The sequence below is a fragment of the Dethiothermospora halolimnae genome, assembly GCF_037577855.1.
Taxonomy (GTDB): Bacteria; Bacillota; Clostridia; order Tissierellales; family VENL01; genus Dethiothermospora; species Dethiothermospora halolimnae.
In genome coordinates this window covers 1-83,873 of the sequence record NZ_JBAKFX010000011.1, presented here as the reverse complement: position 1 = coordinate 83,873, position 83,873 = coordinate 1, and the positions used below count along the sequence as shown (strand labels likewise).

The window sequence follows — 83,873 nt, the reverse complement described above, 5'->3', positions numbered from 1 at the left end:
TTTATACCTATATCAAACAATCTTATTCCTACACCTTCAACTCCACTATAAAGAGCGGTTCTCATATCTCTAGTTATAAAAACCAGTTCTTCTAGAAGAAAAAAAGGAGCAAGAAAAATCAATAGAGGAAAGCAGTGCTGATAAAGAAAAGAAGGATAAAGATAATGGAAAGGATAGAAAATAATATTAAGTTAATAGTATAACAAATATTACAGTATCATTACAAAATGAAAAAAAAGTTGCAAAAAATTTATATTTCCAATATACTATTAAGGAAGAATAAAATACCAAGAAGGAGGTCGTGGCTGTGAAAACTTTATTTATTTTTAATGAAGTGATGTTTAATAACTTTTATAACAATAAAATTTTAGATACACGACCTGTGACAAAACTTTAATTTTGGTAGTATTATTATGTGTATATGCCATAGGTAATGTGTATTATTACCTATGGCTTTTTATGTGTAAGTATAGATTTATACATATTTTATGTTTTATGGAGCCATGGGTGTATGCCTATGGCTCTTTATTATATTTAAAAGGAGGAGTATTATGGTTAAATTATTTAAAAAGTTAATGTTACTGAAGAAAAATTACGAATATTGGGAGGATTCTGGTTAGTTTAAAATTTATTGTTTGTAATTGGGACTAATAAGGAGGTAATGTCATTGAAGAAGATTAGATTATTATGGGACTTTATGAAGGGAAATAGATTAATATATGTAGGAGCTGTTTTAAGCATTGGGCTTGCAACACTTTTTACAATATTAATTCCTATAGTGATAAGAACTACAATAGATTCTATTATAGGAGATAAACCCTTTGATTTGCCTGATTGGGGACTTGATATTATAACTTACTTAGGTGGTAAAGAGTCTTTAATGGATAAATTATGGTTATGTACCATTGCATTAGTGGGGTTAACTATATTAAGAGGAATATTTTTGTTTTTAAAGGGAAAATGGTCAGCGGTCGCTTCAGAGTCAATAGCTAAAAATATGAGGGAAAAGTTGTATGACCATCTACAGCATCTTCCATATGATTATCATGTAAAGGCGGAAACTGGAGATTTAATTCAACGTTGTACGTCAGATGTAGATACTATAAGGAGATTTTTAGCTATTCAATTTGTTGAGATTGGTAGAGCTATATTTATGATAGGGTTAGTATCGGCTATAATATTTTCACTAAATGTTAAGCTGGCATTTATAGCAATATCATTTACACCGATTATATTTGTTTTTGCAGTGATATTTTTCAATAAAATTACAACTTCATTTAAATTGGCTGATGAAGCTGAAGGGAAGATGTCCACTGTACTTCAAGAGAATTTAACAGCCATGAGGGTAGTAAGGGCCTTTGCAAGGGAGAGATATGAGGTAGATAAGTTTGAAGATAAAAGTTCTGAATATAGGGACTTGGTCTATAATGTTATAAGAAATTTTGCTTTTTATTGGTCACTATCTGACCTTTTATGTCTATTACAAATAGGAGCTGTATTAGTTGTAGGCTCATATTGGGCATCTACAGGGGTTATAACCCTTGGAACACTGGTGTTATTTACATCCTATGAAGGTATGTTATTGTGGCCTGTTAGACAATTGGGAAGAATATTATCAGATATGGGTAAATCTCTAGTTTCATTAGAGCGTATTAGTGAAATATTAGATACATCTATAGAAGAAGCTAGAAAAGAGGAGAAAAAGCCAAATATAAAAGGTGATATTTCCTTCAAAAACGTGTACTTTGAATATGAAGAAAATAAACCCATATTAAAGAATATATCATTTGATGTTAAGAAGGGACAGACAGTTGCAATAATGGGTCAAACTGGTTCAGGAAAATCTTCATTGGTACACCTATTATCAAGGCTATACGATTATAATAGGGGTTCTATTAAGATTGACGGAATAGAACTAAGGGACATTAATAAAAAGTGGATACGTAAGAATGTGGGATTAGTTCTTCAAGAGCCGTTCCTATTTTCTAAAAATATAAAAGAGAATATAGGTCTAGCCAAGAAGAATGTAAAGGAAGCAGAAGTATTTGAAGCAGCTAGAATAGCAGCTGTTCATGATGTTATAGTTGATTTTGAAAAGGGATATGATACAGCAGTGGGAGAAAAGGGAGTTACCCTTTCAGGAGGACAAAAACAAAGGCTTGCAATAGCTAGAACTCTTGTTAATGACCATCCTATATTGGTGTTTGATGACTCGTTAAGTGCAGTAGACACAGAGACAGATACAGCAATAAGAAAAGCATTAAAGGAAAGAAATAAAAATGTAACTACTTTTATTATATCCCATCGTGTATCAACACTATCAGAGGCAGATATGATAATTGTATTGGATAAGGGTAGACTTGTTCAGCAAGGAACCCACGAAGAGTTAATAACGAAAGAAGGTTTATATAAAAGGGTTTGGACTATTCAAAATGCGTTAGAAGAAGAAGTGGATAAGATAGTCTAAAGGAAGGGAGATGACATCTTGAGTGCATATAAAGAAAAAGAATATACAAAAAAAATTGATTTTGGACTTTGGAAAAAGTTAATCAAGTATCTAAAGCCCTATAGAAAGCAGTTAATAGCCCTGGGATTTGTAATGATAGGGGTTGCGGGAATAGACGTACTATTTCCATATATGACTAAGTATGCCATAGATAATTTTGTTGTTCCAGGTGATATAACTGGATTAAAGAAATTTGCTTTAATCTATGTAGTATTAATAGTTGTGCAAGCGGTAAATGTATTTTTACTAATATCACTGGCAGGAAAAGTTGAAACAGGACTTCCCTATGATATTAGAAAAAAGGGATTTAAAAAGCTACAGGAGTTATCATTTTCATATTATGATAAGACTCCAATAGGTTGGATGATGGCTAGACTGACATCGGATACAAGACGATTAGGTGAAATTTTATCATGGGGACTAGTGGACTCGGTTTGGGGAGTTACAATGATGATAGGGATAGCAGCAATAATGTTTTATCAAAGTCCTAAATTGGCATTGATCTCACTATCGGTGGTACCTGTTTTGGTGGTTATAAGTATATATTTCCAGAAAAAGATATTAAAAGCCTATAGACAAGTTAGAAAAACAAATTCCCAGATAACAGGTTCCTTTAATGAAGGTATAAGTGGAGCTAAAACTACTAAAACACTGGTAAGGGAAGAAGAGAACTTAAATGAGTTTCAATCAGTAACATCTAAAATGAGAAGATCATCTGTTAGAGCTGCGGTATTCTCATCACTGTTTCTACCTATAGCATTAACCCTCGGAAGTATAGGGACTGGATTGGCATTATGGTTTGGTGGAAATAGTGTAATAATAAAAACCATTAGTTATGGTACGTTGGTTTTATTTATAAACTATACAACTCAATTTTTCGAGCCAGTTAGGGAATTGGCGAGAATACTTGCTGAACTTCAAGCGGCTCAAGCCTCGGCAGAGAGAGTGGTATCTCTTATAGAAACAGAACCAGAAATAACCGATACTAAGGAGGTTATTGGGATATATGGAGATGTATTTAATCATAAAAGGGAAAATTGGCCTAAGATTAATGGAGATATTAAATTTGAAAATGTTACATTTGAATATAAAGGTGGAGAGAAGGTTTTAGAAAACTTCAATTTAGAGATTAGAGCAGGGGAAACAATAGCCTTAGTGGGTGAAACTGGATCTGGTAAAAGTACCATAGTTAATCTAGCATGTAGATTTTATGAGCCCACAGAGGGTCGTATATTGATCGATGGAGTAGACTATAGAGAACGTTCATTGGGATGGCTCCATGCTAATCTTGGATATGTTCTTCAAAGTCCCCACTTATTTAGTGGCCCCATAAGGGAAAATATAGAATATGGTAGTTTAGATGCTAATGAAATAGATATAATAAGAGCAGCAAAATTGGTTAATGCCCACGAATTTATTTCAAATTTAGAAAATGGATATGATACTGAAGTTGGAGAAGGGGGAGGTAGGTTATCAACAGGAGAAAAACAACTTATTTCCTTCGCAAGAGCTATAATATCAGACCCATCTATTTTTGTACTAGATGAAGCTACATCTTCAATAGATACAGAAACTGAAGGGAAAATTCAAGAGGCAATAGACACTGTACTAGAAGGACGAACCAGCTTTATTATAGCCCATAGATTATCGACAATAGTATCAGCTGATCGTATATTAGTTCTTAAAAAAGGTAAAATAATAGAAGAAGGAAAACATGAAGAATTATTAAAGAACAAAGGATACTATTATAGACTTTATACTAATCAGTTTAAAGAAGAAAAGGAAAAAGTTATATAGAGTTTAAATTGAAGCATAAGTTTAAGTCTTAGTCTTAGTAAAAGAATTTTGCCATAGGCAAAATTCTTTTCTGATTTACTTGGACTTAACCTTAGACTTAGACTAAAAGGGGTTATATATTTCCCATTATGCTAATAATATAATATAATAATAATAGATAAATTTTGTTGAGGGGAGTAATTATTATGCCTTTTACTATTGTTGGTGGACCGTTAGATATTGTGATAGTTATAATTGCTGTTGTATTAATATTAAAATTGGCGAAGGAAGCATTGGTATTGGCTATTAAAGTAGGGGTATTAGCTGCTATAGTTTATTATTTATACAATTATACTAATTTATTTCAATATGTATGGAGCTTTATAGAAGGATTATAAATAGATTTTAAGGATGGTTTTTATGGCTAAAGTAACTAAGATAGAAGTACAAAAGAAAAACGAAAATAGGGTTAATATATATTTAGATGGGGAATTTTTTATTGGTACCTTTAAAGAAATAATATATAAACTTAATATTAGAAAAGATACTGATGTAGATGAAGAAAGTTACATAAAGGCTAAGAACAAGGCTTATAGTATACTTAATAGGGCAATGCAAAGTGAAAAGCAACTTAGATATAAACTATTTAAAAGGGAATTTAGTGAGGAGACTATTGATAGGGTTATATCTAAGCTAAAGGAATACAAGATGATAAATGATAATGAGATGGCAAAAAGCATAGTACGGGATAAGAAAAAGTTTAAAAAATACGGAAGAAAAAGAATACAACAAGACTTATATAAGAAAAAGATAGATAAAGATTTAATAGATAATGCTTTAGAAGATGAACTGGATAGTGAAGAAGAATATGAAAATGCCTTATATTTGGCAAAGAAAAAATTAAAAAAAATAAAAGATACTGATAAAAGAAAAGTTTATCAAAAACTAGGAAGACATTTGGCTTATAAGGGATTTGAATATGATATAGTAAGTAAAGTTATCAGAGAAGTATTGGATATGTAAAGATAATTAAGTATATTATTTCTAAAAAGTAGCAAAATAATATATACATAACAAAGTCACCTTCGGTGTTTCTTTGTTGGTACAGAGTACAAGATGCATTATACAATTTATAATGGATAATTGACAGTAGACAGTAGAGGACAAATCAGCCAAAACTGATTTGTAATATAATATTTTATGAACAAAGTGAATAAAATTACCTTAATTGTCCATTGTCAACTGCCAATTAAATTAAGGATAAGGTGACTAATATATTATGAAATTTTTAGAAATAATACTTCAAACCTTTTTAGCCTTTTTTACTATACTTATTATTACTAGACTTTTAGGAAGACAGCAGATTTCCCAGCTATCCCTACATGAGTATATAAATGGAATAACCTTTGGCTCTATAGCGGCCACTTTAGCTACAGATTTAGATCAACATACCTATCAACACTTAATTGGTTTAATATTATTTGGAGTTTTAACAGGTCTTGTTTCCTACATATCAATTAAGAATAGAAAGTTTAGAAAAATTATATCGGGAGAACCTATTTTGGTAATACAACATGGAAAGATATTGGAGGCTAATTTAAAGAGGGCGAAGTATAGCATAGATGAATTTAATGAACTGTTAAGGGAAAAAGATTGCTTTTCACCTTCAGATGTGGAATATGGAATCCTTGAAAAAAATGGCAAATTAAGTGTAATAAAATCTGAGACTAAAAGGGAAGTAACCTTAGGGGATATAGGGATAGTCCCTAAGGAACAGGCTTCGATATCAACAGAGATAATTATTGGAGGACAGATTATTTATCAGAATTTAGAGAAGAGAGAATTAACAGGTAAAGAACTGATTAATCAATTAAAATGTTTTAATGTAAAAAGAATAGAAGAAGTCATGTATGCATCAATCGATGAAAATGGAAAACTCTATGTAGATAAGTTTGATGATAATATAAAAGATAATACAAACCTTGAAGAAAAAAAGAATAGAGAACAAAGAACTATAAATAAAGAATAGAGAATAGATAAGGTGCAAAGTGGCCAGAGGCCACTTTGTTTTTTGATTGGATAATAGTACCTTCAACCAAAGTCGAAGGTACTATTTCGTTGTTGGGGTATTCGCAATCCCCCAACCTATATAATTAAATTTTACGAACGAAGTGAGTAAAATAACCATATCTATTCTTTATTCTTTATTATTCATTCTTTATATCTAGGTTTCTTTCCTTTTAAAAATGGGGGTTATCGTGTTATAATGTATATATTGTAGAATATAGTCACTATGGGAGTGAAGTTAATGAATAATGACAGAAATGCTAGATATAAAAGGAGAAAAAGAAGGAAAATTATAAGAAGGTTTGTAGTAATAGGTGGAATAGTCTTAGTGGTTGCTTTACCTTTCTATAGAGTTGTTTCTGAGGATAAAACACAAGAGGTATCTAGTGAAGAGAGCAATGAAGTCTCTGATATAGTTGATAATAAATTGGACAAGCCAAAAGATGATATTGATAAAGTTGGAAATAAAGGTATCAATAGTGATAATAAAGATAAGAAAGAGGAAAAAATATCTTTAAAAGACACAGTGGAAATAGATAATAATGGAAACAAGATTATAAAAGATCCCAACGATGTACTAGTTTTGGCCAATAAAGAAAGGGAATTATCATCTGATTATATTCCAAAGGATTTAATTATACCAAATGTTAGGTTTCCATTTGAAGAAAACCTCCCTAAAAAGCAAATGAGGGAAGTGGCGGCAAAGGCTTTAGAAAAACTATTTGATGCTGCTAATAAAGAAACAATTCATTTGTTTGCTACATCGGGATACCGTTCCTATGATAGACAAAAAAATCTATTTAACTATTATACCAAACAACATGGAGAAGAGGCTGCAAATAAATTTAGTGCTAAGCCAGGACAGAGTGAACATCAAACTGGATTAGCTATGGATGTAACAAGTCAAAGTGTTGGTTTTAATCTAACTGAAGATTTTGGACAAGTAGTAGAAGGTAAATGGTTAAAAGAAAATGCCCATAGATTTGGTTTTATAATTAGATATCCTAAAGGAAAAGAAGGTATCACGGGGTATCAATATGAACCATGGCATATAAGATATGTGGGAAAAGAAGTAGCTAAAGATATATATGAAAATAATTTAACATTAGAAGAATACTACAAAGAATACTAAAAAATCATGTCTATAGACATGATTTTTTAGTATTCTTTGAATTACAAATTACAAATTATAAATTTTAAATTATAAATTACAAATGAAAAGCAAAACCCAGTTGGAGGATTACGAATCCCCAACAACTAAAAAAGCAGAAAGCTATGTCCTAGGACATAGCTTTTATCTCTCCTCTATCAATTCTCAACTCTCCTCTATTGAAGTCCCAATTCTTTACGTTTTTTCTCAATATGATCTTTATATATTTCTATGGTTTTTTCTGCATCCATTTCTACTACTACTTTTCCAAGTCCTAAAGTCTCTGTGGTTTCGGTTAATGTTTTAACCACTAGGTCACTACCTGTTATTGAAGGAACGGGGGCTACATGAACAAGCCATCCAAGGGCAACAGCGGTGCAGGCATCCGCCACAGCTTTTTGTTCTAGATATTCTGGAGCACCTATAACTAATGGTAACTTGTTTGTATCAACATTAAGGGCATCAGCCAATTCCTTTGCTGTGTGGGTCATTTTACCTATATCAACGCAGGCACCATAAGTAAGTACAGGTGGGATACCAAGCTGTTTACACACAGCTTTTAGTCCTTCTCCCGCTTCATCGGCAGCCTTAGGATTAGTTAGTCCAGTATATTCCATTACTGCTGAAGTACATCCTCCAGATAGTACCAATATATTATTTTCTATCAAACCTTTAGTTATTTTAAAGATATTGCTACCACCTTGACCATATCTTGCAGTAGTACAGCCTACGATAGTTGCTATACCTCTAATATTACCATTTGCTATTTGCTCAATAAGGGGATCAAAACTGCCACCTAAAGCTTTTTTTACAGATTCTGTACTAAAACCAACCATAGCATCGGAAATATGGGGAGGAATATAGGTTTTTTTATTTTTTTCTTTACGCTTTTTAAAGGATTCTATAGCTTTATCCAAGGCTTTTTTAGCTTGTTCTGCCATCTTTTCTGGAACAAAGTCTAGTGTTTCTGTTCCTTGGAGTTTAATAACAGGGTGGGTACTCAATAACTTTGTACCAAACTTTTTGGCATATAGGGGCATAGTAGGTACAGTACAGTTATAATCAAACATAAATAAATCTACTACACCAGTTGCTAATAAATATTCTTGGGATAGCCATTCTCCTTCTTGACCTCCATAACTTTTCTGGTCATGGGTGCCTTCATAGTTTATTAGTTGTTGACCTTCACAAACATGACCAAGGATTTGCATTCCATCTGCTCCTGCTTCTTTAGCCTTTTGTTGCCATTCATCACTGGATGCCAAATCTATAGCAACATGGGCAAGTAGGGGCATATGACCGTTTGTAATTATATTAATCATATTTTCCTTAAGAAGTCCCATATTTTGTTGTTTCATAGATATTTCTTGGGTTCCCATTAATATTTCTTGAATTATGTCTAAAAGGAATAAACCTTGATACTCATTTGCCACACCTTGACGTACACTATTTAACAAAAACTCAACGGGGTCTGATCTAAAGTTAGTCATACAACTCGTTTGGGCATAGGCTACTTCACTATATCCTCCACCGGGGAATAATCCTAATTTCCTCCATAATTCTTTACGTTTAGTAGGAGCGAAGGCTTCTACCGCCTTTGATTCTATGTGATATGGGCTATGAATATCATTCATTACCCAATCTGCAAAATCTATTGCTAATTGGTTTATAGGTTTATTAGCATCAAGACCTGCCATATCGGCATATTTTTTTAATTTTTCCGGATCCCTTATTTTTAAGCCACTTTCAGGGTGCTCTCCAGCTGCTTTTAATGTCCTTGCAGCCTGATGGGCATGGAATATATTAGCAGATGTTCCTATTGTAACATGTCTATATACAAAATTTCGTGCAACCATAGTATGGGCATCTACACCACAAACTCCCCTAGGGGTTTTAGGACTTATTCTACAGGGACCATTGGCACATAACTGACATGATAATCCTTCAACACAAAATTTACATTGAATAGGTTGTTGTTCTGAGAATCTATCGAAAACATTTGTCATACCCTCTTTATTAACGGCTTGATACATTTCCCGCATGGCAGGGTCTATAATAATATTTAAGGGATAGCCATCCTTAGATTGGTCATCTTTTTTTATATGCTCTCTTTGCCATTTATGGACTTCTTCCATAGAAGGGGACTTATCTATACTGTTATAATCAAAGTCTACAGATTCATGTAAATCTTTATGTAACTCAGGGTCATTAAAATCCTCTGATTTAAGTTGTGACCCTAAAGTTTTATTATCCCCCCTCATTCTTTCAGCACTTTTTTTATAAGAATTTTTAATATCTTTATCGGACATAAAAAAACCTCCTTTTTGGTCATTAATGAATTTTGAGTTTTAATATATAGCTGTTTAGGATTTAGAAATTCTAACATATAGTTGCTTAGGATTTAGAAATTCTAGCATATAGTTGCTTAGGATTTAGAAGTTCTAATATATAGTTGCTGGGGGATTCGTAATCCCCCAGCTTACCGTTTACTTTATTATTTCAAAAAAAGATACTATATATACAATAAAAACTAAATTTTGCTATGTTTATATACATAATTTTGAGGGTAAATAGTAGGTTGTTAGATTAATAAGTAGAAAGGAGACAAGTATATGAAGCATATAAGTAAACTAAGTAGTAAAATAACAATATTTTTTATAGTAATAATACTAATTACTTTATTAAGTGTTGCTATACCTAGCTATACAACAATAGTAGGTGAGTCAAATGATATATTATCTCAACAATTGAATCAAAGAGTAGTTTGTGCTTGGGATGTGGCCCAGGGCTTAAAAGATAATTCTACAACTAGTGAACAGGGGAGAGAGGCATTTGCCAAATATATTATATCTAGGATTGTAGGAGATAATGGATATGGATATGCCCTAGGAACAGAAGGACAAGTTATATTTCATCCAAATGATGAATTGATAGGACAGAATATGGGAGATGAAAAATTTGTACAAGATATAATATCAGATAAAGAATATTTTGAAAATAATAGTTATGGAAGTGTAAAAGTAAGGCAAACAGATTATAAGTGGAATGGAGAAGAGAAGTTTTCTTACTATACATATTATGAACCTTGGGATATGTTTATAGTGTTAAGTGGGGAATATAGAGACTTTACTGCTGCTAGGGATAATGGATTATTGATTCTAGGAGGAGTAGGACTAGCTATATTAATAATATCATCAATAGTTGTTTATTATATTTCTAAAAAATACACAAAATCAATTAGCAAGATATCTAATGCAATGGAAGAGGTAGAACAGGGTAATTTAGATATAGACCATATTGAGGTTAATACAAAGGATGAAATAAGTATAATGGCTAGAGGGTTTAATTCAATGGTGGATAGTCTAAGAACTTTAACTAATAGAGTAAAGAAAAGTGCTAAAAAATTAGATGATTCAATATATAGTGTAACCAATGGGGTTAATGAAACAGTTGCAAATTCTGATAGAGTTGCTCAATCTATAGAAGAAATAGCATCTGCAAGTAATTCATTGGCCCAAGAAATAGAAGGAGGAACCATGTCAGTAAAGGACATATCAGATTCTACTATAGATACAAATGAATCGGCTAAGAGAATGAAAGAGATAACCGATAATCTAACTAAGCATATTAAAAAGAGTTCTAATATAACAAAGGCACTATCGGAAAAATCTAATGAAACTGAAAATAACTTTAGTATGGTATCTAAAAATGTACATTTATTAAAGGAACAATCTTTGAAGATAACCGATGTTACAGAGGTTATAAGGTCTATTTCAGAACAAACTAATATGTTAGCATTAAATGCCGCCATAGAATCGGCTAGGGCTGGAGAATATGGTAAGGGCTTTTCAGTTGTTGCTGAGGAGATAAGAAAGCTGTCTCAACAGACTTCTGAGCAAACCGATGCCATATCAGAAGTAATAGGAAAAGTTCAAGAAGAGATAGATGATATAGTGCAGAATGTAGATGATACAAATAGGGTACTTGATAAACAAAGTAAGATAGTAGGTAGTACGGAAAGAACATTTAATAATATAGAGAAATTAACTAAAGAAATGGTGGATAATATAGAGGTTGTTACAGAAAAGATAAGTAGAATAGCAGATAATTCTGACTCTACATTATCAATGATAGAAAGTATTTCAGCCACAGGGGAAGAAACAGCAGCCAGTGCCCAACAAGTAAGCGATTTAACTGATAGTCAATTTGAGCAAATAAAAAATATAGGCACAACAATGTCTGGGCTTAAAGAATTATCTAAGGAGTTAGAAGATACGATTAAGAAGTTTGAAACAAATTAAACTTGGAAAAATTGACAGTTGACAATTGATAATTGACAGTTAAAGGTGATTTTACTCACTTTGTTCGTAAAATAAATTTTGATCATGTAGAGGGGAATTCATTCCCCGGTATAATAATGTGAATTAGTAGCAGGGGAACTACCAATCCTCCTGCTACTTTTCATTATCATTGTAACTTCAACCATACGGGAAGTACAGTAATACTAATGGCTAAAATTATTATAACAATCGATGCTGTTTTATTTTTTTCTTTTAACCAAATCATTTTAGCATATATTAACGTATAGTATGTTATATATAACGGTATTATCATAAATAACCATTGCAACATATTATCAATCCTTTATTTTATCAATATTTGCTGGGGATAATTCTTTTCCTATTCCCCTTAATATTATGTCATAATTGACTGTAATGTCAGCCTGAGGATAATTTTTCATCCAATTATATTTTGTATATTCATCCCAAGTACTAAATTTCTTTCTAACTTCTATTGACCAGCCAAAGGGTTCTCCATTAAATTTCTCTTGGGTCATTTTAATTAATTTCTTTGTTTTTTTATTTAGAGTTTTTTCTATTGAGGAAATAAGTAGCTTTTGTTTATCTAAATCTTCTATATAATCTATTCCACTGGGGATAGCTAATATATCGAATATTAATGGTACCTTTACATTAATAATTGGAGTAGAAGAATCTACATTTATATCTATAATAGTATCTTCATACTTTCCTACTCTAGTTGTTATTTTATACTTATCATTTAAAGGGTCATCGTAGGTTGTAATAATCTTTTCCATTCTATAGTTTGGTTGGAGGATTAATGAAATTCTGGTCTCTTCCCCAGTTAAAGTACCGATCATTTTCCCCTCTTTAAACACAGCTGAGCCAATTAATTCACCAGTTCCTCCCCCTTCTCTAGGTATTTCACCTGCCAAATATTGGTCTTCATTGTTTTTATTTTTATCACTAACATTGATAGTTGTACCATATACACTTAGATATAAGCCTGCATCTCCCTCTGTTTTTACTATAAAATCATTTATATTTGAGTAACCTACAAAGGCTGTGTCCCTCCATCGTTGGGATATAAGGCTATAGTATTTATGGGGTCTAGTTTCCAATGGAGAGTTAGTTAGATTTATAAACTCCGATGCTTTTTCTTTAGAGACTATGATAGTTGTATTTCTTCTTACCTGTCTATCCCTTACCATGGCATCAAGTATAGAAAAGGCCTTATCCTTTTTAGCTAACTTCTCACTTACAACTAATACTTGGGTGTGGGAAAAGGTAATCTCCCTAGTAATAGATGCATTGGCCATATCCTTACCAGCCATGGGACCAGGAGCCTTTACTGTTATAACTTCAAAGGGTTTTTCTTTGTCACTTTGGCCTATTGTTCCACCACCACCGCTTTGGGGATTGGCAATTTGATATGTAATGGAGATACCATCACCATCGAGGGTATCTAGACCAATGGCTATAACAAAGGCCTGTTCTTCTAATTCCTTTTTATCCCAACAACCTGTTAATGACAGTATAATTATTAACAATATGATAGGTTTTATATGTTTCATTTTTTTTTATCTCCTTTAACCTTATCTATTATCCATAATGCTACTGGTAATAATATAAGAAATAGCCAAGAATTTTGCATTATTATATATTTTTTAAAAAACAGAATGGTTTCAACTGGGTTTTCAAATATCATACCTACCATTATTATAAGAGCGGTAAAGGGCAATAACAATGGTTCAAACTCCTTTATTTTCATTGTATAACCAAAAAGGACAGTGGTTGCATACAAATAAAAGGCATATCTAATGGTAGCTCCGATAACCCAAAATGGAATAAAAAAGGCTTCTAATCCTGTAAAGAAACGTTCGGTACTTATAAACATTGTTAATTGATGAAATGGAAATGCTACATCACTAATAGGGGGATAGTCAAATACGGAAATATATATTATATAAAATAAAGTTAATTCAGTTATAGCTATACCCATACTTATGGTGTTTCCAAGTTTTAAGTCACGATGACTTCTTAAATAGGGATAAAACACTGTTATTATAAATAATTCAGCAAATATGGAAGTATTTCTTACTCCACTATGGATAAGTTTTTTTATACCTGGGCCCTGTAGTGGATATAAAAAATCTAGATTAATATCAGTTAGAGAAAATACTATAACCAATAAAAATGATACTTTTATTACTATAAAGAAAAACCAACTGGTTCTTGCAATATTTTCAAAGCCTCTATTTGCTATGAAATAGGAACCAAGAAATCCTAATACATAAAGGACTATTACAGGGGTATCGGTTAAAAACATTGTATTCATTATATCAATATAGTTTCTACTATTTGCAGCTGTTGATATAAACAATACAACGAATAATAAGAAGCATATAATAAACCCTAAATATTTACCCATTATTGTATAAATTAAATCTACTAGATTTTTATCTTTATACTTTTTTAATAGGGAGACTAAGAGAAATAAAGGTCCTATTATTAATATAATAGAAATAATAGGTACTATCCACCCTGCGTTCTTATTATCTTGAAAAATTATTGTAGCTGTCATATCTGTAATCTTAAAACCTATTGTTATACATGATAGAGATATTAGCTCTCTAAGTCCTATTTTTCCGTTAGTTTGTTTTATCACTGATTAGACCTCCCATTGGGCTGTTTTTTTCTAGTTACATCCTGAGGTCTTATATTAAAAGGGCGTAACCATTGTTTCCATATAGGTGGACGCATAATAGTATCCTTTGATGATCTGTAATGGGGCACAACCGGTGAAAAAAAGGATACTCCAAAGGACTTAATAGAACATAAATAGGAAATATAAACAGTTAAAAATACTGATATCCCAAAAAAACCAAAGGATACTGCAAAGGCTAGAAATAGAAATCGAGACATTCTAACCATAAAATTTGTACTGGTTTCTGGAATTACAAATGAGGATATCCCTGTTATTCCTACTACTATGACTAATATGGGACTCACTATACTGGCTTCAACTGCTGCTTGACCTAATATAAGTGCGCCCACTATACCGATGGTGGGACCTATGGTTGTAGGTACACGGATACCACCTTCCCTAACTAATTCAAAGGAGATTTCCATTATTAGAACCTCTATTATTACAGGAAAAGGTACTATTTCCCTTGTTGCTGCAAGGGCAAGAAGTAAATCTGCCGGTAGTGTTTCATGATGAAAATTAGTTACAGCAACATATACTGCAGGGGTTAAGAGGGCTACCCAAAAAGCAATCACTCTAATTATCCTAATAAAGTTACCATATGCCCATCTTTCATACATATCCTCAGCAGTATGAAAAAAGCTCCAAAATGTTACAGGTACTATTAGACATGCGGCAGAGTTATCTATAAGTACTACATGACCTTCATTTAAAAAAGCTGCTGCCCGGTCAGGACGTTCAGTATACAGAACAGTTGGAACCAGTGAATATGGCCTTTCTTCAATATGTTGTTCTAATATGCCTAGATTTTGTACCGTATCTGATTGGATTTCTAATAACCTTTTTTTTACTTCTTTAACTAAGTTAGGGTTAGCTATATCTTTAATATACATCATGGAAACTTGGGTCAATGTTCTTTCTCCAACAGTAACATCTTCAGTAATAAGTTTTTCATTTCTAAGTCTTTTTCTAATTAATGATCGATTGATTTCTTCAGATTCTATAAATGCTTCTTTAGGACCCTTTATAACCGTTTCCATTTGAGGCTGTTCTATTGCTCTATGATTTTGTCCAGCTGTATTTATTGATATGGCTTTATTATAGCCATCTATTAAAAGTAAGGTATTATCGGCCAGTATATATCTTATTACTTCTTTAAAATTATAAATTTCAGTGGCGCTTGCAGTTTGTAATATTTTTTTTGTAATGTCTTTAGGGGTTTTATTAGTGTCGTTTACTATATCTTCAGTCAAAAGGGGTTTAATTATTTGTTTTTCTATTTTGTCAATACCAACCATTCCAGCCATATACATAATAACCCCTTTTTTTTCTAGGGATTTTATGTATATATCACGGATAATAAAGTCTTTATTATTATCATAGGAAAATATATTCTTAATTTCCTTAAGGTTTTTATCTAGATTTTTATATAGAGGTTTTCCTTCAGATATTTTCTCTTTTCTCTGGCTTCCAGCTCTTATTTTTTTCTTAGATTTATTAAAAAATGAAAAAAGCTTTCCCATATAAATACCTCCATTTCCCTTATAATGTTTTATTATTTGATGTAAAGGTGTTATTATGCATTGGGAATATTACAAAATAGTTAACTATTTACAATTACAATCTTTTTGTAGGCACTGGACATGTCCAGTCCTTCCGTCGTAAGAAGAGGGGGATGATAGTTAACAGTTAATAGTTAATAGTTAAAAGATTAAAAACATAAAAGCATAAAAAACATAAAGATTAAAAGATAAAAGATAGAGTTTTAGTATAAATGTTTTTTGGGGTTGTATACTAATTGGTACAAATAATGATTGTTAATGGGGTGATTTTTTGAAGGTGGCTATAATGGGGGCGGGACTTTCTGGGCTTTCCTGTGCAATAGAGCTTGAGAAACATGGGATATATCCCACCATATTTGAAGATAGAAGGCAGGTTGGGGATAGATTTGTAAGTGGGGAGATATTTTTATCTATATTAAATAGACCTATACAGGATACCATGGCATATTTGTCTGAAAAGCATAATATATTTTTACATCCCACAAGTAATATAAAAAAATTAGATATATACTCTAAAAATAATAAATCAACAATAGAAGGGAAATTAGGTTTTACAAATATAAGGGGAAGACATAAAGAAGCTCTAGAGAAGCAGTTGGCTAAACAGGTAAAAAGTAAAATAATATTTAACTCTGATTATACTTATGAACAGCTACAAAGAGAATATACCCATATAATCTTGGCAACAGGTGATGCTGCCTATGCTTCCCAGTTACAGCGCTATAGAGAAGATTTGACAGTAACATTAAAAGGGGCAACGGTAGAGGGGAACTTTAATACAAAAGAAGTAATAGCCTGGTTAGACTATGACTTTGCTCCAAAGGGCTATGGTTATCTTATACCATATAATGAAAAGGAAGCAAATATTGTTATAGGATATCCCGATTATCCTGAAAATAGAAAAGAAAATTTAGAGCAGTTATGGGATAGGTTTTATAGTAGGGTATGTAAAGATTTAAATCAGAATATAAGGCTTACTGATAACTTTGAAATAACAAGATATATAGTTGGTATATGTGAAGAGCCTAGAATAGGGAATACATTTTTTGTGGGAAATTGTTTTGGTTCCATTATGCCTTTTTTAGGTTTTGGTCAACTAATGGCTATATTAACAGGAATATATGCAGCTAAGGATTTAGCTGGAGAGGGAAACTATATAAAATTAACTAAAGATTTAAGGAAGGATTATGAAATTTCTTTAACCTTTAGGCGTTATTTAGAGACATTAGATAATAATGATATAGATAATTTAGTTAGTAAGCTAGGTGGGAAAATAGGAGAGCGGTTATTTAATACAAAATTTGATCCATTAAAATATATGAGTTATCTATTAAAATTATTTACTAGAAATAATAAAAGACAAGTATAGGTTTAAATTAGTTGACAGTTAATAAATAATAGTTAATAGTGATAGTCTAAAGTGGCCTTATGGCCACTTTGTTTTAATCTTTCCTCTCTCCATTTTCAATTCTCTACTATAAAAAGGTGATTTTATGATTTGTGAAATAAATTTAATAATTTTTAATAGGATTTTAGTATATAATTAGGGAGTCGAAATATTATGTTGTAGGGAGGAATAAATATGGGGGAGATGACTAGCAAGGTTTCTAAAAAAAGGGTAAGAAAAAAAATCTATGGGATGATTTTGCCCATTGCAACTGAAAATATATTACAGATGACTGCTGGGTTTATATCCACTGGTATGCTTGGTAGAATAGGAAAAGTTGCAATAAGTTCTTTTGGGATAAGTGACAGAATTATAAAAATATTATGGGCTCTTTTCAAAGGTATAACAACAGGGGCATCGGTTTTTGTGGCCCAAGCCTATGGATCAAATAATTTAAAAAAATTAAGAAAAGTAGTTCAGCAGACACTATTATCAGTAATCATAGTAGGTATAGTTTTGCAACAAGTCATATTTTGGAATGCCCAAAGATTGTTACAATTTATATATGGACCTAAACCTGACATACTGCTTAATGCAGTTACATACTTAAAGACAGTATCTTGGGGGATACCTTTTTTAGGGATAATGTTAGTTGTAGCAGGAGTATTACAGGGAATGGGGAATGCAAGAACCCCTATGATTATAGCTTTTATAATGAACATATTTAATATTTGTTTTGGTTATGGACTTATATTTGGTAATTTCGGATTACCGGTTTTAGGTATCAAAGGAGCTGCCATGGCCATGGCTATAGGTCAATTTGTGGCTGCAATGATAGGACTTTATGTATTATTTAATAAAAAGGGTGTACTAGGGTCGCTATATAACGGTAATTTCTTTAAGATAGATATAAAGCAGATAGCATCTGTATATAAACTAGGGGCACCCACTGCATTTGAATCAATATTTTGGAATGTAGGGTCGATTTTATTAATTAGAGTTATACTAGGTTATGGAGATGTGGCTATGGCATCATATCAATTGGGACTTCAAGCAGAGGCTATATCCTATATGCCTGCTGCAGGATTTTCCATTGCCGCCACTGCTTTTATTGGGCAAGCTCTAGGAGCTAGAGATAAAAAATTGGGGAAAACCTATTTAAAAGAAACGATTAAAGGCTCTTTTATGGTTACAAGTATAAGTGTAATATTATTGGTATTTTTCCCAAAAGTAATATTAAGACTGTTAACCGATGAACAAGAGGTTATTAACTTAGGTGCAAAGTATTTGATACTAATGGGACTTGTACAAATACCACAAAATATGTCAGGAGTATTAAATGGAGCTTTAAGGGGTGCAGGTTATACAAGGGTACCTATGTTTGTGGCAGGAGTAGGTATATGGTTAATAAGAATACCATTTTCATATCTTCTAGCTTATATATTTGATTTAGGAATTATGGCAATATGGTCGGTTATGTGTGTTGACTTGGTAGTAAGATTTTTAATGAGTCTTACTTTGTATAAAAAGAAGGATATATATGAAACGGAACTGGTGTTTGAAGAGTAAATAATAAAGAATAGAGAATAAAGAATAGATAAGGAAACCTTGGAATGAATTCCAAGCTACGAGTATGTAGGGACAGGGCATGCCCTGTCCAGTCGGGCAGCCATAGATTATTGTTCTGAAACGTAGAAGGAACTTTAAAATAAAGAATAAAGAATGAATAATAAAGAATAGTGAAGGTGCAAAGTGGCTAGAGGCCACTTTGTTTTATGTGTATTGTTGCTGGGGGATTCCTAATCCCCCAGCTTATTTAATAAAATTTTACGACCGTAGGGAGTAAAATAACCATATTTATTCTCTATTCTTTATTCTCTATTATCTAAATAAAAAGTTGTTATAAAACAAACAATTTGGGTATCATAACCTTGATGTTATAATAAAGAAAAAATAACAGTAAAGGAGAATAATAATGGAGAATTATACATATAAGAAGGTACGGAATGTATTAGCAGCAATATTAGTCCTTAATATTGCCGTTGCCCTAGCCAAACTTATATACGGTTATATGACTAATACATCAAGTATGATTGCCGATGGATATCACTCTTTCTCAGATGGTGCATCTAATGTGATAGGAATAATAGGAATATGGATAGCATCAAAACCTGCAGATAAAAGTCACCCCTATGGACATCATAAATTTGAAACCTTAGCTACTATCATTATTAGTATGTTATTATTCTTTATTTCCTTTGAAATATTAAGTAATGCCTACGACAGATTTAAAAATCCCGTTACACCTAATATTGATATATTTAGTTTTGTGGTTATGATAGTAACTATAGTGGTTAATATATTTGTAACTACATATGAGTCTAAAAGGGGTAGAGAGTTAAAAAGCAGTATACTAATATCTGACTCAAAACATACTAAAAGTGATATATATGTTTCAGTATCGGTAATAGCCAGTTTAATATTTATACAGTTAGGACTTATAATTGTGGATACAATAATAGCAGTTATTATAGCTATTTTAATTATTAAGGCAGGCTTAGAAATACTTATACCAGGAATAAATGTCTTGTCCGATGCCAATGTAATGAATACCGATGAAATATATGAAAGGGTTATGAGAATACCAGAAGTTATCTATTGCCATAAAATAAGGACTAGGGGAAAAGAGGATCATGTTATGATTGATTTACATGTGGGGATAGATAAGGAATTTACATTGGAATATTCCCATTTATTAGCCCATAGTATAGAAGATATGTTAAAGAGTAAAATAGACGGCATAGGCGAGGTTATTATACATATGGAACCGGCAGAGTTTGATGAAGAGAAAGACGGTTATACTAAAGAATAAAGAATAGAGAATAAAGAATAAATAAGGTGCAAAGTGGCTAGAGGCCACTTTGTTTTATGTGTGTTGTTGCTGGTGGATTCGTAATCCCCCAGCTTATATAATAAAATTTTACGACCGTAGGGAGTAAAATAACCATATCTATTCTTTATTCTTTATTCTCTATTATCTAAATAAGAGGAAATCTTGGAATGAATTCCAAGCTGGGATTATGTAGGGACAGGGCATGCCCTGTCCGCTTTTTTTATCCCTGAACTTTGCTCTTTGCACTCTGCATAAACAAAGGATTGCCAAAGGCGCCTTTGTTTTTTGATTATAATCAAATTATATCTTGATTGTAATCAATGCAAATAAGCTAGATCCTCCTTATAATGTAGTTAACAGATGATTAATAAAAAATTTTTAAATATATTAATAAAAAAACAGGAGGGATTGTAATGAAAAAGATGTTTAGTAGTTCAGAAAAGATAGGTGATATAGTAGCAAGATTTCCAAAGGCCAGTGATGTTTTTCAAAGATATAATATAGACTTTTGCTGTGGAGGAGATAGACCACTAAAAGACGCAATAGATAAACATAATATAGATGAAAATAAGTTATTAGCTGAATTAGAAAATGAATATGAAGAAATGAAAAATATAATTACTAAGAATACAGATTGGAATAAGGCTTCATTTTCAGATTTAATAGATCATATTGTAAATACCCATCATAGTTATTTACAAAAAGAGCTCCCAATTATATCAGAGCTTGTAACAAAGATATTAAGGGTACATGGTATTGATCATGGAGATGTATTAACTAGAGTCCACAAATTATTTAATCAATTAAAAGGAGAGTTAGAGCAACATCTTATTAAAGAAGAAGAGATACTATTTCCCATAATAAAAGAATATGAAGAAAATCCATCTGAAGAATTAAGGGCAAAGGGTATTAAGGTTATGGAAGAGACTGAAAATGAACATGATAATGCAGGGGATATATTGAAAGAGTTAAGAAAAATCACTGATAACTATACAGTACCCCCTAGTGGATGTAGAAGTTTTTCTTTAACATATGAAAAATTAGAAGAGTTAGAAAGTGATCTATTTAGACATATACACTTAGAAAATAATATTTTATTTGTTAGATTTGAAGGAAAGTAAAGGATATGTTATATATTTGAAATTTAAAATTTGTAATTGGCAATGGAGAAGGGACCCTATAGGGTCCCTTCTCCATTGCCATATATATCCACTCTGAATTGTGATTTGGTTCACATACATAGCCTTATTTTATTGTTAAAATGGATACATAAAAAATTAGGGAGGCATATCTATGGGTTATAAACTTAAAAGTGAAAGTTTTAACAATCTACTAAGGGAATTAAAGTCTGAGTATAAAATATATGCTCCAAAAGTCTTTGAAAATAGAGGAAAGTTTTCAGATACAGACTTAATTAGATATGGAGAAATAGGTAGTGTAGAAGAAATAGTATGGGATAAAAAGTCTGAGTTTTCCCCAAAGGAAGTTATATATCCAATAACTCAGACCCTATTTTACTTTACGGAAAATGAATTTAGGGAATCAATGGTTGATGAGAAAAAGATTATTGTATTTTTAAGACCCTGTGACATAAATGGGATAAGGAGATTAGATACTATATTTTTAAAAAATGGTGGACAGGAAGATGTTTACTATAAGAGATTAAGGGAAAAAGTTAAGTTTTTTATGATTGAATGTAAGGATAGTTTTGAAAATTGTTTTTGTGTTTCTATGGATTCGAATTATACAGATAATTATAATGTGGCTGTTAGATTTACTGGAGAGGAAATCTATTGTGATGTTAAAGATAAAGAATTTGAGGATTTATTAAAAGATTTAGGAACTACAGTAGAGTTTGTACCAGAATATGTTAAAGAAAATAAAGTGCAGGTTAATATACCTGATAGTGATAAAATTTCAATGGATATTTTTGATCATGATATATGGAAAGAGTATTCTAAAAGATGTATAGCCTGTGGAAAGTGTAATACCAGCTGTATAACCTGTAGTTGTTTTACAACCTATGATATAACCTATGATGAAAATCCCAAAGCTGGAGAGCGAAGAAGGGTTTGGGCAGGATGTCATATAGATAAATTTACTGATATGGCAGGGGGACATGGTTTCCGTAAAGACTATGGCTCAAGGATGAGATTTAAGACTATGCATAAGATATATGATTATAATAAAAGGTTTGATGAGCATATGTGTGTTGGATGTGGGAGATGTGATGATAATTGTCCCCAATATATATCATTTTCAAATTGTATAAACAAAGTAAATGATGTTTTAAAGGAGGAGAAAGCCAATGAATAATCCATATATTCCTCAAAAAAAGAAAATTATTGATGTTAATGCCCAAACTGATATAGATATAACATATAAGGTAGAATGGGATATAAAGCCGGAAAATGGACAGTTTGTTCAAGTATCTATTCCCAGAGTTGGCGAAGTTCCCATATCCATAAGTGACTTTGGAGATGGATATATAGAAATGACCATAAGGAAGGTAGGTAAGGTTACAAATAAAATATATGAATTAAAACCTGGAGACCATTTATTCTTAAGAGGTCCCTATGGAAAAGGATTTCCTTTAGAAAAATATAAAGGGAAACATCTGATAATAGCTGCAGGGGGAACGGGGCTTGCTCCAGTAAAAAGTATAATAAACCATTTTTATAACAATGAAAAGGATATAAATAGATTTGACATACTAATGGGATTTAAATCCCCAAAAGATATCCTATTTGGTGATGAAATAAATTTATGGGATAAAAAGTTTAATACCATTTTAACCGTTGATAATGGTAATGAAACATGGAATGGAAATACAGGACTTATAACTAAGTATGTAGATAATATAAATATAGGAAATATGGCCGATGTTGAGGTAGTAGTAGTGGGACCTCCTATTATGATGAAGTTTACTGTCCTTGAGTTTTTAAAGAGGGGAGTTCCCAAGGATAAGATATGGGTTTCCTTTGAAAGAAAGATGTCCTGTGCAATTGGAAAATGTGGTCATTGTAAAATAGATGAAACCTATGTCTGTTTAGAGGGACCGGTATTTAACTATGTTAAAGCAGAAACATTAATTGATTAATGGGAGGTAAAATTATGTCTATGGATTTAAATGTAAAATCTATTAAAAAAAATGCATATAGAATAACTAAACATAGAAATAAAACAGCTTTACGTATTAGAGTTCCTGGTGGAGAGATAAATGCAAAATATCTAGGAGTTGTACAAAATATTGCAGAAAAATATGGAGACGGTAATGTTCATATTACCACTAGACAAGGCTTTGAAGTTACAGGAATACCCTTTGATAAAATAGATGAAGTTAATAAAGAAGTGAAAACTATAATAGAAGGTTTAGAATTAGACTACGGAGTAAGGATAGAAAAACCCGAAGAGGGGTATCCAGCTGCGGGAACCAGAAATGTTTCTGCCTGTATAGGGAATAAGGTATGTAAATTTGCAAATTATAATACAACGGAATTTGCTAGAAAAATTGAAAAAGCTATATTTCCCAATGACTATCATGTGAAAATAGCATTAACGGGATGTCCCAATGATTGTATAAAGGCCCATATGCAAGATTTCGGTATTATAGGAATGGTGGAGCCAGAATATCACATGGATAGATGCATAGGATGTGAAGCCTGTGTTAAAAACTGTAAGAGAAGAGTTACTGAAGCATTATCAATGAAAAATGGTAAAGTTATAAGGGATGAAAAGAGATGTATTGGATGTGGGGAATGTATATTAAAATGTCCCATGGCAGCATTTACTAGAAATCCTAAAAAGTATTATAAAGTAGTTATAATGGGACGTACAGGAAAAAGAGATCCAAGGATTGCAAAACCATTTTTACAGTGGGTAACAGAGGAAACTATAATAAAAGTTATTACCAATACCTATGATTATATAGATGAGTTTATAGATAGGTCATTACCGAAGGAACATGTGGGATATATAGTGGATAGAACTGGGTATCAGGTTTTTAAGGAGTATGCACTTAAAGATGTAGAGCTTAATGAAAAGGCAGTAGTTTCTGAATATATACATTTTTAAATGCAAAGAATAAAGAATAGATAATAAAGAATAGATAAGGTGTAAAGTGGCCAGAGGTCACTTTGGTCTATGTGTGTTGTTGCTGGGGGATTCGTAATCCCCCAGCTTATATAATAAAATTTTACGACCGTAGGGAGTAAAATAACCATATTTATTCTCTAAATAAAAGAAAACCCTGGAATGAATTCCAAGCTACAATTATGTAGGGGCAGGGCATGCCCTGCCCGGTTGGTTAGTCATAAGAGTTTAGATTCTAATTTACTAATAATATTTTTTAGATTTTCAATTAATTTTATTTTTTTCTCTAAACTGTTTGCCTTATATATAGAAGAAACAAGGGAATTCATTTTATTTATATATTCATTATCTTTATCAAATTCCGCAGTTCTATTTAAAATTTCTATAGATTTAACTAGGTAGCCAATATCTAACATGTCTTCATCTAAATCCTTTATTATATTTATTTCCTCACTAGATTTGATGTCACTATACTGCTGTAGAGTATTATTAATATCTCTAAGTATAATTTTAGTAGATATATCTATATTATCAATGGCATTAGTATGAAATATAATTGTTTTATAAATATAAAATAATAAGAATAGTATAATGAAGCTTAGTAGTAATTTTATAGTAAATTTTTTCACATTGGATTATCCCCTTTAATACATGATATATCTATATATAACAATTATGTTTTTATTGATCAGTCTAATTAAATTTAATGACCTATTTATCTTTAGCAATATAATATAAGTACAAGATTAATACAGAAATAATATCATTTTATTGGTCAGTTTTCAATAATTTTCTTATAATTAAAAATTCAGTTGGAATTGTATTTACTGAAAAATTTAAAAGGTAATATAATGAATTAAATTGAAAAAGTATAAAAAGCATCGTAAAAGCAAGTTTGCTTCAATGATGCTTTTTATATATTACATTATATTTTTAAAAAGTTCCATAATATCTTTCCTTAACTTCTCTACACCAATTCTATCGATAAAGAAACTCATTTTTTCTCCTTCTTGAGCTTCATTTTTGTAATAGTTAATGACTGTATCTAGCATAGTAAGGGCATTTTCTTCTGATAAATCTTTAGCCACCACATCGGCTACCCTAGGATGAAAGCCTCCACTACCTCCAGCGGTAATCATGTATCCATCGTGATCACCTATTACTCCAAAGTCCTTTGAATAAACACTTGTACAAGCATTTCTACAACCAGCCACAGCTATTTTAGTTCTATTTGGCATTTCCATACCATGATATATTTCATTTATTTTCATACCTAGTTTTAAAGAGTTTTGTTTTGCCCTTTTACAGAAAGAGGCAGGACACATCTCTACGTTTTTAACTGATAGGTGGGATTTAACCCCCGGTTCCATACCAAGTTCTTCCCAGACTTTTGGAACATCGTCAGCTTCAAGGCCCAGTATTGCAATTCTCTGACCTGAAGTTATTTTTAATGAACCGTTATATTTTTTAGCTATTTCTCCAATCTTTATCATATCATCGGCTTTAATAAATCCTCCGGGAATATGGGGAGTTACACCGTATGTTTTCTTTCCATTTCGAACCTTTTGTAATACAGAATATTTAGGGTGCATAAAAAACCCTCCTTTAATCTTATATTTGTCTATATTATAAAGTATAAGATTAAAGGAGACTATGATATAGGTCACAAAATAAAGAAATAATTACTATACCGGGGAATGAATTCCCCTCTACATATCAATGTTTGTTATATACAACTGGATATAAATAGCATCTAATCCATTTGAAGGATATCTTTACATATACTATAGAACCCCAAAATCTCTGCTCTCTGGACTTTGCACTCTGTAGAAACAAAGAAGCACCAACGGTGCCTTTGTTATTACTCTGTTATTAAAATAAAGAAATTATTTCTTAAAAACCCTTTTATTCATTTTTAGCTCCTCATTATTTTTGTCTTTATCATCTAATAAAGCAATTTTGAAGTTGATTTTTTCCTTCTCATATTTACATTCAGTAAATGCTATACCACACTGGTATTTATATCTACATTCTTGACAAGCCATTTTAGTGAGTTTATTTTTTTCTTTGCTAGCCATTTCTTTTAGTTTATTTTCAGTTTTATATTCAGTTTCGATTTCCCTAATAGTTAATCTTAATTCCTTAATAAAGGTCTTTTTCAAAAGTCTTAATGCTGTTTTTTTATCCTTTTTTCTAATCATATTTATATTAACTCTATCCCCATAAACATTTCCGGAAATGGTAGTATTGGAAAATGATATATTGAAATTACTACTATATGTATCAAAAATTTTTCTACCATTATCACTTATTGGGGTAATATTGCCTAAAAGTTTAATTTGATATATATACCCCACACTATAGATTTGTTGATAATCTATATGGAAATTCCTATCAAATGCTCTTACCTTCCATGTTAACTTGTAGTAGATAATAGATATTGATATTATTGTTACTAAGGTTATAATAGATATAGTGAAAATATTCATAATACACCTCCTATTAAATACATTTTATCATAGTAATACATGAAGTCCTTGTTCTTATTTATGGAAAGAGAGGTAAAATAGTAAATAGATATAGATACAGTAGGTAAAAATAATAATAGATTTTAAAATATCACTTAGATTGGAGTAGATTTATGAAATCAAAATTAAATGATATATGCAAAAATTTAAATATAGAATATATGGGAATATCTAATATAGGTCCATATTTGGAATTAAAAGAAATATTAGAAATGAGAAATAAAGAGGGATATTATACACCCTTTGATGGAAGTGATATGGATAAAAAAGTAGACCCAAAATTAACTATGGAAAATGTAAAATCCATTATAGTTTGTTTATTTCCATATTTAACAGATAACATGGAAAAATCAAATTTATCAAAATATACCCATTCTATTGATTATCATATAATAGTAAAAAATAAACTTAATAAAATAGGGGAAGAACTTGAAAAAGAAATAGATGGATTTGAATATATGTCCTTTGTAGATACTGGACCTTTGGTTGACAGATACCTAGCCTATCAAGCTGGATTAGGTTTTTTTGGTATAAATAGTCATATTATTACTGAAAAATATGGCTCCTATGTTTTCATAGGCTACATATTAAATAACTATCCCTTTGAATATGATAAACCCTTAGATAAAACCTGTGTTCAATGTTATAGATGTGTAAAAGCTTGTCCTGGACAAATCATACTTGGGGATTTTAATATTGATCCTAAAAAGTGTAAGTCATATTTAACCCAGAAAAAGGGAGAGTTACCTAATGATGAGGAACAAATTATTAAAAAGACAGATTTAGTTTTTGGATGTGATGTATGTCAAGACGTATGTCCCCACAATAAAAATGTAGAAAAAACCATAATAGGAGATTTTAAGAAAGATCTTATATTTAATTTAGATTATGAAGAGATTTCTAAAATGTCAAATAGGGGATTTAAAAGGGAATACGGTAATAGAGCTTTTAGCTGGAGGGGGAAGAAGCCTATTTTGAGAAACCTTCTATATTTAGAGAATAGAGAATAAAGAATAGAGAATAGATGTGGCGATTTTACTCTCTACGATCGTAAAATTTCATTGGATAGAGCAAGTTGGGGGATTACGAATCCCCCAACAACTTTTTAAAAAATAGAACAAAGTGGCCTTAAGGCCACTTTGCACATTATTTATTCTTTATTCTCTATTATTTATTCTTTAAAGTTAAACTATACCTTGTGCCATCATAGCATCTGCTACTTTTTTGAATCCAGCTATGTTAGCTCCTGCAACATAGTTTCCTTCCATGCCAAATTCTTTAGCAGCTTCATCAGCAGCTTTAAATATATTAACCATGATTGCATCTAATTTACTATTAACTTCTTCAAATGTCCAAGATAATCTCATACTATTTTGAGACATTTCAAGGGCTGAAGTAGCAACTCCGCCAGCATTAGCAGCTTTAGCTGGAGCAACTAATATATCATTTTCAAGGAATAAGTTTAATGCATCGTTTGTACATGGCATGTTAGCACCTTCACCAACAATCTTAGTACCATTTGCAATTAATTGTTTTGCATGCTCAACATGAATATCATTTTGAGTAGCACATGGAAGAGCTATATCACATTTAATTGACCAAATGCCTTTTTGTCCTTCATGATACTCAGCTTCTGGATGATGCTTAACATATTCGCTGATTCTTTTTCTTTCAACTTCTTTTATTTGTTTAACAGTGTCTAAGTTTACACCATTTTTATCATAGATATATCCTTTAGAGTCACACATAGCAACAACATTAGCACCGTATTCTTTAGCCTTTTCACAAGCATATATTGCAACATTACCAGCACCTGATATAACAACAGTTTTGTCTTTGAAAGAGTCGTTATTAGCAGCAAGCATTTCTCTTACGAAGTAGATTAAACCAAATCCAGTAGCTTGTTTTCTAGCTAAAGAACCACCATAAGTAAGTCCTTTACCAGTTAATACTCCACCTTCGTATCCATTTCTTATTTTTTTGTATTGACCAAATAGGTATCCTATTTCCCTAGCTCCAACTCCAATATCTCCAGCTGGAACATCAATATCTTGACCAATATGTCTATATAATTCTGTCATAAAGCTTTGGCAGAATCTCATTATTTCATTGTCTGATTTACCTTTAGGATCGAAGTCAGAACCACCTTTACCTCCACCTATAGGAAGACCAGTTAATGAATTTTTAAATATTTGTTCAAATCCTAAGAACTTAATGATTCCTAAGTAAACTGAAGGGTGGAATCTTAAACCACCTTTGTAAGGTCCTATAGCACTATTAAATTGAACTCTGAAACCTCTATTAACCTGTACGTTACCTTTATCATCTACCCAAGGCACTCTGAACATGATTTGTCTTTCAGGTTCAACAAGTCTATCAAGTATACCTGATTCAACATACTCTGGATGTTTTTCTATAACAGGCTCTAATGATATTAATACTTCTTCAACAGCTTGGTGAAATTCAGCTTCACCAGGATTTCTTTTCTTTACTTCTTCCATTATGTTTTGAACAACTGACATTAGATCAACTCCTTAATATATGTTTTTATAAGGCTAAGCTAAAAAAGCAACTAAGCCAGGATTTAATTCCATCAGTTTAAATTATACAACTTATATACAATTTTGCAAACAAAAACTTAGATAAATTAACAAATCGTAAAAAATAGATAATAGTTTATTTTTTAACAAGTATAAAACGTTTTCACAAGTAATTGTATAATTTTTTATAAATAATAAATATGTAGAATATATACAATGTAATGATATAATATTAAGTATTAAGAGTAGTTATTTATATTATTAGGAGGTTTGTTAATGAATATTCTAATTAAAAATGCCATGGTTTTGCCCATGGGAAAAGAAAAAAAGATACTAGAAAACATCAGTATTGGAATAGAAGGAGATATAATAAAGTACATAGGAGATATACCAAAAGACTTTAAGGCAGATAAGGTTATAGATGGCAATAATAGAATGGTTATGCCTGGCCTTATTAATTCCCATACCCATATTGCCATGTCACTATTTAGAAACTATGCAGATGATTTACCATTTTGGCCTTGGCTAACGGAAAAGATATGGCCTCTTGAGGATAAACTTACATCAGAAGATGTATACTGGGGTTCTATGCTAAGCATTGCTGAAATGATAAGGTCTGGGATTACAAGTTTTGCAGATATGTACTTTTTTATGGATGAAACTGCAAAGGCCGTAAAAGAATCAGGTATAAGGGCATCCCTTTCTAGGGGAGTTGCTGGGGAAGGTAAGGATGACTTTTTTAAATTAGAAGAGATGAAGGAATTTTATAATAAATGGCATGGAGAATGTGATGGAAGAATAACAGTAATGGCAGGACCCCATGCACCATATACATGTAGTCCAGATTATCTTAAAGAAATAATTAAGATGGTTAAAGGGACAGAAATGAAGATACATATACATCTTTCAGAAAGCAAAAAGGAAGTTGAAGATAGTTATAAAGCCTATGGGAAGTCACCTATAGAACATGTAAAGGATATAGGTTTATTGGATCTTCATACTTTAGCCGCCCATTGTGTTCATTTATCCGATAATGATATTGATATATTGGCAGAAAAGAATGTTAATGTTGTCAACAATCCAGGAAGTAATTTAAAGTTGGGAAATGGATTTGCTAGGATTGATGAGATGCTAAAGAAAGGCATTAATATTGCCCTTGGAACTGATGGATCTTCTAGTAATAATAATTTAAACATGTTTGAAGAAATGAATTTAGCTGCCCTTATAAATAAAGGATTAAATCAAAATAGTACTTCTGTACCCGCAATAACTGCCATAAAAATGGCCACAGAAAATGGAGCATTAGCTTTAGGAATAGAAAAGGAAACTGGAACTATAGAGATAGGTAAGAAGGCAGATATGATTTTAATTGATATCGATAAACCTCATTTATATCCCCATTACAATCTGATTTCATCTATGGCATACTCAGCCCAAGGATCAGATGTGGATACTGTTATAGTAAATGGAGAAGTGGTTATGGAAAATAGAGAATTAAAAACTATAGATGAAGAAAAGGTTATGTATAATACAGAAAAAAAAGCAAAAGAATTAATTAGTAAAGCTTAGGAGGGGACTTTTATGGCTAGAATAAATACAATAGAATTTAAAGACAATAAGTTAAGGTTAATAGATCAAAGGAAATTACCTGTTGAGGAAACCTATTTTATATGTGAAAACTATAAAGATGTGGAATTTGCAATTAGGGATATGGTGGTTAGAGGAGCTCCAGCCATAGGAGCTACAGCTGGTTATGGAGTTGTTTTAGCAGCCCAGGAATTTAAAGAAGGCCAAAGAGAAGACTTTTTCACCAAAATGGATGATGCCCTTGATAAACTAAATAAATCTAGACCCACCGCAGTTAATCTTATGTGGGCAATAAAAAGAATGAAAAGAATCATTAGAGACAATAAGGATAAAGAACTGGATAATATATATAATATTTTAAAGGATGAAGCAGATAAAATATTGAAGGAAGATATAGAGACCAATAAAAAAATGGCCAGTTTTGGCAATGAAATTGTAGAAAAAGGGGCTACTATATTGACCCACTGTAACACAGGAGCTTTGGCAACTGCAGGTTATGGAACAGCTTTAGGTGTTATTAGAGAGGCCCATTATTCTAATAAAAATATATTTGTATATGCAGACGAAACTAGACCAAGACTTCAAGGGGGAAGACTTACTGCGTGGGAGTTAAAAGAAGAAAGAATTCCAGCAAAATTAATAGCAGATAATGCTGCGGCAACGTTAATAAGAGATGGTAAGATAGATTTAATTCTAGTTGGAGCCGATAGGATTGCATTAAATGGAGATACGGCAAATAAGATTGGAACATTTATGCTATCGGTTGTGGCAAAGGCTTATAGTGTACCTTTTTATATAGTTGCTCCAACAACTACCATTGATTTTGATATTGAAACCGGAGAAGAAATAGATATAGAAGAAAGATCCAGTGATGAAGTAACCCATGTTATGGGAAATAGAGTGGCACCTGAAGGCATAGAAGTTTATAATCCTGCCTTTGATGTTACACCAAATGAGAATATTGCAGGAATTATAACGGAAAAGGGGATTGTAAGGGCTCCTTTTAAGGAAAACATAGTTAAAATTAAAGAATAAATAATAGAGAATAAATAATAGATAAGGAGATTTTACTCCCGATGGTCGTAAAATTTAATTATGTAGGGACTTTAAAACTAAAGAAGAAAGTGTAAAGAAGAAAGAAGAAATATAAAAACGTAGGGACATGGCATGCCCTGTCAGGGATCTTGACAAAAATTGTAGAGTTGAAACGTAGAGGGGAATTCATTCCCCGGTATTAAAATATACAGGGGTGATACAAAAATGAACAAAGGAATAATTGGTGGGACTGGGGTATATGATGCCAGTTCCAATAGCTATATTAAAGAAGTAGAGACTAAATATGGTAAGGTCCAAGTGGATATAGTGGAAATAAACGGAGAAGAAATAGTATTTTTAGCTAGACATGGGAAAAATCACTCTAATCCTCCCCATTTAGTTAATTATAGAGCTAATATTGCTGCACTAAACAAATTAGGGATAGAGTATATATATGCTACCGCAGCTGTGGGATCATGTAATGAAAATTATGCTCCTGGAGATATTGTTGTTATAACTGATTTTTTAGATTTCACTAAATCTAGACCTCTAACCTTCTACGAAGGTGGAAAAGAGGGTGTTAAGCATGTGGATATGTCTGATCCCTATTGCAAAAATCTAAGGGAATTATTTTATAATAAAGCAGAGAATAATGGATTAATTATAAAGGGAGAAGGAATATATGTAACTACAGAGGGACCCAGATTTGAAAGTGCCGCTGAAATAAGAATGTATAAACAACTTGGAGGAGACGTTGTAGGTATGACTAATGTCCCTGAGGTTGTCCTAGCAAAGGAATTGGGAATGTGTTATTCAGTTATAGGAATTGTAACTAATTGGTGTACCGGAGTGAAAAAGGAAATAACCCTTCATGATATAGACGAAGCAGTATCTAAAAATAAAGAAAAAATAACAAAAACTTTTATAGATATATTTAAAAGTGATATAACTAAAGAGGAATGTAATTGTAATAATGCTTTAATAGAGTTATAAAAAGGAGGAGCTATAATTGATTATAAAATTTGAAAAGGTTAGACAGGAAGTTATAGATGCAGGGCTTGAAATGTTAAAATCACAGTTGGTAGTGGGGACTTGGGGGAATATAAGTGCCAGGGTTCCTGGAGAAGATTGCATAGCAATAACTCCCAGTGGAGTGGACTATGATACTATAACCACAGATGGAATAGTAATACTTGATATGGATGGAAATATAATAGATGGAAATAAGAAACCATCTATAGAATACAATCTTCATCTTGCTGTATATAAAGCAAGAGAAGATGTAGATGCCATAGTACACACCCATAGCTCCTATTGTACTTCCATGGCTATAGCTAGAAAGCCTATACCGGCAGCAGCTGAGGATTTAGTTCAAATAGTAGGAGGAGATGTAAGGGTAACAAACTATGTGTTGCCAGGTAGCAAAGAACTTGGAGATGAAGCTGTAAAGGCTCTTAAAGATAGAAATGCTTGTATTTTGGCTAATCATGGTTGTTTAGCTGTGGCAGGAAACTTAAAGGAAGCATTAAAAACAGCCTTTATAGTTGAAAAATCTGCTAAGGCAACCATCTTCGCCAATATTATGGGGGGAGTAGTTGAACTTGGTCAAGGGGATATAGACTTTATGAGGGATTTTTATGTAAATAAATATGGACAAAAATAGGAGGTGATAATGATGGATAAAAATAAAGAATATAAATTTGATACGTTATCTATACATGGTGGGCAAGAGGGTAAAAACCCTAGCAATGCCTTGAATCCTCCAATCTTTCAAACATCAACCTTTGTTTTTAATAATACAGAGCATGTAAGAAAGGTTATGAATTTTGAAAGTGATGATTATGTATATACAAGGGGAAACAATCCCACATTAAGATTATTTGAAAATAGAATGGCATCTTTGGAAGAGGGGAATGGTTCCGTTGCATTTGCATCGGGAATGGCAGCCATAAGTTCAGTTTTATTTTCCTTCTTGAAACCAGGGGACAATGTAATTATTAATAATACACTATATGGTTCCAGTTATAGTGTAGCTACAGAACTATTGCCTAAATACAATGTGGATTATAAAGTGGTGGATTTATCAAATCCAGAGTCATTAAATGATAAAATAGATGAAAATACTAAAGTTATATATTTTGAAACCCCATCAAACCCCAACCTTAGAATAATAGATATTAAAAAGGTTGTAGAGATTGCAAAGAAACATAATATAAAAGTAGTAGTAGATAATACATTCGCCACTCCATACTTTCAAAAACCATTGACTTTAGGAGTAGATGTTGTTGTTCATAGTGCAACAAAATATATATGTGGTCATGGGGATGTTGTGGCAGGAGTAGCAGTGTCTAAGAATCAAGACTACATTCACAAGCTAAAATTTGAATATATGTGCGAATTTGGGGGAGCTATGAGCCCCTTTAATGCATGGCTATTACTTAGGGGACTTAAAACTTTAGGAGTTAGAATGAGGGAGCATGAGAGAAATGCGAAAAAAGTAGCAAAGTACTTAAACACTCATCCAAAAGTCAAGTCTGTAATGTATCCGGGGCTTGAAGACTTTAAGGGACATAATATAGCTAAAGAACAAATGAAGGGTTATGGTGCAATGATAAGTTTTGAAATAGATGGTGACCTGGAAGATGCAAAAAAAGTAGTGGATAATGTAAAGTTAGCTAAACTGGCAGTTAGTTTAGGGGACTGTGAAACCTTAATAGAGTTACCGGCGGCAATGACCCATCTAGGTTATCCAAAGGAACAATTAGCTAAATTTGGGTTAACTGAAACTATGATAAGGATATCTGTAGGATTAGAAAATGTAGATGATATTATAGAAGATTTAGATCAAAGCTTGGGATTAGTTTAGAAGTAATATTAATTTTAAAGGAGAGGAAATATGGAGGATATAACTTCAAAAGAAATTAATGATAATATAAAATATCTAAGGCTTTTATCACAACAATATCCAAATATATCTTCAACCAGTGCAGAGATAATAAATCTACAAGCAATTTTAAATCTACCAAAGGGGACGGAACACTTTTTAACTGATATTCATGGAGAACATGAGGCCTTTAGCTATGTTTTAAAAAATGCCTCTGGAGTTTTAAAATTAAAAATAGATGATTTATTTGGAGATATTTTAAATAACTCAGAAAAAAAGGCATTGGCTACATTACTTTATTATCCAGAGGAAAAACTTGAAATGATTAAAAAAAATGAAGATAACTTAGAAAATTGGTATAAAATAACTCTTTGTAGACTTATAGAGATATGCAGAGTAGTTTCCTCTAAATATACAAGGTCTAAGGTTAGAAAGGCATTACCTAAAGATTTCGCATATATTATAGAAGAGTTACTCCATGAAGATGAAAACAGGCTTAATAAGCATAATTATTTTAATAAAATTATAGATACTATTATAGATATAAAAAGGGCCGATGAATTTATTATAGAAACATGTAAACTAATACAAAGACTTGCAATAGATAGACTCCATATATTGGGGGATATATATGATAGAGGTCCTGGGGCCCATATTATCTTAGATCAGTTGATGGAAAGGGATTCTATTGATATACAATGGGGCAATCATGATATTTTATGGATGGGTGCAGCTGGAGGGTCTGAAGCATGTATGGCAAATGTCATTAGAATATCAACACGGTATGCTAATCTTGAGACAATAGAAGAGGGATATGGTATAAACTTATTACCCCTTGCCACATTTGCCCTTAGATTTTATGGTGGAGATCCTTGTACACAATTTAAGACCAAATTTCCTAAGAAAATTCATTTTGGAGAAAGGGACTTAGATTTAATAGCTAAAATGCATAAAGCCATAGCTATTATTCAATTTAAAATAGAAGGTCAGATTATTAAAAAAAGTCCCCAATATAATATGGAAAATAGGTTATTGTTAGATAAAATAGATCATGAGAATAATACAATAATAATAAAGGGTAAAAAGTACCACCTTAATGACACTAATTTTCCAACAATAGATCCAAGTAATCCCTATGAACTAACGAAGGAAGAAAAAAGTCTGGTTAAGAAATTAAAAGTATATTTTTTAAATAGTGAAAAATTACAAAAACATACTAAGTTTTTATATTCAAAGGGAAGTATGTATCTTAAATTTAATTCCAATCTTCTTTATCATGGATGTATACCAATGAATCAAGACGGCACATTTAAAAAAGTTACCATCGGTGAAGAAAAATACTGGGGAAAAAATCTATTGGATAAGTTTAATCATTTATTAACGGAATTTTATTTTAATAGAGAAAATATAGATGAAAGATTATTTGGTACAGATATAGTATGGTATTTATGGTGTGGAGAAAATTCTCCATTATTTGGAAAAGACCAAATGGCCACATTTGAGAGATATTTTATAGATGATAAAGAAACCCATATTGAAAATAAAAATCCATATTTTAAGTTAAGAGATGATGAAAGTGTATGTAGATATATTTTAGAAGAGTTTGGTCTAGAACCAGATACCTCCCATATAGTAAATGGACATGTTCCTGTAAAAACTATAAAGGGAGAAAGTCCCATAAAGGCCAATGGAAAAATGCTTGTTATAGATGGAGGATTTTCAAAGGCATACCAGAAAAAAACTGGAATAGCTGGATACACCCTTATTTATAATTCCTATGGACTAAGGCTAGCTTCCCATAAAACTTTTGAATCAACAGAAAAAGCTATATCTGAGGAAATGGATGTGTTATCAACAATGGTAGGTTTAGAGAAGGTTAATAGAAAGTATGTGGGGGACACAGATATAGGGGAAAAATTAAAGTCAGAAATTAGGGACTTAGAAATGTTATTAACAGCATATAGAAGGGGACTAATAAAGGAAAATCCTTAACTTATATAATTGACAATTGACAGTGGATAGTTAAGGTACAAATCGGCTTTAGCCGATTTGAAATATAATATTTTACGAACAAAGTGAGTAAAATTACCTTTAACTGTCAATTGTCAATTATACACTGTCAATTGTCAATTATACACTGTCAATTGTTAGTTATTGGGGGATTCGTAATCCCCCAATTGTTTTAAAATTCCATTGTCTTAGCAACTACTTCATTTATTTCATTCAACTTTTCTTTTAATTCCATACTTTTTTCATCGCTATCCCTAACCATTTCTAGAATTATTAGACCCTTTTCGGTACATATCTCTTTAAACTCTGCCTGTTGGTGAAGTCCTAATCTTGTTTTAATGAAGCAGCCGTATTCTGTAAGTAAGTTTTGAACTTTTTCCACATCTTCAAATCTATTACCCACTTGAATTCCCATTATTATTTTTTTCATAATAAAAAACCTCCCGAAAATTATGTAGTAATACTTAATTTAAATTATACCCTATAGACTAATGGATATAACATATTTTCTAATTATTATAAAAAAAGCAAGGGAAATGTACGATAATATATATACTTAGGAATATTAGCCCATTAGACAAACTACATATTTATTATATAATTACATTGGGAGGTGGGGGACTTGTTTTCAAAGGACCTGGACTTAGACTATAGAACTATAATGAGAAATAACATACCTTTATTGGTTAAAGATAATACTTGGAAAGAACTTTTCAGCGATATAAACGATAGACAGATAAATAAATTAAAAAGTGAATTGGAAGACTTATTAGAGGATCAAAAAGGAATTGAAAGAAAGCTAAAGAAATTGAAAAAAGAGAAGAAAAGAACCATGGCTAAAATAATAAATCTTTCTGATGAAATTAATAATAATAATATGAACGATGAAAAAGCAATGGAACTATTATCTAGATATCAAGAGGATATATATGATATTAATAATAGACTTGAGGACATAACATTTAGATATGAAATGATACCTAAACAGATAAGGGAAGCTAACTTTAATTTATTAAAAGAGACAATAAAGTATGGATATAAAGAATTAAAATTATGGGATAAAGAATTAAATAATGTGAATAATGAAATAGATGAGTTTAGAATAAAGTTAAGGGAGCTAATAGATAAGAAGAATGATTATGAAGAAAAGAGAAATTTAACATATAATTTTTTACATGGTATTTTAGGTAATAAAGAAATAGAAAAACTGGATAGGGAAATGTTATAAAGAATGCATATATGCATTCTTTTATTATTAAATATGAAAAAAATAATTAAAATGATATAATACGGTTATAAATATTAAATAGAAGGGAGAAATTTATGGGACTTAGCATAGTTATGATAGCACTTTTAATATTAAGTGGAGCAGAGATATTCTTTCAAGTTATATCAAAGTTTATAACGTTCATAATGGGGATATTTAATAAAGGGTTTCAAATTGGGGAAAAGGGCAGACCTTTTATAAAACTTCCTTCAGCTATTTTATTTTTAATAGCATCTATATATTTTATAATGAATTTAGCCTTTAAAGTTGCAACTCTACTTGGGTTTTCCCTAGATGAGAGTATGACAGATATATTTAAATAATTATTATATGGGGTGTTAGTAGTGGTTTTAGGTAATGGAATAGATATAATAGAAATAAAAAGGATTGAAAAAGCCGTTAATAATAGACTCCTAGAAAGAATTTGTACAGAAAAAGAACGGCAATATATAGAAAAACGTAAGGGGAATATTAAAAGTATAGCGGGAATATTTGCTGCCAAGGAGGCTGTAAGTAAGGCTTTAGGAGTAGGAATTAAATATTTTTCATTTAAAGATATAGAAATAGATCATGATAATAATGGGAAACCTATAGTTAAATTAATGGAAAAAGCTAATAAAATAGCAGAAAGTAGAAATATTGATAATATACATATCTCAATAAGCCATGATAATGAAAAGGCAGTAGCATTTGCTATAGCTGAGGGAAATGAAAAGTTAAATGTTTTAAAGGATACTATGGAAATGAAAAATATTTTACCCAAAAGAAAAAAAGTAAGCCATAAAGGGACCTATGGCAAAGTTGGTATAATAGCAGGAAGTCTTGGGATGACAGGGGCATCGTATTTAACCACCACATCTTGTTTAAGAAGTGGTAGTGGACTTGTATATACTTTAACACCTAAAAGTCTAACAAATATTATGGAAGTAAAAACGACAGAGGCAATAATAAAACCAGTGGAGGATAATAATAAGGGTCACTTCATTCCAGATTCAATAAAGGAAATAAAGAAAGCAATAGATAATGTTGATGTTTTGGCAATAGGTCCAGGAATGGGAGTGGACAATGGAAGGATAAAATTACTAAAAGAGATATTACGATATACAAATTTGCCAATTGTATTAGATGGTGATGGATTAAACTGTGTGTCCCAATGTAGAGACATCTTAATTAAGTATAATGGCGATATAGTCATAACACCCCATCCAGGAGAATTGTCTAGATTACTTAATATAGGTATAGATGAAATACAAAGTAATAGGATAGAAAGTGCTAAGAAAGCTTCAAAAATATTTGGAGTTATAACTGTGTTAAAGGGAGCAAATACTATAGTATGTAACAAAAAAGGCGAAATATACATAAACAATACAGGTAATCCAGGCATGGCCACCGCTGGAAGCGGAGATGTATTAACTGGAATAATAACAAGTCTTATAGGTCAGGGATTAGATTTAATGGATTCGGCTAAATTAGGGGTATATTTACATGGTTTATCGGGAGATTTGGCATCCCATGATAAAGGCGAATATGGACTAATATCTTCTGATATTATTGAAAGAATACCCTATGCAATTAAAACTATTTTATAATTAGGAGGTTTCATATTGAAAGCTAAAGATATTATGACAAAGGAAGTTATTACTATTAAAGAAAATGATACGGTAGAAGAAGTTATTAAAATTATAACCGATAATGGTATAAGTGGTGTACCAGTAATTAATAATAACAATGAAGTTGTAGGAATAGTTTCAGAATCAGATTTAATATATAGGGATAAAGAATTAGGTATGCCAGCTTTTGTATCCTTATTAGGGGGATATATTTTTTTAGAAAGTATAAAAAAGTATGAAAATAAATTGAAAAAGAAAGTTGCTTATAAGGTAAAGGACTTAATGACTACCAATGTGATAACCTGCCATGAAGAAGATGATGTAAAGGAAGTAGCTAACACCATGATTAATAAAAAAGTAAATAGAGTTCCCATAGTAAATGATAATAACAAATTAGCTGGAATCATATCTAGATTGGACATAGTTAAAACTTTATAAAATTAATATAATAAAATTGTTGACAAATACTAAAGTTATAAATATCATAAAATTTGGACAAATAACTTTTAAACTTTGGGGGAATAAATTATGGGAAAACTAGATAAGGTAAGACCGGTTTGGGCAGAAATTAATTTAGATAATTTAGCCCATAATATTAAAGAAGTAAGAAGAGTAATTGACAAAGGTGCTATGGTTACTGCCGTTGTAAAGGCAGATGGATATGGACATGGTGCAACAACTATAGCAAAAACATTTCTTGAAAATGGAGGAGATAGATTAGCTGTTGCAACCCTTTCTGAAGCTATAGAATTACGGAAATCTGGGATAAAAGCTCCTATATTATTACTAGGATATAATCCTGATTCCCAGGTTAAAGAGGCCATAGAGTATGATATAACACAAACTATTTATACATATGAACAAGCTAAATCAATATCTATTGAAGGGGAAAAACAGAATAAAGCAGCTAAAATCCATATAAAAGTTGATACTGGTATGAGTAGATTAGGTTTTCTACCAGAGAAAGAATCTATAAAGGATATTGAGAGAATATTTAGTCTACCCAATTTAGAAATAGAAGGTATATTTACCCACTTTGCTGTTGCCGATGAGAAGGATAAAACAGAAACAAAGGAACAGTATAAAAAATATAGTTGGATTATTAATGAACTCGAAAAGTTAGAAATAAATATACCTATAAAACACGTGGCAAATAGTGCAACGGTAATAGATATACCAGAATATAGTTTAGATATGGTTAGGGCAGGTATAATGCTTTATGGTCTATATCCATCAGTGGAAGTTAATAAAGAAAAAGTTAAATTAAAGCCTGCAATGACACTAAAGGCTAGGATATCCAATGTAAAAACTTTGCCAAAGGGAAAGGGTATAAGTTATGGACATATTTATAAAACAAATAAAGAAACTAAAGTAGGAACTATACCAATAGGATATGCCGATGGTTTTACCCGAATGCTTACAGGAAAAGGAGAAGTAGGTATAAAAGGAAAGAGAGCAGAAGTTATAGGGCGAATATGTATGGATCAGTGTATGATAGATATTACAGATATCGATAATGTTAATATTGGTGATGAAGTGATATTATTTGGAGATGGAACTAATAATAGTCCCCATATAGATGAGATTGCTGATAAATTAAATACTATAAACTATGAAATTGTTTGTATGGTAAATAGAAGAGTGCCTAGGGTTTACATAAAAAATCAAGAAATTGTGAAAACAAAGGATTATTTGTTAGGATAATGTCTATATTACAAAGTATAAAAGATTATTATAATTGACACCTTTATAAAAAATAATATATAATCAAGTATATACTGGAGTATATATGAATATACTATAATATGGGAAATACTTGGAAGATAACTAAAAATATATGCTATGGTTTTTGGAGGTGCTCAGATGGCCGAAACAAAAAGAATAATGATAAGTTTACCAGATAGTTTATTAGAAGAAATAGATGGAATAGTATCTATAGAAAAAAAGAATAGAAGTGAGTTTATAAGAGAGGCCATGAAGTTGTATATAAGGGAAAGAAAAAAGATGGAGATAAGAGAGGAACTAAAGACGGGATATAGAGAAATGGCACAACTTAATTTGGCATTGGCTGAAATAGGGATAGAAGAGGATTTTAGAGAGTTGTGTAATTATGAAGATAGTTTGACAGGATGTGGAACATCGTGATTGTAAAAAGAGGAGATGTATTTTATGCTGATTTAAGTCCTGTTATTGGCTCAGAACAGGGCGGTGTAAGACCGGTTTTAGTTATACAAAATGATATAGGAAATAAGTATAGTCCTACAATCATTATTGCAGCTATTACCTCACAAATAAACAAAGCAAAATTACCGACACATATTGAAATAACTGCACCGGATTTTGGATTACCAAAGGATTCAGTAGTTTTGCTAGAACAAATTAGAACCATTGATAAAAAAAGATTAAGGGAAAAGGTTGGACATTTCGATGAAGAATTAATGGAAAAAGTAAATGAGTGCTTAAAAATAAGTATAGGTCTAATAGATTTCTAATTAAGAGCGTGGAAAAAATCCAGGCTCCTTTATTTTGTCCAAAACTCTCTCCTCTCTTCCTTCTCAATTCTCCATTAAAATACTATTTACTCGGAAATAACATTTTTAAAAAGGAATATAAATAAATATGTCGAAATGTATATTATAATGGAGTTTTGTTCAGTTATAATTTAAATAGCAACTTCGAACTTGTTCGAGGGTATTATTAGGAGGATGAATACAGTGAAATATAACAAGAAGAAAAAAATAATCTATGGTTTACTTATAATACTAACTTTAACTACCATTGGGAAAGTGGTATTGGCAAGTCCAGGTAATGAAGATGACCCCCTTGTCACCCTTAGCTATGTAGAAAAAAGAATGGAACAGATAAAGTACTATTTTGATGAGAAGATTGAAAAGATATTTAGTGAAATTGATAGTAATACGGAAGAAATAGATAAACTAAAAGAAGAAAATGATATGTTAAAAAAAGCTTATAAGGGAGTAAATGACAAACCTATAGATAATACCGGTGTTAATGACGATGCTAACCTTGAAGTCGTGGAACTTAGTAAAGGACAGCAGCTTATATGCGATGGGGGAACTGAGATTATACTAAGGGGAGGTAAAGCTACTGCCATTACAAGTGATTTGGGAGGATTATCTGATGTAACGGAAGGTGTAGACATTAAGATGAACCAAAGCATCCCATTAAACCACCTATTAATAATACCTAGAAGTGACGGTAGAGGTGTTTATGTAGATAATTATGCCATATTTATGGTTAGGGGCAGTTATAAAATAAAATAGTTAATGATAACTAGTAAATATATAGTAATGATAGAAAATAAATTTTAATATAAAAAATATTCCCTAATGATATAATTTTATGTTATTATCTCATTAGGGAATATTTTTTATATGTGAATCAAATATATCGAATCTTAACATAAATTGTGGGATTACAAAATCCCTATTCTTTGCACTTTTGTCCGTTGATATGAAACTATATATGTGATTTTTCGTCTAAATATGTAGGGGTTAGGCAAGGGATAATTATTACAAATAAATAACAGTAAATACTAAAATAACATGTTTTAAAACCTAGGCTTATTTGATAAAATGTTTAGTATAGTTTAGTAAATAACAACATTTAAATTAGGGTTTTATTATATATATAACTATAATAGTTGAGGATTAAATAATACATAGGGAAGATAATGAGGTGATTATATGAAAAAGGTTATGAAAAAAATAATGACAGGAGTAGTTTCTGTATCTATTTTATTATCTAGTGGAACTATAGGATTAGCTGATGAACCTTTTATAATACATGAAAGGCTTAATAGTGAAAAGATAACAGGAGGAGTATCTTATGAAAATCTTCAAAGATTTACATCCGATGGTTGGTGGAATATAAATGTACTTAGAATTGACTTAAATGATGAGTATACGGATATAGATACTATTTTTAGTGATAAAGGGGTATCCCATAAAGAAACGATAACGAATATGGTTAAGAGTTCAAATGCAATAGCAGGAATAAACGGAGATTTTTTTTGGAAAACAAATAATAATTATCCCATAGGAACAATGATAGCTGATGGAGAGTTTATATCAACACCAGATTACGTGCCAAATGAAAAGGCTGTATTCTCTATCACTAATGAAAAGGTTCCATTTATAACCTATTGGAAAACAGATATAGCTGTTAAATCCCAGTGGGGGCACTCTATAAAAGTAGTATCAAAAAATAAAGATAATAGCTTATATGAAAGTGTATGTATGTATGATAAAAATTGGAGTGAAAAGACTATAGGGAATACAATATATCCGGATATGACAGAGGTTATAGTTAAAGATGGAGTAGTAATAGATATAAGAATGGGACAAGAACCAGTAGATATGCCAGAAGATGGCTATATTTTAGTAGGAAGAAATCAAGCCAAAAACACACTATTAAATTCATTTAGAATAGGGGATAAGGTTAGAGTTGAAAAAACAAGTGTACCGGACTTTGAAGAAATAAAGATGGCAGTAGGTGGTGGAGCTATCCTTGTTAAAAATGGGACAATACCTCACTTTAGCCACAATATTACAGGAAATCATCCAAGGACTGCTATAGGTATTACTAATGATAGAAGTGAGCTTATAATGGTAACAATAGATGGTAGGAATGCTTCCTTTAAAGGAGTTAGTCAAGAAAGATTGGCTCAAATAATGATAGAATTGGGAGCCTATGAGGCTATAAATCTGGATGGGGGAGGGTCTACTACTATGGCAATAGCTTATCAAGGGGAAGAAAATCCTGTGGTAGTAAATCATCCATCAGATGGAGGACAAAGAAGAGTAATAAACGGCTTAGGAGTATTTAATGATGCACCAAAGATGCCTCTGAAACATATTGAGATTGAGACCGATGACACAAATATATTTGTAAATACAACAAGAAGATTTAATATAAAAGGTTATGATGAAAATTATAATCCTGTAGAAGTGGATTTAGATGAAGTGAAGTTTCGGATAGAAGGAATAAAGGGGAAATTTGAAGATAATATATTAACTACTAAAGAAATAGGAACAGGAATTATCAAAGCAGAATATGAGGGGAAAACTTCTACCATTAAAGTAAAGGTTTTAGATGAATTAAAAGACGTAGTAATAGATCCTGATAATATATATATAGATACAAATAGTGAAATGTATATAAACAATATATATGGGAAAAACAATGAAGGTTATATAGCTAAAATAGAATTTGATGATATAAAATGGGAAGTAATTGGAAATGTTGGGGAAATAGAAAAAGGAACTTTCTATAGCGGAAAAGAAGAAGGATATGGAGCAATCATAGCTACATTAGGAAATGCCTTAGAAAATATAACTGTATCTGTAGGGTATAATAGAAAACTTATTGATGGATTTGAGAACATAGATAATATTCAACTGGATACGTATCCAAGAGAAAAGGTAATAGGAGATATAGAAAAATCAAAGAATGATAAAGAAGGTAAATATTCTATAGAATTAAGTTATGACTTTAGTCAGACCGATGAAAATAGAGCGGCCTATATAAAAATGAATCCCAATAATAATACTTTTAAACAAGCTCCTAGTAAACTAGGAATGTGGGTATATGGTAATGGGAGCGGTCATTGGTTAAGGGGAACATTGAAGGATAGCAATGGAAATATATACAAAGTAGATTTTGCAAATGAGATTAATTGGAATGGATGGAAATGGGTCACTGGGAAAATGCCAAGGGGGGTTAGTTATCCAGCTAGTCTTGAAAATATATATGTGGTTCAGATAGACCCATTAAAAAAGGATGTGGGGAAACTACTATTTGATGGATTAGAAGGTTTATATCCAATAAAACCGAAAGATATGGTTTTACCCGATGAAACAACGGTTAAGGATCCATTACAAAAACATTCAGAGTTGAAAGATGGTGGGTATAAAGTTGCTGTAACTAATGGTATTGATAAAGCAAATAACTTATTGAAGTATCATATAGGGGAAAGAATAAAAGATAATATAAATAATAGTGAGTTTGGAATAATTATGGGAAGTATGAACAAGGAATTTGAGAATAAAATTAATAAACCAATTTTAGAGGTCACCAATGGATATTCTACCATAACCTATAAAGATACCCTTTTTATTCAATTAGATGATAATAAAAAGGGTATAAGGGCCACAGACCCTAAGCAATGGTTAAATTTCAAAAAGAAATTAAAAGGTTCAAAGGAAAAAAATATTATAATATTATTACCTAAACCGGTTTTAGGAAATAATGGATTTATAGATAAGTTGGAAGCAGATTTATTTAATGAGGAACTTTCTAAGTATAGTAATAATGGTAGAAATGTCTTTGTAATACACGGTGGCAAGGAAATTAAGACAGATGTAAAATCAGGGATTAGATATATTCAGTTTACTGGAAATACTGATAAAAACATAGATGTATATGATCTGAAACAGTTAGTTTTTACTGTTAATAATGACGAAATAACATATGAAATTCAGTCACTATTTTAATAATAAAGGTATATAATTTTTATAAAGATTCGAGGGGAATATTCCCTCGAATTACTTATGTATAGGTAATATATAAGATTATAATACTACTATTTTGTCAAAACTTTGGTTAAATTATGGTAAGTTATACGAAATTCTGATATAATTACACTGTGTTTTTAAGAAGTTTGGGAATTATTGTATTATAAAAACTGAACTATAAGATAAAAAAACATAATATACGAAAGGGGAGAATTATATGAAAAAGAGATTATTAGCTATTGGAATAATAATAATTAGTTTATTTACTATGGTTTTTACTATATACGATAGAGCTAAGATTGAATCAAATAATAAAGGTGTAGAAATTATTTTAGATTATTATGATATAGAAAAATTAGCAAAACAATCCGATGAAGATTTAGGATGGTGGTTTAAAAGGTTAAAAAGTATGGGGGCTAATTCGGTTGCCATAGAAGAGGAATCCTTTGCTTCTTTGGAAAAGGAGAATGAAGAGATAGAAATAAAAATGGTGGAAAATATTATTAACCAGTTAGATTGGAAAGAAAACTATCCAAAGGAATTTATAGACAAAGTTGATAATGAAGAAATAGATAAATTTGATTTAGTAGCTATAACAAAGTCCCAGAGGCTACTTGATTTTATAAAAGATGGACTTACTGAAAGATACCCAACTGACTTTTATAGTATCATAGAAGGGGAAAGGTCTTTTATCATAGTTGATGGAAAAGCGGAAGAGGCTTTATTTACTACAGCACAGTCAATTAAGGATGTAAATGGAAAGATAGTTAGAGCAGAAGATAGATTAGTCACATCAGAGGTGGACAGTATTGGACTAGGGTTTGATAAAGAAAAGGTAGAGTTAATAAAATCCAGTGGATTAAAGGTAGTTCCTAGACCCAAAAATTTTTCTAGATATCCAAATAAGTTGGTAGATGCCTATATAAATGAAACTAAAAAATTTAATATTAAACCATCTACTATGATTTTTTCAGGTAAAGAAGTATTGGGCCATGGGGGTTCTCAAGGGGAATTAGTTGAATATCTAAAAGATAGTGATATAAAAGTTGGTATTGTGGAGGATGTTGTTCAAAGGCAACATATAAAGCAGGAAGGAATGGGTGAACTAATTCCTAAAATAGATTATAATAGTGTCCGTGTGTTTTCAGTATGGGACTGGGTTCAGATACGATACAAATATTATAATTATGAAGGAGCAGAAGAAATAGAAAATGCTATGTATAGGGCTATAACAGAAAGAAATATTAGGGCCGTATACTTTAGAGGCTTCAAATATGATGAATACAAATATGTAACTGATATTGAAGAGTATCAGAGAACCTTTGATAGTCTTAAAGATAGATTAGCTGAACACAATATATCTATAGGAACCTCAACAGTGATGGCTAATAATGATATTGGACCTTTAAGATTAGGATTACTAGGTATGGGGTTAGTTATATTTGGAATGATATTATTGAGGGGATTAATTAAGTTAGATGATAGAATAGAAATAGCTATAGCTATATTTAGTATAGTGTGTATATTTGGAGCGGTTTATTTTGCTCCTAGTCTAGCAGATAAGGTATTGGCATTAGGATCTGCTATAATATTTCCAGGATTAAGTTCCTTATATGTAATAAGAAAATCAAGAAAAATCAGTATTAACAAAAACAAGAAAAGGGATATGAAAAAGGTTATATTAGACTCAATGGTAACATTGGTTATTTCTGTATTTATTGCCCTTGTTGGAGGTCTATATATTGGCTCTATATTATCTGATATAAAATATTTGTTAGAAATTGACATTTATAGAGGAGTAAAAATAAGTCAATTATTGCCTATGATTATATTTGTTTTATTATACTTCTCAGAATTTGGATATAATAGGCCATCACAAAAACTAGATAGACCGGGGATTAAGAAAAAAGAAATAGTAACATTTTTAGATACTAATATAAAGATCAAGTATGTAATCGGTGGACTAGTTTTATTGGTAGTGGGTTATATTTATATAGCAAGAACAGGTCATGAAACTGAGATACAACCAACTAACCTTGAAATGATTTTTAGAAACTTTTTAGAAAACGAATTATTGGCAAGGCCTAGAAATAAAGAGTTTTTAATAGCATTTCCATCAATAATAGCATGTATATATATGGCATATAAAAAGTATGATAAATTCATATTACCATTTGCTTTTGCTGGAAGTATAGGATTTACTTCAGTACTTAATACCTTTAGTCATTTAAGAAGCCCCTTATATTTGTCATCAGTTAGAACTATCTATGGAATAATATTAGGAGGAATATTGGGCATAATTGCTATTATAGCCTTAGAAATCTTAATCAGGATTATTAACAATGTGAGAGGGGCAAAAGTGAATGAATAAGGTATTTATATGTGGGTACTATGGTTTTGATAATGTAGGGGATGAAGCAATATTAGCATCTATAATAGATAATATAAAAAGGTTTAAATCAAACACAGATATTTCAGTATTAACATATAACTCTCAGTTTACTAGAGAAAATTATAATGTTAAGGCCATAAGTAGGTCGAGGATATTTAGTATTATAAAAACTATGAAAGATTGTGATTTATTAATATTTGGAGGTGGCTCCCTTTTACAGGATGTTACCAGTAGCAAGTCATTGATTTTCTACTTAGGCCTAATTTTTCTAGCCAAACTGTTTGGTAAGAAAATTATGTTTTATTGTAGTGGATACGGACCTGTGAATAGACGGTTTAATAAATTATTAATAAAATTATTGGTTAGTAAAGTGGACCTAATACATCTAAGGGATCAAGAGGCAAAAAAGGAACTTAAACGATTAAATATAACAGAAAATGTTTTAGTTACTGGGGATGCAACATTCACTATGAAACCAACTAATGAAAAACGAATAGATGAGATAATTTCTAATGAAGGATTAAATACAGATAAAAAAATCATAGGATTTTCCGTAAGAAATTGGAAAAATGATGATAGAACTAAAAGAGAGATATCAAAAGTAATAGATCATTTTGAAAAGGAAAATATAAAGACTGTTTTGATTCCAATGAAATATCCCGATGATGTGAAAATTTCATTGGAAATCAAAAAGTTATGTGAATTCCAGCCAGAAGTTATAGAGAAACATTATACACCTAAGGAGGTATTAGGTTTAATAAGTAGACTTGACTTATTAGTCGGAGTTAGATTACATGCTTTAATCTTTGCAGCTATTTCTAACGTTCCAATGGTGGGAATAGAATATGATCCAAAGGTTAAGGGGTTTTTAGACTCTATTGAGGGAGTTAATAATGGACCTATTGAAGAGATTGATTCTACAAATTTGTGTTTGCATATAAGCGATGTGCTAAATAATAGGGAAAAGTATAAAGAGAAGTTAACAGAAAAAAAGAAGGAATTAGAAGAGAAAGTTCTGTTAACTTCTAAAAAGGCAATAGAACTACTGGAAAAATAGAATATTTAAGGGGGTAAGATTATGGAAGAAAATATAAAGATTTTTGGTGTAAAAATAAATAAAACTACTCTAGACGGAGCCATTAATAAAGTGAAAGAATTTCTAAAATCAAATGATAATAATCCAAAAGCTATATATACCCCTAATACTGAAATAGTTATGGCAGCTAAAGATGATAATTTTCTTAGGAAGATAATAAATGATGGGGATTTAGTTATTGCCGATGGAATAGGGCTTATATATGCATCTAAAATAAAAAAGAGACCATTACCAGAAAGGGTAACAGGCTTTGATTTATCTATAGAGATGCTTAAATTGGCTAATAAGGAAAAATATAATGTTTTTCTTTTAGGAGGGAAAGAAGGGGTAGCTAAACAGGCAAAAGAAAATATAATTAAAGAATATCCTAATGTAAATATAGTAGGTTTCCATAATGGATATTTCAAAGGGACCCATATAAGTCAACCGGGGCACAATGAAGAAAAGAAAGTTATTGAGGAAATAAATAAATCAGGAGCCCATATGTTATTTGTAGGTCTTGGGGCACCAAAACAAGAAAAGTGGATACATGAAAATAAGGATAAATTAAATTGTAAAGTTATAATAGGTAATGGAGGAACAATGGATATCTTGGCAGGAATGGTAAAAAGGGCACCTGATATATATCAAAAACTTGGTTTGGAATGGTTTTATAGGTTAATAAAAGATCCTAAGAGGATTAAAAGGCAAATGGTGTTGCCTTTATTTATGTTTAAAATACTATTTTCATCACAGGATGTTATTGAATAAACACTATATTGACAACAAAAGAGGAGGAATACAGATGGAAAAGGTTAATAAAAGGTGGTATAGATATCTTATAGACTATGTAGGTATAACAATAGGTACTGTTGTTATGGCTATTTCAATAAATATGTTCCTTGACCCAAACACTATTGCTCCAGGAGGAGTAACCGGTCTTGGAATAGTTATAAAAAAGTTAACTGGTGGTCTTATATCTGTTGATGTAACCAATCTAGTAGTAAATATACCCCTATTTATAGGTGGTGTTATAGTTTTAGGGAAATCATTTGGAGCTAAAACATTGTATGCTACCCTTGCTTTATCTCTTTTTATTCGGGTTATACCAGCAAAGGCAGCAACAACAGAGTTACTTTTGGCGGCAATCTTTGGTGGTGTATTAATAGGACTAGGTTTAGGAATAGTATTTAAATTTGGAGGAACAACAGGGGGAACTGATTTAGCTGGAGCTATACTGAATAAATATTTTCCTGGATTAACCGTTGCAACCTATATGATGATAATTGACTTTTGTGTAGTAGTAACTTCTGGTATAGTCGATAGAAAAATAGAAACAGGATTATATTCAGTAATAGCGCTATATATATTAGTTAAGGTTATAGATCTTATACTTGAAGGGTTTGGATATGCTAAAGCTTTCTTTATAATTTCAAATGACCCACAAAATATGGGAAAAGCTATATTAGAAGAAATAGATAGAGGAGTTACCGTACTAAAGGGAGAAGGTATGTATACCGGCGAGGAAAGGGATGTTTTATTATGTATAGTAAATAGGTCCCAGTTAACTAAACTTAAAAAATTAGTCCATACAATAGACCCAAGGGCCTTTGTTATGGTTACTGATACCCATGAAGTTTTGGGAGAAGGATTTAAGAAAATTACAACAGAATAGGAGGAAGATTATGAAAAACTATAATGAGTTAAAAGAAACATCAAAGGTTATAAGACAAGATATTATTAAAATGCTACATGAATCAGGTTCAGGTCATCCCGGGGGCTCTCTTTCATCTACTGAGATAGTAACTGCACTATTTTTTAAAGAGATGAATATAGATCCTAAAGATCCAAATTGGGAAGAGAGGGATAGATTTGTCTTATCAAAGGGTCATGCTGCTCCTGTATTATATGCTGCATTGGCTGAAAAAGGATTTTTCCCTAAAGAAGAGCTGATGAAATTAAGAAAGACTGGGTCAATGTTACAGGGACATCCCGATAAAAAGGGTACACCTGGGGTTGATATGTCAACAGGTTCTTTGGGACAAGGTCTTTCGATATCAAATGGAATGGCATTATCTGCCAAACTAGACAATAAGGATTATAGAGTTTATACGATATTAGGTGATGGTGAAATACAAGAAGGTATGGTGTGGGAAGCTGCAATGTTTTCAGCTCATTATAAACTTGATAATTTAATAGCATTTTTAGACCATAATGGATTACAAATTGATGGGAAAAATGAAGAGGTTATAAATGTAGAGCCTGTAGACAAAAAGTTTGAAGCCTTTGGATGGAATGTTATAAAAATAGATGGACATAATTTTGAAGAAATCTTTAATGCAATAGATGGTGGAAAAGAAACTAAGGGTAAGCCAACAATAATAATAGCTAATACTATAAAAGGTAAAGGGGTCTCATTTATGGAAGATGAAGCTGGTTGGCATGGTAAGGCACCAAACGATGAAGAATTTAAAATAGCCCTTTCAGAACTTGGAGGTGACAAATAATGACTAAAAAAGTAGCAACAAGGGAAGCATATGGACAAGCATTGTTGGAATTAGGTGAAAAAAATAAAAATGTAGTAGTTTTGGATGCTGATTTATCTAAATCAACTAAAACTGCGGGATTTGGTAAAGAATATCCGGAGAGATTTTTTAATGTGGGAATAGCGGAACAAAACCTTATAGGAACTGCTGTTGGATTAGCTACTACTGGTAAGATACCATTTGCAAGTACATTTGCAATGTTCGCAACAGGTAGAGCCTTTGAAATAATTAGAAATTCGGTTGCTTATCCTAAAGTAAATGTAAAGATAGCAGCTACCCATGCGGGATTAACAGTAGGTGAAGATGGGGCATCTCATCAGGCTTTAGAGGATATAAGTATAATGAGATCAATACCTAATATGGTTGTAATAAATCCAGCTGATGCTATTGAAGCTAAAGCTGCTATAATAAAAATGGCAGAATATGAAGGTCCTGCATATATAAGACTTGGTAGGAGTAAGGTGCCGGTTATATATGATGAAAGCAATTATAAGTTTGAACTTGGAAAGGGGAAAACTTTAAAAGAAGGTAACGATGTAGCAATAATAGCATCAGGTATAACAGTTAGTATGGCTATAGAAGCTAGTGAAATATTAAAAGAACAAGGAATAGATGCAAGAGTTATAGATATACATACTATAAAACCAATAGATAAAGAAATTATTATAAAAGCAGCAAAAGAAACAGGGGCTATAGTGACTGCTGAGGAACATAATATAATAGGTGGATTAGGCAGTGCAGTAGCAGAGGTAATAGTAGAAAACTCTCCAGTACCAATGGCAAGGGTAGGAGTAAATGATACATTTGGAGAGTCGGGTAATGGAGAAGAATTACTTAAAAAGTATCAAATAACAGCTGATGCTATTGTAGAGAAAGCTAAAAAGATAAATAATAAATAATAGAGAATAAAGAATAGATAAGGTAGGGACTGGATTTATCCAGTCCCTGTCCTTTTTTTACCCTGCACCTTGTACTATGAACTTTGCACTATTTTGTTGTGGGGGATTCGTAATCCCCCAACGGTTTTTTTATTTTTCACTCATATTACAACAATCCAAAGAATATTATAGTAAAAAGAATGATGTTTTAACAAAAACAAGGAGGGGATTGGGTGAAAAGACCTTGGATACTTGCTATAATAGTAATAGTAGTTCTTTGTATTATATTTATTCCAAAACTAATTTCTAATGAAGGTGATGCGCAAGTGAAGTTTAGTGCCGTAGATAAAAATGATATTCCAAAAAAACTTAAAGAAGCACTTCCTAACTATTTACAGCAAGAACGGGCATTGGCATGTAGGATGAATGAGGATATTTATGTAGTAGTTACAAGGGGAGAAAAAAACACCGGTGGATATTCTGTAACAATAGATAAGATTGAAAAAGTCAGTAAAGATGATGACTTTGGTTTAATAGTTTATGCTAAATACAAAGACCCTAAGCCCGATGAAGTTGTACCTCAAGTGATTACATATCCATATACAGTTGTAAAGACAAATCTTAAAGAACTGCCTAAGAATATAAAGTTAGAAGTAGAATATAATCAACCCAAATAACCAGCTTTAGCTGGTTATTTTGGTTTTTTGACCAATTATTACATAGAGGGAAAAACTTATATATAACGAATTTGTAATATATGTAGAAATATATTTAGTAATAAAATTGGAGGGATAAACTTGAAGAAAATGATAAAAAAAGTATTAACTGGAGCATTAGCAATTACTATTATTGGGACATCTGCCACAGGTTTCGCAATAACACATAGTGTTCAATCGGGGGAGACCTATTGGAAAATTAGTCAAAAGTATAATGTTGATATTAATGATTTATTGGGTATAAATAATGCAGATGAATATACAGTACTTAATATTGGAGATGAAATTAAAATCCCTGACTATCAAAGCTATAGTGTACAGTCTGGGGACACCCTCTGGATAATAAGCAATAAATTCAATGTTTCATTAAATGAGTTAATGACAATGAATAACTTAGATGAAAATTCAGAGATTCGCATTGGACAACCTTTAAAGATACCAATTGCTATAGAAAATAATGAAAGTTTAGATGAGGGTAAATACTATATAGTTGAAAAAAATGATACCCCTTGGATTATAAGTGAAAAACTCAATGTATCCTTTTCTAGTTTATTAGAAACAAATAATCTTAGTGAAGACTCTACAATATATATTGGTCAGAAGCTAATTATTCCTAACAGTATAGATGATACTAAAGACTCTATTACAATAGATGATATAAAGCAGCCTAATGTGACAGTTACATATGATATTCACACTGTAAAATCTGGGGATACTTTCTGGAAGATAGCAAATCAGTATGGGGTAACGGTAAGTAAAATATTAGAAGTCAATAATGCAAATGAAAAAACTTCATTAGATATAGGGGATGAAGTTAAGGTACCGGTATATAATATACCTATTATGGATACATTGGGACAAAAATATGGTGAGTATCTTGATTGGTGGAAAGGGTCTCAATACCTAATTCCAATTGGTACTGAAATGGAAGTTACAGATTTTTATACGGGGAAGTCTTTTATGTTAAAAAGAACAACCGGAGCTAACCATGCAGATGTTGAAACATTAACATATAATGATACGGAAGTAATGAAAAGTATCTGGGGTGGAAATTTAGATTGGGAGAAAAGACCTGTAATTATAGAGTTAGATGGAAGAAGAATTGCTGCAAGTTTAGCCGGGAAACCCCATGCGGGAAATGATAAAGCCTTAGCAGGTGAGTACACTTCATGGAGAAGTGGTGACTATGGAAGTGGTATTAATTTTGATTATATAAAAGATAATGGAGCTGATGGTCACTTTGATCTTCATTTTTATAATAGTACAAGGCACAAGGATGGTCAAGTAGATGATATACATCAGAGGAATGTTAAAATAGCAGCTGGAATTATTAAATAATGAAGTAATATCAACAAATGTGGGGATTATCAAAAGTATTAACATTCACATAGTGAAAGCTATATATTTTTCTATGTAGGGACTGAATATATTCAGTCCCCTTTAATGCATACAATATATAACAATAATAAAATTATTTTAAAGTATAATAGGTCTTCTAGAAAAAGACCTAAGGGCTTCAATATATTGAAGTCCTACATAAATTTATTGGCTCACCAAATCTCTGTTCTCTGCACTTTGCACCCTGTACAGAACAAAGAAGCGACAAAGTTTCCTTTATTCATATTATCTTTGGAGAATTATAATTTCCTAGGAATTTACGCATAATAGTAGGAAATTTTTTAGTTTTATAGAATATAACAATAATAAGTAAAGTTTTTGTAGCAGATGTAGACAACTTGGAGGTGTTAAAATGTTAAAGGACAGAATAGTGCCTGTAGAAAAGTTAAAAAACCGATATAATCCTTCAGATTTTAACTTTAATACTACTAAAGACATTAACTCTTATAAGGAAGTAATAGGGCAGAATAGGGCGATGAAGGCATTAAAGTTTGGACTTTCAATAAAAAGAAAGGGCTATAATATATATGTATCGGGATTAACAGGAACAGGTAGGAATAGTTATTCCTATTCCATTGCAAAGGAGTTTGCAAATAAGGAAGAAAGGCCAAAGGATTGGTGTTATGTATATAATTTTGATAAAAAAGAGAATCCAAAGGCAATACAACTAGAAGCAGGTAAAGGATTTAAATTCACAAAAGAGATAGAAAGTATTATTTCAAAACTAAAGGGTGATATTCCTAAACTTTTTGAGTCAAAGGAGTTTGAAGATAAAAAGAACGTTATATATAAACAATATGACAATAAGATGGAAAAAATAATAAGTGAGCTAAATGAAATATCTGTAGACCATGGTTTTATGTTTAAAAGAAGTGAAAAAGGCCTAGTGAGTATACCATTAAAAGATGGCAAACCTATGACGGAAAATCAACTGGAAAACCTTACAGAAGAGGAGATAGATGATTTAAGAAAAAGATCCGGGGAAATATCAGCAGACACTGTAGAGATAATAAATAAAATAAAAGATTTAGAAGAACAACTAAAAAATAGATTAAAACAGTTAAAAGAGAAGGTAGCTTTTAATGCAGTAGATTATTATATAGATCCATTAATAGATAAATATAAAAGAAATGTAGATATTGAAAAATATTTAAATGAATTAGAAGATGATATAATAAAAAACATTGATAAATTTTTACAACAAGAAGATGAAGAAAATATAACAGAAATAGTAAAAAAGAAAATTGAAACAAATGATTTTTTTAATAGATACAAAGTAAATCTTTTTATAGATAATAAAAATCTTCAAGGGTCACCTGTGATAAAAGATTCTAATCCTAATTACTATAATCTTCTGGGGAAAATTGAATATTTTAATGAAATGGGAATTTTAAAAACTGATCATACAAGAATAAAACCGGGGTTAATACATGAAGCAAATGGAGGATATTTAATAATTCAAGCTAAAGATATCCTAAAAAGCGGTGCTGCCTGGGAAGGACTAAAGAGAGCCCTTACATCTCAAGAGGCAAGAATAGAAAATATTAGTAAGGGTAGTGTAGTGGCTGAGAGTATAAAACCAGAATCCATACCTATAAAATTAAAAGTAATAATTGTTGGAGATTATTACACATATCAATTATTATATAGTCATGATGAAGATTTTAGAAAGTTATTTAAGATACGGGCAGATTTCGATGTGGAAATGAAAAGAAATGAGGAAAATGTAAGAAAGATAGCATCTTTTATAGCCTATCAATGTAAAGAAGAAAATTTAAAGGAGTTCGATAAAACAGCAGTAGCCAGAGTAGTAGAATATAGTTCAAGATTGGCAGAGGATCAAAAGAAACTAACTTCTAGGTTTAATGAAATAGTAGAAATTTTATATGAGGCAGATGCATGGGCAGATTATGACGGAGAAGATATAGTTACTGAAAAATATATCGATATGGCCATATACGAAAAGATAAATAGAAACAATAAATATGAGGAAAAACTACAGGAGTTATTTAAAAATGAAACACTGATTATAGACACATATGGCTCTAAAATTGGAGAAATAAATGGATTAGCAGTAATGGATGCTGGTCAATATTCCTTTGGTAAACCCAACAAAATAACTGTAACTACCTTTGTAGGGAAAGATGGTATTATTAATATTGAAAGGGAAGTTGAACAAAGTGGCAGTATCTATGATAAAGGAGTAATGATATTAAGTGGTTATCTGGGAAGTATGTATGCAAAGAAGAACCCATTATCATTAACCGCCAGTATAACCTTTGAACAATCCTATGATGGCATAGATGGGGACAGTGCTTCAAGCACGGAACTTTATGCATTGTTATCTAGTTTGTCAGAAATACCTATAAAACAAGGAATAGCAGTAACTGGTTCTGTAAGTCAAAAAGGAATGATACAACCGATAGGTGGAGTAAATGAAAAAATAGAGGGTTACTATAAAGTTTGTAAAGAAAAAGGATTAAAAGGTGGGGAAGGAGTAATAATACCCCATCAAAATATAGATAACCTGATGTTATCCGATGAAGTAATAAATGCCATTGAAGATGGAAAATTTACGATATATGCAGTAGAAACTATTGATCAAGGTATAGAAATATTGACAGGGATTCCTGCAGGGGAACTAAATGAAAAGGGAGAATATCCAATGGGATCTGTTAATTATCTTGTACAAAAGAAGCTAGATAGTTATGCTGATTTAAATAAAGACTATGAATAACAAATAGGACCAAGAAACTTGGTCCTATTTGTTATTCCAATTTTAAATTATAAATTAAAAGAAAAAAATTCAAAAAAGTTGTTGGGGGATTCGTAATCCCCCAACCTATTCTATTTACATTCAATTATCCCAGACTCAGTTATAATATAATCTACTGCTATATCATAAGGGCCTTCTTCTACTTTAGGGACCATCTGTAAATCAAAGGCAAGGGCCACTTTTGGGACACTTTCATCAAGCTTACTTAAAAATCTATCATAATATCCAGCACCATAACCAATTCTAAAACCCCTTTTATCAAAGGCAACTCCGGGAACTAAAACTAAATCAATGTTATTAAAGTCAGTTTTTCTGATAAAATCTTCTTTTGGTTCTAAAATTCCATATGTCCCTTTAATTAGTTCATTATCAAAATCCCTTAGTTCCGATAAAATAAGCTCCCTAGTTTTAGGAACAGATATTGGAATAATAACTTTTTTATTTTCAGATAAAGTTTTCTTTATAAATTCTTCAGTTTTAACTTCATTTCGAAAATCTATATAAGCCATTATACATTTAGCTTCTTTATAAAAATCAGTTTCATATAGGTGATTTATTATCTTTTGAGACTTTTCATTAAGTTCCTTGTCATTAATAGCTTTTCTATTTTCTAAAATTTTTTTTCTCATAAGTTCTTTATTCAAAATAAAACCTCCCCTTAATTTAGATAATAAAGAATAGATAATAAAGAATAAATAAGGTGCAAAGTGGCACTAGGCCACTTTGTATTATTATATAAATGAAATTTTACGACCGTAGGGAGTAAAATAACAATATCTATTCTTTATTAACTATTCTCTATACTTAATTATAATCCAATTAATAGAAAAATGAAATATCCATTGAACTTATGGTACTGTTTTTGATAAAATTTATGTAGAGTTATTATATTTCCCTAATAATTATTATTAAACAACATTAAGAAGTTTAAAATAGTAACATATGACTACAAAAAAAGAAGAATATTTAAAGGAATTAAAATCAACGTGTCGAATATATAAAATATGGTAAATGTATGGAACAGGAGTGGTAATATTGATCGAGTTTCGAAATATAAATAAGATTTATGATAATGAAGTTACTGCCTTATCAAATATAACTTTATCTATAGATAAAGGAGAGTTTATATTTTTAGTGGGTTCCAGTGGAGCAGGGAAATCTACACTGATAAAGATTTTATTAAAAGAGACGGAACCCACCAGTGGAAAAATAATTTTAGATAATAAGGATATAACAAAAGTAAGAAGTAGAAGAATTCCCTTTATCAGGCGAAATATAGGGGTTATTTTTCAAGACTTTAGGCTATTGCCTAAAAAGACAGTTTATGAAAATGTTGCCTTTGCAATGGAGATAATAGGGGCTTCAGGGAGGGAAATGAGAAAGAAAATTCCTATGATTTTAAGTATGGTTGGGTTAAGTCAAAAATCAGAAAAATATCCGAGACAATTATCAGGGGGAGAGCAGCAAAGAGTTTCAATAGCTAGAGCCCTTATAAATAATCCATCGGTTATTATTGCCGATGAGCCAACTGGAAACTTAGATCCTGAAACAGCATGGGATATAATGAAGTTACTTAAACAAATAAACAATAGGGGAACAACTATTTTGATGGCCACACACGCCAGCGATATTGTAAATACAATGAAAAGAAGAGTAATAGAGCTAAAAGGTGGACAAGTTATAAGGGATGAGCAAAGGGGTGTGTATGGAGATGAAGGTTAGGAATTTTAAATATATTATAAAGCAAGGATTTACAGGACTATGGCGAAATAAAATGTCGGGAATCGCATCTATTGGCTCAGTTACAGCGGTGTTAATCATACTGGGGATAATATCTATGCTAGTATTAAATATGAATAATCTTGCTAATGTAACTAAAAAGGAATTTGATGAGATACATGTTTATCTGGAAGATGGTCTTTCTGAAGAAGAAATGACTAATTTAAATGGCATAATATCTGATTATGATGGAGTATTATCGGTGATATTTCAGTCTAAGGCTCAAGCTTTAGAACTTTGGAAAGAAGAGTGGGGAGATCAAGCTTATCTTCTTGAAGGGGTAGAAGATGAGAATCCATTACCGAATTCTTATATAATTCAACTTGAAGATATAGAGTATGCAAGTCATGTAGTAGAAAATTTAAAAGCTTTGAAAGGTATTGAGGAAATAAAGTACTATAATGAGATTTTAGATAAATTAATAAAGGTAGCAGATTTTGTTAGGGTAGGTGGAGTTGTAGTAATAGGTATATTAATACTTATATCTATATTTATTATTTCCAACACCATAAAATTAGCAGTTGCTGCTAGAAAGAGAGAAATAAACATAATGAAGTATGTAGGTTCAACGAACGGATTTATTCGAGGGCCCTTTATTATTGAAGGGATTATCTTAGGATTGATAGGGTCAATTTTATCTATCTTAGTTATCAATTATAGTTACAAATATTTATTTGAATATGTTAATGATAAATTTTATTCTCTATTTATGATTTACTTAATACCGGCTGAAATGCTAGCTGATGATATTATAATCATGTTTTTAGCTATAGGTGTTGGAATTGGGATGTTGGGTAGTATAATATCCCTTAGAAAATTCTTAAAAGTATAGGGGGGACACGATGAGGAGAAAAAAAATATACTTTCTTATAATTTTTGTATTATTAGTTAATGTAGTGGTATATGCAGAAGATAGTTTAGAGGAAAATAAGAAAAATCTAGATAAAACTAAAGAAAAAATAGAGGATGTTCAAGAAAAGAAAAAGGAATTACAGGGTGAAATAAAAGATGTTAAAGTACAGATAGAGCAGTTGGATAAAGAGATATATGCTGCAAATGCTGAATTAGATAAGGTTGAAAATCAATTAAATACAATCAATAAAAATATAGAGAATACAAAAGAAGAGTTGGAAGAAGCGAAAGAAAACATTTCTAATAAGAAAGAAAATTTCAATTCAAGACTTAGAACTATGTATAAAAGTGGATCTGTTGGATACCTGGAAGTTTTACTAGGTTCCGATGATATTGGCGAATTACTTACTAGGGCTGATATGGTAAAAAGGTTGGCAGATCATGATGTGGAATTACTTGAGTATATGAAGGAACAAAGGGATATTATCGATGGAAAGAAAAAGAAATTGGAAAAACAATATGCAGAGGTTGAAGTAACTAAACAAAAGCTTGCCGTTAAAAAGAAAAATTTAGCTGTTGCCAGTAGAGCGAAAGCTACTAGAATGGAAAAGTTAAGAACTAACTATACAGCTATCAATAGAATGGAAAATGATCTTAAGAAACAAGCAGATCAAATAAGAAGTGTAATACAAAGACAGCAAATGGAGAAGGCCTATGCAGGGGGAGAAATGATGTGGCCTGTACAAGGGTATAGTAGGATAAGTTCACCCTTTGGATGGAGAACCCATCCAATATCAGGACTTAAAAATTATCATACTGGTATAGATATACCTGCCCCGACAGGAACTAATATATTGGCATCTAACTCTGGTAAGGTCATGTATTCTGGTAGATTAGGTAGTTATGGAAACGCAGTTATAATAGACCATGGTGGTGGAAGAACTACACTATATGCCCATAACTCTAGACTAGTGGTAAGAAAAGGTCAATCGGTAAAAAGGGGACAAGTTATATCTAAAGCTGGTACAACAGGAAACTCCACTGGCCCCCACTTACACTTTGAGGTAAGAATAAATGGTGATTATAAGAATCCATTGAATTATGTGAAGAGACCTTAGAATTAAAGAATAGATAATAAAGAATAAAGAATAAATAATGTGCAAAGTGGCCGTAGGCCACTTTGTTTTATTATATAATGAAATTTTACGACCGTAGGGAGTAAAATAACCACATCTATTCTTTATTCTCTATTATCTATTCTCTGTAGTTCAGCCCTTTTCTTTTAAAAATAATGCTTTAGTGGTATAATGTTACCATATATTTAATACAATAAAATATTAGTAAAAAAGTTTGGGGTGACATATTGATGGTATCAAAAAAGAAGTTTTTAATAGGTATTATAATTGCAATACTGATAACCAGTTTAGGTACGTTGGCAGTAATTAGTGTTGTTCCAGTAAAGTTAGGTGATAAATACTCATTAACGGAGGAAAAATACGAAGAGCTTGTTTATATGAATAATAAGTATTACAAGATGGAAGAATTATCTGATCATATACAAGAAAATTATTTAAGGGATATTGATGAAGATAAGCTTTATGAATGGGCTTTAAAGGGAATGTTTGCTTCTTTAGGTGACCCTTATTCCTCATATATGACTAAAAAGGAATTTAAAGATTTTATGGAAGATACAGAGGGATCTTTTGTAGGGATAGGAGTTAGAATCACTGCGGGAGAAGATAATTTAATAACTGTAGTGGCACCTATTGAAGATTCTCCCGGGGAAGCAGCAGGAATAAAGACGGGAGATAAAATTGTAAAGGTTGATGGAAAGGAATTTACTGCAGAACAGATGGATGACGCAGTATCTGTTATGAAGGGAGAACCTGGAACCGAGGTAACTGTAACTATACTTAGAAAACAGGAAAACGGTGATGAAAAACTTATAGACTTCAATATTATTAGAGAAGAAATAAGGGTAAAGAGTGTAAAATCTGCTATTATTGACAATAATATAGGTTATATAAGAATAGCAACCTTTGATAGAAAAACATCTCAGGACTTTTCAAACCATTTAAGTAAATTACAAGAAAAGGATATAAAAGGTTTGATATTAGATTTAAGAAATAATCCCGGTGGATTATTGGATCAGTGTGCTGAAATAGCGGATAAATTAATCGGAGAAAGTACAATAGTATATACTCAAACTAAAAATAAAAAAAGAGAATATATAAAATCAGATAAATCTAAAATAGACATACCCCTTACTATCTTGATTAATGGAGGCAGTGCAAGTGCATCTGAAATTTTAGCAGGGGCAGTAAAGGATACTGAATCTGGCACTTTAATAGGAACAAAAACATTTGGTAAGGGTATAGTACAAAGGATCACACCACTAATGGATGGTTCTGGATTTAAGCTTACAGTTTCTGAATATTTCACTCCAAGTGGAAAGAATATTCATGGCATAGGTATAGCGCCCAATATAGTAATAAAATTAGCAGAGGGTGTTGAAAAATTCGGAACAGATAATATAAAAAAGGATAATCAATTACAGAAGGCCATCGAAGTTATAAATGAAAAGACGAAGTAACATAAAAGCCATTAGAAATATTTCTAATGGCTTTTATGTCCTAACTATCACTTTGCTAGGAAATTTATAATCAGACCATTAAATAAATTGAAAACTACTTACTTATAATTGACAGTTGACAATTGAAGGTGATTTTACTCACTTCATTCGTAAAATATTATATTCAAATCGGCTTTGCCGATTTTGTACCTTAACTATACACTGTCAAGTGTCAATTCTCAATTACACTAAGTAGAGGAGAATTCATTCTCCGATAATTAGCTTGTGGACTAATTGGGACTAGGTTGCTGGGGGATTCGTAATCCTCAGCTAATTTACAATTTAAAATTCAAAGGCCAAAAGCCTTTGCCACGGGGGTTAATATGGAATTGTTTTTAGAAATAATTATCTCTTCTTTTATCACTGTTTTATCAGTTATAAAAAATCCAATATATTGGGTAATGGTTATAATCGTAGGATTTCAGTATAAAAGGATAGGAGATCTAGAGAAAAAAATTTTATCTGTAAATAAAAAATCTGTTATAGAGAGAACTTTGAAGTCAATGGTTATGGGACTAGTAGGTGGTTTATTAGGTAGCTTTATAATACTTTTATTAGGTATTAATATAAACCTAGAGGATTTTAAATATATTTTTATTATGGCTATATTACTTATGCTTATACACCCAAGGTTTTTGTGTTTTTCCTATGGTGGGGGTGTTTTATCTTTATTAAGCTTGACCCTAGGATTTCCAAAAATAAATGTATCTAGTATAATGGCTATAGTTGCAATACTCCATTTAATAGAAAGTTTTTTAATATTAATAGACGGAGAGAATAGTAAGATACCTATTTTTGTTGAATATAAAAATAGAATTGTTGGTGGTTTTAATATTATAAGATTTTGGCCCGTTCCATTTATAGTTTTAATTATTGGAGAAGGTATAACTGAAGGTGGAATGTCCCCTACAGAATTATGGCCTATATTTAGATTAGGGGATTTGGGTATGCCATCAGAAAATATATTTTTAATGATGGCAGGAGTAATAGCAGTTTTAGGATATAGTGATATATCAATTACTGATTATCCAAGGAGGAAATTAAAAAAATCATCAATATATTTAATGATTTTTAGTATAATACTATTACTATTATCGATAATATCATCCCATATATATTTATTTAAGTATATAGCGGCACTGTTTTCTCCAATAGTCCATGAGGCTATAATACAGCATGGAAAAAGAAAGAAGGGGAGAGCTGTATATGCTCCATCTAAAATAGGAGTAAAAGTATTGGATACAATACCGAATAAATGGGGACATACTTTAGGAATAAGATCGGGAGATATTATCTTAGCTATAAATGGGACAAGAATTAATACTAAAGATGAAATAAATCAAGTTTTGTCATACAATTTTAAACATTTGAGAATAGATTACTACGATATTAATAATAATTTGATTTCAAAGGATATAAGATCAAAGGATTATATAAAATCATTGGGATTACTAGTAGTCCCAAGACATTCATCATATGCATTGATTGTCAGCGAAAAAGAAAGTCCTATTATTAATATTATAAAATGGCTAAAAAATAGACTTAATAAATAATGGCTAAATTTCACTTATAAACATTAAAGTAACAAATGAAAAGTTCTGAACTTTATACTATAATAACAGTAACAATAGTTTTTTAATTTAATATTTGGGTATACTTAAAATTAACTATAAAATTTGCCTTAGGGCAAATTTTTATATTATTGAAAATTAATAATTTTTATATTTACTGGAAATTAATAATCTTTTTATTACTAGGAGTTAATAACCCTTTTATTACTAGGGGTTAATAATCTTTTTATTACTAGGAGTTAATAATCTTTTTATTACTGGGAGTTAATAATCTTTTTATTACTAGGAGTTAATAATCTTTTTATTACTGGGAGTTAATAACCCTTTTATTACTGGGAGTTAATAACCCTTTTATTACTGAGAGTTAATAAGCTTTCTATTCTGTTGTTGGGGGATTCGTAATCCCCCAACCGATTATACAAAATCATACTATCCATAAATATATATAAAATTTTTATCCATAAACCTTGTATTATCAGGCACCTTGAACTCTGCACAAAACAAATAAGTGGCAAAGCCACATTTGTTTTATAATATATGTTGACTTAATCTGGAATTATTTATATAATTAAAACGAACACACGTTCAAATGAAATATTTTTAATTTAAAATTAAAAAAGAGTCCAAGCTTTTAGGACACTTTTTTTAGTGGGGTGATATTTTGAATAAATTTAAGATACAATCTGAATATAAACCGACAGGGGATCAGCCTAGAGCTATAGATGAACTATCAAAGGGTATATTAAATGATGATAAACATCAAACTCTATTGGGGGTGACAGGTTCAGGAAAAACCTTTACTATGGCAAATGTTATACAGGAGGTTCAGAAGCCAACAATAGTTATTGCTCATAATAAGACGTTGGCAGCTCAGCTTGCCAGTGAATTTAAGGATTTTTTTCCTGATAATGCAGTTGAATACTTTGTAAGTTATTATGATTATTATCAGCCTGAGGCATATGTTGCCCAAACTGATACCTATATTGAAAAAGATGCATCAATTAATGATGAAATAGATAAACTAAGACACTCGGCTACAGCTGCTTTATTTGAAAGAAGGGATGTTATAATTGTTGCCAGTGTTTCATGTATATATGGATTGGGAGATCCAATAGATTATGAAAATTTAGTTTTATCTTTAAGACCTGGAATGATTAAAGATAGATCTGAGATAATAGAGAAATTAGTTGATATACAATATGAAAGAAATGATGTGAATTTTATAAGGGGAACCTTTAGGGTCAGGGGAGATGTTGTGGAAATATTCCCTGCTTCATCCAACGAAAATGCCATAAGAGTGGAATTATTTGGGGATGAAATAGACAGGATTACAGAGGTAAATGCTTTGACTGGGGAAATAATCGGACAAAGAAATCATATATCGATCTTCCCAGCATCCCACTTTGCCACATCACAGGATAAGGTAGAAAAAGCAATAGAAGGTATAAAAGAGGAATTGGAGGAAAGGTTAAAAGAACTACGGTCAGAAGATAAGCTTTTAGAGGCTCAACGATTACAGCAAAGAACAATGTACGACATAGAAATGTTAAGGGAAATGGGATTTTGTCAAGGAATAGAAAACTACTCTAGACATATAAGTGGAAGACCACCGGGAAGTAAGCCATATACTTTACTAGATTATTTTCCCGATGATTATTTAATGATAATAGATGAATCCCATGTTACCATTCCTCAGATTAGAGGTATGTATGCAGGGGACAGATCTAGAAAGCAAAATCTTGTTGATTATGGGTTTAGACTACCTTCAGCCCTTGATAATAGACCTTTAAAATTTGATGAATTTGAAAAACATATAAATAAAATAACCTATGTAAGTGCTACACCAGGACCCTATGAATTAGAGCATTCTTCAAAGATAGTGGAACAAATAATAAGGCCAACAGGTTTGCTTGATCCAAAGGTTGAAGTTAGACCTATTGAGAATCAGATAGATGATTTAGTAAAAGAGATAAATATTAGGGTGGAGAAAAATGAAAGGGTACTTATAACAACCCTTACTAAAAAAATGTCTGAGGATTTAACCAATTATTTTAAGGAAATAGGGATAAAGGTAACATATCTTCATTCTGATATTAAGACTATAGAAAGGATGGAGATAATAAGGGACTTAAGATTAGGAAAATTTGATGTCTTAGTGGGTATAAACCTACTAAGGGAAGGTCTAGATTTACCAGAAGTATCCCTTGTTGCCATATTAGATGCTGATAAAGAGGGCTTCCTACGTTCAGAAACATCTATGGTACAGACCATAGGGAGAGCAGCTAGAAATGCCGATGGGACTGTTATTTTATATGGTGATAAGATTACTAAATCAATGAAAAAAGCTATAGACGAAACTGAGAGAAGAAGACATATTCAGATGGAATATAATAAGACCCGTAACATAACCCCTAAAACTATAAAGAAAAATATAAGGGATGTAATAGAGGCCACTAAAGTTGCAGAAGAAATTGAAGAATATGGTGTAGACAAATTAGATAATATGGATAAGGATGAGATTATAGCTGTAATAGATGAATTAGAAAGGGAAATGCTAGAAGCTGCTGAAAAACTCCAATTCGAACGGGCAGCAGAACTTAGGGATAAGGTTGATGAGTTGAAAAAAAGAATATGATTAACCTTTAAATAAATTGACAATTGACAATGGATAATTAAGGGGCAAATTGGCAAAGCCAATTTGGATATAATATTTTAGGAACGGAGTGACTAAAATCACACTTAATTGACAACTGTTAATTATCCACTGTCAATTGAAGTAAGTAGAGGGGAATTCATTCCCCGATATAATGATATAAAAAAACTTTAATTTTAATGATAAAAACTATGAGGTGATGAAATGGAAAGGAACAAGATTATTATAAAGGGGGCAAAGGAACATAACCTTCAAAATATAGATATTGAGGTACCACGAAATAAGTTTATAGTCTTTACAGGCTTAAGTGGTTCAGGAAAGTCTTCTTTAGCATTTGACACAATATATGCTGAGGGACAAAGGCGATATGTGGAAAGTTTATCGGCATATGCTAGACAGTTTTTAGGTCAAATGGAAAAACCCGATGTTGAATATATAGAAGGACTGTCTCCAGCCATATCTATAGATCAAAAGACTACCAATAATAATCCCAGGTCAACTGTTGGAACGGTAACAGAAATATATGACTATTTAAGATTATTATTTGCTAGGGTAGGAATCCCCCATTGTCCCAAATGTGGCAAGGTTATAACATCTCAAACTGTAGATCAAATGGTGGACCAGATAATGGAGTTAGAGGAACGAACAAAAATTCAATTATTGGCACCTATCGTAAGGGGCAAGAAGGGACAACATAAAAAAATATTAGAGCACATTAGAAAAGAAGGTTTTGTTAGAGTTAGGGTAGATGGAGAAGTATATGATATAAGTGATGATATAGATTTAAATAAAAATAAAAAACACTCTATAGAGGTAGTGGTAGATAGAATTATAGTAAAGGAAGGAATTGAAAAGAGATTAACAGATTCATTAGAAACTTGCATAGACTTGGCGGAAGGACTAGTCATTGTAGATGTTATAGGAAAAAAAGAAATGCTGTTTAGTCAAAACTTTGCATGTATAGATTGCGGAATAGGTCTAGATGAAGTTTCAACTAGAATGTTTTCATTTAATAGTCCCTTTGGGATGTGTTCTGAATGTAATGGTTTAGGACATAATAAAAAGGTGGACCCAGAACTTGTTATACCTAATAATAAACTAAGTATAAGAAAAGGAGCCATAGCTCCATTTAGCACTACTTCAGAGGATAGTTATTACTTTAGAATGTTTAAATCTATTGCGGAGTATTATGATTTTAGTTTAGATACCCCTATTGGGGAAGCTCCAAAGGAGCTTATTGATGATTTACTATATGGAACCAACAGGGAAGTTTCATTTGAATTTGAAAGTAGATATAGTGGAAATAGAACTTATAAAGCTCCCTTTGAAGGAATTATAAACAATCTTGAGAGAAGATACAAAGAAACAAATTCTGAATATATGAGAAAAAAAATAGAAGATTATATGAGTGTTACTCCATGTCCAAAATGTAAAGGTAGTAGACTAAAACCTGAAAGTCTGGCAGTAACCGTAGGGGATATGAATATATCAGAGGTTACAGAATTATCTATAAGACAGGCTATGGAATTTTTTAATGAACTTAAACTTACAGAACGTCAGAGATTTATAGGGCAACAAATATTAAAGGAAATAAGAGAGAGACTGAAGTTTTTAGTTGATGTTGGTTTGGATTATTTAACAATGTCTAGAAGTGCCGGAACATTATCGGGAGGAGAGTCCCAACGTATAAGATTAGCTACACAAATAGGCTCTAGTTTAGTGGGAGTATTATATGTTTTAGACGAACCTAGTATAGGGTTACACCAAAGAGATAATGATAGACTATTAAAGACCCTTAGGAACCTGACGGATTTGGGGAACACACTAATAGTTGTGGAACACGACGAAGACACAATGTATAGCGCTGATCATATTGTGGATATTGGACCAGGGGCCGGGGTTCATGGAGGTAAGGTAATAGCCCAAGGAACCATTGATGATATCAAAAATTGTGATGAATCTATAACAGGGCAATATTTAAGTGGAAAAAAAGAAATAGCTATACCTAAAAGGCGTAAAGAGACAAATGGAAAATGGCTTGAAATTACTGGGGCCAGTGAAAATAACTTAAAAAAATTAAACGTTAAGTTTCCATTGGGGATATTTACATGTGTTACTGGGGTTTCTGGTTCTGGGAAAAGTACTTTAGTAAATGAGATACTTTATAAAAGATTGAGTCAAGAACTCCATAGGGGAAAACAAAAACCTGGTAAACATGAAGGTATCAAGGGAATAGAAAATATTGATAAAGTAATAGATATAGATCAATCCCCAATAGGAAGAACCCCTAGATCTAACCCTGCCACATATACAGGTGTTTTTGATCATATAAGGGAAGTCTTTGCCATGACCCAAGAGGCAAAAATGAGGGGATATAAAAAAGGCAGATTTAGTTTCAATGTAAAAGGTGGAAGATGTGAAGCTTGTAGAGGTGATGGAATAATAAAAATAGAGATGCACTTTCTACCTGATGTCTATGTTCCCTGTGAGGTTTGTAAAGGTAAAAGATATAATAGGGAAACCTTAGAAGTTAAATATAAGGGAAAAACAATATCTGATGTGTTAAATATGACTGTTGAAGAATCCTTGGAATTCTTTGAAAACATTCCTAAGATAAAAAGAAAATTAAAGACCATGTATGATGTGGGATTAGGATATATAAAATTAGGTCAACCTTCAACCCAATTATCAGGAGGAGAGGCCCAAAGAATAAAATTAGCTACTGAATTAAGTAAGAGAAGTACGGGTAAAACTTTATATATTTTAGATGAACCAACTACAGGACTTCATATTGCTGATATCCATAGACTTATAAAAGTTTTAAATAAACTTGTGGAAGGTGGCAATACAGTACTGGTTATTGAACATAATTTAGATGTTATTAAAACTTCTGATTATATTATAGATTTAGGTCCTGAAGGTGGAGATAAAGGAGGTACCATAGTTGGACAAGGAACTCCTGAAGAGATAAGTAAAATAGCAGGGTCTTATACAGGTAAGTTTTTAAGTAGAATATTGTAGGAACAAAGGCGCCTTTGGAGCTTCTTTGTTCTGTGCAGGATGCAAGGTGCAGAGAACAGGGGAGAAAATAGGTTGCTCTCTAACTCTGTACCCTGTACCTTGCACCCTGCATTAAAAAAACGGCCATCAGGCCGTTTTTTTAATTAATTATCATATCCTCATCAACTTCCATGCTAATATTTTCAAACTCATGACCAGATATATCATCTATAACCCATGAGAAAATGTTTTTTCCGTCTACTTTTCCGTTTCTTTTAATAACTTCTAATGTGTACTTTTTACCACTTTGAAAAGTTACTTCAAAAGTTGTACTGATATCAGTATTGCTTATTATGTTCAAGTTCTTTATGCCCTTTGGATTAAAGTTTTTAAAAGCATCGTATTTAATACTTTTTTCGAAACGATCAGTTAGGTAATAATGGGTTTTCTCTAGTTTATTTTCTCCATTAAACTTGATACAGTTAGATAAAAAGTTTTTTACAGTAATTTTTTTACTGTGGGTATAGAAATAAGACCCAATTAACAGCACGATACCAGCAATCCATAGAGGTGGTGTATTTGTGTAAATGCCCACTACTACGGCAGCAAGTAACGCAATTACAACGATGGTTAGAATAGTATAATTCCTTTTGTCCATGTTTTATCATCCTCCTCTTATAATATATATATACCATAAACCATAAAATTATAATATAATCTTATAGCCTATAATATCTGTTTAACTTAAAGCAGTTTATATAAAAATATTTAAAGGTTATATACTTTTTAAACAGATAGAAGTTAAATAATATATTGGATTATTTAACATAAAATCCATTATTAACTACATTGTATAATATTATATAATAAAATTCAAATAAGACAATAAAAAATAACCACTAATATATCCTGTACCCCAAAAACAGTGAATAAATCATTAGGCATTAGATAATTCTATGATTTGGATATACTAAATAAAATGAATAAAATATATAGGTTCAAATAAATATTAGAAATTAACAGGAAAAAAGGAAAAAATGTTACAAAGAATTAATGTAATAATTTAAACTGAAAACAATATATTTACATTAATATTACTTTATCGTAATAAATGTAAATGCATTGTAAAAAGTTATTTATAAAGCATGTAAACAAGTTGATTCAAGGGGTGAGCTTATTTTTCATAAAAGCAATAAAAGAAAAATATAACATTTATTTAACATTCGTTGACAAAAGAGATAAATCGTTCTATAATTTTGTAAAATCCTCTCATGACACAATTTTAATATTTCAATAACATCAAATTAATAAACCGCTTGTATATTTTAAGGGGATTTAACAAGTAGAAGTGATACATAGAAGGAGGGAATACATTTTAAGAATTCGCATAATTTTATGATGACTTTTAAAATTTAAGGGGGAATATTTAAATGAGAAAAACTAAATGGTTAGCATTGTTGTTAGTATTCACTTTAATAGCTTCATTAACACTAACAGCATGCGGTGGAGATGACAAAGATGTATCGACAGATGATACTAAAAAAGAAGATAAAGTAGATAATAGTGCTAAGGATAAAGATAAAAAAGATGAAGAAAAAAAAGGTGATGCAGCTGAAGCACCAGAGGGATATACAACTGATACAGCAAATTTATCAAAGGATATATTAGATGATGAACAGGTTTTAAGTGTTAACTTAGGAGAAGAGCCACCTTGCTTAGATCCACAATTAAGTACAGATGGTACTTCAAGTGTTATACTTAATGACACATTAGAAGGTTTAATTAGAATGGACCATACTGGTGAGGTTAAAAAAGGTTCAGGTATGGCAACAGATTGGACGTTAAGTAATGACAAGACTGTATATACATTTAAATTAAGAGAAGCTAATTGGTCAGATGGAACTCCAGTAACTGCCCATGATTTTGAATATGCGTGGAAAAGAATTTTAGATCCTGAATTAGCCTCAGATTATGCATTTATGTATTATGACATAAAAAATGCAGAAGCTTTCTATAAAGGTGAAATAACTGATCCATCTCAAATAGGGATTAAAGCTTTAGATGATTATACTTTAGAGGTGACATTAAGAAAACCAAATCCAACATTCTTAAGTAAGTTGCAGCATAGTACTTTCTTCCCATCAAGAAAGGATATGATTGAAGAATTAGGAGATAAGTATGCATCAGAAGCAGACTTAGTTCCATCAAATGGACCATTTAAAGTTACAGAATGGAAACATGAGTCTAAAGTAGTTCTGGAAAAGAATCCGGAATATTGGGATGCAGATTCAGTTATTTTAGAAAAAATTAATTTACTTATAATGAAAAACTCAAACTCAATGGTAGGCATGTATGAAACAGGAGAACTTGATTATATAGGTGTACCACAGCAGTTTATAGATAAATATATTGACCAGATACAGTTAACTCCTAAGGCATTTAATGTTTATAGAGAGTTTAATAATAAGAATGAATACTTAAAAAATAAGAAGCTAAGAAATGCTTTTGCTAGAGCGATAGATCAAACAAAGATATACGAAACTATGGATAAAGGATTAACTCCTGCTGCGTATGCATGGGTGCCACCTGGAATATCTGGATATGACGGTAAAACATTCCGTGAGATAGCAGGAGAAAAACTATTTAAGGATATAGGTACGGGATACTCCAAAGAGGATCTTGATAAGTTGTATAATGAAGCATTAGAGGAATTAGGGGCTACTGCTAAAAGTATTAATGGTTTAAGAGTTATGACTGGTCAAGGTGATAGTGCATTAAAATATGTACAGATATATCAGCAAATGTTAGAATCTAATCTAGGGGTTAAGGTTACGATTGAACAAAATACTTGGAAGGTACAATTAGATAAGAAAGCCAATGGTGACTATGATATTTCAACTGGTTCAGGCTGGATTGGTGACTATAATGATGCCATGACATTTATGGATGTAATGATGAGTGATAATCCACAAAATAGGTCTGGATGGGCAAATACTGAATATGATAGATTAGTTCAATCAGCTATGGATACATTTGATGCAAAAGAACGTGTAGATTCAATGATAGAAGCAGAAAAGATATTAATTGAAGATATGCCTATAGATCCTTATGCATTTAATGTAGGTAGACTATTAGAAAGACCATATGTTAAGAATGTAGTAAGGCTACCACTTCAGGTTACAAGTGGTAAAAAATGGGCATACATTTTAAAACACTAAACTTAAGATAAATTAAAGATGATAGATAAAAATTGAAATATAAGGTAGAGATTGGGCTATGCCCAATCTCTTTAATTTATAAAAAATCCCTATAAGGTGGCCATATTATAGGGATTTTTTATTACTCTGCATTTTGTTCTCTAAATCTCTTAACTTTATAATTACATATATGTATTTTTAGATAAAAGTTAACAAATATATGGGGATATAATTATTCTTGACAAGATTCGATATATCGATTATAATCTTATTAAAAGAAAATGTTAATTACCCGTAACAAACTAATAACGAATAATTAATAAGAACCAAATTTTGTTAATTATTCTTAAAACAAATTATAAGAAATTTTTAAAAAGGAGGTTGTAGTTTAAAAAATCTGAAAATAATTAATATTTAAAAGGAGGAATTTTAATTATGAATAAAAATAAATGGATAGTATTATTATTAGTTTTTGTACTTGCAACTTCGTTAACGTTGGCTGGATGTGGAAGTGATGAGGAAGTAGATAATACAGATACAGATAAACCAGCGGCAAATAGTGATGAAAACAATGATAATGACAAAAAAGATGAAGATAAGAAAGATGATACAGCTAAAGCAGCAGAGGGAAAAACAACTGATACAGCAAGCTTACCTAAGGATATATTAGATGAAAAACAAGTTTTGAGTGTTAACTTAGGAGAAGAGCCACCTTGTTTAGACCCACAGGTAAGTACAGATGGTACTTCAAGTACTATACTTAATGATACACTAGAAGGTCTAATTAGAATGGACCATACTGGTGAAGTTAAAAAAGGTTCAGGTTTAGCAACAGACTGGACATTAAGTGATGATAAAACTGTTTATACTTTTAAATTAAGAGAGTCTAACTGGTCAGATGGTACTCCAGTAACTGCCCATGACTTTGAATATTCATGGAAGAGAATAATGGAACCAGAATTAGCTTCAGATTATGCATTTATGACATATGATATTGAGAATGCTGAAGCCTTCTATAAAGGAGAAATAACTGATCCATCTCAAATAGGAGTTAAAGCTTTAGATGATTATACTTTAGAAGTTACATTAGCAAAGCCGAATCCAACATTCTTAAGTAAATTACAACATAGTACTTTCTTCCCATCAAGAAAAGATAAGGTTGAAGAATTAGGAGACAAATATGCATCAGAAGCAGACTTAGTTCCATCAAATGGACCATTTAAAGTCGCAGAGTGGAAACATGAATCTAAATTAGTTCTTGAGAAGAACCCAGAGTATTGGGATGCGGATTCAGTTATATTAGAAAAAATTAATTTCCATATAATTAAAAACTCAAACTCAATTGTAGGAATGTATGAAACAGGAGAACTTGATTATATAGGAGTACCACAGCAGTTTATAGATAAGTATATTGATGAATTACAACTTGTACCACAGGCATTTAGTGTTTATAGAACATTTAATACTGAAAATAAATACCTAAAGAACAAGAAGTTAAGGAATGCACTTGCAAGGGCAATAGATCAAACAAAGATATATGAAACTATGGATAAGGGATTATCAACAGCTGCCTATGCATGGGTACCAACTGGAATAGCGGGATATGATGGTAAGACTTTCCGTGAAATAGCAGGAAATAAATTATTCAAAGATATAGGTACTGGTTACTCTAAAGAAGACCTTGAAAAGTTATATAATGAAGCATTAGAAGAGTTAGGAGCTACAACAGAAGATATTAGCGGTAGTTTAAGTGTTATAACAGGACAAAGTGATAGTGCTCTAAAATATGTACAGATATATCAGCAGATGTTAGAATCAAATCTAGGTCTTAAAGTTAAAATAGAACAAAACACTTGGAAAGTTAGATTGGACAAGCAAGCTAGTGGTGACTTCGAGATTACAACTAGTTCAGGATGGATTGGCGACTACAACGATGCCATGACATTTATGGATTTAATGATGAGTGATAACCCACAAAACAGAACTAGATGGGGAAATGCTGAATATGATAGATTAGTTCAATCAGCAATGGATACATTTGATGCTAAAGAACGTGTGGATGCAATGATAGAAGCAGAGAAGATATTAATCGATGAAATGCCTGTTCATCCATATGAGTTTAATACAAGTAGATTATTAGAAAGACCATATGTTAAGAATGTAGTAAGACTTCCACTTCAGGTTACAAGTGGTAAGAAATGGGCATACATTTTAAAACACTAAGAAATAAAGAATAAATAATAGAGAATAAAGAATAGATAAGGTGGAGATTGGGCTATGCCCAATCTCTTCAATTTAAGAAAAGCCGTAGAAAGGAAGACCCCTTCTGCGGCTTTTCCTTTGCCCTCTGAACTCTGAACTCTGCACTTTGTACTCTGTACTGAACAAACAAGTGCCAACAGCGCCTTTGTTCATGTTTAGTTGTTGAGGGATTCGTAATCCACTAACTTTTTTCAAAAAAATACAATAAAAACAAAAAACTTCATTATTAATTAATAATAAATTATTTCACATTAACCAATGCTAATAGAAGAAGGAATATTTAATAAAAGTAAGATAAAAAGAATAAGGAGGAAAGGTTAATGAAAAAAAATAAGCTTTTAATATTTCTACTTATATTTGCTTTGGTAGCTTCTTTAACATTGGCAGCTTGTGGTGAAGGAGACGAAGATGAAGCTAAAGATGATGGAACTACAGAAGATGAAAATAAACAAGATGATGTAGCTGATGGTGAGCAAGATGAAGCAGATGAAGGTACAGAGGAATTTACAACGGATACAGAAAACATATCTGAGGATATATTAGATGAAGAACAAGTTCTAAGAGTTAACTTAGGGGAAGAGCCTCCATGTTTAGATCCCCAATTAAATACAGACTCAACATCAGGGACTATTATTAATGATATGTTAGAGGGGTTAATAAGACTTGACCATACGGGAACTGTTAAAGAAGATTCTGGTATCGCAGTAGATTGGAAAATTAGTGAAGATGGTAAAGAATATACCTTTAATTTAAGGGAAGCACAATGGTCAGATGGAGAGCCGGTAACCGCTGGAGATTTTGAGTTTGCATGGAGAAGAGCAGTAGATCCCAAGTTAGCTTCAGATTATGCCGTTATGTTGTATAATATAAAAAATGCTGAGGAATATTTTAAAGGTGAAATAACCGATCCAGAACAAATAGGTGTAAAAGCAGTAGATGATAAAACATTAAAGGTTACTTTAGATAAGCCAGACCCAGCTTTTCTAAGTAAATTACAACATTATACATTCTTTCCATCAAGAAAGGATTTAGTTGAACAATATGGAGATAAATATGCCTCTGAACCAGATTATATGGCTTATAACGGTCCATTTTATATATCTGATTGGAGACATGGGTCTAAGGTTGTATTATCAAAAAATGATAAGTATTGGGATTCACAATCGGTTTTATTAGATAAAGTGGAGTTTTCTATCGTTAAAGAATCGAATACTGCAGTAGGTATGTATGAAACGGGAGAATTAGATTATATAGGGGTTCCATCACAATTTATTGATAAATATAAGGATGAGATTAAATTATTAACTGGAGGATCCTGTTATTACCGATTCATAAATGTGGATAGTGAATATGGTAATAGTCCAAGTTTTAGAAAGGCTTTAAGAATGGCTGTAGATGAACAGAAAATATCAAAAGCTTTATCTAAGGGAATGTCTCCCGTTGCATATGCATGGGTGCCACCGGGAATACCAGGTTATGGTGGAGAAACCTTCCGTGAGATAGCTGGAGAAAAGTTATTTGAGACGGTAGCTACGGGTGCTACTGAAGAGGACCTAGAAGCATTAATGGATGCTGCGGCAGAGGAATTGGGAGTTTCTAAAGAGGATTTAAGAAGTCATCAGTTTAAATACTTGACAGGACAAGGGGATTATTATGTTAAGCACTCCCAAGTATATCAACAGATGTGGACAGATAACTTAGGAATTAATATAAAAGTTGATCAAGCCACTTGGAAAGTAAGGTTAGATCAAATGAGTAAAGGAGATTTTGAGTTAACAGCATCAGGATGGGGAGGAGACTATAATGATCCTATGACGTTTATGGATTTATTTGAAACTGGAAACAACAATAATGACACCCGTTGGAATAGTGCCGAGTATGATAAGCTAATCCAAAAAGCTAAAAATACCACAGATGCTAAAGAACGTATAGATGCAATGGTTGAAGCAGAAAAGATATTAATTTCTGATGAAATGGCTATACAGCCCTATAGCTATAGAGCATCAAGACTACTCCAGAGGCCATATGTTAAAAATATAGTAAGACTACCTCTACAAGTTACAAGTGGTAAGAAGTGGGCTTATATTTTGGAACACTAATATTTAGAGGAGAGTTGAGAGAGGAGAAGGGAGAGATAAAAAAATATGTAGGGACAGGGCAAGCTCTGTCCGGTTGGGCATTCATAAAATAGTTGTTTAAAACTATAAAGGGGAATTTATTCTCCGGATTCTTTCAAGACAGAGAATAAAGAATATTAAAATAAAACAGGGCTATCCATTTATGGATAGCCAATTATTAATTTTGTTATTAGGGGATTCGTAATCCTTCAATTTGTTATGTACTAAAACTTCTTTTTAGGGATTTTTTGTTGAACTAGTATTCCCATGACTTGTCTTTGGGTTTCATCATCAACATTTAAATATATTATGCCTTTATTTCCAGTTAAATATAGATCTATATGATTAGGGTACATTAGATAACCTTCTATATCTTTATAGCTATAATAGATTGTTTCATTATGCATTTGACTGTTTACCATTTCCAAAGGAATATCAATTCTTACATCAAATCCATTCAATAAAAAACCCTGTCTTAGGAAATGAATCTTTATTGAGTTGTATGATGTCCTTAATAATAATTCAGATAAAGCAACGGATATAATAAATAATACAATACGACTTATGGTAATGTATTGTAAAGACAGGCTTCTTATTGCAGGTAAAAAATAAATTAAAAGCAATAAAGAATAATACCATAGTCTTTCTGTAAGATTAAGTTTATCTCCGATTTTTAAAGACAATAATAGGGTATTTTTAGCTAGAATTTTTTTGTTTGCTAAGTATTTTATTAATCCTTGAAAAATTCCGAAGAAGAATAATCCTAATGTAAATAATAAGGGGTATATAATATTATTTATTGTACCAGCAGAAAAATTATTAAAAACATAGGGGCTTACTAAGGTAGATATTACTGACATAAAAAATATTGTTGCAAAAAGACAAAGAATAAATATTAAAACCCTTTTGGTGATAGACATTTTTTAACCTCCTTAACATTAGTTTCGCACTTACTTATATATTATATACAAATTTAAAAAAACCTTCAATTATGATATTATTATTATTAAAGAATAAAGAATAGAGAATAAAGAATAGATAAGGAAACCTTCGACTGGAGTCGAAGCTAATTATATTTAAAGAGGAAAGAAGAATTAAGGAGATTTTATTCCCGTTGGTCGTAGAATTATATTATGTAGGGACAAGGCATACCCTGTCCAATGAATTATCCAGAGACTATCGTCTTGAAACTGTAGAGGAGAATTCATTCTCCGGAATTTTAAAAATATAGTGGAAATTTAACAGTGGACAGCTAAAGCTGATTTGTAATATATATTTTAGGAACAAAGTGACTAAAATTACCTTAATTGTCAACTGTCAACTGTCCATTGTCAATTATAAAAAAGGGTGATTATTATGTTTAATATAGATGAAGAATTAAAGAAACTTCCAGATAAGCCTGGGGTTTATTTGATGAAGGATGAAAAGGGACAGATTATATATGTGGGAAAAGCAGTATCTTTAAAAAAGAGGGTAAGGCAATATTTCCAGTCTTCAAGAAATAAAACTCCAAAAGTTAATGCAATGGTTAAAAATATAGATGAGTTTGAGTATATAATAACTGATACAGAGGTAGAAGCATTAATATTAGAATCTAATTTAATAAAGAAACATAAACCGAAATATAATATTCTTTTAAGGGATGATAAGCAATACCCCTATATAAAGGTTACAACCAATGAGAAATACCCTAGGGTAATAAAGGTTAGGAAAGTAAAAAAGGATGGTGCTAAATACTTTGGACCATATACCAGTAATGGAGCAGTAAATGATACATTAGATATAATAAGAAATCTGTACCCAATAAGGACCTGTAAATTGAATTTAGAAAAGGATATAGGGAAGGTTAGACCCTGTCTAAACTATCATATAGGGCGATGTCTAGCCCCATGTCAAGGAAATGTTGACGAAAGGGTTTATATGGAAATGATAAATGAAATAATAATGTTTCTAAATGGAAGAGAAGAAAAATTATTAGATATTATTGAAGAGAAAATGAAAAGAGCTTCAAAGGATTTAGATTTTGAAAGTGCTGCAAGATACAGAGATCAAGTCAATTCATTAAAGCATATACTTGAAAAACAGAAGATAGTATCGACAACTATGACAGATCAAGATGTTATAGCTATGGCAAGGGGAATAAATGAAGTATGTGTTCAAATATTTTTTATAAGGTCAGGTAAAGTTACAGGTAGGGAACATTTTATGATAACTGATACTGATGAACAAGCTAGAATAGAAGTTTTAAGCTCATTTATAAAGCAGTTTTATTTAGGTTCTGCATATGTACCTAAAGAGATTTTAATAGAAGAAGAAATAGAGGATATTAATACAATTACTGAATGGTTATCACAAAAAAGAGGTTCTAATGTATATATCAAAGTACCTAAAAGGGGAGAAAAAAGCAAGTTAATAAACATGGTAAGAAGTAATGCTATACAAACTTTAGATAAATATAGTGATAAAATTAAGAAAAAAATGAAAAGAAGTAAGGAAGCGGTACAAGAGTTATCACAGTTACTATCTTTAGAAAATATACCAAAAAGAATAGAAGCATTTGATATATCTAATCTACAGGGTGTGGAATCAGTGGGTTCTATGGTTGTATTTGAAGATGGAGAGCCCAAAAAAAGTGATTATAGAAGATTTAAAATTAAAACCATAACAGGTGCAAATGACTACGGCAGTATGGAAGAAATAATATTTAGAAGGTTTAATAGGGGACTTAAGGAAAAGGAACTTATTAAAGAAAGTAAATTAGGTATAGAAAGTTTTTCTATTTTTCCAGATTTAATTATGATGGATGGAGGTAAAGGACAAGTTAATGTGGCTAAGAGAGTTGTGGATACCCTTGGTATTGATATTCCCATATGTGGATTAGTTAAAGATGATAACCATAGAACCAGGGGTATAATATATGAAAATAAAGAAATTAGTCTTAAAAAAAACAGTAAGAGTTTTAATTTTATTACACGGGTACAAGATGAAGCCCATAGATTTGCTATAAATTATCATAGGAGTCTTAGGGATAAAAAAATGTTTAAATCTATATTAGATGATATAAAAGGTATAGGAGATAAGAGAAAAAAATCACTATTAAAACATTTTGGATCTGTGGATAATATAAAGAGTGCAAAGCTTGAGGAGTTATCAAATGTAGATGGAATGAATAAAAAAGCTGCTTTAAGTGTATATAACTTTTTTAGGGAATAATATTTATAATATAGATGTGGAGGAATATATAATGAAATCAGTCACAATAGATAGGCTAATAGAAGATTTAAAACTGGAAGTTATATATCAATCTAGCAATCTTGATATTGAGATTACTAAAAGTGACCTTAATAGACCGGGGATACAGCTTTCAGGATACTTTGATAACTTTCCATATGAAAGGATTCAAATAATAGGCAATGTGGAATGGAGTTATTTATCTACATTAAGTAAAGAAAAAAGGGAAGAAAGACTTGAAAAGTTATTTAGTTATCCAATACCAGCGGTCTTAGTTACTAGGAACTTAGAAATATATTCTCAGATGATTAAATTTGCAAAGAAATATAATAGACCTATATTAAGAGTAGATATGCCTACTACTAAATTTATTAATAAGCTCATAAATTATTTAGATGATCTGTTGGCTCCCCAGATAACAACCCATGGAGTATTAGTGGAAGTATTTGGTATGGGTGTGTTAATACTAGGAAAAAGTGGAGTAGGAAAAAGTGAGACGGCTTTAGAATTAATAAAAAGAGGACATAGACTAGTTGCCGATGATGCTGTTGAAATAAAAAAGGTACAAGAGGATATACTAAAGGGAACTTCTCCTGAGGCCATACGACACTTAATAGAAATTAGAGGAATAGGAATTATTGATATTAAGAGATTATATGGAGTTGGAGCAATAAAAAGATGGGAAGCCATAGACTTAGTAGTGGAACTTGAGCATTGGAACGAAGAAAAAGAGTATGATAGGTTAGGATTAGATGAAGAATATATAGAGATACTTGGAACGAAATTACCAAAAGTAATGGTGCCAGTAAAGCCAGGTAGAAATTTAGCTATGATAATAGAGGTAGCTGCTAGAAATAATAGACAAAAGCAGCTAGGATATAATGCAGCAGAAGAACTTGATAAAAAACTTAGACAGGGGAGATGATTAAAATGAAATGTGTTATAGATACCCATTGTCATACAATGGCAAGTGGCCATGCATATAGTACAGTAATAGAGGTGGCCAGGGAGGCAAATAATAAAGGGTTAAAAATAGTAGGTATTACAGATCATGGACCTAATATGCCGGGGGCTTCGGATATATTTCATATAATTAATCAAAAAGTTATACCGGAGAAGATATTTGGAGTTGATATATTAAAGGGAGTTGAGGCTAACATAATAGACTATAGTGGAAAACTTGATATCAGTGATGATGTACTTGAAAATCTAGATTTAGTTATAGCTTCATTACATGATATATGTATTGAACCTAAAAATAAAGAAGAACATACGAATGCTCTTTTAATGGCCATGGAAAATGATAAAGTAGATATAATAGCTCACCCAGGAAACCCCGCCTTTCCAATAGATAAGGAAAAGGTAGTATTAGGTGCTAAAAGTACAAATACTATTATTGAAATAAACAATAGTTCTTTAGGGAAAAGTAGAGTTGGGAGCCTAGAAAACTGTAAGGATATTGCAAGATTATGTAAAACACATGGTGTAAGAATAATGCTGGGAAGTGATGCCCATATTGCTTTTGATGTTGGAAAGTTCGATAAGGCTATAGATATGCTTAATGAAATAAAAATGCCAAAAGAACTTATATTAAACTTATATCCTGGGGAATTTATATCTTATTTAAAGGAAAAGGGGAAAAATAGATTTAAAGAGAGTATAGAAACTCCATTGGTCTAAAAAGAACTCCTTCAAAGGAGTTCAGAGTATTGACAAAGTAAACAAAAATGTCCGCCAGTCCTCAGATTTGGAAAATATAGAGAAACGGTCGAAAATAGAATTCCAAACTCGCTATGCTCAGACAGTGGAATTCAAGCGATTTTCTCCCTTATTCTATATTTTCACAAATCCTGGGGGAATGGCTACCATTTTTGCTTACTTTGTCTGAATATACTCATGAGGCAAAAAGAACTCCTTCGAAGGAGTTCTTTTTAAGTACATATTTTAAAATAAGGAAAGGTTTCTTATGGAAAACTATGTAGGATTTTGATAGAATTTAAGGAGGAAGAAGTATATGTAGACCAGCTAGTAAAAGTCAAGAGTATTTAAGTGAAAAAATTTAAATTCTCTAATATTAAATTTATGCACGACAAAAAGACCTTTGAAAAACACGAACAATGGCCAAATTTAGGCTTTTAAAATTGTGAAATTTTTAAGCTATGCAATTAGTCTAGAATTATTTTCTAAATACATCTTAGAGTGTAGTTTAGGCTCCCTTATTTCATAGGGTTTCTCATCTCTTAAGATTGCAAAAATGTATTTTAGAAGTTTGTGCATAATAGCTCCAAGTGCTACTTTCTTCTTTTTACCCTGTAGGCTTGTTTTATAGTAATTAAATAAAACTGGGTTGTTGAGTTCTC

General features: G+C 31.4%; 65 protein-coding genes and 1 pseudogene. 52 read left to right on the top strand and 14 right to left on the bottom strand.

Annotated elements, in window-relative coordinates; all coding sequences use genetic code 11:
* Positions 1 to 667: 667 nt before the first annotated feature.
* The 6 genes from V6137_RS06845 to V6137_RS06820 all read left to right on the top strand — a co-directional run bounded on the left by V6137_RS06845 (position 668) and on the right by V6137_RS06820 (position 7,481).
* Entirely contained in the window at positions 668 to 2,467 is a 1,800-nt protein-coding gene (locus tag V6137_RS06845; RefSeq protein WP_425447152.1) for an ABC transporter ATP-binding protein, read from the top strand.
* An 18-nt stretch (positions 2,468 to 2,485) separates the two neighbouring features.
* On the top strand, positions 2,486 to 4,303 hold the full coding sequence (locus tag V6137_RS06840; protein ID WP_425447151.1) for an ABC transporter ATP-binding protein: 1,818 nt from the start codon (positions 2,486 to 2,488) through the stop codon (positions 4,301 to 4,303).
* A gap of 185 nt (positions 4,304 to 4,488) precedes the next feature.
* Complete coding sequence (locus V6137_RS06835) at positions 4,489 to 4,680, top strand: hypothetical protein (protein ID WP_425447150.1); 192 nt, start codon at positions 4,489 to 4,491, stop codon at positions 4,678 to 4,680.
* A gap of 22 nt (positions 4,681 to 4,702) precedes the next feature.
* Positions 4,703 to 5,305 carry a regulatory protein RecX gene (locus V6137_RS06830; RefSeq protein ID WP_425447149.1) on the top strand — a complete coding sequence of 201 codons (603 nt, stop codon included), beginning with the start codon at positions 4,703 to 4,705 and terminating at the stop codon, positions 5,303 to 5,305.
* A gap of 256 nt (positions 5,306 to 5,561) precedes the next feature.
* Positions 5,562 to 6,311 (top strand): DUF421 domain-containing protein, encoded by a 750-nt coding sequence (locus V6137_RS06825; protein WP_425447148.1) that lies wholly within the window; start codon positions 5,562 to 5,564, stop codon positions 6,309 to 6,311.
* Between the two features lie 279 nt (positions 6,312 to 6,590).
* Positions 6,591 to 7,481, top strand: a complete 891-nt coding sequence (locus tag V6137_RS06820) for a M15 family metallopeptidase (RefSeq protein WP_425447147.1) — start codon at positions 6,591 to 6,593, stop codon at positions 7,479 to 7,481.
* Between the two features lie 194 nt (positions 7,482 to 7,675).
* Here the strand turns inward: V6137_RS06820 and cooS are convergent, their stop codons facing one another.
* Positions 7,676 to 9,808, bottom strand: a complete 2,133-nt coding sequence (gene cooS / locus V6137_RS06815; RefSeq protein ID WP_425447146.1) for an anaerobic carbon-monoxide dehydrogenase catalytic subunit — start codon at positions 9,806 to 9,808, stop codon at positions 7,676 to 7,678.
* Positions 9,809 to 10,111: 303 nt separating this feature from the next.
* Here cooS and V6137_RS06810 point away from each other — a divergent pair, with 303 nt between their 5' ends.
* Positions 10,112 to 11,800 (top strand): methyl-accepting chemotaxis protein, encoded by a 1,689-nt coding sequence (locus V6137_RS06810; RefSeq protein ID WP_425447145.1) that lies wholly within the window; start codon positions 10,112 to 10,114, stop codon positions 11,798 to 11,800.
* Between the two features lie 166 nt (positions 11,801 to 11,966).
* Here the strand turns inward: V6137_RS06810 and V6137_RS06805 are convergent, their stop codons facing one another.
* Genes V6137_RS06805 through V6137_RS06790 form a run of 4 tightly spaced genes read right to left on the bottom strand, consistent with a single transcriptional unit; the run spans position 11,967 to position 16,030 of the window.
* The gene (locus V6137_RS06805; RefSeq protein ID WP_425447144.1) at positions 11,967 to 12,131 is read right to left on the bottom strand and encodes a hypothetical protein; all 165 of its coding nucleotides are present in this window, start codon (positions 12,129 to 12,131) and stop codon (positions 11,967 to 11,969) included.
* A gap of 4 nt (positions 12,132 to 12,135) precedes the next feature.
* The gene (locus V6137_RS06800) at positions 12,136 to 13,374 is read right to left on the bottom strand and encodes a Ger(x)C family spore germination protein (protein ID WP_425447143.1); all 1,239 of its coding nucleotides are present in this window, start codon (positions 13,372 to 13,374) and stop codon (positions 12,136 to 12,138) included.
* Positions 13,371 to 14,468, bottom strand: coding sequence for a GerAB/ArcD/ProY family transporter (locus V6137_RS06795; protein WP_425447142.1), 1,098 nt, complete (start codon positions 14,466 to 14,468; stop codon positions 13,371 to 13,373). The genes V6137_RS06800 and V6137_RS06795 overlap by 4 nt, the downstream gene beginning before the upstream one ends.
* Positions 14,465 to 16,030: a spore germination protein gene (locus V6137_RS06790; RefSeq protein ID WP_425447141.1), complete on the bottom strand. Its 1,566-nt coding sequence runs from the start codon at positions 16,028 to 16,030 to the stop codon at positions 14,465 to 14,467. The genes V6137_RS06795 and V6137_RS06790 overlap by 4 nt, the downstream gene beginning before the upstream one ends.
* Before the next feature lie 316 nt (positions 16,031 to 16,346).
* Between V6137_RS06790 and V6137_RS06785 the strand changes: the two genes are divergently transcribed.
* The 7 genes from V6137_RS06785 (at position 16,347) to asrC (ending at position 24,423) form a co-directional block, all read left to right on the top strand.
* Positions 16,347 to 17,438, top strand: coding sequence for an NAD(P)/FAD-dependent oxidoreductase (locus tag V6137_RS06785; RefSeq protein ID WP_425447154.1), 1,092 nt, complete (start codon positions 16,347 to 16,349; stop codon positions 17,436 to 17,438).
* 213 nt (positions 17,439 to 17,651) lie between these two features.
* Positions 17,652 to 19,025, top strand: coding sequence for an MATE family efflux transporter (locus V6137_RS06780; RefSeq protein WP_425447140.1), 1,374 nt, complete (start codon positions 17,652 to 17,654; stop codon positions 19,023 to 19,025).
* A gap of 406 nt (positions 19,026 to 19,431) precedes the next feature.
* A complete protein-coding gene (locus V6137_RS06775) occupies positions 19,432 to 20,328 on the top strand; it encodes a cation diffusion facilitator family transporter (protein WP_425447139.1) in 897 nt (298 codons plus the stop codon).
* Positions 20,329 to 20,762: 434 nt separating this feature from the next.
* Positions 20,763 to 21,470 (top strand): iron-sulfur cluster repair di-iron protein, encoded by a 708-nt coding sequence (gene ric / locus V6137_RS06770; RefSeq protein WP_425447138.1) that lies wholly within the window; start codon positions 20,763 to 20,765, stop codon positions 21,468 to 21,470.
* A gap of 172 nt (positions 21,471 to 21,642) precedes the next feature.
* Positions 21,643 to 22,665: an anaerobic sulfite reductase subunit AsrA gene (gene asrA / locus V6137_RS06765; RefSeq protein WP_425447137.1), complete on the top strand. Its 1,023-nt coding sequence runs from the start codon at positions 21,643 to 21,645 to the stop codon at positions 22,663 to 22,665.
* A complete protein-coding gene (asrB, locus tag V6137_RS06760) occupies positions 22,658 to 23,449 on the top strand; it encodes an anaerobic sulfite reductase subunit AsrB (protein ID WP_425447136.1) in 792 nt (263 codons plus the stop codon). The genes asrA and asrB overlap by 8 nt, the downstream gene beginning before the upstream one ends.
* A 14-nt stretch (positions 23,450 to 23,463) precedes the next feature.
* Entirely contained in the window at positions 23,464 to 24,423 is a 960-nt protein-coding gene (gene asrC, locus V6137_RS06755) for a sulfite reductase subunit C (protein WP_425447135.1), read from the top strand.
* Positions 24,424 to 24,659: 236 nt separating this feature from the next.
* Here asrC and V6137_RS06750 read toward each other — a convergent pair whose 3' ends face one another.
* The 3 genes from V6137_RS06750 to V6137_RS06740 all read right to left on the bottom strand — a co-directional run bounded on the left by V6137_RS06750 (position 24,660) and on the right by V6137_RS06740 (position 26,930).
* Positions 24,660 to 25,070: a hypothetical protein gene (locus tag V6137_RS06750; RefSeq protein ID WP_425447134.1), complete on the bottom strand. Its 411-nt coding sequence runs from the start codon at positions 25,068 to 25,070 to the stop codon at positions 24,660 to 24,662.
* 291 nt (positions 25,071 to 25,361) lie between these two features.
* On the bottom strand, positions 25,362 to 26,033 hold the full coding sequence (locus tag V6137_RS06745) for a nitrite/sulfite reductase domain-containing protein (protein ID WP_425447133.1): 672 nt from the start codon (positions 26,031 to 26,033) through the stop codon (positions 25,362 to 25,364).
* A gap of 294 nt (positions 26,034 to 26,327) precedes the next feature.
* Positions 26,328 to 26,930 (bottom strand): hypothetical protein, encoded by a 603-nt coding sequence (locus V6137_RS06740; RefSeq protein WP_425447132.1) that lies wholly within the window; start codon positions 26,928 to 26,930, stop codon positions 26,328 to 26,330.
* A 152-nt stretch (positions 26,931 to 27,082) separates the two neighbouring features.
* Between V6137_RS06740 and queG the strand changes: the two genes are divergently transcribed.
* Positions 27,083 to 27,979 carry a tRNA epoxyqueuosine(34) reductase QueG gene (queG, locus tag V6137_RS06735; RefSeq protein WP_425447131.1) on the top strand — a complete coding sequence of 299 codons (897 nt, stop codon included), beginning with the start codon at positions 27,083 to 27,085 and terminating at the stop codon, positions 27,977 to 27,979.
* Positions 27,980 to 28,153: 174 nt separating this feature from the next.
* Here queG and gdhA read toward each other — a convergent pair whose 3' ends face one another.
* A complete protein-coding gene (gdhA, locus tag V6137_RS06730) occupies positions 28,154 to 29,491 on the bottom strand; it encodes an NADP-specific glutamate dehydrogenase (protein WP_425447130.1) in 1,338 nt (445 codons plus the stop codon).
* Positions 29,492 to 29,785: 294 nt separating this feature from the next.
* Between gdhA and V6137_RS06725 the strand changes: the two genes are divergently transcribed.
* The 6 genes from V6137_RS06725 (at position 29,786) to V6137_RS06700 (ending at position 37,007) form a co-directional block, all read left to right on the top strand.
* Positions 29,786 to 31,078 (top strand): amidohydrolase, encoded by a 1,293-nt coding sequence (locus V6137_RS06725; protein WP_425447129.1) that lies wholly within the window; start codon positions 29,786 to 29,788, stop codon positions 31,076 to 31,078.
* A gap of 12 nt (positions 31,079 to 31,090) precedes the next feature.
* Complete coding sequence (gene mtnA / locus V6137_RS06720; RefSeq protein WP_425447128.1) at positions 31,091 to 32,131, top strand: S-methyl-5-thioribose-1-phosphate isomerase; 1,041 nt, start codon at positions 31,091 to 31,093, stop codon at positions 32,129 to 32,131.
* Positions 32,132 to 32,356: 225 nt separating this feature from the next.
* Positions 32,357 to 33,124, top strand: a complete 768-nt coding sequence (locus tag V6137_RS06715) for an S-methyl-5'-thioinosine phosphorylase (RefSeq protein WP_425447127.1) — start codon at positions 32,357 to 32,359, stop codon at positions 33,122 to 33,124.
* A gap of 16 nt (positions 33,125 to 33,140) precedes the next feature.
* On the top strand, positions 33,141 to 33,794 hold the full coding sequence (locus V6137_RS06710) for a class II aldolase/adducin family protein (RefSeq protein WP_425447126.1): 654 nt from the start codon (positions 33,141 to 33,143) through the stop codon (positions 33,792 to 33,794).
* A gap of 12 nt (positions 33,795 to 33,806) precedes the next feature.
* Complete coding sequence (locus V6137_RS06705; RefSeq protein ID WP_425447125.1) at positions 33,807 to 34,997, top strand: trans-sulfuration enzyme family protein; 1,191 nt, start codon at positions 33,807 to 33,809, stop codon at positions 34,995 to 34,997.
* A gap of 30 nt (positions 34,998 to 35,027) precedes the next feature.
* A complete protein-coding gene (locus tag V6137_RS06700) occupies positions 35,028 to 37,007 on the top strand; it encodes a fructose-1,6-bisphosphatase (protein WP_425447124.1) in 1,980 nt (659 codons plus the stop codon).
* Between the two features lie 190 nt (positions 37,008 to 37,197).
* On the opposite strand, the gene V6137_RS06695 is transcribed toward V6137_RS06700, so the two are convergent.
* Positions 37,198 to 37,455, bottom strand: coding sequence for a CPF_0552 family protein (locus V6137_RS06695; RefSeq protein WP_425447123.1), 258 nt, complete (start codon positions 37,453 to 37,455; stop codon positions 37,198 to 37,200).
* Between the two features lie 192 nt (positions 37,456 to 37,647).
* On the opposite strand from V6137_RS06695, the gene V6137_RS06690 reads away from it, so the two are divergent.
* The 18 genes from V6137_RS06690 (at position 37,648) to V6137_RS06605 (ending at position 58,180) form a co-directional block, all read left to right on the top strand.
* Positions 37,648 to 38,253 (top strand): hypothetical protein, encoded by a 606-nt coding sequence (locus V6137_RS06690; RefSeq protein WP_425447122.1) that lies wholly within the window; start codon positions 37,648 to 37,650, stop codon positions 38,251 to 38,253.
* A gap of 95 nt (positions 38,254 to 38,348) precedes the next feature.
* Positions 38,349 to 38,615: a hypothetical protein gene (locus V6137_RS06685; protein ID WP_425447121.1), complete on the top strand. Its 267-nt coding sequence runs from the start codon at positions 38,349 to 38,351 to the stop codon at positions 38,613 to 38,615.
* Between the two features lie 21 nt (positions 38,616 to 38,636).
* Positions 38,637 to 39,881, top strand: a complete 1,245-nt coding sequence (locus V6137_RS06680) for an NAD(P)H-hydrate dehydratase (protein ID WP_425447120.1) — start codon at positions 38,637 to 38,639, stop codon at positions 39,879 to 39,881.
* A gap of 15 nt (positions 39,882 to 39,896) precedes the next feature.
* Positions 39,897 to 40,340, top strand: coding sequence for a CBS domain-containing protein (locus V6137_RS06675; protein WP_425447119.1), 444 nt, complete (start codon positions 39,897 to 39,899; stop codon positions 40,338 to 40,340).
* Between the two features lie 90 nt (positions 40,341 to 40,430).
* A complete protein-coding gene (gene alr / locus V6137_RS06670; RefSeq protein ID WP_425447118.1) occupies positions 40,431 to 41,606 on the top strand; it encodes an alanine racemase in 1,176 nt (391 codons plus the stop codon).
* Between the two features lie 159 nt (positions 41,607 to 41,765).
* A complete protein-coding gene (locus tag V6137_RS06665; RefSeq protein ID WP_425447117.1) occupies positions 41,766 to 42,047 on the top strand; it encodes a CopG family ribbon-helix-helix protein in 282 nt (93 codons plus the stop codon).
* Positions 42,044 to 42,394, top strand: a complete 351-nt coding sequence (locus V6137_RS06660) for a type II toxin-antitoxin system PemK/MazF family toxin (protein WP_425447116.1) — start codon at positions 42,044 to 42,046, stop codon at positions 42,392 to 42,394. The genes V6137_RS06665 and V6137_RS06660 overlap by 4 nt, the downstream gene beginning before the upstream one ends.
* A 222-nt stretch (positions 42,395 to 42,616) precedes the next feature.
* Positions 42,617 to 43,186 carry a hypothetical protein gene (locus V6137_RS06655; protein ID WP_425447115.1) on the top strand — a complete coding sequence of 190 codons (570 nt, stop codon included), beginning with the start codon at positions 42,617 to 42,619 and terminating at the stop codon, positions 43,184 to 43,186.
* Positions 43,187 to 43,609: 423 nt separating this feature from the next.
* Positions 43,610 to 46,417, top strand: a complete 2,808-nt coding sequence (locus V6137_RS06650; RefSeq protein WP_425447114.1) for a phosphodiester glycosidase family protein — start codon at positions 43,610 to 43,612, stop codon at positions 46,415 to 46,417.
* Positions 46,418 to 46,655: 238 nt separating this feature from the next.
* Positions 46,656 to 48,809, top strand: coding sequence for a DUF5693 family protein (locus tag V6137_RS06645; RefSeq protein ID WP_425447113.1), 2,154 nt, complete (start codon positions 46,656 to 46,658; stop codon positions 48,807 to 48,809).
* Complete coding sequence (csaB, locus tag V6137_RS06640; protein WP_425447112.1) at positions 48,802 to 49,887, top strand: polysaccharide pyruvyl transferase CsaB; 1,086 nt, start codon at positions 48,802 to 48,804, stop codon at positions 49,885 to 49,887. Before V6137_RS06645 ends, csaB begins: the two co-directional genes overlap by 8 nt.
* Positions 49,888 to 49,908: 21 nt before the next feature.
* Positions 49,909 to 50,676, top strand: a complete 768-nt coding sequence (locus tag V6137_RS06635) for a WecB/TagA/CpsF family glycosyltransferase (RefSeq protein ID WP_425447111.1) — start codon at positions 49,909 to 49,911, stop codon at positions 50,674 to 50,676.
* 34 nt (positions 50,677 to 50,710) lie between these two features.
* A complete protein-coding gene (locus V6137_RS06630; RefSeq protein ID WP_425447110.1) occupies positions 50,711 to 51,580 on the top strand; it encodes a YitT family protein in 870 nt (289 codons plus the stop codon).
* A gap of 10 nt (positions 51,581 to 51,590) precedes the next feature.
* Positions 51,591 to 52,412 (top strand): transketolase, encoded by an 822-nt coding sequence (locus V6137_RS06625; protein ID WP_425447109.1) that lies wholly within the window; start codon positions 51,591 to 51,593, stop codon positions 52,410 to 52,412.
* Positions 52,412 to 53,350 (top strand): transketolase family protein, encoded by a 939-nt coding sequence (locus V6137_RS06620; protein WP_425447108.1) that lies wholly within the window; start codon positions 52,412 to 52,414, stop codon positions 53,348 to 53,350. The genes V6137_RS06625 and V6137_RS06620 overlap by 1 nt, the downstream gene beginning before the upstream one ends.
* 212 nt (positions 53,351 to 53,562) lie before the next feature.
* Positions 53,563 to 54,006 (top strand): protease complex subunit PrcB family protein, encoded by a 444-nt coding sequence (locus V6137_RS06615; protein WP_425447107.1) that lies wholly within the window; start codon positions 53,563 to 53,565, stop codon positions 54,004 to 54,006.
* 129 nt (positions 54,007 to 54,135) lie between these two features.
* Entirely contained in the window at positions 54,136 to 55,383 is a 1,248-nt protein-coding gene (locus V6137_RS06610; RefSeq protein ID WP_425447153.1) for a LysM peptidoglycan-binding domain-containing protein, read from the top strand.
* Between the two features lie 412 nt (positions 55,384 to 55,795).
* Positions 55,796 to 58,180: a Lon protease family protein gene (locus tag V6137_RS06605; RefSeq protein ID WP_425447106.1), complete on the top strand. Its 2,385-nt coding sequence runs from the start codon at positions 55,796 to 55,798 to the stop codon at positions 58,178 to 58,180.
* Between the two features lie 110 nt (positions 58,181 to 58,290).
* On the opposite strand, the gene V6137_RS06600 is transcribed toward V6137_RS06605, so the two are convergent.
* Positions 58,291 to 58,863 carry a 5-formyltetrahydrofolate cyclo-ligase gene (locus tag V6137_RS06600; RefSeq protein WP_425447105.1) on the bottom strand — a complete coding sequence of 191 codons (573 nt, stop codon included), beginning with the start codon at positions 58,861 to 58,863 and terminating at the stop codon, positions 58,291 to 58,293.
* 391 nt (positions 58,864 to 59,254) lie between these two features.
* Between V6137_RS06600 and ftsE the strand changes: the two genes are divergently transcribed.
* From ftsE to uvrA, 7 genes are all read left to right on the top strand, one after another.
* Complete coding sequence (ftsE, locus tag V6137_RS06595; protein ID WP_425447104.1) at positions 59,255 to 59,941, top strand: cell division ATP-binding protein FtsE; 687 nt, start codon at positions 59,255 to 59,257, stop codon at positions 59,939 to 59,941.
* The gene (gene ftsX / locus V6137_RS06590; RefSeq protein ID WP_425447103.1) at positions 59,931 to 60,830 is read left to right on the top strand and encodes a permease-like cell division protein FtsX; all 900 of its coding nucleotides are present in this window, start codon (positions 59,931 to 59,933) and stop codon (positions 60,828 to 60,830) included. Before ftsE ends, ftsX begins: the two co-directional genes overlap by 11 nt.
* A 10-nt stretch (positions 60,831 to 60,840) precedes the next feature.
* On the top strand, positions 60,841 to 61,968 hold the full coding sequence (locus tag V6137_RS06585; protein WP_425447102.1) for a murein hydrolase activator EnvC family protein: 1,128 nt from the start codon (positions 60,841 to 60,843) through the stop codon (positions 61,966 to 61,968).
* Between the two features lie 248 nt (positions 61,969 to 62,216).
* Complete coding sequence (locus V6137_RS06580; protein WP_425447101.1) at positions 62,217 to 63,443, top strand: S41 family peptidase; 1,227 nt, start codon at positions 62,217 to 62,219, stop codon at positions 63,441 to 63,443.
* 362 nt (positions 63,444 to 63,805) lie between these two features.
* Positions 63,806 to 65,035: a hypothetical protein gene (locus V6137_RS06575; RefSeq protein ID WP_425447100.1), complete on the top strand. Its 1,230-nt coding sequence runs from the start codon at positions 63,806 to 63,808 to the stop codon at positions 65,033 to 65,035.
* A 679-nt stretch (positions 65,036 to 65,714) separates the two neighbouring features.
* A complete protein-coding gene (gene uvrB, locus V6137_RS06570) occupies positions 65,715 to 67,688 on the top strand; it encodes an excinuclease ABC subunit UvrB (RefSeq protein WP_425447099.1) in 1,974 nt (657 codons plus the stop codon).
* 222 nt (positions 67,689 to 67,910) lie between these two features.
* Positions 67,911 to 70,727: an excinuclease ABC subunit UvrA gene (uvrA, locus tag V6137_RS06565; protein WP_425447098.1), complete on the top strand. Its 2,817-nt coding sequence runs from the start codon at positions 67,911 to 67,913 to the stop codon at positions 70,725 to 70,727.
* 139 nt (positions 70,728 to 70,866) lie between these two features.
* Here the strand turns inward: uvrA and V6137_RS06560 are convergent, their stop codons facing one another.
* A complete protein-coding gene (locus V6137_RS06560; protein ID WP_425447097.1) occupies positions 70,867 to 71,364 on the bottom strand; it encodes a hypothetical protein in 498 nt (165 codons plus the stop codon).
* Between the two features lie 772 nt (positions 71,365 to 72,136).
* Between V6137_RS06560 and V6137_RS06555 the strand changes: the two genes are divergently transcribed.
* The 3 genes from V6137_RS06555 (at position 72,137) to V6137_RS06545 (ending at position 78,264) form a co-directional block, all read left to right on the top strand.
* On the top strand, positions 72,137 to 73,924 hold the full coding sequence (locus tag V6137_RS06555; RefSeq protein WP_425447096.1) for a peptide ABC transporter substrate-binding protein: 1,788 nt from the start codon (positions 72,137 to 72,139) through the stop codon (positions 73,922 to 73,924).
* A 414-nt stretch (positions 73,925 to 74,338) separates the two neighbouring features.
* Positions 74,339 to 76,126, top strand: a complete 1,788-nt coding sequence (locus V6137_RS06550) for a peptide ABC transporter substrate-binding protein (protein ID WP_425447095.1) — start codon at positions 74,339 to 74,341, stop codon at positions 76,124 to 76,126.
* A gap of 359 nt (positions 76,127 to 76,485) precedes the next feature.
* Positions 76,486 to 78,264, top strand: a complete 1,779-nt coding sequence (locus V6137_RS06545; RefSeq protein WP_425447094.1) for a peptide ABC transporter substrate-binding protein — start codon at positions 76,486 to 76,488, stop codon at positions 78,262 to 78,264.
* Between the two features lie 242 nt (positions 78,265 to 78,506).
* On the opposite strand, the gene V6137_RS06540 is transcribed toward V6137_RS06545, so the two are convergent.
* On the bottom strand, positions 78,507 to 79,202 hold the full coding sequence (locus tag V6137_RS06540; RefSeq protein ID WP_425447093.1) for a hypothetical protein: 696 nt from the start codon (positions 79,200 to 79,202) through the stop codon (positions 78,507 to 78,509).
* A 436-nt stretch (positions 79,203 to 79,638) separates the two neighbouring features.
* Here V6137_RS06540 and uvrC point away from each other — a divergent pair, with 436 nt between their 5' ends.
* The 3 genes from uvrC to V6137_RS06525 are packed head-to-tail and all read left to right on the top strand — an operon-like array spanning position 79,639 to position 83,193.
* Positions 79,639 to 81,495, top strand: a complete 1,857-nt coding sequence (gene uvrC / locus V6137_RS06535) for an excinuclease ABC subunit UvrC (RefSeq protein WP_425447092.1) — start codon at positions 79,639 to 79,641, stop codon at positions 81,493 to 81,495.
* Between the two features lie 31 nt (positions 81,496 to 81,526).
* Positions 81,527 to 82,438, top strand: a complete 912-nt coding sequence (gene hprK, locus V6137_RS06530) for an HPr(Ser) kinase/phosphatase (protein WP_425447091.1) — start codon at positions 81,527 to 81,529, stop codon at positions 82,436 to 82,438.
* Positions 82,439 to 82,443: 5 nt separating this feature from the next.
* Positions 82,444 to 83,193: a phosphatase gene (locus V6137_RS06525; RefSeq protein WP_425447090.1), complete on the top strand. Its 750-nt coding sequence runs from the start codon at positions 82,444 to 82,446 to the stop codon at positions 83,191 to 83,193.
* A 477-nt stretch (positions 83,194 to 83,670) separates the two neighbouring features.
* Here V6137_RS06525 and V6137_RS06520 read toward each other — a convergent pair.
* Positions 83,671 to 83,873, bottom strand: a pseudogene (locus tag V6137_RS06520) (hypothetical protein); the annotation flags it as partial.

Bases quoted from the DNA above. Each gene is read 5' to 3' on its own strand.
- V6137_RS06705 (WP_425447125.1), top strand. From the start codon at position 33,807: ATGGATAAAAATAAAGAATATAAATTTGATACGTTATCTATACATGGT.
- mtnA (WP_425447128.1), top strand. From the start codon at position 31,091: ATGGCTAGAATAAATACAATAGAATTTAAAGACAATAAGTTAAGGTTA.
- V6137_RS06665 (WP_425447117.1), top strand. From the start codon at position 41,766: ATGGCCGAAACAAAAAGAATAATGATAAGTTTACCAGATAGTTTATTA.
- V6137_RS06715 (WP_425447127.1), top strand. From the start codon at position 32,357: ATGAACAAAGGAATAATTGGTGGGACTGGGGTATATGATGCCAGTTCC.
- queG (WP_425447131.1), top strand. From the start codon at position 27,083: ATGAAATCAAAATTAAATGATATATGCAAAAATTTAAATATAGAATAT.
- V6137_RS06650 (WP_425447114.1), top strand. From the start codon at position 43,610: ATGAAAAAGGTTATGAAAAAAATAATGACAGGAGTAGTTTCTGTATCT.
- V6137_RS06805 (WP_425447144.1), bottom strand. From the start codon at position 12,131: ATGTTGCAATGGTTATTTATGATAATACCGTTATATATAACATACTAT.
- V6137_RS06620 (WP_425447108.1), top strand. From the start codon at position 52,412: ATGACTAAAAAAGTAGCAACAAGGGAAGCATATGGACAAGCATTGTTG.
- cooS (WP_425447146.1), bottom strand. From the start codon at position 9,808: ATGTCCGATAAAGATATTAAAAATTCTTATAAAAAAAGTGCTGAAAGA.
- V6137_RS06635 (WP_425447111.1), top strand. From the start codon at position 49,909: ATGGAAGAAAATATAAAGATTTTTGGTGTAAAAATAAATAAAACTACT.
- uvrC (WP_425447092.1), top strand. From the start codon at position 79,639: ATGTTTAATATAGATGAAGAATTAAAGAAACTTCCAGATAAGCCTGGG.
- ftsX (WP_425447103.1), top strand. From the start codon at position 59,931: ATGAAGGTTAGGAATTTTAAATATATTATAAAGCAAGGATTTACAGGA.
- V6137_RS06525 (WP_425447090.1), top strand. From the start codon at position 82,444: ATGAAATGTGTTATAGATACCCATTGTCATACAATGGCAAGTGGCCAT.
- V6137_RS06780 (WP_425447140.1), top strand. From the start codon at position 17,652: ATGGGGGAGATGACTAGCAAGGTTTCTAAAAAAAGGGTAAGAAAAAAA.
- V6137_RS06790 (WP_425447141.1), bottom strand. From the start codon at position 16,030: ATGGGAAAGCTTTTTTCATTTTTTAATAAATCTAAGAAAAAAATAAGA.
- alr (WP_425447118.1), top strand. From the start codon at position 40,431: ATGGGAAAACTAGATAAGGTAAGACCGGTTTGGGCAGAAATTAATTTA.
- V6137_RS06585 (WP_425447102.1), top strand. From the start codon at position 60,841: ATGAGGAGAAAAAAAATATACTTTCTTATAATTTTTGTATTATTAGTT.
- V6137_RS06700 (WP_425447124.1), top strand. From the start codon at position 35,028: ATGGAGGATATAACTTCAAAAGAAATTAATGATAATATAAAATATCTA.
- V6137_RS06605 (WP_425447106.1), top strand. From the start codon at position 55,796: ATGTTAAAGGACAGAATAGTGCCTGTAGAAAAGTTAAAAAACCGATAT.
- V6137_RS06820 (WP_425447147.1), top strand. From the start codon at position 6,591: ATGAATAATGACAGAAATGCTAGATATAAAAGGAGAAAAAGAAGGAAA.
- asrB (WP_425447136.1), top strand. From the start codon at position 22,658: ATGAATAATCCATATATTCCTCAAAAAAAGAAAATTATTGATGTTAAT.
- V6137_RS06775 (WP_425447139.1), top strand. From the start codon at position 19,432: ATGGAGAATTATACATATAAGAAGGTACGGAATGTATTAGCAGCAATA.
- V6137_RS06580 (WP_425447101.1), top strand. From the start codon at position 62,217: ATGGTATCAAAAAAGAAGTTTTTAATAGGTATTATAATTGCAATACTG.
- csaB (WP_425447112.1), top strand. From the start codon at position 48,802: ATGAATAAGGTATTTATATGTGGGTACTATGGTTTTGATAATGTAGGG.
- V6137_RS06645 (WP_425447113.1), top strand. From the start codon at position 46,656: ATGAAAAAGAGATTATTAGCTATTGGAATAATAATAATTAGTTTATTT.
- asrA (WP_425447137.1), top strand. From the start codon at position 21,643: ATGGGTTATAAACTTAAAAGTGAAAGTTTTAACAATCTACTAAGGGAA.
- ric (WP_425447138.1), top strand. From the start codon at position 20,763: ATGAAAAAGATGTTTAGTAGTTCAGAAAAGATAGGTGATATAGTAGCA.
- gdhA (WP_425447130.1), bottom strand. From the start codon at position 29,491: ATGTCAGTTGTTCAAAACATAATGGAAGAAGTAAAGAAAAGAAATCCT.
- uvrA (WP_425447098.1), top strand. From the start codon at position 67,911: ATGGAAAGGAACAAGATTATTATAAAGGGGGCAAAGGAACATAACCTT.
- V6137_RS06555 (WP_425447096.1), top strand. From the start codon at position 72,137: ATGAGAAAAACTAAATGGTTAGCATTGTTGTTAGTATTCACTTTAATA.
- V6137_RS06560 (WP_425447097.1), bottom strand. From the start codon at position 71,364: ATGGACAAAAGGAATTATACTATTCTAACCATCGTTGTAATTGCGTTA.
- V6137_RS06835 (WP_425447150.1), top strand. From the start codon at position 4,489: ATGCCTTTTACTATTGTTGGTGGACCGTTAGATATTGTGATAGTTATA.
- V6137_RS06810 (WP_425447145.1), top strand. From the start codon at position 10,112: ATGAAGCATATAAGTAAACTAAGTAGTAAAATAACAATATTTTTTATA.
- V6137_RS06575 (WP_425447100.1), top strand. From the start codon at position 63,806: ATGGAATTGTTTTTAGAAATAATTATCTCTTCTTTTATCACTGTTTTA.
- V6137_RS06745 (WP_425447133.1), bottom strand. From the start codon at position 26,033: ATGCACCCTAAATATTCTGTATTACAAAAGGTTCGAAATGGAAAGAAA.
- V6137_RS06540 (WP_425447093.1), bottom strand. From the start codon at position 79,202: ATGTCTATCACCAAAAGGGTTTTAATATTTATTCTTTGTCTTTTTGCA.
- V6137_RS06550 (WP_425447095.1), top strand. From the start codon at position 74,339: ATGAATAAAAATAAATGGATAGTATTATTATTAGTTTTTGTACTTGCA.
- V6137_RS06545 (WP_425447094.1), top strand. From the start codon at position 76,486: ATGAAAAAAAATAAGCTTTTAATATTTCTACTTATATTTGCTTTGGTA.
- V6137_RS06725 (WP_425447129.1), top strand. From the start codon at position 29,786: ATGAATATTCTAATTAAAAATGCCATGGTTTTGCCCATGGGAAAAGAA.
- V6137_RS06825 (WP_425447148.1), top strand. From the start codon at position 5,562: ATGAAATTTTTAGAAATAATACTTCAAACCTTTTTAGCCTTTTTTACT.
- V6137_RS06610 (WP_425447153.1), top strand. From the start codon at position 54,136: ATGATAAAAAAAGTATTAACTGGAGCATTAGCAATTACTATTATTGGG.
- V6137_RS06800 (WP_425447143.1), bottom strand. From the start codon at position 13,374: ATGAAACATATAAAACCTATCATATTGTTAATAATTATACTGTCATTA.
- V6137_RS06740 (WP_425447132.1), bottom strand. From the start codon at position 26,930: ATGAATATTTTCACTATATCTATTATAACCTTAGTAACAATAATATCA.
- asrC (WP_425447135.1), top strand. From the start codon at position 23,464: ATGTCTATGGATTTAAATGTAAAATCTATTAAAAAAAATGCATATAGA.
- V6137_RS06685 (WP_425447121.1), top strand. From the start codon at position 38,349: ATGGGACTTAGCATAGTTATGATAGCACTTTTAATATTAAGTGGAGCA.
- V6137_RS06625 (WP_425447109.1), top strand. From the start codon at position 51,591: ATGAAAAACTATAATGAGTTAAAAGAAACATCAAAGGTTATAAGACAA.
- V6137_RS06630 (WP_425447110.1), top strand. From the start codon at position 50,711: ATGGAAAAGGTTAATAAAAGGTGGTATAGATATCTTATAGACTATGTA.
- hprK (WP_425447091.1), top strand. From the start codon at position 81,527: ATGAAATCAGTCACAATAGATAGGCTAATAGAAGATTTAAAACTGGAA.
- V6137_RS06830 (WP_425447149.1), top strand. From the start codon at position 4,703: ATGGCTAAAGTAACTAAGATAGAAGTACAAAAGAAAAACGAAAATAGG.
- V6137_RS06695 (WP_425447123.1), bottom strand. From the start codon at position 37,455: ATGAAAAAAATAATAATGGGAATTCAAGTGGGTAATAGATTTGAAGAT.